89 protein-coding genes (1 of these 89 running past the window's edge) are annotated in these 115,343 nt (G+C 71.8%); 32 read left to right on the top strand and 57 right to left on the bottom strand.

What is annotated here, in order from left to right:
• Positions 1-584: the 3' portion of a response regulator transcription factor gene (locus ACW9TB_RS18440; RefSeq protein WP_472749231.1), read on the top strand. The gene continues 70 nt to the left of window position 1, outside the view; only the last 584 of its 654 coding nucleotides appear in the window; its start codon lies off the left edge, out of view; it ends in the stop codon at positions 582-584.
• Here the strand turns inward: ACW9TB_RS18440 and ACW9TB_RS18435 are convergent.
• From ACW9TB_RS18435 to ACW9TB_RS18405, 7 genes are all read right to left on the bottom strand, one after another.
• Positions 556-1,224 carry a hypothetical protein gene (locus tag ACW9TB_RS18435; protein WP_472749230.1) on the bottom strand — a complete coding sequence of 223 codons (669 nt, stop codon included), beginning with the start codon at positions 1,222-1,224 and terminating at the stop codon, positions 556-558. The genes ACW9TB_RS18440 and ACW9TB_RS18435 overlap by 29 nt on opposite strands.
• Before the next feature lie 208 nt (positions 1,225-1,432).
• A complete protein-coding gene (locus tag ACW9TB_RS18430; RefSeq protein ID WP_472749229.1) occupies positions 1,433-3,499 on the bottom strand; it encodes an acetoacetate--CoA ligase in 2,067 nt (688 codons plus the stop codon).
• Positions 3,500-3,616: 117 nt separating this feature from the next.
• Complete coding sequence (locus tag ACW9TB_RS18425) at positions 3,617-4,351, bottom strand: HAD family hydrolase (protein ID WP_472749308.1); 735 nt, start codon at positions 4,349-4,351, stop codon at positions 3,617-3,619.
• Positions 4,352-4,726: 375 nt separating this feature from the next.
• Complete coding sequence (locus ACW9TB_RS18420; RefSeq protein ID WP_472749228.1) at positions 4,727-5,359, bottom strand: HAD family hydrolase; 633 nt, start codon at positions 5,357-5,359, stop codon at positions 4,727-4,729.
• A 140-nt stretch (positions 5,360-5,499) separates the two neighbouring features.
• On the bottom strand, positions 5,500-6,006 hold the full coding sequence (locus ACW9TB_RS18415) for a DUF6912 family protein (RefSeq protein WP_472749227.1): 507 nt from the start codon (positions 6,004-6,006) through the stop codon (positions 5,500-5,502).
• Positions 6,007-6,111: 105 nt separating this feature from the next.
• A complete protein-coding gene (locus ACW9TB_RS18410; RefSeq protein ID WP_472749226.1) occupies positions 6,112-6,756 on the bottom strand; it encodes an HAD family hydrolase in 645 nt (214 codons plus the stop codon).
• 607 nt (positions 6,757-7,363) lie between these two features.
• Entirely contained in the window at positions 7,364-8,962 is a 1,599-nt protein-coding gene (locus ACW9TB_RS18405; RefSeq protein WP_472749225.1) for a hypothetical protein, read from the bottom strand.
• Between the two features lie 82 nt (positions 8,963-9,044).
• Here ACW9TB_RS18405 and ACW9TB_RS18400 point away from each other — a divergent pair, with 82 nt between their 5' ends.
• Positions 9,045-13,652: an HAD-IC family P-type ATPase gene (locus tag ACW9TB_RS18400; RefSeq protein ID WP_472749224.1), complete on the top strand. Its 4,608-nt coding sequence runs from the start codon at positions 9,045-9,047 to the stop codon at positions 13,650-13,652.
• Between the two features lie 66 nt (positions 13,653-13,718).
• Positions 13,719-13,844: a hypothetical protein gene (locus ACW9TB_RS18395; protein ID WP_472749223.1), complete on the top strand. Its 126-nt coding sequence runs from the start codon at positions 13,719-13,721 to the stop codon at positions 13,842-13,844.
• A gap of 82 nt (positions 13,845-13,926) precedes the next feature.
• On the opposite strand, the gene ACW9TB_RS18390 is transcribed toward ACW9TB_RS18395, so the two are convergent.
• From ACW9TB_RS18390 to ACW9TB_RS18360, 7 genes are all read right to left on the bottom strand, one after another.
• The gene (locus tag ACW9TB_RS18390) at positions 13,927-15,261 is read right to left on the bottom strand and encodes a glycoside hydrolase family 3 protein (RefSeq protein WP_472749222.1); all 1,335 of its coding nucleotides are present in this window, start codon (positions 15,259-15,261) and stop codon (positions 13,927-13,929) included.
• Positions 15,262-15,394: 133 nt separating this feature from the next.
• The gene (gene ptsP / locus ACW9TB_RS18385) at positions 15,395-17,077 is read right to left on the bottom strand and encodes a phosphoenolpyruvate--protein phosphotransferase (RefSeq protein WP_472749221.1); all 1,683 of its coding nucleotides are present in this window, start codon (positions 17,075-17,077) and stop codon (positions 15,395-15,397) included.
• Positions 17,074-17,331, bottom strand: a complete 258-nt coding sequence (locus ACW9TB_RS18380) for an HPr family phosphocarrier protein (RefSeq protein ID WP_472749220.1) — start codon at positions 17,329-17,331, stop codon at positions 17,074-17,076. Before ACW9TB_RS18380 ends, ptsP begins: the two co-directional genes overlap by 4 nt.
• A 28-nt stretch (positions 17,332-17,359) precedes the next feature.
• On the bottom strand, positions 17,360-18,034 hold the full coding sequence (locus ACW9TB_RS18375; RefSeq protein WP_472749219.1) for an HAD family hydrolase: 675 nt from the start codon (positions 18,032-18,034) through the stop codon (positions 17,360-17,362).
• A 237-nt stretch (positions 18,035-18,271) separates the two neighbouring features.
• Entirely contained in the window at positions 18,272-18,727 is a 456-nt protein-coding gene (locus ACW9TB_RS18370) for a PTS sugar transporter subunit IIA (RefSeq protein WP_472749218.1), read from the bottom strand.
• A 129-nt stretch (positions 18,728-18,856) separates the two neighbouring features.
• On the bottom strand, positions 18,857-19,093 hold the full coding sequence (locus ACW9TB_RS18365) for a PTS sugar transporter subunit IIB (protein WP_472749217.1): 237 nt from the start codon (positions 19,091-19,093) through the stop codon (positions 18,857-18,859).
• Between the two features lie 64 nt (positions 19,094-19,157).
• A complete protein-coding gene (locus ACW9TB_RS18360) occupies positions 19,158-20,192 on the bottom strand; it encodes an SIS domain-containing protein (protein WP_472749216.1) in 1,035 nt (344 codons plus the stop codon).
• 159 nt (positions 20,193-20,351) lie between these two features.
• On the opposite strand from ACW9TB_RS18360, the gene ACW9TB_RS18355 reads away from it, so the two are divergent.
• The 3 genes from ACW9TB_RS18355 to ACW9TB_RS18345 all read left to right on the top strand — a co-directional run bounded on the left by ACW9TB_RS18355 (position 20,352) and on the right by ACW9TB_RS18345 (position 23,390).
• Positions 20,352-21,092 carry a GntR family transcriptional regulator gene (locus ACW9TB_RS18355; RefSeq protein WP_362837563.1) on the top strand — a complete coding sequence of 247 codons (741 nt, stop codon included), beginning with the start codon at positions 20,352-20,354 and terminating at the stop codon, positions 21,090-21,092.
• 147 nt (positions 21,093-21,239) lie between these two features.
• Positions 21,240-22,598 carry a PTS transporter subunit EIIC gene (locus ACW9TB_RS18350; RefSeq protein ID WP_472749215.1) on the top strand — a complete coding sequence of 453 codons (1,359 nt, stop codon included), beginning with the start codon at positions 21,240-21,242 and terminating at the stop codon, positions 22,596-22,598.
• Positions 22,599-22,880: 282 nt separating this feature from the next.
• Positions 22,881-23,390, top strand: a complete 510-nt coding sequence (locus ACW9TB_RS18345) for an Rv3235 family protein (protein ID WP_472749214.1) — start codon at positions 22,881-22,883, stop codon at positions 23,388-23,390.
• A gap of 150 nt (positions 23,391-23,540) precedes the next feature.
• Here ACW9TB_RS18345 and secA read toward each other — a convergent pair whose 3' ends face one another.
• On the bottom strand, positions 23,541-26,354 hold the full coding sequence (gene secA, locus ACW9TB_RS18340) for a preprotein translocase subunit SecA (RefSeq protein ID WP_472749213.1): 2,814 nt from the start codon (positions 26,352-26,354) through the stop codon (positions 23,541-23,543).
• A gap of 253 nt (positions 26,355-26,607) precedes the next feature.
• On the opposite strand from secA, the gene ACW9TB_RS18335 reads away from it, so the two are divergent.
• Complete coding sequence (locus ACW9TB_RS18335; protein ID WP_472749212.1) at positions 26,608-26,925, top strand: HGxxPAAW family protein; 318 nt, start codon at positions 26,608-26,610, stop codon at positions 26,923-26,925.
• A 306-nt stretch (positions 26,926-27,231) separates the two neighbouring features.
• Positions 27,232-28,422, top strand: a complete 1,191-nt coding sequence (locus ACW9TB_RS18330; protein ID WP_472749211.1) for a winged helix-turn-helix domain-containing protein — start codon at positions 27,232-27,234, stop codon at positions 28,420-28,422.
• Between the two features lie 76 nt (positions 28,423-28,498).
• Here ACW9TB_RS18330 and ACW9TB_RS18325 read toward each other — a convergent pair whose 3' ends face one another.
• The 6 genes from ACW9TB_RS18325 to mtrA form a co-directional block, all read right to left on the bottom strand.
• The gene (locus tag ACW9TB_RS18325) at positions 28,499-29,203 is read right to left on the bottom strand and encodes a response regulator transcription factor (RefSeq protein ID WP_329090540.1); all 705 of its coding nucleotides are present in this window, start codon (positions 29,201-29,203) and stop codon (positions 28,499-28,501) included.
• A 94-nt stretch (positions 29,204-29,297) separates the two neighbouring features.
• Complete coding sequence (hpf, locus tag ACW9TB_RS18320; protein WP_472749210.1) at positions 29,298-29,966, bottom strand: ribosome hibernation-promoting factor, HPF/YfiA family; 669 nt, start codon at positions 29,964-29,966, stop codon at positions 29,298-29,300.
• Between the two features lie 521 nt (positions 29,967-30,487).
• The gene (locus ACW9TB_RS18315; RefSeq protein ID WP_472749209.1) at positions 30,488-31,192 is read right to left on the bottom strand and encodes a ComF family protein; all 705 of its coding nucleotides are present in this window, start codon (positions 31,190-31,192) and stop codon (positions 30,488-30,490) included.
• Positions 31,193-31,571: 379 nt separating this feature from the next.
• On the bottom strand, positions 31,572-33,539 hold the full coding sequence (locus ACW9TB_RS18310) for an LpqB family beta-propeller domain-containing protein (protein WP_472749208.1): 1,968 nt from the start codon (positions 33,537-33,539) through the stop codon (positions 31,572-31,574).
• Positions 33,529-35,250, bottom strand: coding sequence for an MtrAB system histidine kinase MtrB (gene mtrB, locus ACW9TB_RS18305; RefSeq protein WP_472749207.1), 1,722 nt, complete (start codon positions 35,248-35,250; stop codon positions 33,529-33,531). Before mtrB ends, ACW9TB_RS18310 begins: the two co-directional genes overlap by 11 nt.
• Positions 35,251-35,275: 25 nt before the next feature.
• Positions 35,276-35,953, bottom strand: a complete 678-nt coding sequence (gene mtrA / locus ACW9TB_RS18300) for an MtrAB system response regulator MtrA (RefSeq protein WP_030907316.1) — start codon at positions 35,951-35,953, stop codon at positions 35,276-35,278.
• A gap of 548 nt (positions 35,954-36,501) precedes the next feature.
• Between mtrA and ACW9TB_RS18295 the strand changes: the two genes are divergently transcribed.
• The 5 genes from ACW9TB_RS18295 (at position 36,502) to ACW9TB_RS18275 (ending at position 41,858) form a co-directional block, all read left to right on the top strand.
• Entirely contained in the window at positions 36,502-37,590 is a 1,089-nt protein-coding gene (locus ACW9TB_RS18295) for a DUF7847 domain-containing protein (RefSeq protein ID WP_472749206.1), read from the top strand.
• Positions 37,575-38,216: a DUF4129 domain-containing protein gene (locus ACW9TB_RS18290; protein WP_472749205.1), complete on the top strand. Its 642-nt coding sequence runs from the start codon at positions 37,575-37,577 to the stop codon at positions 38,214-38,216. Before ACW9TB_RS18295 ends, ACW9TB_RS18290 begins: the two co-directional genes overlap by 16 nt.
• Positions 38,213-39,439 carry a DUF4350 domain-containing protein gene (locus ACW9TB_RS18285; protein ID WP_472749204.1) on the top strand — a complete coding sequence of 409 codons (1,227 nt, stop codon included), beginning with the start codon at positions 38,213-38,215 and terminating at the stop codon, positions 39,437-39,439. The genes ACW9TB_RS18290 and ACW9TB_RS18285 overlap by 4 nt, the downstream gene beginning before the upstream one ends.
• Before the next feature lie 128 nt (positions 39,440-39,567).
• Complete coding sequence (locus ACW9TB_RS18280) at positions 39,568-40,491, top strand: AAA family ATPase (protein ID WP_472749307.1); 924 nt, start codon at positions 39,568-39,570, stop codon at positions 40,489-40,491.
• Between the two features lie 2 nt (positions 40,492-40,493).
• Complete coding sequence (locus ACW9TB_RS18275) at positions 40,494-41,858, top strand: DUF58 domain-containing protein (protein WP_472749203.1); 1,365 nt, start codon at positions 40,494-40,496, stop codon at positions 41,856-41,858.
• An 81-nt stretch (positions 41,859-41,939) separates the two neighbouring features.
• Here ACW9TB_RS18275 and ACW9TB_RS18270 read toward each other — a convergent pair whose 3' ends face one another.
• A complete protein-coding gene (locus ACW9TB_RS18270) occupies positions 41,940-42,935 on the bottom strand; it encodes a stage II sporulation protein M (RefSeq protein ID WP_472749202.1) in 996 nt (331 codons plus the stop codon).
• A 37-nt stretch (positions 42,936-42,972) separates the two neighbouring features.
• On the opposite strand from ACW9TB_RS18270, the gene ACW9TB_RS18265 reads away from it, so the two are divergent.
• Positions 42,973-44,106: an RDD family protein gene (locus ACW9TB_RS18265; RefSeq protein WP_472749201.1), complete on the top strand. Its 1,134-nt coding sequence runs from the start codon at positions 42,973-42,975 to the stop codon at positions 44,104-44,106.
• A gap of 125 nt (positions 44,107-44,231) precedes the next feature.
• On the opposite strand, the gene ACW9TB_RS18260 is transcribed toward ACW9TB_RS18265, so the two are convergent.
• Both ACW9TB_RS18260 and ACW9TB_RS18255 read right to left on the bottom strand, forming a co-directional pair.
• Positions 44,232-45,620: an LVIVD repeat-containing protein gene (locus ACW9TB_RS18260; RefSeq protein ID WP_472749200.1), complete on the bottom strand. Its 1,389-nt coding sequence runs from the start codon at positions 45,618-45,620 to the stop codon at positions 44,232-44,234.
• Between the two features lie 282 nt (positions 45,621-45,902).
• Complete coding sequence (locus ACW9TB_RS18255) at positions 45,903-47,360, bottom strand: LVIVD repeat-containing protein (protein WP_472749199.1); 1,458 nt, start codon at positions 47,358-47,360, stop codon at positions 45,903-45,905.
• A 181-nt stretch (positions 47,361-47,541) separates the two neighbouring features.
• On the opposite strand from ACW9TB_RS18255, the gene ACW9TB_RS18250 reads away from it, so the two are divergent.
• Positions 47,542-48,171 carry a DUF305 domain-containing protein gene (locus ACW9TB_RS18250; RefSeq protein WP_472749198.1) on the top strand — a complete coding sequence of 210 codons (630 nt, stop codon included), beginning with the start codon at positions 47,542-47,544 and terminating at the stop codon, positions 48,169-48,171.
• A gap of 87 nt (positions 48,172-48,258) precedes the next feature.
• Here the strand turns inward: ACW9TB_RS18250 and ACW9TB_RS18245 are convergent, their stop codons facing one another.
• Together ACW9TB_RS18245 and ahcY are read right to left on the bottom strand one after the other, a co-directional pair.
• A complete protein-coding gene (locus ACW9TB_RS18245; RefSeq protein ID WP_472749197.1) occupies positions 48,259-49,509 on the bottom strand; it encodes an adenosylhomocysteinase in 1,251 nt (416 codons plus the stop codon).
• 87 nt (positions 49,510-49,596) lie between these two features.
• A complete protein-coding gene (gene ahcY / locus ACW9TB_RS18240; protein ID WP_472749196.1) occupies positions 49,597-51,024 on the bottom strand; it encodes an adenosylhomocysteinase in 1,428 nt (475 codons plus the stop codon).
• 223 nt (positions 51,025-51,247) lie between these two features.
• On the opposite strand from ahcY, the gene ACW9TB_RS18235 reads away from it, so the two are divergent.
• The 3 genes from ACW9TB_RS18235 to ACW9TB_RS18225 are packed head-to-tail and all read left to right on the top strand — an operon-like array spanning position 51,248 to position 53,563.
• Positions 51,248-51,589 carry a MerR family transcriptional regulator gene (locus ACW9TB_RS18235; RefSeq protein WP_472749195.1) on the top strand — a complete coding sequence of 114 codons (342 nt, stop codon included), beginning with the start codon at positions 51,248-51,250 and terminating at the stop codon, positions 51,587-51,589.
• Positions 51,590-51,623: 34 nt separating this feature from the next.
• Positions 51,624-52,859: a sensor histidine kinase gene (locus ACW9TB_RS18230; protein ID WP_472749194.1), complete on the top strand. Its 1,236-nt coding sequence runs from the start codon at positions 51,624-51,626 to the stop codon at positions 52,857-52,859.
• Positions 52,856-53,563, top strand: a complete 708-nt coding sequence (locus tag ACW9TB_RS18225) for a response regulator (protein ID WP_472749193.1) — start codon at positions 52,856-52,858, stop codon at positions 53,561-53,563. The genes ACW9TB_RS18230 and ACW9TB_RS18225 overlap by 4 nt, the downstream gene beginning before the upstream one ends.
• 79 nt (positions 53,564-53,642) lie before the next feature.
• Here ACW9TB_RS18225 and ACW9TB_RS18220 read toward each other — a convergent pair whose 3' ends face one another.
• From ACW9TB_RS18220 to ACW9TB_RS18200, 5 genes are all read right to left on the bottom strand, one after another.
• A complete protein-coding gene (locus ACW9TB_RS18220; RefSeq protein ID WP_472749192.1) occupies positions 53,643-54,572 on the bottom strand; it encodes a cation diffusion facilitator family transporter in 930 nt (309 codons plus the stop codon).
• Positions 54,573-54,637: 65 nt separating this feature from the next.
• Positions 54,638-55,744: an SIS domain-containing protein gene (locus ACW9TB_RS18215; protein WP_472749191.1), complete on the bottom strand. Its 1,107-nt coding sequence runs from the start codon at positions 55,742-55,744 to the stop codon at positions 54,638-54,640.
• Positions 55,741-55,914, bottom strand: coding sequence for a Trm112 family protein (locus ACW9TB_RS18210; RefSeq protein WP_012888128.1), 174 nt, complete (start codon positions 55,912-55,914; stop codon positions 55,741-55,743). Before ACW9TB_RS18210 ends, ACW9TB_RS18215 begins: the two co-directional genes overlap by 4 nt.
• Before the next feature lie 4 nt (positions 55,915-55,918).
• The gene (locus ACW9TB_RS18205; RefSeq protein WP_472749190.1) at positions 55,919-57,274 is read right to left on the bottom strand and encodes a phosphomannomutase/phosphoglucomutase; all 1,356 of its coding nucleotides are present in this window, start codon (positions 57,272-57,274) and stop codon (positions 55,919-55,921) included.
• A 49-nt stretch (positions 57,275-57,323) separates the two neighbouring features.
• Positions 57,324-57,692, bottom strand: coding sequence for a DUF3499 domain-containing protein (locus tag ACW9TB_RS18200; protein ID WP_329090499.1), 369 nt, complete (start codon positions 57,690-57,692; stop codon positions 57,324-57,326).
• A 410-nt stretch (positions 57,693-58,102) separates the two neighbouring features.
• On the opposite strand from ACW9TB_RS18200, the gene ACW9TB_RS18195 reads away from it, so the two are divergent.
• Positions 58,103-58,558 (top strand): metallopeptidase family protein, encoded by a 456-nt coding sequence (locus tag ACW9TB_RS18195; RefSeq protein ID WP_472749189.1) that lies wholly within the window; start codon positions 58,103-58,105, stop codon positions 58,556-58,558.
• Between the two features lie 26 nt (positions 58,559-58,584).
• Here the strand turns inward: ACW9TB_RS18195 and ACW9TB_RS18190 are convergent, their stop codons facing one another.
• The 4 genes from ACW9TB_RS18190 to ACW9TB_RS18175 all read right to left on the bottom strand — a co-directional run bounded on the left by ACW9TB_RS18190 (position 58,585) and on the right by ACW9TB_RS18175 (position 66,161).
• Positions 58,585-60,000 carry a DUF5719 family protein gene (locus ACW9TB_RS18190; RefSeq protein WP_472749188.1) on the bottom strand — a complete coding sequence of 472 codons (1,416 nt, stop codon included), beginning with the start codon at positions 59,998-60,000 and terminating at the stop codon, positions 58,585-58,587.
• Positions 59,997-62,879 carry a glycosyltransferase family 2 protein gene (locus ACW9TB_RS18185; RefSeq protein ID WP_472749187.1) on the bottom strand — a complete coding sequence of 961 codons (2,883 nt, stop codon included), beginning with the start codon at positions 62,877-62,879 and terminating at the stop codon, positions 59,997-59,999. The genes ACW9TB_RS18190 and ACW9TB_RS18185 overlap by 4 nt, the downstream gene beginning before the upstream one ends.
• Positions 62,880-63,218: 339 nt before the next feature.
• Positions 63,219-63,479, bottom strand: a complete 261-nt coding sequence (locus ACW9TB_RS18180; protein WP_037969494.1) for a WhiB family transcriptional regulator — start codon at positions 63,477-63,479, stop codon at positions 63,219-63,221.
• Between the two features lie 228 nt (positions 63,480-63,707).
• The gene (locus ACW9TB_RS18175; RefSeq protein WP_472749186.1) at positions 63,708-66,161 is read right to left on the bottom strand and encodes a hypothetical protein; all 2,454 of its coding nucleotides are present in this window, start codon (positions 66,159-66,161) and stop codon (positions 63,708-63,710) included.
• A 264-nt stretch (positions 66,162-66,425) separates the two neighbouring features.
• On the opposite strand from ACW9TB_RS18175, the gene cofD reads away from it, so the two are divergent.
• Positions 66,426-67,397 (top strand): 2-phospho-L-lactate transferase, encoded by a 972-nt coding sequence (gene cofD, locus ACW9TB_RS18170; RefSeq protein ID WP_472749185.1) that lies wholly within the window; start codon positions 66,426-66,428, stop codon positions 67,395-67,397.
• Positions 67,397-68,716, top strand: a complete 1,320-nt coding sequence (locus ACW9TB_RS18165; RefSeq protein ID WP_472749184.1) for a coenzyme F420-0:L-glutamate ligase — start codon at positions 67,397-67,399, stop codon at positions 68,714-68,716. Before cofD ends, ACW9TB_RS18165 begins: the two co-directional genes overlap by 1 nt.
• A gap of 139 nt (positions 68,717-68,855) precedes the next feature.
• Here ACW9TB_RS18165 and ACW9TB_RS18160 read toward each other — a convergent pair whose 3' ends face one another.
• From ACW9TB_RS18160 to ACW9TB_RS18125, 8 genes are all read right to left on the bottom strand, one after another.
• Positions 68,856-69,734, bottom strand: a complete 879-nt coding sequence (locus ACW9TB_RS18160; protein ID WP_472749183.1) for a tetratricopeptide repeat protein — start codon at positions 69,732-69,734, stop codon at positions 68,856-68,858.
• 82 nt (positions 69,735-69,816) lie between these two features.
• Positions 69,817-71,547: a substrate-binding and VWA domain-containing protein gene (locus ACW9TB_RS18155; protein ID WP_472749182.1), complete on the bottom strand. Its 1,731-nt coding sequence runs from the start codon at positions 71,545-71,547 to the stop codon at positions 69,817-69,819.
• Between the two features lie 114 nt (positions 71,548-71,661).
• The gene (locus tag ACW9TB_RS18150) at positions 71,662-74,271 is read right to left on the bottom strand and encodes a bifunctional FO biosynthesis protein CofGH (protein ID WP_472749181.1); all 2,610 of its coding nucleotides are present in this window, start codon (positions 74,269-74,271) and stop codon (positions 71,662-71,664) included.
• Between the two features lie 430 nt (positions 74,272-74,701).
• Positions 74,702-75,607: a DNA-3-methyladenine glycosylase family protein gene (locus tag ACW9TB_RS18145; protein WP_472749180.1), complete on the bottom strand. Its 906-nt coding sequence runs from the start codon at positions 75,605-75,607 to the stop codon at positions 74,702-74,704.
• Positions 75,608-75,637: 30 nt separating this feature from the next.
• The gene (gene manB, locus ACW9TB_RS18140) at positions 75,638-76,717 is read right to left on the bottom strand and encodes a mannose-1-phosphate guanylyltransferase (RefSeq protein WP_472749179.1); all 1,080 of its coding nucleotides are present in this window, start codon (positions 76,715-76,717) and stop codon (positions 75,638-75,640) included.
• Positions 76,718-76,749: 32 nt separating this feature from the next.
• Positions 76,750-77,871, bottom strand: coding sequence for a glycosyltransferase family 4 protein (locus tag ACW9TB_RS18135; RefSeq protein ID WP_472749178.1), 1,122 nt, complete (start codon positions 77,869-77,871; stop codon positions 76,750-76,752).
• A gap of 92 nt (positions 77,872-77,963) precedes the next feature.
• Positions 77,964-78,923 carry a lysylphosphatidylglycerol synthase domain-containing protein gene (locus ACW9TB_RS18130; protein ID WP_472749177.1) on the bottom strand — a complete coding sequence of 320 codons (960 nt, stop codon included), beginning with the start codon at positions 78,921-78,923 and terminating at the stop codon, positions 77,964-77,966.
• A gap of 148 nt (positions 78,924-79,071) precedes the next feature.
• Positions 79,072-79,911, bottom strand: a complete 840-nt coding sequence (locus tag ACW9TB_RS18125; protein WP_472749176.1) for a class I SAM-dependent methyltransferase — start codon at positions 79,909-79,911, stop codon at positions 79,072-79,074.
• A 299-nt stretch (positions 79,912-80,210) separates the two neighbouring features.
• Here ACW9TB_RS18125 and ACW9TB_RS18120 point away from each other — a divergent pair, with 299 nt between their 5' ends.
• Complete coding sequence (locus tag ACW9TB_RS18120) at positions 80,211-81,149, top strand: lysylphosphatidylglycerol synthase domain-containing protein (protein ID WP_472749175.1); 939 nt, start codon at positions 80,211-80,213, stop codon at positions 81,147-81,149.
• Positions 81,150-81,179: 30 nt separating this feature from the next.
• Here ACW9TB_RS18120 and ACW9TB_RS18115 read toward each other — a convergent pair whose 3' ends face one another.
• The 3 genes from ACW9TB_RS18115 to ACW9TB_RS18105 form a co-directional block, all read right to left on the bottom strand.
• Complete coding sequence (locus ACW9TB_RS18115; protein ID WP_472749174.1) at positions 81,180-82,253, bottom strand: glycosyltransferase family 4 protein; 1,074 nt, start codon at positions 82,251-82,253, stop codon at positions 81,180-81,182.
• Positions 82,254-83,147: a glycosyltransferase family 2 protein gene (locus ACW9TB_RS18110; protein ID WP_472749173.1), complete on the bottom strand. Its 894-nt coding sequence runs from the start codon at positions 83,145-83,147 to the stop codon at positions 82,254-82,256.
• A gap of 164 nt (positions 83,148-83,311) precedes the next feature.
• On the bottom strand, positions 83,312-85,513 hold the full coding sequence (locus ACW9TB_RS18105) for a hypothetical protein (RefSeq protein ID WP_472749172.1): 2,202 nt from the start codon (positions 85,511-85,513) through the stop codon (positions 83,312-83,314).
• A gap of 401 nt (positions 85,514-85,914) precedes the next feature.
• On the opposite strand from ACW9TB_RS18105, the gene ACW9TB_RS18100 reads away from it, so the two are divergent.
• From ACW9TB_RS18100 to ACW9TB_RS18080, 5 genes are all read left to right on the top strand, one after another.
• Positions 85,915-87,372, top strand: coding sequence for a hypothetical protein (locus ACW9TB_RS18100; protein ID WP_472749171.1), 1,458 nt, complete (start codon positions 85,915-85,917; stop codon positions 87,370-87,372).
• 157 nt (positions 87,373-87,529) lie between these two features.
• The gene (locus ACW9TB_RS18095; protein ID WP_472749170.1) at positions 87,530-89,149 is read left to right on the top strand and encodes an LCP family protein; all 1,620 of its coding nucleotides are present in this window, start codon (positions 87,530-87,532) and stop codon (positions 89,147-89,149) included.
• A gap of 624 nt (positions 89,150-89,773) precedes the next feature.
• The gene (locus tag ACW9TB_RS18090; protein WP_472749169.1) at positions 89,774-91,990 is read left to right on the top strand and encodes an acyltransferase family protein; all 2,217 of its coding nucleotides are present in this window, start codon (positions 89,774-89,776) and stop codon (positions 91,988-91,990) included.
• 100 nt (positions 91,991-92,090) lie between these two features.
• Positions 92,091-93,176, top strand: coding sequence for a glycosyltransferase (locus ACW9TB_RS18085; RefSeq protein ID WP_472749168.1), 1,086 nt, complete (start codon positions 92,091-92,093; stop codon positions 93,174-93,176).
• Positions 93,161-93,898 (top strand): acetoacetate decarboxylase family protein, encoded by a 738-nt coding sequence (locus ACW9TB_RS18080; protein ID WP_472749167.1) that lies wholly within the window; start codon positions 93,161-93,163, stop codon positions 93,896-93,898. Before ACW9TB_RS18085 ends, ACW9TB_RS18080 begins: the two co-directional genes overlap by 16 nt.
• A gap of 24 nt (positions 93,899-93,922) precedes the next feature.
• Here ACW9TB_RS18080 and ACW9TB_RS18075 read toward each other — a convergent pair whose 3' ends face one another.
• From ACW9TB_RS18075 to ACW9TB_RS18045, 7 genes are all read right to left on the bottom strand, one after another.
• Positions 93,923-94,798, bottom strand: coding sequence for a sugar kinase (locus tag ACW9TB_RS18075; protein ID WP_472749166.1), 876 nt, complete (start codon positions 94,796-94,798; stop codon positions 93,923-93,925).
• Positions 94,799-94,811: 13 nt separating this feature from the next.
• Positions 94,812-95,693, bottom strand: a complete 882-nt coding sequence (locus tag ACW9TB_RS18070) for a glycosyltransferase family 2 protein (RefSeq protein ID WP_472749306.1) — start codon at positions 95,691-95,693, stop codon at positions 94,812-94,814.
• A gap of 195 nt (positions 95,694-95,888) precedes the next feature.
• The gene (locus ACW9TB_RS18065) at positions 95,889-96,656 is read right to left on the bottom strand and encodes a CDP-alcohol phosphatidyltransferase family protein (protein ID WP_472749165.1); all 768 of its coding nucleotides are present in this window, start codon (positions 96,654-96,656) and stop codon (positions 95,889-95,891) included.
• Positions 96,634-97,674, bottom strand: a complete 1,041-nt coding sequence (locus tag ACW9TB_RS18060) for an iron-containing alcohol dehydrogenase family protein (RefSeq protein ID WP_472749164.1) — start codon at positions 97,672-97,674, stop codon at positions 96,634-96,636. Before ACW9TB_RS18060 ends, ACW9TB_RS18065 begins: the two co-directional genes overlap by 23 nt.
• Before the next feature lie 5 nt (positions 97,675-97,679).
• Complete coding sequence (locus ACW9TB_RS18055; protein WP_472749163.1) at positions 97,680-98,414, bottom strand: phosphocholine cytidylyltransferase family protein; 735 nt, start codon at positions 98,412-98,414, stop codon at positions 97,680-97,682.
• 106 nt (positions 98,415-98,520) lie between these two features.
• On the bottom strand, positions 98,521-99,144 hold the full coding sequence (locus ACW9TB_RS18050) for a DUF5941 domain-containing protein (RefSeq protein ID WP_472749162.1): 624 nt from the start codon (positions 99,142-99,144) through the stop codon (positions 98,521-98,523).
• 63 nt (positions 99,145-99,207) lie between these two features.
• Positions 99,208-100,986: a CDP-alcohol phosphatidyltransferase family protein gene (locus ACW9TB_RS18045; RefSeq protein WP_472749161.1), complete on the bottom strand. Its 1,779-nt coding sequence runs from the start codon at positions 100,984-100,986 to the stop codon at positions 99,208-99,210.
• Positions 100,987-101,141: 155 nt separating this feature from the next.
• On the opposite strand from ACW9TB_RS18045, the gene ACW9TB_RS18040 reads away from it, so the two are divergent.
• Entirely contained in the window at positions 101,142-102,617 is a 1,476-nt protein-coding gene (locus tag ACW9TB_RS18040) for an SDR family oxidoreductase (RefSeq protein WP_472749160.1), read from the top strand.
• A 24-nt stretch (positions 102,618-102,641) separates the two neighbouring features.
• Here the strand turns inward: ACW9TB_RS18040 and ACW9TB_RS18035 are convergent, their stop codons facing one another.
• Positions 102,642-103,673, bottom strand: a complete 1,032-nt coding sequence (locus tag ACW9TB_RS18035; protein WP_472749305.1) for a glycosyltransferase family 2 protein — start codon at positions 103,671-103,673, stop codon at positions 102,642-102,644.
• A 66-nt stretch (positions 103,674-103,739) separates the two neighbouring features.
• On the opposite strand from ACW9TB_RS18035, the gene ACW9TB_RS18030 reads away from it, so the two are divergent.
• The 3 genes from ACW9TB_RS18030 (at position 103,740) to ACW9TB_RS18020 (ending at position 106,418) form a co-directional block, all read left to right on the top strand.
• Complete coding sequence (locus ACW9TB_RS18030) at positions 103,740-105,254, top strand: LCP family protein (RefSeq protein WP_472749159.1); 1,515 nt, start codon at positions 103,740-103,742, stop codon at positions 105,252-105,254.
• A 57-nt stretch (positions 105,255-105,311) separates the two neighbouring features.
• The gene (locus ACW9TB_RS18025) at positions 105,312-105,680 is read left to right on the top strand and encodes an STAS domain-containing protein (RefSeq protein WP_472749158.1); all 369 of its coding nucleotides are present in this window, start codon (positions 105,312-105,314) and stop codon (positions 105,678-105,680) included.
• A gap of 342 nt (positions 105,681-106,022) precedes the next feature.
• The gene (locus ACW9TB_RS18020; RefSeq protein ID WP_472749157.1) at positions 106,023-106,418 is read left to right on the top strand and encodes an STAS domain-containing protein; all 396 of its coding nucleotides are present in this window, start codon (positions 106,023-106,025) and stop codon (positions 106,416-106,418) included.
• Positions 106,419-106,459: 41 nt separating this feature from the next.
• On the opposite strand, the gene ACW9TB_RS18015 is transcribed toward ACW9TB_RS18020, so the two are convergent.
• The 3 genes from ACW9TB_RS18015 to ACW9TB_RS18005 form a co-directional block, all read right to left on the bottom strand.
• A complete protein-coding gene (locus ACW9TB_RS18015) occupies positions 106,460-107,509 on the bottom strand; it encodes a LacI family DNA-binding transcriptional regulator (RefSeq protein ID WP_472749156.1) in 1,050 nt (349 codons plus the stop codon).
• A gap of 7 nt (positions 107,510-107,516) precedes the next feature.
• On the bottom strand, positions 107,517-110,120 hold the full coding sequence (locus ACW9TB_RS18010) for a glycoside hydrolase family 3 C-terminal domain-containing protein (RefSeq protein WP_472749155.1): 2,604 nt from the start codon (positions 110,118-110,120) through the stop codon (positions 107,517-107,519).
• 200 nt (positions 110,121-110,320) lie between these two features.
• Positions 110,321-111,670: a DUF1996 domain-containing protein gene (locus ACW9TB_RS18005; protein WP_472749154.1), complete on the bottom strand. Its 1,350-nt coding sequence runs from the start codon at positions 111,668-111,670 to the stop codon at positions 110,321-110,323.
• Between the two features lie 366 nt (positions 111,671-112,036).
• Between ACW9TB_RS18005 and ACW9TB_RS18000 the strand changes: the two genes are divergently transcribed.
• Positions 112,037-115,045: a galactose-binding domain-containing protein gene (locus ACW9TB_RS18000; protein ID WP_472749153.1), complete on the top strand. Its 3,009-nt coding sequence runs from the start codon at positions 112,037-112,039 to the stop codon at positions 115,043-115,045.
• The last annotated feature ends 298 nt before the right edge of the window (positions 115,046-115,343 follow it).

Below are 115,343 nucleotides of genomic sequence, written 5' to 3'. Positions count from 1 at the left end.
CCGAGGGCATCGAGGTGGCCGACGAGGCCGCGAGCGGCGAGCAGGCGCTGGCCCTGGTCGGGCGGGCACAGCCCGACGTGGTCCTGATGGACCTGGCGATGCCCGGCATGGGCGGGGTCGCGGCGACCGAGCGGCTCGCCCGTGACCACCCGCACATCCGGGTGGTCGTGCTCAGCATGTCGGACGACGACGACTCGGTGTTCGCCGCCATACGGGCCGGCGCCCGGGGCTACGTCCTCAAGGGCGCCAGGAAGGCGGAGATCGTCCGGTCGGTACAGGCGGTCGCCGAGGGGGAGGCCATCTTCGGGCCCGCCGTCGCCGCCCGGCTGATGGGCTACTTCACCGAGCGCGGGCACGGGTCCGGTTCCGGTTCCGGGCGGGGCGAACCGGCCCTGCCCGAGCTGACCAGGCGGGAACGGGAGATCCTCGGCCTGGTCGCCGAGCACCTGACGAACCCGCAGATCGCGGCCAGGCTCGGGCTGAGCCAGAAGACCGTGCGCAACCACGTGTCGGCCGTCTTCACCAAGCTCCAGGTGGCCGACCGGGCGCAGGCGATCATGCGCGCGCGGGAAGCGGGGCTCTGACACCCCCGATCCACTCGGCGTCCGGCATGCGCAGCACGCGCAGCGCGATCCAGCCGTAGGCGGCCAGGTGGAGCAGGGCGCCCACCGACTGCACGACCGGAGGCTGCCCGGCGACCACGAACGGGACGACCGTCCCCGCGATCGCGACGACCGGCACCCACCAGGGGGCGATCCGCACCGCGGCCAGCGTGATCAGCAGGGTGAACAGGCCGACGTGGCACAGGAACGCGGGCAGCAGCATGCCGTACAGGAAGCCCCACAGCTCGCCCGCCCTGGCCGTGACCGCCTCCGCCTGCGCGGCGGGCAGCGTCTGGGCCAGGGCGAGGTCGTAGAAGTCGGTGGTGAAGAGCGTCAGCGCGTGCCCGGAGCCGATCAGCCCGAGCGCGGCCCCGATACCGCCCGCCCTCGGGGCGCGTTCGCGCAGCAGGTGGGCCAGGGCGAGGACCAGCGGGATGAGGCTGAGCGTCGCCCAGATGTAGAGCAGCGCGCTGACCTGCACGGTCGTCGCGTTCTCGCGGAAGATCCCGGGCTCGTGGCTGGTTCCGGGGGGTGAGGTGAGGAAGGCCAGGAACTCCAGCACCGGCCAGGCGAGCAGGGCGATACCGGCGACGACCCGGCGGAACGTGTCAGGATTTTTCATCACCTGTGCAGCAAACCGGGATCCCGTCCCGGGCCGCCTGAGCCGGTGCCCCCGGTTCCCGGGAGGAATGTCCTCAGGAAACCGGGACCGCCCGGCCGCGACAACCGGCCATGACACCGATGCTTCCCGATGCCGGGACTTCACGCCGTACCCGAGGACGGCGCCTTCTGGACATCGGGGCCGTCCGGCGCGGCCGGTGACGCGACGCTCAGCGCCGGGGGGCGTCGGCCTCCGGGGCGAGCCCGGATTCCAGGACGGGACGAGGTTCCGAGGCGAGTTCGGCCTCCGGGCCGGGGTGGGGTTCCGGGACGAAGTGGGAGAGGACCTCGGGGTTGGCCATGGCGTCGAGGTTGGCGGCCTTTTCCGGGGCGACTCCGAGGAGGATCTTGCGGATGGGGACCTCCAGCTTCTTGCCGCTGAGGGTACGGGGGATGCCGGGGACCTCGATGATCTCGTTCGGCACGTGGCGCGGGGAGAGACCTTCCCGCAGCTCCCGGCGCAGGCGCGCGACCAGGTCGTCGTCCAGGGTCGCCGCCTCGGCCATGGTGACGTACAGCAGGAGGCGGCCCTCCTGGCCGAGCTGGCCGGTGTCGATCACCAGGCTGTCGGTGATCTCCTCGAAGCGCTCCACCACGCGGTAGAACTCGCTGGTGCCCATCCGGACGCCGCCCCGGTTCAGGGTCGAGTCGGAGCGGCCGTAGATCACGCAGCCGCCGTCGGGGAGGATCTTGATCCAGTCGCCGTGCCGCCAGACGCCGGGATACTCGGAGAAGTAGCTGTCGCGGTAGCGGGACCCGTCGGGGTCGTTCCAGAACATCACCGGCATCGACGGCATCGGCAGGGTCAGCACCAGCTCGCCCACCTCGCCGACCACCGGCGTGCCCGACGGGTCGAAGGACTCGACCCTCGCCCCCAGGCAGCGGCACGGGATCACCCCCGCCCGGACCGGGAGCAGCGGCACGGCGCCCACGAAACCGGTGCACACGTCGGTGCCGCCGGAGAACGAGCCGAGCTGGACCTCCGGCAGCGCGTCGTGCACCCAGGCGAACCCCTCGGGCGGCAGCGGCGAGCCGGTGGAGCCGAGGCCCCGCAGCCGGTCGAGCCCGGACGGCCCGAGACCGGCCTTCATGGACGCGATCACGTACGGGGCCCCCGTACCGAAGTAGGTGACCCCCTCCTCGGCGGCGAGCCGCCAGAGCGCGCCGGTCTCCGGGTAGGTCGCCGCCCCGTCGTAGAGCACCACCGCCGAGCCGACCAGCAGGCCGCCGACGAGGTAGTTCCACATCATCCAGCCGGTGGTGGTGTACCAGAAGAAGACGTCGCCCTCGCCCAGGTCCTGGTGGAAGGAGAGCGCCTTGAGGTGCTCCAGCACCACGCCGCCGTGGCCGTGCACGATCGGCTTGGGCAGCCCGGTGGTGCCCGAGGAGTAGACGATCCAGAGCGGGTGCCCGAACGGCACCGGCTCGAAGTCGAGCGGCCCCGCGACGGCACGCGCCTCCGCCCAGCTCACCGTGCGGACCCCGCTCGTCGTACGGGCCTCGCTCGTCGTACGGGCTCCGTCGCCGGTCACGATCGTGTCCCGAGGCTCCGTCTCCTGGGCCGGGATGCGTATCCGTGCCACCAGGGTCGGCAGCTTGGCGGCGATGTCCTGGACGACGTCGCTCCGGTCGAAGTGCCTGCCGTTGTAGTCGTAGCCGTCGACCGCGATGAGCACCTTCGGCTCGATCTGGGTGAAACGGTCGATCACGCTGGGCGCGCCGAAGTCGGGCGAGCAGGAGGACCAGATCGCGCCCAGGGAGGCGGTCGCCAGGAAGGCGACCAGCGCCTCGGGGACGTTCGGCACGTAGGCCGCGACCCGGTCGCCCCGCCCGACGCCCAGCGCGGCCAGTCCCGTCCTGACCCGCGCCACCTCCCCGGCCAGTTCGCCCAGGGTGAGCGTCCGGCGCCCGCCCGCCTCGTCGCGGGAGACCACCGCGAGCCGCCCGGGGTCGGACGCGGCCCCGCGCAGCGCGTTCGCCGCGTAGTTCAGCGTCGACCCGGCGAACCACTCGGTGCCGGGCATCTCCCCCGACATGACGGGCCCGTCACCGCGCTCCCCCACGACCCCGAAGTAGTCCCAGATCGACGTCCAGAACTCCTCGGGGGCGTCGACCGACCACCGCCACAGGGACTCGTAGTCAGCGGCCCTGCCCAGCCACTCCGCGTAGCGGGTGACCTTGGCGTTCCTCACGATCTCCGGGGACGGCTCCCAGAGCGGCGCACCTTCCTCAACCATGGCCCCATCCTCTCGGCGCCCCACCCGAATGTCATCCCCCGTGACCACACACCCTCCGGCCACCCCGTGTGGGACGACCACATACGGCCGCCGCTCGCCGGCCGGTGAGGCCGAAGGTCAGCGGCCCGCCGGGGAGTGGCCGGAGCGCCGGGCCGGGGAGGTGAGACCGGCGACGGCGGCGACGACCTCGGAGGGGTTGGAGAGGTCGGGCAGGACCACGTCGGCTCCCGCCTCGTGCAGTTCGGCCGGGAGGGAGCGCCCCGAGGCGACCCCGATCATCGCGGCCCCGGCGATCCTGGCGGCCTGGACGTCCCTGGCCGAGTCGCCGATCAGCACGGTGTTGCGCCCGTCGAAGGTCGCCCCGTACTTCTGCTTGGCGCGGCCCTGGGCGACCTGTAGAAGAGTGGCCTTGGGATAGACCTCCTCGCCGTAGCCGCCGATCTCGAAGTCGATGTGCTTGTCGAGGCTGAACGCGGTCAGCTTGTGCGCCGCGTTGCTCTTGATCGTGCCGGTGAGCACCGACTGGACCACGCCGTCGAGCTTCGCCACGGCCTTCAGCGCGTCGCGGGCGCCGGGCATCATCCGGCCGTCCTTGGCCAGGCGCCTGCGCCGGGCGCCGAAGGCCCCGGCCAGCGCGTCGAGGAACCTGGGGAGGTGGTCGTCCCCGGCGACGATCCCGTTGATGGCGAGCATCTCGAAGACGATCTCCGAGTCGGGGCGGCCGTTGGCCTGGGTCAGCTTGACCAGGGGCCTTCCGGTCACGCTTCGGAAGGCCTCCGCGTATGCCTCGCGGGTGACGATCGACACGTCGACCAGCGTGAGGTCGATGTTCCAGAGGACGAGGCGGTTGATCGGGGGCCTCCCGGAATGGGTGCGGATGCCCAGGGTACGGCCCCGGGCGTCTGGCGACCGCCTTCGATACCGAAAGGATCCGTTTGCCGGTTCTTGGGAGGTCACGTCACGGGTTGTCGGGCGTGGCCGGGCGCGTCCGCTATGACGGCGACGACCGGGGACACATACCTCCGGGCCCTCAGGCGTGGCCGGGCGCGTTCTCCTGGGTGCGACACCCCGGACGCGCGTCACGCGCGGCTGAGCGCGATCCATGACGGCGACGACCGGGACACATGCCTCCGGGCCGTCAGGTGTGGCCGAGCGCCTCCTCCGGGGGTACGACACCCCGGACGCGCGTCACGCGCCGTCAGGCGTGGCCGGGCGCGTCACGGGCCGTCAGGCGTGGTCGAGCGCGTTCTCCAGGGTGTCGACGACCGGGACGCCGCAGGCCATCAGGTCGGCCCGGCTGGTCATGCCGCCGGTGTAGAGGACCGCGCGGGCCCCGACGTGCTGGGCGGCGTGCGCGTCGTCCAGGCTGTCGCCGATGACGAGGACGTCGGCCGGGTCGACGCCGAGCGCGGCGAGGTGGGCCACCATCGACTCGGCCTTGTGCCCGCCGGAGGCGCTGCGCAGGCCGTCGATCCGGGTGAAGTGGTGGTCGATCCCGAATTCCGCGATCTTGGGGACCAGGCGTTCGTGCGCCCACATGGACAGCAGCGACTGCTTGCCGCCCGAGCGCTCCCAGCTCTGCAGGGTGGAGAGGGCGTCGGCGGCCAGCCCGCACTCCAGCATCAGCTGGTGGTAGCTCTCGTGGAAACCGAGGTCGAGCCGCTCCCACTCGCCGTCCTCAAGGGCACGGCCGAGCATGCGCTCGTAGGCGGCCCAGATCGGGCGCGTGTAGACCGCGCGGAAGCGGTCGGCATCGTAGGAACCCAGCCCGTACGGCTCGAACACCGCGTTCGTCGCACCGACGACGGCGTCGATGTCGTGAAACAGCGTGCCGTTCCAATCCCAAACAATGTGTCTCATATTGCCCTCCAGAATAGCGAAAACCCCCGCCGGGTCGGCGCCGTGGCAGGGAGAGGTGGCCCACTCTGGACGCTCGCGGCACGGGGACTCCCCCGGGGCTTCGAGCCCCGGGGGACGGGCTCCGGACAGGCGGGAGGAGGTCAGCCGACCAGGTCGGGGATCTCCTGGGTGGCGTACCACAGGAGCTCGTTGGCCTCGGCGCCGTCCACGGTGAAGCGGGCGTCGTCGTCGCCCCGGTCGGCCGCGGGCAGCGCGGCGAGGGCGGCCTCGACGTCCTTCACCGCCGACATGTCGTCCACGTGGACCGCGGCGACCAGGCTCAGCGGGACCGCCCCGGCGAGCCGCACCCGGGCGCGCTCCTCCAGGTCGGCGCTCGCGCCCACGTCGCCCTCGGGCACGTCGACGGCGACGACCACCCGCCGGGCGGCGACCTCCACCCCGTCGGCGCGGTCGGCGGCCAGCATCCGCAGGGAATCCCTGGCCGCCTCGGTCAGGGCGACGTACTCCAGTTCCTCGGTGTCACCCGAGGCGTACCACTCGATCAACGCGGGGGTCACCGCGTAGCCGGTCAGCGGGGCCGGGCCGAGCTCCCCCGCGGTGGCCACACGGGCCAGCGCCGGGAGCGTACACGGCAGGTAGACGCGCATCCATGCCTCGATCTATCTCTCCGACATCGGCGCCGGTTCGGCGCCGATTCACGCATCGAGTGTGCCAGTACGGGCGACCTCCGGTGGTACCACCCGCGCGACGGGTCAGCGAAGCGAGATCCGGAACAGGGTCTCCAGTTCGGCGATGGTCAGCTCGGGGTCGCGGTGGTGCACGCCGACGATGCCGAGCCGCCGGGCGGCCTCGATGTTGGCCTCGATGTCGTCGACGAACACGCACTCCTCCCCGGCCAGGCCGATCCTGCCGAGCGCGTGCTCGAAGATCCTCGGCTCGGGCTTGCGCATGCCGACCTCCCCCGAGATGACGACCTCGTCGAAGAAGTCCTCCCAGCCCTCGCGGGGGTACTCGTTCGCCCAGGAGTTGGAGAGCAGGCAGGTGCGCAGCCCCGCGGCGCGGGCCTCACGGAGCATCTCGTACATCGGCTCGACCCGGTGGAAGCGGGAGAACATCCTGGTCAGCAGCCCCTCGGCGGCCGGTGGCACGCCGTCCGTCGTGATCAGCCTGGCCGCCAGGTCGCGTTCGAAGTCCAGGCCGGAGATCTCTCCGCGCTCCAGGGCGTGGATGGTGTTCTCGCCGTTCTCCGTGTTCTCGTACGCGCGGACGATGAGCTCGCGCATCACCTCCCGGTAGTGGGCCTCGTCGAGTCTCTCGGCGACGATCCACTCGGCGATCGCCTCGGTGAGACCGACGGTGAGCACGCCACCCCAGTCGATCAGCACGCCCTTCAGCATCTCTCCTCCTTGGTGGAACGGGTTCCAGGGTAGGCGCGCACCGGTGGACGGCGGCCGAAGGGGTGGTGCCGAATCGTGCGGCTCCCGGCACGCGTGTCCTCGACGGTCCGGACGAGGTTCACCCTCGCACCGCCGCTCGCCGCACCTCCACAAAGCATCCCTAAACGGACAGCGTGCGGTCCGAGCGGTCGGAGATTCCTCCCCTAACATCCGATTCAACGACCGTTACGCGTTTCGCGGCCACAATACGAGGAAGATTACGAGAATGGCACTCGGGCCATATAACCGCACGTAGAAGGCATGATCGACCTCCTGCGGGCTCCATTTGCACCTTCCCTCGGTTCCCATGAGGAGGGATCATGGCAGTAGCTCAGACGAGCCGGTCACGCGCCCGTACGGCGCAGAGACCGACCACACCCGCAACGTCCACCGCGCATGCCCAGGCAAGCAGGAAAAAGGACGGCCACTCGCTAACGCTCAAATTTCCGATGATGACCGTGCAGTTGCGGCCTCCGCATGTTCACCTGCCGCGCGTCAGCAGGCAGGAGGCGGGGCAGGCCGTCGACGCGGCCAAGTCGTTCCTCCCGCCAACCGAGCGCATCGTCTACTACGGAGGACTCGGCGCGCTCGCGGTGGCGGGACTGCTCGAATGGCCGGTAGCGGCGGCCATCGGGGTCGGGACGCTGATCGCGCAGCGTGCGCGCGGGAAGAACCGGTCATCGAGCCCGGTCTCCAGGCCCGCGAGCTCCGCGTCCGGCACTTCGGCGTCCGCGTCCGGAGGCACCGCGTCCCGGACGAGCGGTTCGACGTCCAGGTCCCGGACGACCGGTTCGACGTCGAGGTCCCGCACGGGAAGCTCCACGTCCCGGACCACCAGGCCCGCGTCCCGTACGACGGCGGCGTCCGCGTCACGTACCGCCTCCAGGGCCGCGAGCACCGTGTCCCGGGCGGCGGGCACCGCCGCGTCCCGCACCGCGAGCGCCGCCTCCCGGGCGGCCGGTACGGCGAAGCGCGCGGCGGGCACCGCCGCGTCCCGGGCCACCGGTGCCGCGTCCCGCACGGCGGGCGCCGCCTCCCGGGCGGCCGCCTCGGCCTCCCGGGCGACCAGCCCCACCGCACGGACCCGCAGCACCGCGACCCGCACGGGAAGCACCGCCTCACGGACCCGCAGCGCCACATCCCGTACGGGAAGCGCCGCCTCGCGGACCGCGAAGCCCGCGACCCGCACGGGAAGCGCCACTTCACGGACCCGCAGCGCCGCGACCCGCGCCACGGGCACCACGAAACGCGCCACGGGCACCACTTCACGGACCCGTAGCACCGCGACCCGCGCCGCGGGCGCCGCGAAGCGTGCCACAGGTACCGCGAAGCGCGCGGCGGGCACCGCCGCGTCCCGGGCCACCGGTGCCGCGTCCCGCACGGCGGGCGCCGCCTCCCGGGCAGCCGCTTCGGCCTCCCGGGCGACCAGTCCCACTTCGCGGACCCGAAGCACCGCGACCCGTACGGGAAGCACCGCCTCGCGGACCACGAAGCCCGCGACCCGCACCACGGGCACCACGAAGCGCGCCACGGGCACCACTTCGCGGACCCGAAGCGCCACATCCCGTACGGGAAGCGCCACCTCGCGGACCACGAAGCCCGCGACCCGCACCACGGGCACCACGAAACGCGCCACAGGCACCACGAAGCGCGCTACGGGCACCACCGCCTCCCGGGCCACCCGGGCGGCCAGCCCCGCCTCGCGGACCCGAAGCACCGCGACCCGTACGGGGAGCACCGCCGCACGGACCACGAGGCCCGCGTCGCGGGCGTCGGCGGCCACCTCGCGAGCCGCGAGCACCACGTCACGGGCGACCGGTGCCACGTCACGTACGACGGGCACCGCGACCCGTACGGGAAGCACCGCCGCACGGACCACGGGCACCGGTTCACGGACCACGACCGCCTCACGCGCACGGGCCGCGACCGCGTCCCGGGCCACGAGGCCCGTACCCCGGACCTCGAAGCCCTCGGCACGGGCGACGAAGCCCGCGTCGCGGACCACGAAACCGGCGTCCCGCACCACGACGTCCACGTCACGACGGGCCGCGACGCCCACCTCACGGGTTCGGGCCTCGGCGTCCGCCTCTCGCACGGCGGGCTCCGCCTCCCGGGCGACGACGTCCGCCTCCCGTTCGAGGGGTGTGGCCCGCGGGAGGTCGTCCAAGTAATCGCAGCGATGGGGCCGATCAGGCCACGCGTAACCAACGGCCTGATCGGCCCCGTCATCTTGCCTGCTGGAGATCTGAATGTTCGTTCCCCGCCTGCTGTCCGGTCCCGCGGAAACCCTCTGGAGTGTCGTGCCCGGTGCGATCAAGGTCGTGCCCGGCGCGGTCAGGAACGCCCTGCCGCGTTCACGCGGGAGGCGGATCTGTCCCGGAGGGCTCCATGTCGATCTGCGCACGGTCGGCGCCCAGGGCAGCGAGTCGAAGGCCCGGCGGCTGGAGAACGCGCTGCTGAGGCTGAAGGGGGTCGAGCGGGCCGAGGTCAACGGTGTCCTCGGCTCCGTCTTCGTGGGATGCGACCCGGAGTCGATCAACCTGGAGAAGCTGCTGTCGATCATCGAAGCGCTCGACGGCGGGGGTACGGACGACGACGACGATGACGACGACAACGACCTGACCGGCGGCGACGACGACGACCTGAACGAGGACACCGACGACGAGGACGAGGACGAGGACGCCGAACAGGAGTCCCCGAAGCCCGGATTCCTCGTCTCCAGCCTGGTGGATCACCACACCACCAGGCTGGTGGAACGGCACACCCGCGCCGGCGTCCGGCTCGGCGCGAGCCTGCTCGGGGCGGGCATGGCGTTCGCCGGGCGAGCGGTGCACGTACCGCCGATCCCGCCGATCGTCCCCGCGCTGCTGGGCCTGGCCGAGACCACCCCGAAGGTCCGTCACGAGCTGGAGCGCCACATCGGCGGCCCGGCCACCGTCGCCCTGTTCGCGACGGCGAACATCGTCACCCACACCCTGGCGCTGCGCCGGGTGGGCATGCTCGTCCAGTCGGCCACCGCCGTCGGCCGCTACATCGAGGCGCGCGACACCCGGCGGGCCTGGGAGAGGCGCCAGCACGAACTGGGGTCGCGGGAGGGCTCCTACCGCCACACCCGTACGACCGGCAGGCCGCGCCCCGCGCCCATGGCCCACAGCCCCGTGGAGCGGTTCGAGCGCGTCGGGGTCCCGGCGGCGTTGGGCGCCACCGGGCTGACGTACCTCTTCGGTGACGGCCGGGAGCGCGCCGTCGCCATGCTCACCGCGACGACGCCCAAGGCCGCGAAGCTGGGCCGCGAGTCCTTCGCCTCCGCGATAGGGCGGGCCATGGCGAGGCGCGGGGCGATCGTCCTCAACGACCGGGCTCTGCGCCGCATGGACGGGATCGACACCGTCATCCTCGACGCCGACGTGCTCGGCGCGGGTTCGTGGGAGATCGACCGCGTCATCCCCCTCGGCGACGCGGGCTCCGTGAACGGCGAGGGCCTCGACGGGCTGCGCGCGCGGCTCCACGACCTGATCGACGTCGACGACCCCGCCGCGCGGCGGGAACGCGACACCTGGAAGGCCGAGCCTCTCGCGGGCCCGGCCGGGCTCGTCGCCGAGGAGGCCGAGGACTGGGAGGCCGGGGGGATCCGGGCCGTCCGCGTGACGCGGAAGGGCCTTCCGGCCGCCCTGGTCGGCCTGGCGCCTCGGGTCGACCCGCTGGCCGACGCGATCGTCGCCGCGGCCAAGGACGCGTGCGCCGTGGCGCTCGCGGGAGGCGACGCGGAGCTCGGCCTGCGGCTCGGCATCGACGAGATCGTGCCGGGCGGTTCCCGGCTGGCCCGGTCGGTTCGCGCGCTCCAGGCGGACGGCCACGGGGTCGCCGTGGTGTCCGCGCGCCGGATGGCCGCGCTGGCCCAGGCCGACCTGGGGATCGGCGTGCTGCGCCGTTCTGGCCGGGTGCCCTGGGACGCGGACGTGATCGCCGAGCTTGAGGAGGTCCACCTGCTCCTGAGCTGCCTGGCACCGGCGAGGAAGACGAGCGAGCGGTGCGTGTGGCTCACCGCCGCGGGGACCGCCGCCGGAGGCGTGCTGGCCACCCTCGGGCCACCGAGGGACTCGTCGCACAAGGCTCAGCTCGCGAGCAGCTGCACGTCGATGGCCACCCTCGTCACGGGCGAGTGGGCGGGCTGGCACGCCGGGCGGGAGACGCCGCCGATCAGGGTCGACAGGACCCCCTGGCACGCGATGCCGACCAAGGAGGTCCTGGCCCTGCTGGGGTCGTCGGCCAGCGGGATCAGCGAGGCCGAGGCCGTACGGCGCAGGTCCTCCACGGGGTCGGAGAAGCCCCAGGGCCCCGATTCGCTGCTGCGCGTGTCCGCCGAGGAGCTGGCCAACCCGCTGACCCCCGTGCTGGCGGCCGGGGCGGGCCTGTCGGCCCTGGTCGGCTCGGTCTCCGACTCGGTGATGATCGGCACGGTCGTGGTCGCCAACGCGCTCATCGGGGGGAGCCAGCGCTACACCGCCGACAAGGCGCTGCACCGCCTGACCGAGGCGGTGGCGGTCACCGTACGGCTGCGCCGCCCCCAGGAGAAGGCGAGCACGGCTCGCTCCTCCCGGGGTACGAGGAGTACGGGCGAGAAGACGAGCGCCGCCCGCTCCCACGAGCAGGTGAACGCGGCCGTCGAGGACCTCGTACCCGGCGACGTGGTCGAGCTGCGCGCGGGCGACACCGTTCCGGCCGACTGCCGCGTGCTCAAGGCGGTGGGCCTGGAGATCGACGAGGCCGCCCTGACCGGGGAGTCGATGCTCGTCACCAAGTCGCCGGAGCCCGTCGACGCGCCCGCCGTCGCCGACCGGACCTCGATGGTCTACGAGGGGACGACGGTGGCGGCCGGTAGCGGGCTGGCCGTGGTGGTCGCGGCGGGCGAGACGACCGAGGCGGCCAGGACCGCCAGGCTCGCCTCGGAGCGCCCTCCGGACTCGGGGGTGCGGCTGCGGCTGCGGGAGCTGAGCCGCCGGGTCCTGCCGGTCGCGGTCGGATCCGGCGTCGTCCTGCTCGCCGCCGACCTGCTGCGCGGCAGCTCGGTACCGCAGGCGCTCGCGCCCGCGGTGAGCCTCGCCGTCGCCGCCGTGCCCGAGGGGCTGCCGTTCGTCGCCTCGGTCGCGGAGCTCGCCTCCGCGCGGCGGCTGTCGACCCGCAACACCCTGGTGCCCAACCCCTCCACGATCGAGGCCCTCGGCCGGGTGAACGTCCTCTGCTTCGACAAGACGGGAACCCTCACCGAGGGGCGCATCAGCCTGCGGTGCGTCTCGGACGTGCAGGACGAGCGCACCGTGGAGGACCTGACGCCCGAGCTGAGGCACATCGTGACCGCAGGGATGCGTGCCTGTCCCCGGCACGACGAGGGGCGTCCCGTCCCGCATCCCACCGACCGGGCCGTGCTGAAGGGGGCCGAGCGGCTGGGCGTGACCGAGAAGGGCACCGGAAGCTGGGAGCGGGTCGACGAGCTTCCCTTCGAACCGGGACGCGGCTACCACGCCGTACTCGGCAAGGGGGACTCGGGCCCGCTGCTGAGCGTCAAGGGCGCCCCCGAGGTCGTGGTCACCCGCTGCACGTCCATCCTCCGCGACGGCCGGGTGGTCCCTCTCGTGGATCCCCTCGTGGCGGAGATCGAGAAGGAACTCGACCAGCTCGCCCGGCAGGGCTACCGGGTGCTCGCGGTCGCGGAACGCCCCGCCTCCGACCGCCGCGATCTCGACGAGTCCCGCATCCAGGACCTGTGCTTCCTCGGGTTCCTCGGCCTGGCCGACCCCGTACGCCCCACGGCCGCGGAGAGCGTCGGCCGCCTCACGCGGGCGGGCGTGCGCGTCGTCATGATCACGGGTGACCATCCGAGCACCGCGGAGGCGATCGGCGCCGAGCTGAACGTGCTCAACGGCGGGCGGATCATGACGGGGCCCGAGCTGGACGAAATGGACGACGACACGCTGGTGGAGGCGTTGCCGGACGTGACGGTCTTCGCCAGGACCACCCCGGCGCACAAGGCGCGAATCGTGAGCTGCCTGCGCCGGACCGGCAAGGTCGTCGCGGTCACCGGTGACGGCGCCAACGACGCCCCCGCGATCAGGGGCGCGGACGTGGGGATCGCCCTCGGGTCCCGCGCCACCCCTGCGGCGCGGGCGGCGGCCGACATCGTCGTGACCGACGACCGCATCGAGACGATCGTCGACGCGATCATCGAGGGCAGGGCCATGTGGGGTTCGGTCCGCGACGCCCTGAGCATCCTGCTCGGCGGCAACATCGGCGAGATCGTCTTCGCGGTCGGGTCCAGCCTGATCAGCGGCGGGAACGTGCTGAACGCCCGGCAGCTGCTCCTGGTCAACCTGCTCACCGACATGCTGCCCGCCATGGCGGTGGCCTCCCGGCCCCCGGCGGCCACCAGTCCGGAGAAGCTGCTGGACGAGGGCCCGGAGGCCTCGCTGGGAGCCTCGCTGACCCGCGACATCTACCTGCGCGCCGCCACCACGGCGAGCGCGGCGGGCGCGGCCTGGGCGATCGGCCGGATGACCGGTACGCGCGGGCGGGCGGACACGATGGGCCTGGTCGCGCTCGTGGCGTCGCAGCTGTTGCAAACCTTGGCCCTGGGCAGCCGGGATCGCCTGGTCGTCCTGGCCTCGCTGCTGTCGCTCGCCGTCCTGGGCGTCACGGTCTCGGTTCCGGGGGTGTGCCGGTTCTTCGGCTGCCACCCCCTCGGGCCCGTGGGGTGGACCGTCGCCCTGGGGAGCGCCGCCACCACGACGGCCGCCGGGGTGGCCTTCCAGCGGTCAACTCGCAGGATGTCACCGAATGTTCACCAAACAGCAACCTCTTGACAGGTGACTTGGACGCCTTTGGTATGAATTATCACCTTAAGCGCTCCTTCTCCCTGTGAGGTTGTTATGTCCGGATTCATCTCCACCGTGCTCGCCAAGGCGGCCGTCATGCTGATCGAGGCCCTGCTCACCCGCATCATCCAGTCGCTCATCGTCTCGCTGGCCAGGACCGGCAACCTTCAGCTCGCCTGATACAGGCTGATACCAGCTGATACAGCTGGTACAGCCTGACAGGGCCTGATACGGCCCATTGGCAGGAACCCCGGGATCCCGCTCAGCGGGCCCGTGAGGTGATGAGCCGGGCGACCTTGAGATGCTCGGCCGAACGGATCACCCGTTCGGCCTTGGCGGGGTCGGCGACCGGCGCCCTCTCCAGCAGGCCGCGAGCGGCCTTCAGCTTCAGCAGCCGCCGGACGGACTGGTCGAGCCGCTCCTGGGAGATCTTCCCGGACGCCACGGCCGCCAGCAGCGCCCGGTGGGCCTCGCGGTAGTCGGGTGGCATGAGCAGCAGGTCCACCCCGGCCTGGATCGCCCGTACCGCGACCTCCCCGTCCCCGTACTTCTTGCGCACCCCCGCCATGTCCAGCGCGTCGGTCGAGACGACGCCGTCGAAGCCGAGCTTCTCGCGGAGCAGCCCGGTCAGGATCGGCTTGGACAGGGTGGCGGGGTCACCCGAGGGATCGAGCTTCGGCATGACGACGTGCGCGCTCATGATCGCGTCGACGTCCTTGTCGATGGCGGCGGCGAACGGCGGGGCGTCCAGCCTGTCCCACTGGGACCGGGAATGCTTGATCACCGGCAGGCCGGTGTGGCTGTCGACCCCGGTGTCGCCGTGGCCGGGAAAGTGCTTGGCCGTGGCCCCGATCCCCGCGTCGTGGAAGCCCTCGACGGCGGCGGCGACCATCGGCGCGACCTTCTTCGGGTCCGAGCCGTAAGCGCGCGGGCCGATCACCGGGTTGCGCGGGTTGACGTTGACGTCGGCGACGGGCGCGAAGTCGAGGTTGACGCCCAGGGCGCGCAGCTCGGTGCCCGTCACCTCCGCGGCCCGGCGGGCCAGCGCGATGTCGCGGGTCGCGCCGATGACCGACGCCCCGGGAAGGGGGGTGACCAGCGGGGCGAGGCGGGAGACCCTGCCGTTCTCCTGGTCCGTGCCGATCAGCAACGGGATCTCGGGGGACGCCTTCTGCAGCCCGTTGGTCAGCGCCACGATCTGCCGGACGTTCTTGACGTTGCCCGCCCAGGGGAAGAGGATCACCCCGCCGGGACGGTAGCGGGCGATCATCTTCGCCGGGGTGTCCACCCCGAACCGCGCCTGGTTCTCCCCCGACGACGTGTCGGCCGCCGGGCCGTACAGCACGGGCATGAAGAGCTGGCCGACCTTCTCCTCCACGCTCATCGAGGCGAGCACGCCCTCCACCCCCGGCGCCTCCGCCGTCGCGGAGGCCGCGGGGGGAACGGACGACGCCTCGGTCTCGGGGGTCCTGGCGGGTGCCGCGTCGGCGTTCGCGGAGGTCTCACCCACCCGTGTCGCGCCGGACGCGGGCGGAGTGGTCCTCCCCGCCTCGGCGCATCCGGCCGCCATCGTCGCGATCACTGCAATACCCGTCACACGTATCCACCGAGCCATGCCGCTTACGCTATCCGGGCCCGCGCCCCGGCGCCCGCGCATCCACCCGGTCACCACCGTCCCCACGCCTCCCACCGACCGGCGCCTTCCGTTCCGTACGGGAAGTCCGCCCACGTCACAGGGCCAGACCGGCCAGGCCGGGCAGGTGCGAGCGCGCCTCGGCGCGCGCGTCCTCCGGGGAGGAGGCGGCCCGCGCGGCGGCGGCGGCCAGGTGGCACTGCTGCCGCGTGTGACGCGACAGCGCGGCCCGTACGGCGGGCAGCGCCGGGGCGGACATCGACAGCGAGGTGACCCCGAGCCCGACGAGCACGCAGGCGAGGGCCGGGTCGGCCGCGGCCTCACCGCAGGCCCCGCACGGCCTCCCGCGCCCGGCTGCCCCCGCCGTGGCCAGGGCGACCAGGTCGAGCAGGGCGGGCTGCCAGGCGTCCTGGAGCCCGGTCAGCGCGCCCAGCTGCCGGTCGGCGGCGAGGGCGTACTGGGCCAGGTCGTTGGTGCCGATGGAGAAGAAGCCCGCCCGGACGGCCAGGTCGGAGGCGCGCAGGGCCGCCGACGGTATCTCGATCATCACTCCGGCCGACGGCAGCCCCGCCGCCTCGCAGGCGTCGGCGAACCAGGCGGCCTCCTCGGCGGTGGCCACCATCGGCGCCATCACCTGGAGCCTCGCCGACGAGCGCGAGGCCGCCGAGGCCAGGGCGGCGAGCTGGGTGCCCATGATCTCCGGGTGTGTCCTGAACAGCCGGGCCCCGCGTTCCCCCAGCGCCGGGTTGGGCTCGTGCGCGCCCGGCGGCAGGAAGGCGAGCGGCTTGTCGGCCCCCGCGTCGAGGGTCCGCACGATCACCCTGCCGCCGGGGAAGGCGTCCAGCACCTCCAGGTAGGCGGCCTCCTGCTCCTCGGCGGAGGGCGCCTCGGCCCGGTCGAGGAAGAGGAACTCGGTCCGGTAGAGCCCGATCCCCTCGGCCCCGTACTCCAGCGCGGCGGCCACGTCGCGCGGCCCGCCGATGTTGGCGAGCAGCGGCACGGCGTGCCCGTCGGCGGTCGTCCCGGGACCCGTGGCGGAGGCGAGCACGGCCTCCCGCGCGGCGGCGGCGTTGCGCGCCCCGAGAACCTCGTCGTCGGAGGGCGCGGGCCGCACGAGCCCCGAGGCCCCGTCGACCAGCACCGGCGTCCCCGGCGTGATCGAGGTCGCCCCCGGGCAGGCCACCACGGCCGGTACCCCCATGGCGCGGGCGAGGATCGCGGTGTGGCTGGTCGGGCCACCCTGCTCGGTGACGAAGGCCGCCACCACGTCCGGAGACAGCAGCGCCGTGTCGGCGGGCGCCAGGTCACGGGCGACGAGGACGTACGGCTGCCCGGTGCCCGCGGGCGGGCCGGGGGTGGACCGGCCCTCGATCACCGCGACGACACGGTCCCTGACGTCGTCCAGGTCGGCGACGCGCTCGCCGAGGTACCCCCCGGCGGCGGCGAGCAGGTCACGGTAGTGGCCGAACGCCTCGTAGACCGCGCGAGCCGCGGTGGTGCCCGCCTCGACCAGCTTGGCCACCCCGTCGGCCAGGCCAGGGTCGCGGGCCATCATGGCCTGCGCCCCCAGGATCTCCCCGGCCTCGCCACCGGCGCGGGCTCCCCGCTCCTCCAGGTCGGCGGCGACCCGCTCCAGCGCCCGCCCGGCCCCGGCCAGCTCCTCGGCGGCGTCCCCGCCGTGCCGGGAGCCCGGGGCCGGGACGGGCGCCTCGTACGCGAGCACGTAGGCGGGGCCGACCCCGATCCCGGGGCTCACCCCCACCCCGGTGAGGGTGCTCACGGCGCCGACGCGATGCCGGCCAGCTGGTCGAGAAGCTCCTCCGCGCCCTCGCCCTCCGCTCTGATCACCACCGTGTCGCCCTCCCTGACGTCGAGCGAGAGGACCGACAGGATGCTCTTGGCGTTCACCGGCTCGCCGGATCCCTTGGCGACGGTGACGTCCAGGGACGCCTTGGCCGCCGTCTGCACGAACGTCGCGGCGGGCCGGGCGTGCAGGCCGACCTCCGACTTGACGGTGACTTGGCGCTCGGCCACGTGTTCCTCCAGGGGGTACGCCCGCGGTCTAGACCGCGGGATCATCGGTGGGCGACAGGGGCCAGGCGACCCCGGTCAGGTCCGCGACCACGAGGTCGGCCGCGGTCAGCTCAGTGCCCGCGTGCGTGGTCGCCACACCCACGCACGCCATGCCCGCCGCCTTGGCCGCCGTGATCCCGGCGATCGAGTCCTCGAACGCCACACAGTGTGCCGGATCGACCGACAGGCGTGCGGCGGCGAGGAGGAAACCCTCGGGGTCGGGCTTGCCCGCGACCACGTCGTGGGCGGACACGATCGTCTCCAGCAGGTCGCGGACACCGACCTGCGCCAGCCGCTCCTCCGCCCAGTCGCGGCCCGCGGAGGTGACCACCGCGACCGGCGAACCGTACGCCGCGACCCGGCGGACCAGCTCGGCGGCGCCGGGCACCGGCACGATGTCGGGCAGACCCGGGTGGTCGTGGAAGGAGAAGACCTCCTCGATCAGGTCGTCGATCCGCCTGCCGGGAAAGAGGTGGGCGCGCTCGGCCAGGACGTCGCGCCCGCGCCGTCCCATGAACCCGCGCAGCACGACCTCGTCGTGGACCACTCCGTGGCTGTCGAGCAGCATCGACCACATGGCCATGCTCCGCCGCTCGCTGTTGATCAGCGTCCCGTCGAGATCGAAGAGCGCCGCCTTCACGGGCGGTCTCGCCGTCGTCCCCACTTTCCGTCTCCCGCTCCCGGCTCCGTGGCCGATGCTTCGTGGCCGATGCTTCATGGTCGGTGCTTCGTGATCGGTACTTCGTGATCGGTGCTTCGTGATCGGTGCTTCGTGAATGGTGCTTCGTGAATGGTCGGTGCTTCGTGAATGGTCGGTGCTTCGTGATCGGTGCTTCGTGAATGGTCGGTGCTTCGTGAATGGTCGGTGCTTCGTGATCGGTGTCTCGCGACCCGTGAATCCTCAGGCCGGACCGCTCCATTCGAAAAGCTCGTCACCGGCGTCGACGGCCCCCGTGGCGAGGCCGGTGACGGCGTTCGCGGCGGCGTCCAGCGCCACGACCGGGCAGATCGGGTGGCGTCCGCCCGCCTCGATCCCGGCCGGATCCCACGCCACCACCGGCTGCCCGGCGCTCACCCGGTCCCCCTCGGCGGCCAGCGGCTCGAAGCCCTCGCCCCTGAGCTCGACCGTGTCGATGCCCAGGTGGACGAGGACCCCCCTGCCGTCGTCGCCGACGACCACGAACGCGTGCGGGTGCAGCTTGACGATGGTGCCCGCGATGGGAGAGAGCACCCGGCCGGGCACCCTGTCCGGCTCGATCGCCAGGCCGGGCCCGACCAGTCCCTCGGAGAAGACCGGGTCGGGTACCGAACCGAGCGGCACGGCCACCCCCGCGACCGGTGCCAGAACCGTGGTCACCGTCCTCCCCTCGGCATGCCGCCCGTGAGGACGGCCCGTCCACGCCCCGGCCGCCCACCCGTGTCGTCCGGGCACGCCCTGCCCGTGAGAGCGGCCCTCGTCAGCCCATTTCAGCCGTTTTAGCCTGCTTCAGCCAATGATTTCCTCGATGTCGCTGGCGATCGTGTCGGCCTCGGGACCCACCACCACCTGGACGACGTTGCCCGCCGCCATCACACCGTGCGCGCCCGCCGTCCGCAGGGCCGCCTGGTCGACCTTGGAGGCGTCACGCACCTCGGTGCGGAGCCGGGTGATGCACGGTTCGATCTCGATGATGTTGTCCGCACCACCGAGTCCAGCGATGATCGCGTCGGCGTCGGCCGCCATGTCGCCCTCCAGATGTGATCACCCTGTCCCCAAGGCTATGACCAGGCTAAAGGAGATGCCGCGATCAGTCGGTCTGGGTCACCTTGTTGAGACCACGGGGGGCGTCGGGGTCGATCCCCAGCCTGCGCGCGAGCGCCTCGGTGAGCAGCTGACCTGGGACGATGAGGCCCATCGGGGCGACCCACTCGGGAAGGTCGGGACCGTTCAGCGCGGCGCTGGAGACCGAGGACAGCGCGGTGCCGCCGCCGACCGTGTAGGCCGAGGCGCCCGCGCCGGTCACCCGCTCGGCGAGCGCCACGGTGCCGGCCAGGGTCGGGCCCTCGCCCGCCGCGACCAGGATGGCCGGGGTGTCCTCGTCGACCACGGCGATCGGGCCGTGCAGCAGGTCGGCGTACGACAGGCCCATGGCGTGCAGGTAGCACGCCTCCTTGAGCTTGAGCGCCAGCTCGAGCGCGGTGGAGAAGGCGAGCCCACGGCCGGAGACCACGACGCCCGGCTTGTCGGCCAGGCCCTCGACGATCGCCTCCAGGTCACCGGGGTCGCCGACCAGCTTCTCGACCGCGTCCGGCACCCGCTGCAGGTCGGCGGCGTCGACGTCCGCGCCGAGGCCGAGGGCCAGCACGGCGAGCGCGGCGAGCTGGGTGGTGTAGGTCTTGGTGGCCGGGACGGCCTTCTCCTCGCCCGCGACCGTGCACAGGGCGAGGTCCGCGGCCTGGGCCAGGGGGCTCTGCTCACCGCCGTTGGTGATCGCCACGGTCCTGGCGCCGCAGTCCTTCGCCCAGGCGAGGGTCTCGACGATCTCCTCGGTCCTGCCCGACTGGGAGAGGGCGACGGCCAGCAGGCCGTCGAGGTCCAGCCTGCGCCGGTAGGTCGTGGCGATCGAGGGAGCGGCGAGGGTGGAGAGCCTGCCCGTGTGCGCCTCGGCGAGATAGCGGCCGTAGACTGCGGCGTTGTCGGAGGTGCCGCGGGCGATGAACAGCAGCTGGCGGGTCTGCCCCGCGAGCCGCTCCACCTCCCCGACCCTGGGGAGGAGGGCGTCGAGCGTGGCTCGCAGCGCGGCTGGCTGCTCGGCGATCTCGCTGCGCATCTTGGTCGTCATCTCGCGCTCATCCTTCGGTTCGGACGGACGAGACCGGGCCGTTATCGATCCGTCTCCGGTCCGTACGTTGACACCCTTTTCCGGCCTGTGGTCTAGTCCGGACTAGACCAGTACGAACCATAACTCATGAGACATCTCAGATCGAGGGGGGAGGATCCTGTGGCCCAGATCGATCCGGACAGCCCGGTGCCCAAGTACTTCCAGCTCCGGGAAATCCTGCTCGATCTCATCGAGAACAACGAGCTGGCGATCGGCACGGCGATCCCGTCGGAACGCGAGCTCTGCCAGCGCTTCGGGCTGTCCCGCATGACCGTGCGGCAGGCCGTGGACCACCTGGTCTCCGAGGGCAGGTTGCAGCGGGTGGCGGGCAAGGGCACCTTCGTGGCCCGCCCCAAGATCGAGATGTCCCTGCGGCTGACCTCCTTCAGCGACGAGATGCGCGCCAGGGGCATGGAGCCCGGCTCCCGCGACCTGGACCGGCGGGTGGTCAGGGCGAGCGCGCACCTGGCCAGGGAGCTCGGCATCCAGCCGGGTGACGAGGTTCACTTCATCGAGCGGCTGCGGACCGCGGCCGACGAGCCCATGTGCATCGAGCGGGCCCACATCCCCGTCTCCCTCGCGCCCGACCTCGACACCCACGACCTGACGGGCCGCTCCCTCTACGCCCTCCTGGAGACCCGCTACGGCCTGGTGCTCGACGCCGGGGAGCTCACCATCGACGGCGGCATCGCCGACCCCGGTGACGCCGACCTGCTGAAGCTGCCGCGCGGCGGGGCCGTGCTGCTGCTCCAGCGGCGCTCCTTCGCGGGAGGTGTCTGCGCCGAACTCGGGGTGTCCACCTATCGCGCCGACCGCTATCAGCTCCGTACGATCCTGGAGATACCGGCCCGCCGCGCCTGACCCCGCCCGTCTCCGACACACTCCTGCCCGTCCCGACCGGCACCTCGGCCATCCCGGCCCCGTACCGCCGCCGTCACATCCCGTCCAGTCCCGCGCGACCGCCCCCTTCGCCGCCCTCCTCCCTTCCAGCCTCTGGAGGAAAGCCCGATGAGCCCTTCCACGGCGGACGCGGGCCTGCCCGCCGCCCACCCGTACGGGTCCACCGCGATGAGCGTGCTCCAGCGCCTGGGACGTTCCCTGATGCTGCCGATCGCGGTCCTGCCGGCCGCGGGCCTGCTGTTCAGGCTCGGGCAGGACGACCTCCTCGGCCGGACCGACAGCGCGCTGCTCGACGACGTCGCCCTCGTCGTCGGCACCGCGGGCGGCGCCCTGTTCGACAACCTGCCCATCCTGTTCGCGATCGGCGTCGCCATCGGGTTCGCCCGTAAGGCCGACGGCTCCACCGCCCTGGCCGCGCTCGTCGGCTACCTGGTCTTCCACGCCGTCAGCATGAACATGTTCTTCATCCTCTTCGACGCCGACCTGAGGGAGCCCATCACCACGGAGGTGTTCGACAGGGCCAACCCCGGCGTCCCCGACGCGGTCCTGAACCTCGGCGCGCAGAACCCGACCCGGGTGCTCGGCGGCATCGTCATGGGCCTGGTCTCCGCGCTGCTCTGGCAGCGCTACTACCGCACCAAGCTGCCGACCTGGCTGGCCTTCTTCGGCGGACGCCGCCTGGTGCCGATCCTCACCGCCTTCGCCGGGCTCGTGATCGGCGTGCTCTTCGGCTTCGTCTGGCCGGTGCTGGGCGGCTGGGTCCGCGCCTCGGGGACCTGGCTCGCCTCCAACAGCGAGCTCGGCGCCGGGATCTACGGCATGATCAACCGCGCCCTGCTCCCGCTCGGCATGCACCACATCGTCAACAACGTGATCTGGACCCAGGTCCCCGAGTGCGTGGTCGACGGCAAGAAGCTCGCCGGGGACCTGATCTGCTTCAACAACGGCGCCGTCGGCTACGGCGGCTTCGAGGCCGGTTTCTACCCGGTCCTCATGTTCGGCCTGCCCGCCGCCGCGATCGCCATCTGGCGGGCCGCGCCGCCACACCGCCGCACCGCGGTCGGCTCGATCATGATCTCCGCGGCGCTCACCGCGTTCCTCACCGGGATCACCGAACCGATCGAGTTCGCCTTCATCTTCGTGGCGCCGGTACTGTTCGTGATCCACATCGTGCTGACCGGCGTCTCCATGGCCCTCGCCTCCGCCCTGGGCGCCAAGCTCGCCTTCAGCTTCTCCTCCGGGCTGATCGACCTCGGCCTGTACGGGACCGCGCCCAACGCCCGGGGGATACCGGTCATCATCGTGATGGGGCTGTTCTACGCGGTGATCTACTACACCGTGTTCAGTTTCCTGATCAGGAAGCTGAACATCATGACCCCCGGCCGCGAGCCCGAGCCCGACGTCGACTCCGGCGAGTCCTCCACCCCGCGGCGGGGCGGGGCGGACACCGGCCCGGCCCACCCCTGAGTGGCGCGCCGACAAGGAGCACGTCGAGGTCACCCGACGTACCGGCGGGCACCGGCCCGCCCCTGAGGGGTGTTTACGGCCGGCCGCCGGAGATCACGGCTCCGGCCGCAACCCGTCTCCTCGCGGGGACCGGCCGCTCCAACCCGGGGTGATCTTCTCCGCCGAACGGGGCGAAGCGACCGGGATTTCCGGGAAGTTGGCGGGCGACGTATCTGGGCGGCGGGCCGGAAACTCCCTGATGCGTCAGTCTCTCCGCCCCCGCCGAGCACATTCGGAGTCCCCATGTCGCCCCCACGACGCCCGGCGTCGCTCCCCAGGATCGCGTCCTCCCCCGCCGCCGAGCCGCCCTACGACGACGACCGCCCCGCCGGTGGCGCCCCGGCCATGCCGCCGTACGTACAGGGCACCCTCGCCCTCGCCCTCGATCCCGGAGGGCCTGGCCCCTCGGCCGGGAAGCCGCTGGTCTGGGGCCCGCCCGGCGCGGTCCCCGACGAACGGCGGCTGCGGGCCCTCGCGCAGGCCGTCGCCGAGATCCTGTCCGGCAGGCGCCCTCCGGCGAGCGTCTCCTGTCACATGTCCGGCAGGGCCCAGGCCGAGCTGGTCAGGAGTGGGAAGATCATCAACAGCGCACGCCCGCCCAGGGCGGGCCGGGCCCACGTCTCCCAGCCGGAGGACGGGGTGGTGGAGATGTGCGCCGTGGTGGACTGCGGCGACCGCTCGCGCGTCCTGGCGCTGAGGCTGGAACGCAGGGGCGTGCGCTGGCTGTGCACCGAGTTCGAGACCACCCCCTGACCCGCGTCCCGTACCGGAACCGCCGACCGGCCACGCCCGCGCCCGGAAGCCGTGACGCCGACCCGCTCGGCTCGGAGGTCCACAAGGCCCGCGAGGTCCGGACATGCCGGAGGGCCCGCACCGTACGTGGTGCGGGCCCTCCGGCGACGGTCAGACCTCGATGTGCTTGGGGTCGCCGTGGCAGCGCTTGTACTTCTTGCCGGAGCCGCAGGGGCACGGGGCGTTGCGCTCGACGTTGCCGTACGCGTCACGCTCGGCCTTGGTGCTGATCCGGGTGTGCTCCACCTCGCCGCTCTCGCCCGGAGCGGTGTACTCCAGCTCGGCGGGACGCTGCGGGCCGCGCAGGCCCCGGGCGATGATCGAGCGGGTCTCCGCGATCGCGGCGTCCTCGGAGTGGTCGTGCTCCTCGACGATCGGGTTGCTCTGGACCTCGACCTCAAGGTTGAACAGGTAGCCGACCGACTCCTCCTTGATGCCCTCAAGCATCTGGGAGAACATCTCGAAGCCCTCGCGCTGGTACTCGATCAGCGGGTCCCGCTGGGCCATCGCCCGCAGGCCGATGCCCTCCTGGAGATAGTCCATCTCGTAGAGGTGCTCGCGCCACTTGCGGTCGAGGACCGACAGGATGACGCGGCGCTCCAGCACCCGCATGCCCTCCGGGTCCATGGCCTGGGCGTTGATCTCCTCTTCGCGACGGTCGTAGGCGGCCATCGCGTCGGCCTTGATCCGCTCGTCGAGGAACTGGGCGGTCAGCTCCTCGCGGCCCCCGGCCTCCTCGACGAGCTGGTCGGCGGTGATGGTGATGGGGTACAGCTGCCCGAGGGCCTTCCACAGCTTGTCGAGGTCCCACTCCTCGGCGAAGCCCTCGGCGGTGGCGCCCGCGATGTACTCGTCGATCACGTCGTTGACGAAGCCGCGGATCTGCTCGTGCAGGTCCGCGCCCTCCAGCACCCGGTGGCGCTCGGCGTAGATCACCTTGCGCTGCCGGTTCATGACCTCGTCGTACTTCAGAACGTTCTTGCGGATCTCGAAGTTCTGCTGCTCGACCTGGTGCTGGGCTGAGGCGATCGCCTTGGAGACGATGCCCGACTCGATCGGGACGTCGTCGGGGATGTTGAGGCGCGTCATGATCATCTCGACCCTGGCCGAGTTGAACAGGCGCATGAGGTCGTCTTCGAGCGAGAGGTAGAAGCGCGACTCGCCCGGGTCGCCCTGACGGCCGGAACGGCCGCGGAGCTGGTTGTCGATGCGCCGCGACTCGTGCCGCTCGGTGCCCAGGACGTAGAGGCCGCCGAGGTCGGTGACCTCGTCGTGCTCGGCCTGCACGGCCGCCCTGGCCTTCTCCAGCGCCTCGCCCCAGGCCTTGTCGTACTCCTCCGGGGTCTCGACCGGGTCGAGGCCGCGGTTGCGCAGCTCCAGGTCGGCGCGGAAGTCGGGGTTGCCGCCGAGCATGATGTCGGTGCCTCGACCGGCCATGTTGGTGGCCACGGTGACGGCGTGCTTGCGGCCCGCCTCGGCGATGATCGCCGCCTCGCGGGCGTGGTTCTTGGCGTTGAGGACCTCGTGCTTGACGCCCTTGCGCTTGAGCTCCTTGGCGAGGCGCTCGGACTTGGCGACGCTCGTGGTGCCGACCAGCACCGGCTGGCCCCGCTCGTAGCGCTCCTTGATGTCCTCGACGGTCGCCATGAACTTGGCGTCCTCGGTCTTGTAGACCACGTCGGCCTGGTCCTTGCGGACCATCGGCCGGTTCGTCGGGATCGGGACGACGCCGAGCTTGTAGGTCTGGTGGAACTCGTTGGCCTCGGTCGCCGCGGTGCCGGTCATGCCGGAGAGCGTCTCGTAGAGGCGGAAGTAGTTCTGCAGCGTGATCGTGGCGAGAGTCTGGTTCTCGTCCTTGATCTTGACGCTCTCCTTGGCCTCGATGGCCTGGTGCATGCCCTCGTTGTAGCGGCGGCCGTGCAGGACTCGACCGGTGAACTCGTCGACGATCAGGACCTCGCCGTCGACGACGATGTAGTCCTTGTCCTTCTTGTACAGCTCCTTGGCCTTCAACGCGTTGTTGAGGAAGCCGACCAGGTGGGTGTGCTCGGGCTTGTAGAGGTTCTCGATGCCGAGCCAGTCCTCGACCTTCTCCACGCCGGACTCGAAGATGCCGACCGTGCGCTTCTTCTCGTCGACGGCGTAGTCGCCGGTGTTCTCCTCGCCGTCCTTGCCCTCGGTGCCCCTGCGGAGCCGGGGGACGATCTTGGCGAACTCGGCGTACCACTTGCCGGACTGCTCGCCGGGACCGGAGATGATCAGCGGCGTCCTGGCCTCGTCGATGAGGATCGAGTCGACCTCGTCGACGACGGCGAAGTGGTGGCCGCGCTGGACGCACTCGTCGAGCGACCACGCCATGTTGTCGCGCAGGTAGTCGAAGCCGAACTCGTTGTTCGTGCCGTACGTGATGTCGGCGTTGTACTGCTTGCGACGCTCGTCGGCCGGCATGTTGGCCAGGATCACGCCGACCTCAAGGCCGAGGAAGCGGTGGATCCGGCCCATCTCGTCGCCGTCACGCTTGGCCAGGTAGTCGTTGACCGTGATGACGTGGACGCCCTTGCCCGAGATGGCGTTGAGGTAGGTGGGCAGCGTACAGGTGAGGGTCTTGCCCTCACCGGTGCGCATCTCCGAGATGTTGCCCATGTGCAGGTTGGCCCCGCCCATGATCTGCACGTCGAAGTGGCGCTTGCCCAGCACCCGCCGGGACGCCTCGCGGACGGTGGCGAAGGCCTCGGGAAGCAGGTCGTCGAGGGACTCGCCCTCGGTGTATCGCTGCTTGTAGTCGTCGGTGAGCGCGCGAAGCTCGGCGTCGGTCAAGCTCGTGAAGTCGTCTTCAATGGAGTTGACCTGGTCGGCGATCCGCTTGAGCTTGCGCAGAAGCTTGCCTTCGCCGGCGCGAAGAATTCTATCGAGAAAGGCTGGCACTTTAGGTAAAGCTCCTCGCAGGTCTTCCGCGGCCGGACCGGCCCGGCTGAGGACGAGACATGGTTCTCCGCTGCCATCGTAGGCGGTTCCGCCACCAGACACAGCCACCCTGAAAGACGCTCTTGTGGCCCATGGAGTTCCTTGCCCGCTTCTTTGAGAGAGTACGACCAGCTTCTAAGGGTATGTCGCCCTTTGTCACGTCCGCGTATGGATCCGCGCGGGCGCGTCGCTGTGCCTGGGAGGAGATGCCGTGATGGCGGAGGACACGCGTCTGGCGAACGGCGGGACGCACGAGGGCCAGGGAGGCGACGGCGGTCCCGCGCTCCACCCGGGCTCGGGTGGCCACGGGGGAAGGGCGTCGTCCTGGCTGGCGGTGACCGTGATCCTGCTGGGCTTCACCATCGCGGGGGTCGCCCTCTGCCTGGGCCCCAACTGGTTCGTCTTCTGGATGGGTACGGCGGTGTGCGCCATGGGCGGCGTCCTCATCCTGGTCTTCCGCGTCTTCCAGGACATCGTCGTCGAGGCACCCCGCAGAATGGGCGGCGAGACCGCCCGGGGCGTCCTGCACTGAACACCGCCCGGGGCGTCCTGTACTGACCCCCGGGCACCGCGAAGGTCACGGTCCCACGACCCGCGTCCTGTACTGAACGCCCGGCGCCGCGAAGGTCACGGCCTCGCGTCCAGGACCGAACCCCCGACGCCGCAGGGGTCACAGTCCCGTGGCCCCGCGTCCTGTACCGAACCCCCGGCTCCGCGGGAGACATCCCGTCCGGCATGGTTCACCCCGGCCGCGGACCCCCGACACCGGCTCGGCCTTCTCGTCGGTGTCAGGCGCTAGCCTCGGCCCACGACGTGTTGTCTCCCCCTGGGGCGGTCCATGCAACTCTCCCTTTCCTCCGACGAGGCCCGCCGCGTCATCCTGCGCGCCCAGGGGTTCCTGGGCGCCGAGGCCCGGCGAGGCGGCGTCCCCGCGACCCTGCGCCGCCTCGGGGCCGTCCAGCTCGACACGATCTCCGTGCTGGCCCGCTCCCACGAGCTGGTCGCGTACGCCCGCCTCGGCGCCGTCGGCAGGCAGGAGGTCGAGCGGGCCTACTGGGACGAGCCCGCGCGCGCCTTCGAATACTGGTGTCACGCCGCCTGCGTCCTGCCGATCGGCGACTGGGCGCTGTACGCCTTCAGGCGGCGATACTTCCGTGCCAGGAAGTTCCGCTGGCACGAGGTGCCCGACAGCGTCGGCAAGGTGCTGAACATGGTCCGCGAGAGCGGCCCGGTCACCACCACCGACATCGGCGGGGCCAAGAAGGGCGGCCCGTGGTGGGACTGGTCCGACTCCAAGATCGCCATTGAGTGGCTGCTTGACACCGGCGAGGTCGTCTGCACGCGCAGGGTGGGCTGGCGCCGCGTCTACGACCTGGCCGAACGCGCGGTCCCCGCGGACCTGCTGGCCGAGGAGCTGTCCGACACCGAATGCGTCACCCGCCTCGCCGGGGTCGCCGGGGTCGCGCTCGGCGTGGCCACCCGCGCCGACCTCGTCGACTTCCTGCGGCTGAAGGCGCCCGAGGCACGGTTGCTCGACAGATGCCTGCTCGACGGTTCCACCGGGCTGGTGCCCGTCCGCGTCGACGGGTGGCCCGAGCGGTCCGCCGACGCCTGGGCCGACCCGGCCGCGCTGGAGACCCCGCCCAAGGGCCGCCACCGTACGACCCCGCTCTCCCCGTTCGACTCCCTCGTCTGGGACCGGGCCCGCACCGCCCGCGTGTTCGGCTTCAACCACCGTCTTGAGGCGTACGTGCCCAAGGAGAAGCGTGTCCACGGTTACTTCACGATGCCGGTCCTGGCCGGGGGCAGGCTGATCGGGCGGATCGACCCGGCCCGCGAGGGGTCCACGCTCGTCGCCCGCCAGGTGAGTCTCGAACCCGGCGTCACGCCGGGCGGGGGTGCCGCCTCACTGGCCGGCGCGCTCTGGGAGGCCGCGAGCTGGGTCGGCTGCGAGGCCGTCCGGGTCGAGCGCGTCGACCCGCTCCTGGCCGGGCCCCTTCAGGACGCCCTGAAGCGGGACGCTCCCTGAGCGAATCCCCGCCGGACCAGGTCGTTTCCCGCGCCCGGAATGCGGTGACCGCCGAGCGGTCACCGCACCGGGCGTCTCAGGTGATCTCAAGCATCCGCTCGCGCACCGCGTAGACCACCGCCTCCATCCTGGAGTGGAGCTGAAGCTTGTCCAGGATGTTTCTGACGTGGTTCTTCACGGTGTTCTCGGAGATGAACAGCTGCTTGGCGATCTCGCGGTTGTTCATCCCCTTCGCGACGAGGCGGAGCACCTCCATCTCCCGTTCGGTCAGGCGTGGAACGGGGAGTTGCGGGGGCCGCTCGGCCTCCTTACGGCTCATGTTGGCGAATTCACTGATGAGTTTGGCGGCCATCGCCGGGTTGATCAGCGACTGTCCTTCGTGGACGCCGCGGACGGCCTCGGGGACCTCGTCGAGCTGGACGTTCTTCAGCAGGTAGCCGGTGGCTCCCGCCTTGATCGCCTCGAAGAGATCCTCCTCCTCGTCGCTCACCGTCAACATGATGATCCGCGTACTCGGCACCGATGCCTTGATCTCGCGAGTGGCCTCGATACCGCTCCTCCGTGGCATCCGGACGTCCATGAGCATGACATCCGGAGTGAGACGGTCGGCGAGTTCGACCGCTTCCTGTCCGTCGCTCGCCTCGCCGACAACCTCGATGTCCGTCTCCGCGGCCAGCGCCATCTCCAGACTGCGGCGGATCAGCGCGTGATCGTCAACGATCAGCACGCGAATCGGTTCGCCGCGTCCGGTCGGGCCGGTTGCGTCGTCGGGTTCCGTCACGCCTCCTCCTCGGGGGGCCAGAGCCGGTGGACCGCCATGATTACACGGGTTTCAGGGTCCTCGGTTGGTCGGAGAGGATCTTCGAACGCGTTCGTCAGGGCTCGACGAGCCGCAGCACGCCGTAGTTGTACCCCTGTCGGAGGTATACGACGCTCGGCTGCCCGCTCTCCTTGTCACGGAAGAGATAGAAATCGTGTCCCACCAGTTCCATTTCGAGAAGGGCCTGATCGATGGTGATCGGATCGGCCTCGTGGAACTTCTCCCTGACCATCAGCGGCCCGTCCCCGTCCATCTGGATCGGGATGATGCTCTTGTCCTCCGCGAGGTCGTCGGCCTCGGCCTGGACCTGGGGTTCGACCAGCGACTGCTCGGTGAGCAGGTGGGCCGGGGCGCTCTCGAACGACTCGGCGAGCGCGGTGGCCGTCAGCTCCGCGACCGACGGCGGGCAGTGGTTGCCGTGGTGGATCTTCCTGCGGTCGGCGAGCCGTCGCAGCCGTCCTTCGAGTTTGCCGAGTGCGATGTCAAGGGCGGCGAAGCGGTCGTCGGCCGAGGCCTCCGCCCGGACCGCGGGACCACGTGAGTGGATAGTGAGCTCGACCCGCTCTCGCTGGTCGACGATGCGCGGATTACTTTCCTTGGACACCTCCACGTCAACGCGAATGAGCTTGTGGTCCAAACGCTCGATCCTGGCCAGCTTGGCATTCACATGGTCACGGAATCGGTCACTCACTCCGGTGTGCCGACCCTTGACGATGATCTCCATGCACAGCCCCCCTTCGAATCTCGACGGTGGTATTGCGACACCCGCTCGGCCGACCTGGTCTTCGTCCCCACATCCGCCTGCTGAGGGTTTCGCAGCTCTTTGCCACTACATGCCCTTCTCTTCTGGCAAGGAACATCTGGCTCCCTGGGAAGGCAGGACTTACCTCTAAGCCGCACCGTGATCGATCGACGAAAAGTCGTCTTACGTGGACCGTTTGGCCTGCGGCTGGCATCGGCTAGCCGGGCCGGCCTCCTGTCGGAGGTCGGTCCGGTGCAACCACGGACCCGAGCGGGTGCCATGGCTCAGACGCTATCCGTATCCCGGCCGAATGTCAGCCTGGCGACCGACCAAAGGATCACTTTGCGTAATTCAGAGCCGGGAGGCGGGCCGCCTTACCCTCCCGCCCTCGCGGGTCGGCGGCATGGTAAACGAAGGCTTCTCGCATCCGTTGAGCAGCCAGGAAGGAACCGCCGGGACAGTGAGGTATGGCGCCGGGGTGAGGCCGGTCACCGGCCGCCGTCTCACCCTCCGTCACGGTCTCCGGACGTGGATCTCCGGCGTGTCGCGGCGACCGTCGCGGCGAGGGACGGCGTCACCCCCGCCTCGCGCATCGCCCTGGCCGCCTCCGCGAGCGTCGCGCCGGTGGTGACGACATCGTCGACCAGCACAACCACCTCCGTGCCGCCCCAGGAGCGCGGCACAGGCGCGTTGCGGCCGATCGCGACGGTGAACGCGGAGGAGAGATTCGCGGCCCGCTGGAGGGAACTCAGCCCCGCCTGATCGGCGACGCGTCGGCGCTGGGCGAGCATCCTCGCCACGCTCGCGGGCCAACCGGCCTCGCGGAGGTAACCCGCCGCCAGATCCGCGAGCCGGACCACCGGGTCGTGCCCGCGGCGCCTCAGCGCGGGTCGGGCACTGGGCACCGGCACGAGCAGCACCGGCCGCTCACCGGCCGCGGTGGCGACCGCCAGGGCCAGGGCCCCGGCCAGGGGAGGGGCGAGGGCCGTGCGGCCGCGCTCCTTGTAGGCGATGATCGCCCGCCGCACGGCGGGGGTGTACTCGGCCGCCGACCAGCACTCGGGCAGGCCGGGCGGGACGGGGTCTGGCATCCGGAGGGCGGGCGCTCCGTGCAGCTCCGCCGCGCACCGGGGACAGACGAGGGCGCCCGGCGCGTCGCATCCGGCGCAGCGGGGCGGCAGGATCAGGTCGAGCATGGCGGTCGTCACGAATCCAAGGTTTCATAAGGCACCGACAAAAAGCCCAGCCCAGAGTACCCGAGGGGGGTTCGGGCCCCCGCCGGGAGGCGGGGCCCCGTCCCGGAAGGCGACCCGACCCAGGGCGAAGACCCCATACCACGCCGCAGGAGGGCGACTCCCGGGAGGCACCGCCCGGCCCGGAGTCCCGGTAAAAACCACTCGACTCAGAGCCCCGGCAGAGACCGTTCGACTCAGATTTCCGGTGGAAACCACTCAGCCCAGACTCCCGGCAGAGACCGCTCAGATCGGACTTCCGGCACAAACCGCTCGCCCCAGAGCCCCGATAGAGACCACTCAGCCCAGCCTCTCGACAGAAACCGCTCAGCCCAAAGTCCCGGCAGAGACCCGCTCAGCCCAACGGGAAGGCCGGGAAGGAGGGCCCGTTCCCGGTGAAGTCCGTGGTCCCGATCTCGTTCTTGATCAGCGCCTCCCACTTGGCGGAGTTCCAGAACAGGACCTGACGGTCGCCCTGCTCGTCCCTGGCCCCCGCGAGCAGGGTGCCGTCCAGGGCGGTGATGCTCTCGATCCGCGAGTCGAAGGCCAGCGACTTGGGCTCGGAGGTGACCGAGGCCTCAAGCAGCTCCGACTTGCCGGTGAGCGCGTACAGGGTCTTGCCGTCCTTCCAGGCGATGTCCTTGATCGTCTGGTTGCCGTCGATGTCGACCACGGTCTGGAGGTTGGTGATGCGGGTGCTCTCCCGCTCCCCGATGACGGTGCCGACCTGGACCTGCTCGCCCAGCCCGTCCTTGACGACCACCGCGACGTGCACGCCGTCCCGCGCGACCTTGAGCGACTCGATGTGGAGCGTCTCCAGGTCGGGGGCCGACACCCGGTACTGGTGCTTGTTGTCGCCGTCGTGCCGGGTGATGACCGAGGTGTGGTCGTTGGGCCGGTCGACCGTCCAGAGCGTGTGGTAGCGGTCCCAGGTCGGCGGGGCGAGGGAGACCCCGGTGGCCCAGAGCCGCCACTCGCCGCCCGCGACGAGCGGCGCGACGGAGACGCTTTTGCCGTCCCCGGAGAGCCCCGCCACCTGCTGTATCGGCTGGCCGCTGATCGCGGGGTGGGTGAGCGCGCCCCCCTTCTGACCGGTCCTGCCCGGTACGGGATGCCCGGCGTTCTCCTTGTCCAGCAGCCGCAGCGCGCCGTCGGCGATGTAGAACGGGTAGACGGCGTCGGGGGTCGTCCAGGGGTCGAAGTTCGACTGCTCCTGGGCGTCGATCTGGAGGGGCGAGTCGGGATAGTAGGGCTCGCCGTTCACCTTGACCTCGAAGCCCCAGCCGCCCTTGGTGAGCGCGGCGAGCGTCGCGGCGAGCTGGGCCGACATCGGGTCGATCAGGTCGGAGTCCACCCGCCTGGTGAGGTCGACGACGACCCTGTTGTTCTCGATGGTGACGTCGATGAGCTCGGTGCCGGTGAAGGCGGTGCGCACCGCGTCCTTGAGGGAGCTGCTCGGCCCCCGCAGCAGCCGCTCGACCGTCGTCTTGGCGAAGTTGGCGCCCGGGTCGATCGGTACCCGTACCTGGTCGACCACCAGCCCCTTCCACTGCGAGTCGAGGAAGTACAGGTCCACGGGCAGGTAGCCGCGGGCGACGTCGGCCTCGGACAGCAGGAGGCCGTCGGGGGCCGAGCTGATGCGCCACTCGCCGTTCGCCCCCTTGGCGAGGGTGAAGGGCTGGTTCAGGGGTCCGCCACTCGGACGGTATCGGCCGTCCTGGTCAATGATCGCGGTTTTGGAGCCCTTAAGCGTGACCTGGGCCTGCTTGTCCTCTTCTCGCAGCGGCGCGAACTTCTCGTACTCGCCCTGCCGGTAGACCGTGACGCCGCTGTGCGGGTTCCACTTGGCGGCGAAGTCGCCGGTGAGGTACTCGCGGGCGACCTGGAAGGTGGTGTCGTCGAGGCTCGCCATGGCCGCGCGGAAGCCGGTGACGACCTCCTCCGGTGACCAGTCGGCCTTCGGCGACATGGCGATGACCCGCGCGTACGGGTCGCCCAGCGGGCTGCCCTTGCGCTCGTTGTCGACGGCGACGACGGACTTGCCGCCGGTGGGGATGACCGAGCAGGCGCTCAGGCCGTAGACCAGGGCGATCGCCAGGATCGCCGTCCCCGCGCTCCGCGCGCCCCTGCCCAGCGCAGGTGCGTACCGCCGCCCGCACGAGCGCGCCGACACGCGCCGCGCCTCGTGGACCTCGCGCCCTCCGGTACGCGTCGGCGCGTGCCGTACCTCGTGGACCTCGTGGACCTCGTGGATCCCGGTCCGCGCGGCGTTCCCCGCCCCCGGCTCCGGGCGGCGTCGTGCCCGTTCGGTTCTAGTCCGCATCGCGTCCCCCGTCGGCCGCCGCCGGTGACAGCACCGGCGTGACGTGCCCTCGCCACGTGCGTCGCATCTCCACCTCCGGGGGTACGAGCGGCAGGGGCGAGCCCCTGAGCACCGCCCCGGCCACCCTGGGCAGCGAGAGCCGGAACTGCGAACCCTCCCCGTGCGAGCCCCACGCCTGCAGCCAGCCGCCGTGCAGGATGGCGTCCTCGCGGGAGATGGCCAGCCCCAGGCCCGTACCGCCGATCGTGCGCGCCCTGGACGGGTCGGCCCGCCAGAACCGGTCGAAGACCAGGTTCTCCTCGCCCGCCTTCAACCCCACCCCGTGGTCGCGTACCGCCACCGCCACCGCGTCCCGGTCGGCGGCGACCGAGACGACGACGTCGCGGCCCTCGCCGTGCTCGATCGCGTTGAACAGCAGGTTGCGCAGGATGCGCTCGACCCTGCGGCTGTCCATCTCCGCCATGCAGGGCTCGCCGGGAAGGCGCAGGTCGAAGCGGGTGGAGTGGCGCTCGGCCAGCGCCTCGGAGTCGGCGACGGCGCGCAGCACCACGTCCCTGACGTCCACCGGGTCGACGTCGAGGTCGGCCGCGCCCGCGTCGTAGCGGCTGATCTCCAGGAGGTCGGCGAGCATCGCCTCGAACCGGTTGAGCTGGTTCTGCATCAGCTCGGCCGACCTGGCGGCCATCGGGTCGAAGTCCTCGCGGGCGTCGAAGAGCAGGTCGGCGGCCATCCGCACGGTGGTCAGCGGGGTGCGCAGCTCGTGCGAGACGTCCGAGACGAACTGGCGCTGGACCTGGGAGAGCTCCTCCAGCTGGTGGATCTTCAGTGCCAGGTTGGCGGCCATCTCGTTGAAGGAGGTGGCCAGGCGGGCCAGGTCGTCCTCGCCTCGCACCTTCAGCCGTTCGTCCAGGCGCCCGGCGGCGAGCCGCTCGGCGGCCTGCCTGGCCAGCCGCACCGGCGTGACGACCTGGCGGGTGACCAGCGAGGAGATCGCGGCCAGCAGCAGCACGAGACCGGCGCCGACGAGGATGATCATCTGCTGCACCGAGGCGAGGGTCTGCTCCTCCTTGTCCAGCGGGACGAGGTGGTAGATCTCGTACGACGAGTCGAGGCGGGTGCCGATGATCATGCCGGGCACCGGCTGCTCTGGCTGCCCCTTGTAGTACAGCGGGGTGTACCAGGTGCTGTCCTCGCCCATCTCCTTCTTGAACAGCTCGTCGCGCTGCCTGGGCGGGATGCTGACGGGGTCGATGTCCGTGGTCCCGTAGAACGCCCCCGGCAGCTTCTCGTTGCGGATGATCACCGAGTAGCGGCTGGCCGAGCCCGCGCGCCGCGCGAGCGCCTCCGTGGCCTGGCTGAGCGGGCTGCCCCCCACGGGCTGCGGTGGCTGGCCCGGTTCGACGGGCTGCTTGGCGGCCTCGGCCGCCGGTTGGTTGAGGTAGCCGAGCACCGCGTTCCTGTCGGCCTGCGCCTCGCTCTTGGCCGCGCTCTCCCTCGTTTCCAGGGTGGTTCTGATGATCTGCTGCATCAGGAAGACGCCGAGCACGGCGACGACCACGATGGAGATGACCATCGTGCTGGTGACGACGCGCAGCTGGAGCGAGCGCCAGAAGACGCGGCGCGCCCGGCCGGCCACGCGCCGGACGCGGCGCCGCACACCCCGCAGCAGCTGGCGCGGGGTGCGACGGCGTTTCTTCGGTGCGGGAGGCATCTCGGGGTCCGGGGGGAACGGGCGGCTAGGCCGGTCCGGCCTTGTACCCGACCCCGCGGACCGTCACGACGATCTCGGGGTGCTCGGGGTCCTTCTCGATCTTCGCCCGGAGCCGCTGCACGTGCACGTTGACCAGGCGGGTGTCGGCCGCGTGGCGGTAGCCCCAGACCTGTTCGAGCAGGACCTCGCGGGTGAAGACCTGGCGCGGCTTCCTGGCGAGGGCGACCAGCAGGTCGAACTCCAGCGGGGTGAGGTTGATGGTCTCCTCCTCCCGCTTGACCGAGTGCCCGGCGACGTCGATCGTGATGTCGCCGATCTGCAGGATCTCCGGCGTCGGCTCGTCGGTGCGGCGCAGCCGGGCGCGGACCCTGGCGACGAGCTCCTTGGGCTTGAAGGGCTTGACGATGTAGTCGTCGGCCCCCGACTCCAGCCCGAGCACCACGTCGATGGTGTCGCTCTTGGCCGTCAGCATGACGATCGGCACCCCGGACTCGGCCCTGATGCGGCGGCAGACGTCGATCCCGTCGGCGCCGGGCAGCATCAGGTCGAGCAGGACCAGGTCCGGCCGGGTGTCGCGGAACGCGTCGAGCGCCTTGTCACCGTCGGAGACGAAGGAGGGCTCGAAGCCCTCCCCGCGCAGCACGATACCGAGCATCTCGGCGAGAGCCGCGTCGTCGTCGACGACCAGCACGCGTCCTTTCATGGCCCCTCATTCGGTTTACGCAGTTCGGGAGTTATTGGGATAAACCGCTCGATCGTCGAAGATTACCCTTGTCCGCCTACTGGATGACACCGGCCGACGACTGGGCGTCCAAATGACGAATTTTAGGCGCACGCAACGGAGAACGCGCAGTGCTGCCCCCCACGGCCACCGCCGACCCGGCGACTGCGGACGCCGGGCGATGATGACCACGGTCACAGTCTGCGGTAAACCACGGCGTCTCGGCCATCCCTCCGGCATCTCCGCCGCCCTCCGGGAGGATGAAACGTTCGCGTGATCGCCCGATCACCACGGATGGTGTGTCCACATGTCAGGATTGGGATATGTCAGACGGTCACGGCTCCAGTCCCGGCGCTTCCGGCACGCCCCCGGGCTGGGCGTCCAACCAACCTCCGCCGTACGGCGACGCCCCGGGATCGCCGTGGACCGCACCCGGCCCGGCGTCCGGCCCTCCCGGCGCCCCGCCGCAGGGACCTCCCCAGGGTCCCGGGCAGCCCCAGGGCCAGGCACCGTACCAGCGGCCTCCGTACATGCAGGGTCCATACGGCCCGCCGCCGTACGGCGCGCGCGTGCCCGCCGCGATGCGGCCCGGCATCATCCCGCTGCGCCCGCTCGGCCTGGGCGACATCCTCGACGGCACGATCAAGCTGGTGCGCTCCAACCCCAGGAGCGTCCTGGGCCTGTCGGCGATCGCCGCCGCGCTGGGCGCGATCCCCCTGGCGATCGGGCAGGTGATCGTCCTCAACTCCCTCACCCCGATCATCGAGAACCCGGAGGCGGTCCCCGCCGAGGGAGACTTCCTCGGCCAGTACGGCGGCACCCTGCTCTCCTACGCGGTCCAGTTCGTCGCGGTGACGCTGCTGACCGGCGTGCTGACCCGCATCCTGGGCCGCGCGGTCTTCGGCGGCAAGGTGACGGCCGGCGAGGCCTGGACGCTCACCCGGAACCGGGTGCCCACGCTGTTCGGGCTGGTCGTCGTGAACCTCGTGGTCCTGCTCGTCCCGATGGCCCTGATCGTCGGCCTGTTCCTCGCGCTCGGCGCGGCGGGGGCCGACGTCGCCGTGGTGGCGGTCGTGGGCGTGGTGGCGGTGCTGGCCTACGTGGTCTACGCCCTCTTCGTCACCACCCGGCTGGTGCTCGCCCCGGCGGCCGCGGTGCTGGAGCGGCGCGGCGTCGCCGACTCCCTGCGCAGGTCCTGGAACCTTGTCTCCGGCGGCTTCTGGCGGACGCTCGGCATCGTGATCCTCACCCAGATCATCGCGTTCCTGATCGGCCAGGTGCTCGCCTTCCCGTTCGTCCTGGGCGGGACCTTCCTCGCCTTCCTCGGCGGGGGCTCCACCGGCGCCCAGATCGCCTCGGCGATCCTCATCGCCGTGGGCGTCACCCTCGGCTCGATGATCACCTATCCCCTCCAGGCGGGGGTCAACGGCCTGCTCTACGCCGACCGGCGGATGCGCTCCGAGGCGTTCGACCTGGTGCTCCAGACCGCGGCGATCGAGCAGCAGCGGCAGGGATGGGTCCACGCGTCGGCCGACGACCTGTGGGATCCCTCCATCACGCCCGCGGGCCCCGCGCGGCACGGATCCCCCGACCAGGGAGCCCCGTGGTCCCACTCCTGACGTCCCCGATCGACATCGAGCGCGAAGAGGCGCGGCGCCAGGCGATCCAGGAGCTGCTCAGACCCGAGTACGCCAAGGAGTCCCTGGTCGACCGCGTCTGGCGGAACGTCAACCAGTTCATCGGCGACCTGCTGGACCAGGAGTCCGTGGGCGCCGTCGGCAGCATCGCGGCGCGGGCGGCCCTGCTCGCGATCGTGGTCGGGATCGTCGTCGCGCTGCTCCTGGTCGCCCGCAGGACCGCCAGGGGCGGGACGGCCCGCGCCGGGGGGATCTTCGGTGACCGCCGTCTCACCGCCGCGGAGCACCGCGAGGCCGCCGAGCGGCTGGCGGCGGAGGCCCGGTGGTCCGAGGCGGTCCGCGAGCGGCTCCGGGCCGTCGCCCGCGACCTGGAGGACCGCGTGATCATCGACTACACGCCCGGCCGCACCGCCGGTGAGCTGGCCGCGGAGGCCGGTCGCGCGCTGCCCGCGCTCGCCGCCGAGCTGACCTCGGCGGCCCGGGTGTTCGACGACGTGACCTACGGCGAGGTGCCCGGCACACCCGAGGCGTACGGGGTCATGCGCGATCTCGACGAGCACCTGCGCGCGGCCCGCCCGGCGCCCGTCGCGGGGGCGGGCGCGCCATGAGCCTGGCCGCGCCCGGACAGGCGGGACCGGCCTCCCCGGAGGTCAGCGCGCAGGACACCGAGCGGGACTCCGCGACGACCTCCACCTCGCCGACCGTTGGCGGCCTCTGGCGCGGCGGCAGGGGCGTCGTGCTGGTGGCGCTCCTCGTGGTCGCCGTCGCCGTCGCCGGTGTGCTGCTCGGCGGTTCCGGCGGGCCGGGAAGGGCCCTCGACCCCGCCGACACCTCGCTGTCGGGAGGCAAGGGCCTGGCCCGGCTGCTGCAGGCGCGGGGCGTGCGGGTCGAGCGGGTCACCTCGGTCGCCGAGGCGGTGTCGCTGGCCGGGCGGGCGGGTTCCACGGGCAGCACGCTGCTGGTGAGCGAGACCTTCCCGCTCGGCGAGGACGACGCGGAGCGGCTCGCCGCCACCCCCTCGGACCTGCTGGCGGTCGGCGTACGAGAGCACCTGGACCTGCTCGCGCCGGGAGTGACCCCGGTGCGCGAGGCGCGGGCGCGCTCCCGCGAGCCCCGGTGCGCGCTACCGGCCGCGACGAGGGCGGGCAGCGCCTACGGCGGCGGCGTGGCCCTCACCGTGCCCTCCGGGGCGGTCGGCTGCTACCCCGCGAACGGGGCGCCCACCCTGGTCTCCCACACCGTGGGGGGCCGGACGGTCACCGTCGCGGGCGACGCGCAGTTCATGACCAACCTGCGGCTCGCCGAGGACGGCAACGCCGCGCTGGCGGCGAACCTCGCCGGTGCGCGGCCCACCCTGATCTGGCTGACGGCCCCCGAGGCCGTCGCCGAGGCGGGCGACCGCAAAACGGGTTTCTACGACCTGGTCCCCGAGGGGATCAAATGGGCCGTGGCGCAGGTGCTCGTCGCGGTGCTGCTGCTGGCGCTCTGGCGGGGCCGCAGGCTCGGCCCCGTGGTGGCCGAGCGGCTGCCCGTCGTCGTACGGGCGGCCGAGACCGTCGAGGGACGTGCCAGGCTCTACCGTGCGCGGCGAGCCCGCGACCGGGCCGCCGCGGCCCTGCGCGCGGGCTTCACCGACCGGGTCACCCCCCGCCTCGGGCTGCCCTCGGGGGCGGGCCCCGACGCGCTGGTGAACGCGATCGCCGAGCGGACCGGCCAGGCAGCGTCACACGTGGGCGCCGCCCTGTACGGACCGCCGCCGGTCGACGAGGCGGGGCTGGTAGCCCTGGCCGAATACATGGACATCGTGGAAAGGCAGGTCGGAAAGTCGTGACCACACCACCGGGGAACGGCGGTCTCACCGAGGCGACCTCCGTCGTCAGGACCGCGCCCGGCGCATCCGCCGTACCCGCCGCAGCTTCCGCAGCTTCCGCGCAGAGCGCGGACCGCGCCAGGGAGGCGCTGGGAGCCCTGCGCGCCGAGGTCTCCAAGGCGGTCGTCGGCCAGGACGCCGTGGTCACCGGGCTGGTGATCGCGCTGCTCTGCCGGGGCCACGTGCTGCTCGAAGGCGTGCCGGGCGTCGCCAAGACCCTGCTCGTCAGGACACTGTCGGCGGCGCTCTCGCTCGACTTCAAGCGGGTGCAGTTCACCCCCGACCTCATGCCGGGCGACATCACCGGCTCGCTGATCTACGACGCGAAGACGTCGGAGTTCGAGTTCCGCGAGGGGCCGGTCTTCACCAACCTCCTGCTCGCCGACGAGGTCAACCGCACGCCCCCGAAGACGCAGGCCGCGCTGCTGGAGGCGATGGAGGAGCGCCAGGTCAGCGTGGAGGGGTCGGCGCGCGCGCTGCCCGACCCGTTCATCGTGGCCGCCACCCAGAACCCCGTCGAGTACGAGGGCACGTACCAGCTGCCCGAGGCGCAGCTCGACCGGTTCCTGCTCAAGCTGACCGTCCCGCTGCCGCCCCGCGACCAGGAGATCGCGGTGCTGGAGCGGCACGCGCTCGGCTTCGACCCGCGCGACCTGTCGCACGTCAAGGCCGTGGCCACCGCCGCCGACCTCGCCGCGGGGCGCGCGGCGGTCAGCCAGGTGCACGTGGGTCCCGAGGTGCTCGGCTACATCGTGGACATCGCCAGGGCCACCCGCCAGTCGCCCTCGCTCCAGCTCGGCGTCTCCCCGCGCGGCGCCACCGCGCTGCTCGCCGGGGCGCGGGCCTGGGCGTGGCTGTCCGGCCGCGCCTACGTGACGCCCGACGACGTCAAGGCGCTGGCCAGGCCCGCGATGCGGCACCGGATCCAGATACGTCCCGAGGCCGAGCTGGAGGGCGCGACCGCCGACGGCCTCATCGACGCCATCCTCGCCTCCGTCCCCGTCCCCCGCTGACCATGGCGCTGACAGGACGGGCCGCGCTGCTGGCGCTGCTGGGCACCCTGGCCGTGCTGTTCGCCCCCCAGCCGGGACCGGCCGTCGCCGGGGTGACACTGCTGATCGTGGCGCTGGTCGCGGTCGACCTGCTGCTGGCCGGGAGCGTGCGCCCGCTGCGCTTCACCCGCGCGGGCGAGCGGCTGGTACGGCTCGGCGAGTCGGTCGCGGTCGAGCTGATCGTGGAGAACCCCGGCCCCCGCCGGGCGCGCGGCGTGCTCAGGGACGCCTGGCCGCCCTCCGCGGGTGCCACGCCCCGGCACCTGCCGCTGGACGTACCCCCCGGGGAGCGCCGCCGGCTGGTCACGACGCTCACCCCCACCCGCAGGGGCGACCGCGAGGCGGTCACGGTGACGGTACGGACGCTGGGCCCGCTGGGCGTGGCGGCCCGCCAGGGCTCGCACCGGGTGCCCTGGTCGGTCAGGGTGCTGCCGCCCTTCCTCAGCCGCAAGCATCTGCCCGCCAAGCTGTCCAGGCTCAGGGAGCTGGAGGGCAGGCACCCGTCGATGATCCGGGGGCAGGGCACCGAGTTCGACTCGCTGCGGGAGTACGTGGTCGGCGACGACGTCCGCTCGATCGACTGGCGGGCCACCGCGCGCCGCGACGACGTCGTGGTCCGCACCTGGCGGCCCGAACGCGACCGGCGGGTGCTGATCGTGCTCGACACCGGCCGTACCTCGGCCGGAAGGGTGGGCACCGCCCCGATCCCGCTGGCCGGTGAGGTGCCGAGGTCCGCCGGGGGCGGGAGGTCGCGGGTCGTGCCCGGCTGGCCCCGCCTCGACTGGTCGATGGACGCGGCGCTGCTGCTGGCCGCCCTGGCCTCCCGCGCGGGTGACCGGGTCGACTTCATGGCCCACGACCGGGGGGTGCGCGCCTGGGTGTCCGGCACCGGCCGTACGGAGCTGCTGTCGTCGCTGGTCAACAGCATGGCCCCGATCGAGGCCGAGCTGGTCGAGGCCGACTCCGCGGGGATGGTCGCGGCCGTCATGTCGCGGGCCAGGCGGCGCTGCCTGGTCGTCGTGCTGACCGACCTCAACCCGGCCGCGCTGGAGGAGGGCCTCCTACCGGTCCTTCCCCGTCTTTCCTCGCGGCACCTGGTGCTCCTGGCCGCCGTCTCCGACCCCCAGGTGGCCGAGATGGCCGCCGGGCGCGGTACCTCGGAGCTGGTCTACGGCGCCGCGGCGGCCGAGCACCTGAGCGCGGGACGGCGCAGGATCACCGCCCTGCTGCGCCGCCAGGGCGTGGAGGTCGTGGACACCGCCCCCGAGCAGATCGCCCCGGCCCTGGCCGACGCCTACCTGGCCCTGAAGGCGGCCGGGCGGCTCTGAGACGGGACGCTCTGAGGTAGGGCGCTCTGAGGTGGGGCGCTCAGCCCGCGCTGCGAGCGAGGTCGCTCTGGGGTAGGACGCTCAGCCCGTGCTGGGGGCGAGGTCGGGGGCACGCTCCACGTCGCCGCTCTCCCCCGCGGCGACGGCCCGGCGGCCGAAGAAGATCACGTACGCGAGGAAGGCGGCCTCCGCGACCACCCCGATGCCGATCCGCGCCCAGGTGGGCAGCCCCGAGGGGGTGACCAGGCCCTCGATCAGCCCGGAGACGAGCAGCACCACGACCAGGCCGAGGGCCACGCTCATCACGGCCCTGCCCTGCTCGGCCAGGGCCTCGGCGCGCCTGCGCGGGCCGGGGTCGACGACCGTCCAGCCGAGGCGCATGCCGACGGCCGCGGCGAGGAACACCGCGGTCAGCTCCAGCAGGCCGTGCGGGGTGATCAGCCCGAAGAAGATGTCGAGCTTGCCGCGCGAGGCCATCAGCCCGGCGGAGACGGCCACGTTGAGCGCGTTCTCCCACAGGACGTACGGGATCGGCAGGCCGAGCAGGATGGACATGATGATGACCTGCATGGAGACCCAGGCGTTGTTGACCCAGACCTGCCCGGCGAAGGAGGTCGCCGGGTTCTCCGAGTAGTAGTCGGCGAAGTCGTGCTCGACGAGCTGGGTGATCTCCTCGGGGGTGGCGATCGCCGCCTGGACGGCGGGGTTCTCCCCCACCCAGACCGCGACGACCGTGGCGACCAGCAGGAACGCGACGCTCGTGGCCAGCCACCACCAGCGGGCCCGGTAGGCGACCACCGGGAAGGAGACCGTGAAGAAGCGGACGAACTCCCGCCAGGCCGGGGTGTGCGCCCCGGTCACGGCGGAGCGGGCGCGGGCGACGAGCGCCGACAGGCGGCCCACCAGGATCGGGTCGGCGGAGGCCGAGCGGACGAGGGACAGGTGCGTGGCCACCCGCTGGTAGAGGTCGACCAGCTCATCGACCTCGGCGCCGTCCAGCGAGCCGCGCCGCCGGACCAGGTGCTCAAGACGATCCCAGGCGGGCCGGTGCGCGGTGACGAAGGCGTCGATGTCCACGCGGGCAGCCTATCCAGTCGAAGGTAGGGTGCTGATTGTGTCCGATGTCGTAACCGGCGAGGCCGTGGTCGTCGAGGTCCGCGTGGCCCAGCTCCCGAGCAGGGCCGCGGCGCTGCTGATCGACATGACGCTCCAGGTCCTGACGCTGCTGGGCGCCTCCCTGCTCGTCGGCAGCCTGGGGTTCCTGAGCGATCCGGCGCTGACGACGATGGTCTACATCGTGCTCACCGTGCTCGTGATCGTCGGTTACCCGGTGGCCTTCGAGACGCTCACGCGCGGGCGCAGCCTGGGCAAGCTCGCGCTCGGGCTCCGGGTCGTCAGCGACGACGGCGGCCCCGAGCGGTTCCGGCAGGCCCTGTTCCGCGGGCTGGCGGGGGTCCTGGAGTTCTGGATGCTCAGCGGCGCCCCCGCGCTGATCAGCTCGCTCGTCTCGGAGAAGGGCAAGCGGCTCGGCGACCTCTTCTCCGGCACCATCGTGATCTCCGAACGGGCCCCCCGGCAGTACGGGCCGCCGCTGGACATGCCGCCGATGCTCGCCCCGTGGGCGGCGACGCTGGAGCTGTCGCGGCTGCCCGAGCAGGTCGCGGCCACCGCGAGGCAGTACCTCATGCGCTGGCACGACCTGGCCCCCGCCGTCCAGCACGAGATGGGCGTGCGCATCGCCACCGAGATGTCGGCCTTCGTCTCCCCGCCCGCGCCGCCCGGTGTGCCGCCGTTCGCCTACCTGACCGCCGTCCTGGCCGAGCGCCGCCGCCGCGAGCAGGCGCGCCTGGCCCAGCGGACGGGCGCGCACCATCCGGCCCAGCAGTGGACCGATCGGCAGCACCCCGGCCAGGCCCCGCCCCCTTCTCCGTCGTCGGCGCCCCAGTTTCACCCGGCTCACGCGCCGTCGTTCCAGCCTCACCCGTACGCGCCTCCCGGGGCCACAGGCGGGCCGTACGCGCCTCCCGCCCCCGGAGGTCAGCCGTACCCTCCCGCTCCGTACGCGCCTCCCGGATCGGCGTCTCAGCCTCACGCGCGGCCCGACCACCGGCCGTCCCAGCCGCGGATCCCGCTCCCGCCCCCGGCGGGGCCACCGCATCCGGCGCCTCCCCCGCCTCCGCCGCCTGCGGGCGGGTCCCCCGCGCGGGAGCCCGACCCCACGCCCGGTGGCTTCGTCCCTCCCGCCTGACCTCCCCGTCTCCCCGTTCGGCAATGGGAAAGGGGCGGCGGGAAGGCCCGCCGCCCCTTTCCTCACGCGTCTAGCAGGTTCCTCATGGGCGGCCGTCCCCTCTCAGGGACGGCCGCGCCGGACGATCAGTGGTGACCGTGCCCTCCGTAGGAGGCCTGGGTCTGCACGTTCAGCCGGTCCAGGCGGACGCCCTTGGCCGGGTCGGTGCGACGGTCGTCGATCTTGAGGACGTCCAGACCCCTGCGGAAGTCGCTGGCGTAGACGTAGCCGTTGTAGTAGTACGCGGACCAGATGCCGCCGCCTCCGCCGTCGGGCTCGGGGCCGCGCTCGAAGTAGCCGATCTCCTTCGGACGGGACGAGTCGGTGAAGTCCACGAAGGCGACGCCGCCCTGGTACCAGGCCTGGACCATGATGTCCTTGCCCTTGACCGGGATCAGCGAGCCGTTGTGCGCGACACAGTTCTCGGTGTCGGCCTGGTAGCGGGTGATCTTGAAGTAGCTCTTGAAGACCAGCTTGCCGCGCCTGATGTCGTAGTAGGCGTTGGCGCCGCGGTTCGGGCCGGTGGCCTCGTTGCAGGTGGCCGCGCCGCCGCCGCCGAGCTCGTCGGTGAAGATCACCTTGGTGCCCTCGTTGTTGAACGTCGCCGAGTGCCAGAACGCGAAGTTCGGGTCGGTGACCCGCGCGGTGATCACCGGGTTCTCCCGGTCGGAGATGTCGAACAGGACGCCGTCACCCATGCAGGCCCCGGCCGCGATGTCCTTCTCCGCGTAGACGGTGATGTCGTGGCAGCCGCTGGTCGGCAGCAGCAGGCCCGGCTGCGTCTCGTTGCCGCCGTCGGGGAAGACGACCGGCGTCTTGACCACGGCCGCGGCGGTCGGGGTGCGCAGCGGCACCTTGATGACCGAGATCTTGTCGTGCGGCGGCAGGCAGTCGGGGAACGTGGCGTTCGGGTTGTACGAGGAGGCGTAGAGGTAGACGTTCTTACGGTCCCTGGCCTTGCCGGGAACGAGCGTCAGGGTGTGGGAGCCGCAGTTGGTCTCGACGGACTTGATGTACTTGGGGTTCTTCTTGTCCTTGATGTCGAAGATCCGGACCCCCTCCCACGACTCCTTCACGCTGGCCGGCTGGGCGACGCTGTTGCAGGAGTCGTCGCTGCGGGAGTTGTCGACCGCGGCGAACAGCAGGTCGCCGTAGACCGACACGTCCATCTGGGAGCCGGGGCACAGGACGCCGCTGACGAGCTGGGCGCGCCTCGGGTTCCTGATGTCGTAGATCGAGAAGCCGCCGTAGTTGCCAACATAGGCGTAGTCGCCCTGGAAGGCGATGTCGCTGTTGGTGGTGGCCTCAAGGCCGGGGAGCTTGGGCAGGGTGCCCACGTGCGTCACGTTGGGGCTGGTGACGACCTCGCCGGGCGGGGGAATGTCGGCGGCCTGGGCCGAGACCGTGGACATCAGCATCGCGGCGGCCGTGGCCGCCACTACCAACGCCCGGACGGTCCTTCGGGGAGCGAACACTCGGGTGCCTCCTTGGAGCGGACATAAGGCATGCATAAATTAGCAAATCGCCCCTCCTGACAGCCGGTCCAACGGAGCATGACTTTGTCACAATAAAATATGAGGCGATCTCTTTACTAAGGCCCCGGAAAAGTTTACGGTCGATGTCCCTTCCGTCATCCGCCGGGCTTTCCCGGCCGGGACGCACGAAGGCCACCGGGCGCTCGTCGAGCTCCCGGTGGCCTTCCGCCGATGGGGCCGTGGCCGTTGTCAGAGGTCAGTGGCCATGACCGCCGTCAGAGATCAGTGACCGTGGCCGCCGTGACCGTGGTCGTCGTCGTGGCCGTGACCGTGGCCACCCTCGCGGTAGGACGCCTGGGTCTGCGCGTTCAGGATGTCGAACTCGACCCGCTCGGCCTTGTCCGTACGCCTGTCGTGGATCTTCAGGACGTCGAGGCCGAGGTTGAAGTCGCTGCCGTAGATGTAGCCGTTGTAGTAGTACGCCGACCAGAAGCCGCCGCTGAGCGCGGGGGCGGTGTTGTCGGGGCCGCGCTCGAAGAACGCGATCTCCTGCGGCTTGGACGAGTCGGTGAAGTCGACGACCGAGATGCCGCCCTGGTACCAGGCCTGGACCATGATGTCCTTGCCCTTGACCGGGATCAGCGAGCCGTTGTGCGCGACACAGTTCTCGGTGTCGGCCTGGTGGCGGGCGATCTTGAAGTAGCTCTTGAAGGTGAGCTGACCGCGCTTGATGTCGTAGTACGCGTTGGCGCCGCGGTTCGGACCGATCGCCTCGTTGCAGGTGGCCGAGGTGCCGCCGCCGAGCTCGTCGGTGAAGATCACCTTGGTGCCCTCGTTGTTGAAGGTCGCCGAGTGCCAGAACGCGAAGTTCTGGTCGTCGCGGACAGTGGCGGTGACCTTCGGCTGGAGCGGGTTGGAGATGTCCATCAGGACGCCCTCACCCATGCAGGCTCCGGCGGCGATGTCCTTCTCCGGGTACGCGGTGATGTCGTGGCAGCCGGAGGTGGCCGAGGTGCGCTCCGGGTAGGGCAGGGTCTCACCCGGGTTGCCGCCGTCGGGGAACAGGACCGGCGTGGCGGCGACCGCGGCGGAGGCCGGGTCACGCAGCGGCACCTTCACGATCGAGATCTTGTCGTGCGGCGGCTGGCAGTCGGGGAACGACGCGTTCGGGCTGTACGAGGAGACGTACACGTAGACGTTCTTGCGGTCCCTGCCCTTGCCCGGGACCAGGGTCAGGGTGTGCGAGCCGCAGTTGGTCTCGACGGACTTGATGTACTTGGGGTTCTTCTTGTCCTTGACGTCGAAGATCCGGATGCCCTCCCACGACTCCTTGGTCGCCGCGCTCTGGCCGACGCTGCTGCAGGAGTCGTTGTTGCGCGAGGAGTCGACCGCGGCGAACAGCAGGTCTCCGTAGACCGCCATGTCCATCTGCCCGCCGGGGCAGACCACCGAGCTGACCAGTGAGGTCCTGGTGGGCCTCTTGATGTCGTAGATCGAGAAGCCGGTGTAGTTGCCGACGTAGGCGTAGTCGCCCTGGAACGCCATGTCGGTGTTGATGTCCGTCAGCGCGGCGGGCTTGACGACGTTGAGGACATGCTCGATGTTCGCGCTCTTGGCGATCTCACCGGGTGCCGGGATGTCGGCTGCCTGCGCGGGGAACGCGGCGAGCGCCGTCGCGACGGCGACCCCGGCCACGAACAGGAACCGGCCGGTCAGGCCCTTCCTGAGGGGGGTGGACACTCGTGAACCTCCTTGACACATGCACCCAATAAAAGGTGCATAAACGGTTAAATGGTTCATGCTGTACGGTCGTCAGGCAAGCCGTCACAGTGTCAGCAACTGTTACCGGTGTGCGGTCTTTACGGACCGCACCAGCAGGGGTTACGGTCTTTCGCTACTGGACATTCACGAAGGAGGCCGGGTGCGCGTCGCGCTCATCGCCGTGATCGCCGCCCTGTCTCTCAGCGCGTGCAGCGCGGAGCCCGAACCGGCCCCGTCCCCCCAGGCCTCGGCGCCGGTGATCGTCCCCGGCAGGCCGGGCGAGGTCGCCAGGACCGTCGGCCCGAGCGAGGCCGCCACCCTCGTGCCCTCGCCCACCGCCAACGCGGCCGACGTGACGTACGTCCAGAACATGGTCGTCCACCACCGGCAGGCCCTCGACATGGCCTCCCTCGCCCCGACCAGGGCCGAGCACACCAGGCTGAAGGGCCTGGCCTCGCGCATCAAGGACTCGCAGGCGCCGGAGATCCAGTTCATGATCTCCTGGCTCCAGCAGCAGGGCATGCGGGCTCCCGAGCACCACACCGAGCACGACAGCATGCCCGGCATGGCCTCGCCCGAGCAGATGGAGGCGCTCAAGGCCGCCTCCGGCAAGGACTTCGACCGGCTCTTCCTGCAGCTCATGACCGCGCACCACCAGGGCGCGCTCACGATGTCCGAGCAGGTCCTGATCTCCGGCTCGCACCAGCGGATCGAGGAGCTGGCCAACGACGTCTCGGCCACCCAGAGCGCCGAGATCCGCAGGATGCGGGAGATGCAGGCCGAGCTCTGACGCTCCCCGGCCCGGAGGCCGAGCTCGAAGCCCCTCCGGCCCGGACATCCTTCTCGAAAACCCCGGACGACAGGCGTACGTCCCTGACTACGAGCCGAGCCGCCACGAGTGGAGGTACTCCTCCTGGTCGGGGGTGAGCTCGTCCATCTCGATCCCGGCCGCGGCCAGCTTGAGCCGCGCCACCTCCACGTCGACCTCCCCCGGCACGTCGTAGACCCCCGGCTCCAGCCGCGCCCGCTCTCGGACCAGCCACGCCACCGAGAGCACCTGCGCGGAGAAGGACATGTCCATGACGGCGGCGGGATGCCCCTCGGCCGCGGTCAGGTTCACCAGGCGGCCCTCGGCGAGCAGCAGGAGCCTGCGGCCGTCGGCGAGGACGTACTCGTCGGTGTTGGGACGCACCCCCCGGTGCACGGCGTGCGCCAGGTCGTCCAGGGCGCGGACGTCGATCTCGACGTCGAAGTGCCCGGCGTTGGCCAGGATCGCGCCGTCCTTCATCTCCGCCAGGTGCTCGCCCCTGATCACGTCGCGGTTGCCGGTGACCGTGACGAACACGTCCCCGGCGCGGGCCGCCGCCGCCATCGACCGTACGTCGTAGCCCTGCAGTGAGGCGTCCAGCGCCTTGACCGGGTCGATCTCGGTCACCACGACCCGCGCCCCCAGGCCCCTGGCCCGCTCGGCGACGCCCCGGCCGCAGTAGCCGAACCCGGCGACCACCACGGTCTTGCCCGCGAGCAGGGTGTTCGTGGCGCGCATGATCCCGTCCATGGTCGACTGGCCGGTGCCGTAGCGGTTGTCGAACATCCGCTTCGTCCGCGTGTCGTTGACCGCCACCACGGGGAACCTGAGGGCCTTCTCCGCGGCCATCTGCCGGAGCCTGATGATCCCGGTGGTGGTCTCCTCGCACCCCCCGGAGACCGTCTCCAGCAGTTCGGTCCGCTCGGTGTGCAGGATGTTGACCAGGTCGCAGCCGTCGTCCAGGACGATGTCCGGGACGATGTCGAGCGCCTGGTGGATGTGGCGGTAGTAGGCGTCCATGGTCACCCCGGCCTGCGCGTGCACGACGACGCCGTAGTCACGGAGCGCCTCGGCGACGTCGTCCTGGGTGGACAGGGGGTTCGACGCGGCCAGGGCGATCTCGGCACCGCCCGCCTTGAGGGTGCCCATGAGCACGGCGGTCTCGGCGGTGACGTGCAGGCACGCGGCGATCCGCAGCCCGTCGAAGGGCCGCTCGGCGGCGAACCGCTCACCGAGGGCGGTGAGCACCGGCATCGCCCGCGCCGCCCACCCGATCCTCAGCTCCCCCGCGGCCACCAGAGCGCTGTCGGCGCTGTCCACGTGTCTCCCCAGATCTCGCCCGAACCCCGGAATCGCCCGAAGGCCCCCGCGACGTCGCGGGGGCCCGGTGAAACTCGGCCGCGGATGTCAGTAACGGTAGTGGTCGGACTTGTAGGGTCCCTCGACGTCCACGCCGATGTACTCGGCCTGGGACTTGGTGAGCGTGGTGAGCTTCACGCCCAGGGCGTCGAGGTGCAGGCGCGCGACCTTCTCGTCCAGGTGCTTGGGCAGCACGTAGACGCCGATCGGGTACTCGTCGGTCTTGGCGAACAGCTCGATCTGCGCGATCACCTGGTTGGTGAAGGAGTTGGACATGACGAACGAGGGGTGGCCGGTGGCGCAGCCCAGGTTCATCAGGCGGCCCTCGGCGAGCACGATGATCTGCTTGCCGTCGGGGAAGCGCCAGGTGTGGACCTGCGGCTTGACCTCGGTCTTCTCGATGCCCGGGATCCTGGCCAGCCCGGCCATGTCGATCTCGTTGTCGAAGTGCCCGATGTTGGACACGATCGCGTTGTGCTTCATCCGGGCCATGTGGTCGGCCGTGATGATGTTGAAGTTGCCGGTCGTCGTGACGAAGATGTCGACGAGTCCGACGACCTCGTCCAGCGTGGTGACCTGGAAGCCGTCCATGGCCGCCTGGAGCGCGCAGATCGGGTCGATCTCGGTGACGATGACGCGGGCGCCCTGGCCCTTGAGGGCCTCGGCGCAGCCCTTGCCGACGTCGCCGTATCCGGCGACGAGCGCCACCTTGCCGCCGATGAGCACGTCGGTGGCGCGGTTGAGGCCGTCGAGCACCGAGTGGCGGCAGCCGTACTTGTTGTCGAACTTGGACTTGGTCACCGAGTCGTTGACGTTGATCGCCGGGAAGAGCAGCGTGCCGGTCTTGAACATCTCGTACAGGCGGTGCACGCCGGTGGTGGTCTCCTCGGTGACGCCCTTGATCTGCGAGGCGACCCGGGTCCAGCGGCCCTCGTCGGTGACCGTGCGGCGGAGCAGTTCGAGGACGACGCCCCACTCCTCCGGGTCGTTCTCGTCGCCGCTGGGCACGGCTCCGGCCTTCTCGTACTCGCTGCCCTTGTGGACGAGCATGGTGGCGTCGCCGCCGTCGTCGAGGATCATGTTGGGGCCGTCGCTACCGGGCCACGTCAGGGCCTGCTCGGTGCACCACCAGTACTCCTCCAGGGTCTCGCCCTTCCAGGCGAAGACCGGGACGCCCTTGGGGTCCTCCGGAGTGCCCTCGGGGCCGACGACCACGGCGGCGGCGGCGTGGTCCTGGGTGGAGAAGATGTTGCAGCTCACCCAGCGGACCTCGGCGCCGAGCGCGACCAGGGTCTCGATGAGCACGGCGGTCTGGATGGTCATGTGCAGCGAGCCCATGATCTTCGCACCGGCCAGCGGCTGGGCCGCGGCGTATTCCCTGCGAACGGCCATCAGGCCCGGCATCTCGTGCTCGGCGAGCTGGATCTCCCTGCGGCCGAAGGCCGCAAGGGAGAGGTCGGCGACCTTGAAGTCCATGTGTGGTTACCCCTCTGGTTGATGGGCGGCGTTCGCCTCACGCCCTCGCCCGTCGCGCTTGTCTCGCGATCGTGCTTCGCTCTGGGGCCGGGCCCGCCGCTCCACCGGAACAGTCGATGTATGTCGAGTTTAGGCGGCCGGAAGGGCTCCGCGCACCTCCAGAGCGGGTAACCTGACACAAGAATGTAAGGTTTCCCGGAAAAGCGCTGGAAAGAGGTCGCCGATGCGGATCACCGAGGCCGCCAGGAGGCTGGGCATGTCCCCCCGGATGCTCCGCTACCGCGAGGCGCTCGGGCTGCTCCCCCCGATCAGGAACGAGGGCGCGCACCGGCGGTTCGGCCCCGACGAGCTCTCGGCCGTCGCCCAGAGTGTCGAGCTGGAGAAGCGGTTCGACATCTCTCCCGCCGAGCTGGCCTTCGCGCTGCGGACACTGAGCGAGCCCGCCGTCGCGCAGGCCGTACGGGATCTGGGGCTGCGGATCGGCCGTCTGCAGGCACCCCGCAGGGCACTGGACTTCGAGAAGGAGAAGGCGCTGCGCCTGCTCCAACGTCGCTCCCGGGAGTGACGACAGCGGCTTCGCGGATCACCACAATTCCCTCATGGATCTGACCACCTCGCTTCCTCGGGAAGAACGGTTCGCCCGGAACCTGAAGCCGCCGGTCGCCACCGGGCTCCTGCTCATCGACATCGCGGTGGGTGGCGTTCTCAGCGTCGTACTTCTCATGCAGTTCTTCTCCCTCGAAGGGACACAGGGGGCCGAGCTTCTCTCGTGGTTCCTCTCCTCCGAGACACCGGGGGCCGTGACGCCGGCGTCGTGGATGCACGACCCGGCGGTCCGGATCGTCATGGCCATCCTGGCGACGGTGCCGCTCATGGCCCGCCGGATCACGCCGAGACTGTCGTCCGCCCTCGTGCTGACCGGCACCGCGGGCCTGCTCGCCGGTGGGATCACGCCCGGCGACCTGCCGGTCGCGGCGTACGCGGCCGTCCTGCTGTGCTTCTACACGATCGTCAGGCAGCTGGACCACCACACGGCGTGGATCGCCGGCGGATCGGTCACGCTCCTGCTCCTGGCGGCCGGCTGGTACGCGGGCGGGGGTACGGTGAGCCCCTTCGTCCTGCTGGGAGCGGCCATGGTCGGCGCCCTGACCCTCCTGTCCAACCTGCACCTGAGCCACACGGAGCTCGTGGAGATACGGGCGGACAACCTGGAAAGGCTCGGGGAACACGCGGCGACGGCCGAGCGGGCCAGGATCGCGCGGGAGATGCACGACATCGTGGCCCACTCGGTCTCGATGATCGCCGTCCAGGCGGAGACCGCGCCCTACACCCTCAAGAACCTGGACGACCAGGCCAGGCGGGAGTTCGCCGACATCGCCGCCTCGGCGCGCGGCACGCTCACCGAGATGCGCCGCCTGCTCGGCGTGCTGCGCGCCGACGTCACGACCGCCCCGGAGACCGCGCCGCAGCCGGGGCTGGCCCGGCTCCCGGAACTCCTCGAAGAGCACGACGGCGAGGTGGACCTCGACGTGGTCGGCGAGAAGGTGCCGGTACCCCAGGCCGTGGACGTCTCGGCCTACCGGATCGTCCAGGAGGCGCTGACCAACGCCAGGATCCACGCGCCCGGCGCCCGGGTGTCGATCGAGCTGACCTACCGTCCGGCCCTGCTGGTGCTGCGGATCACCGACGACGGCCCCGGCCCCTCGCGGGACACTCCGGACGGGCACGGCCTGGTCGGCATGCGCGAGCGCGCCCTCGCCCTCGGCGGCTGGTTCGGGGCCGGCCCGGGGTCGGCCGGTGGCTTCCTGGTCCGTGCCGGGCTCCCGCTGGAATGACCGTCCCCGCGAGAGCCCTCTCCCCCGGCCGCATCCACGACGACCGCGGGACGGCGGGCACGCCGATCCGGGTGCTGATCGCCGACGACCAGCCGATCGTGCTGCGCGGATTCGCGGCGGTGATCGGCGCGCAGCCCGACCTCACCGTCGCGGGCACCGCCCCCGACGGGGAACAGGCCGTACGGCTGGCGCGGGAGATCCGTCCGGACGTCGCCCTCCTCGACGTCCGGATGCCCGGGATGAGCGGGATCGAGGCGACCCGCCGGATCCTGGAGACCGAGACGACCAAGGTGATCATCATCACCACGTTCGACCTGGACGACTACGTGTACGACGCGCTCATCGCGGGGGCGAGCGGATTCCTGCTCAAGGACGTCCGGGCGAACGACCTGGCCGAGGCGGTCAGGATCGTGGCGCGCGGCGACGCGCTGCTCGCCCCGAGGATCACCAGGCGGCTGATCTCGGAGTTCTCCCGGCAGCGGCGGCCGATGCCGACCGGCAGCCCGCTCACCCCGCGCGAGGGCGAGGTGCTGCGCCTGGTCGCCAGGGGCCTGTCCAACGCCGAGATCGCGGCCCACCTCGTGGTCACCGAGCACACGGTGAAGACCCACGTGGCCCGGTTGCTGGCCAAGCTGGGCCTGCGCGACCGCACCCAGGCGGTGATCCACGCCTACGAGTCGGGCCTGGTCGTCCCGCACGACTGAACCATCAGGGAAAAGCACGGGGACCCCGGCGGCGTGTGCGCCGGGGTCCCCGTCTCTTCAGAACCCGTGGGCCCCGGGGTCAGACGGCGCCGTTGACGCTGCTCCTGTCGAGGTCGGGCTCCAGGTAGATGACGCGGGCCTCCGGGACGGCCGCGCGGATGCGCTGCTCGGCCTCGTCGATGCCGCGGGCCACGTCGGCGGCCGTGTCGTCGTGGTCCACCGCGATCTTGGCCGCGACCAGGATCTCCTCGGGGCCCAGGTGGAGGGTGCGCATGTGGATGATCCGGGTCACCTCGGGCGCGCTCTCCAGGGCGTCCGCGATGCGGGTCTCGACCTCGGGGCCCGCGCCCTCGCCGAGCAGCAGCGACTTGGTCTCGATCGCCAGGATGATCGCGATCACCGCGAGCAGGACGCCGATCATGATGGTGCCGATCCCGTCCCAGACGGGGTTCTTGGTCACCACGGCCATGGTCACGCCGAAGAGCGCGAAGATCAGGCCGAGCAGCGCGCCCAGGTCCTCAAGCACGATGACCGGCAGCTCGGGCGACTTGGAGCGGCGGATGAACTGCACCCACGACTGGTTTCCCCGGACGTGGTTGGACTCGATGATCGCCGTCCTGAACGAGAACGACTCTGCGATGATCGCGAAGATCAGCACGCCGAAGGCCCACTGGGGGGACTCCAGCTGCTCGTTGGCGGAGAGTTTGTGGATGCCCTCGTAGAGGGAGAACACCGCGCCGATGGTGAACAGCACCACCGCCACCACGAACGCGTAGAAGTAGCGCTCCCGGCCGTAGCCGAAGGGGTGCTGGGGCGTGCGCGCCCGCTGCGCGCGCTTGCCGCCCAGGAGCAGCAGCGCCTGGTTGCCCGAGTCGGCCACCGAGTGGACCGACTCGGCGATCATCGATGACGAACCCGTGAAGAGAAACGCCACGAATTTGGCCACGGCGATCGCCAGGTTGGCCGCCAACGCCGCGATGATTGCCTTAGTACCGCCGCCCGCGCTCACGGCAGCCTCCGCTCAGCTCGTTGGTCAAGAAAGCTTGTTCGGTCAGGGAAGACAGGACAAGGATCCTATTGCGAAACCCTTGCCTTGAGTTCTGTGATCGCCGACACAGTGGCCGGGTCGATCCCGTACCCGAGGGCGAGGTACGTACTCGCGAAATCCCCGAGCGCGATCAACGTGGCGAGCCGCTCCAGCGGGTGCGCCCCCTCCGCGGCGAGCTGCGTGACCGGAACGCCGCGATCCTCCGCCAGCCGCACCGACACCTCCCGCTGCCGGGCGACCCTGGGGTGCTCCTCCACGTCGCGCAGCACGAACAGCCGGAGCGACCTGCCGCTCTCGTCGGCGAAGATGTCGCGCTGGGCGAGCGGGCCGTCGAGAACGGCCACCTGGTCGTGACCGGCCCCGGGGAGCTCACCCCACATCGCCGGATACTTGCCGTTCGTATTGAACTGACCGGCCCACCTGCGGGCCGCGACGGCCGCCAGCGGGGAGGATCCCCAGATCATCGGCACGGTCTCGGCGAGCTCCATGGCGAGTGACTTGCCCGGGTTGATGAACGACTCGCTCGCCGGGCGACAGCGGTGGGCGAGGTCCTCAAGGCGCTTGGCCACCTCCTCGAACACCTCCTCCCCGGCCTCGACCAGGCCGAGCCCGGCGGCGGCGACGACCAGCGGGACCGACAGCGCCCACAGCGCGGCGCGCGCCTGCCCGCCGCCCGCGACGGGCACGAACGGCGCCCCCGCCTGCCTGGCGATCGCGTGGAGCGGCGAGTCGGCACCGCCGACGGCGAGCAGGCGGCAACCCCGGCGGACCGCCTCCGCGGCCACCGCGAGCGTCTCCTCGGTCCTGCCCGAGCGCGACACCGCGATCACCAGGTCGGTCGCGCCGATCCAGCCGGGCAGCCGGTGGGATCTGACGGTCACGATCGGCAGCGGGGCGCCGTGGCCGCACACCACGTCGAGGATGTCACCGGCGATGCCCGAACCGCCCACCCCGGCGACCACGACCGCCCGGGGCCGGCCGTCCCCGGCGAGCGAGGACAGGCCGGACTCCAGAGCGGCCCTGCGGGAGGTGCGGACCTGCGCGGCCGAGTCGGCCACCGCCCGCAGCATGCCCGCCGGGTCGCCCTCGGCCAGTTGTTTCTGGTCGTCGAGCCGATCGGGCTCCCAGTTCACGACTTCCGGGCCTCGTCGACCAGCAGGACCGGGATGTCGTCCCGGACCGGATAGACCAGGCCGCACGAGGCGGAGGTGCAGGACAGCTCGTCCACCTCGGGTTCGGCTCGCAGGGGGGACTTGCAGTTGGGACAGGCCAGGATCTCCAGCAGCCAGTCGTCGATCTTCACTCGTTCAGCTCCTCACGACAGCAAGGACCTCGTCCCTGATCGCTGCCATCTGAATCTCGTCGGCCGCCTCGGCGTTCAGCCTGAGCAGCGGCTCTGTGTTGGACGGACGGAGGTTGAACCACCATCCGGGGCCGGAGACGGTCAGGCCGTCCAGCTCGTCGAAGGTGACGCCGTCGCGGGTGGCGAAGATCTCCCGGACCCGCCTCGTCGCCGCGCCCTGGTCGGCGACCGTGCTGTTGATCTCCCCGGAGGCCGCGTAGCGGGTGTACGCGGCGAGGATGTCCGAGAGCGGCCTCTCCTGCTCGCCCAGCGCGGCCAGCACGTGCAGCGCGGCCAGCATGCCGGAGTCGGCGAACCAGAAGTCCTTGAAGTAGTAGTGGGCGGAGTGCTCGCCACCGAAGACCGCGCCGGTCGCGGCCATCTCGGCCTTGATGAACGAGTGTCCCACCCGGGTGCGGACCGGACGTCCGCCGTGCTCGGCGACGATCTCCGGGACGCCGCTGGAGGTGATCAGGTTGTGGATGATCGTGGCCCCGGGGTGCCTGCCCAGCTCGCGGACCGCGACCAGCGCGGTGATCGTGGACGGGGAGACGGACTCGCCGCGCTCGTCGACGACCCAGCAGCGGTCGGCGTCGCCGTCGAAGGCCAGCCCGATGTCGGCGCCCACGTTGAGCACGGCCTTCTGCAGGTCGCGCAGGTTGTCGGGCTCGATGGGGTTGGCCTCGTGGTTGGGGAAGGTGCCGTCGAGCTCGAAGTAGAGGGCGGTCAGCTCGACGGGCAGCCCCTCGAACACCGTCGGGACCGTGTGCCCGCCCATCCCGTTGCCCGCGTCGACCACGACCCGCAGCGGCCGGATGCCGGACAGGTCGACCAGGGTGCGCAGGTGGTCGGCGTAGCCGCGCAGCAGGTCGCGCCCGGAGACCGTCCCGCCCCCCGCGCCGCCGAGGGCGCCCGAGGCCAGGATCTCGGCGGCCCGGTCGCGGATCTCGGCGAGCCCGGTGGCGCCGCCGATCGGCACGGCACCCGCCCTGCACATCTTCATGCCGTTGTAGCGGGCCGGATTGTGGCTCGCGGTGAACATCACCCCGGGCAGCCCGAGGCTGCCGCTCGCGTAGTAGAGCAGGTCGGTGGAGCCCAGGCCCGCGTTGATCACGTCGGCCCCCCGCGAGGTCGCCCCCCGGGTGAAGGCGTCGGCCAGGGGCACCGACGACTCGCGCATGTCGTACGCCACGACGGCGGTCTCGGCCCCGGTCACCTCCACGAAGGCCGCGCCGACCGCCTCGGCGGTCTCCTCGTCGAACTCGTCCGGCACGACGCCACGAACGTCGTACGCCTTGAAGATCTTGGCGAGGTCGCCCACTCCAGCTCCACCCTTTGCGTCGTGTTCGTGACACCCCAGCCTAGTAGGGTCAGCGGTCGCGCTGGGGCTGGGCGGAGCGGAGCACTCTCAGATGGCCTCGGCGGCCGACCTCGACCCCCTGGCCGACCGGCTCGGTGCCGCCGCTCGGCGCGGGCCTGGCCGCCTCGCGGACCGCGTTGGCGAGGGCCTCCAGGTCGTCGGTGCTCGGCGGTGCGCCGTCGGTCGGCAGGCGGACCACCTCCCAGCCTCGGGGGGCGGTGAGCCGCTCGGCGTGCTCGGCACACAGGTCGTAGCAGTGCGGCTCGGCGTACGTCGCCAAGGGTCCGAGAACAGCGGTCGAATCGGCGTAGACGTACGTGAGCGTGAAAACGGCAGGCTGACTGCACGCGGTGCGGGAACAGCGGCGGACGGGGCTCACGGTGGGACCGTATCCGGTAAGCGTCCGGGGCGCCACTATCTGAGCGCTCTTAACGAGCGTGTCGCCACAATTCGGACACGTGTCCCGGCTTCCACCCGCCTGTACGGCTTACACCTCCTGTCCGCACGCCTCCCCCTCGCGCCTCTCCGCACTCGCCCTCCCGCGCCGCCACACCCGTTCGCACGCCTTCCCCTCGCGCCTCTCCTCGCTCGCCCTCCCGTGCCGCCCCACCCGTTCGCACGCCTCCCCCTGCCCTCTCCTCGCTCGCCCTTCCGTGTTCGCCCCACCCGTTCGCAGACCTCCCTCCGCCCTCTTCCCTCGCCCGCGTACCCGCCGTCGCGCCTCCCGTCCGCCCGCGCTCCGGTCACGGCACCTCCCGCCCTCGTACGGGTCACGTCTAAGCTGGGGCCGTGAGCCCGGCACCCGGCAGACCCCGTCCTCCCCGCAGGCGCGACCGACATGGTCGCGGCCTGCGTGGCCCGCTGGCGCCCTCGCACGTGCCGATCGCCAAAGCCCGCAGCGAGCGATTCGACGATCTTGTCCTGGACGCCGTCGACCGGCTCAAGCCCCGGTGGGCCAAGCAGCTGTCCGCCGTGGAGTTCGCGGTCGAGGAGGTCCCGCCGATCAGCGAGCTGGGCGACGGCCCCGGGCCGCTGACCGGCGAGCCCATCCCGTTCGGACGGGCGGAGCCCGCCGCGGGGACCCGCCCCGCCGTTGTGATCATCTACCGTCGCCCCCTGGAGAGCAGGGCGCGCGACCGCGACCACCTGGGCGCGATGGTGCACGAGGCGGTGGTCGAGCAGGTCGCGGGCCTGTTCGGGCTCTCCCCCGAGTCGGTCGACCCCGGCTTCGACGACCACGACTGACCCGCCGCCTCCCCTGCCAAAACGGCTCAGGGGAGGACGGTCGCGGCGGACTCGGCGATCGGCGGGATCAGCGCCCACATGCGGGCCGGGGCGAGCGGTTGCACGGTCAGCGCCAGCCCGCTCTTGAGCCGCTCGTCCATGACGCGCCCGCCGTAGACCGGCCCCGAGCCGGGCAGCGGTTGCACGACCACCGCGAAGGGCCCGTCCACCTTCTTGAGCGTGACCTGCTTGGTCCGCGCGGCGGCGATCTCCACCTGGAACGGCTCGCGCGGCTCGCCCTCGCGCGGAACCACCTGCACGCTGACCGTACCCGGCGTGTCCGGCGCGGTCAGCAGCAGCCGGGACGTCAGCTTGCCGCCCGCGCGGTTGTCGGCGACGACGCTGCCCAGGTCGATCGGGACGGCCCCGGCGGTGAAGGCCACGTCGGTCTTCGACCCCGTACCGGTGGCGACGAGCCCGGCCACGATCGGGGTGTCCGAGGTGAGCACCAGCGCGGACGGCTGGCCGCCGATCCCGGTGGACAGGTCGAGGGAGGCGACGGACCCCCCGGGCACCTCGACGAGCTCGCGGCCCTGGAGCGCGTACGTCCCGTCGGGGGTGAGGGCCTTGACCTCCACCAGCGTGTCGGTCTCCTCGGCGGAGGCGACGAGCAGCTCGCGCTTTCCCCCGCCGCCGGGGATGCCCGGCACGACGACGCGGGTGGCGGGGGCGGCGGAGACCGGCAGCCAGTCCACGCCGCGTCCGTCGTTCATGATCGCTCGTGCCGCGGCGGTGACCCGCCCCGAGCTGGTACGGACCTGGATCGCCACGGTGAGCGCCGAGGGCGCGAGGTCCAGGACCTTGATCGAGCGGCTCTGGCCGGGCTTGAGAGTGAACACGCCGCCGGTGTCGTCGAACACCGGGCCCTCGCCCGTGTAGACCATGATCTCCGCGATGGCCGGGGCGAGGTCGGCGTTGGTCAGGTACAGCGTGACGTCCGCCGCGGCCGGTCCCGGGCCGACCAGCCAGGTGCTCGCCACCGGCTCGGTGCAGCGCGCCCCGGCCAGTCCCCGCTGGTCGCCCGACGTCTCCCTGCGGGTCTGCGCCACCTCCAGACCGGCGGCCATGCTCCCGGTGGCCGCGACGACGAGGGGCGGCGACGAGGCGGGCACCTCGCCGTGCCACAGGCGGCCGGGAACGTCGACGGTGGCGAGAGTCTTGTCCCCGGTGACGAGCGTCGCGGAGCCCGGCTCCCGGCTGCCGGGCGGGGCGACCACGCCGACGGAGGTGTCGCCGGGCGACGGGCAGACGGCCGTCACCGAGGCGACGGGCACCTTCTCGAACCCCGGCGCGGGGGTGGCGACGGCCTGCGGCTGGGTGGCGTAGGCCACCCCGTACAGGGCGAGCAGGGCCACCAGGACCAGCACCAGCAGGCTGAACCGGTTCTCGATCAGGGATTTCACCGGGCGGCCAGCTCTCTGCGGGGTTCGGGCAGGTCCTGGGGGGCGGCGGTCTCGTCGGACTCGGTACGCGAGCCGGGCGCGGCCAGGATCGAGACGACCAGCACCAGCAGGCCCTGGGCCCAGAGCCAGCGGCCGTGCCAGGGGTCGCCGGGCGGGGTCACCGGAAGGGCGACCGGCTGGGTGAGCCGCCACACGCCGACCGAGCGGGACAGGCTCATCCTCGCCAGCGAGGGCTGCGAGTCGAGCGCGTGGCTGATCTCCGGATCGACGGGCGCGGTGACCACGACGAACCGCACGCCGTGGGCGGCGAGGACCCGGGCGTCATCACTGCCCCTGCCGGACACCAGCCCGGCCGCTGCGACGCGGACCAGCTCCCTGGGGCCGTCGGGGACGGGGATGTCCGCCTCGCCGACCACCGGGGTACGACCGCGCAGCACGGTGAAGAGCAGCCCGCCCGGCGAGGAGCGCAGCAGCAGGGTCCGTTCGCCGCCCGCGGAGTTGTCCGCGGCGAGGGCGGGCACGACGTCGCGCACGGTCCCGCGGAGCGGGCCGTCCACGCCCTTGACGATCCACATGCCCGCCGCGAGCAACGGCGTGGAGAACGCGACCAGCACGACGCCGAACGCGGCGACCCTGCGCAGCCCTCCCGCCGCCCGGAACTCCACGACCCTGTCGGCGGTGAGCGCGGCCACCACGAGCATGCCGGTGGCGGCGAAGGCCAGCGGCACCCCCGGCCAGGCGGGGGCCTCGACGTCGCCGTTGATCGAGGTGACGGTGGTCCTGCTGACCAGGATCGCCACCAGCACGCCGAAGAGCGCGACACCCCAGCCGACCGCGATGACCATCCGGTTGCGGCGCATCAGCAGCGCGAGCAGGCAGGCGGCGAGGAGGCCGCCGGTCACCCAGAGCGGCGGCATGCCGGGACCGCCGGGGCTGAGCAGCAGCAGCGAACCGGCGGGCAGCGCGGGGTCGACCAGCGCGGGCTGGTGCAGCCCGGCCTCCAGCAGGAGCTGCCCGGGGTCGGCGACCACCTGGGCCAGCCAGGGGAACAGCAGGGCCACCGGGACGGCGAACGCCACGAGCATCGAGACCGCGACGCCCCTGCGCGGGAAGGCCAGCGCCGCCAGCGCGCCGAGGATCGCGGTCAGCGGGTAGACCAGCGGGGCGAAGGCCGTGCCGACGGCCAGGAGGAGTCCCAGGCCCCAGGCGGCGCGGCGGGCGCGGCGGCGTTCCCCGGTGAGCACGGTGGTGGCGAGCGCCGCGTAGACGGGCAGCAGCACGAAGACCACCGCGGTACCGAGCCGCCCCGCGGCGACCGCGCCGGTCGCGACCGGCAGGAGGGCGTACGAGGAGGCCAGCCAGACCCTGGTCCAGCGGCCGGGAACCATCGACCGGGTGGCCGCGTACGCGGAGATCCCCGCCAGCGGCACGCAGCCGAGCAGCAGCAGCGACACCGCGAGCCACGTCTTGCCGAACAGCACCGTGGAGAGCACGGCCAGCACCGCCACGTAGGGCGGGGCCCACGCGTCGGTGCCCAGGCCCACCTGGTGGTAGCTCGCGCGGTAGAGGTCCCACAGGTCGGAGGCCCCGCCGATCACCGGGACGAGCGCGCCGCCGCCCAGCCTGGCGCCGCCGGTCACCGCGCGCTCGGCGACCAGCGTGACCAGGGCGAGCGCCAGGAAGAGCAGGACGCCGGGGTTGCCGAAGACGCGCTGCATCACCCCGGCGTCGGTGAGCAGCTCCTCGCCCTCCTCCTGCGCGTGCGGCGAGGCGGCCACGGCGTGGTGGCGGCCCGCGGACTCCACGAACCCGCCCCCGGCCAGGTAGTTCTGGGCCCGGTCGACGAGCCGCCGGTAACCGGCGCCCGGCGGGGTGAGGAGCTTGCCGACCGCCGCGTACCCCTGTTTGCGGCCCTTGGCCCGCGCCCGCCTGGCCTTGATCATCCGGATGGGGTGGCCGAACACCGAGCCGAACGCGAGGAACTCGTCCAGCGCGTTGGCGGGCTGCTTGGCCACGAGGAACAGCATCGTGCGGAAGAGCGACCCGAAGGCGTTGCGCACCAGCGCCCACAGCAGCGGGCGCAGCGGCAGGTTCGCCATGACGACGAAGAGGGCGTTGCGGCGGTCCAGGCGGCGGGGGTGGTCCCCGCTGGCCGTGATGCGGCGGCGCCGCCGGGTGGCGGCCTCGGCGTGCCAGGCGAGCGCCCGGGTGACGTTCTGCACGCGGTATCCGGCGGTCCTGACGCGCCAGCACAGGTCGAGGTCGTCGCGGAACAGCGGCAGGGCGGGATCGAGCCCGCCGACCTCGTCCCAGACGTCCCTGCGGATCAGCATGCCCGCGGTGGAGACCGAGAGCACGTCCCTGGTCCCGTCGTACTGCCCCTGGTCGAACTCGCGGGCCTCCAGCCCGGTGTCCCTGCGGCCGGTACGGTCGACGGTGACGCCGACCTCCAGCAGGAGCCGCCGGTCGAGCCAGTCGCGGAGCTTGGGCCCGAGCACCGCCGCCCTGGGATCCTCGTCGGCGGCCTCAAGCAGCAGGCGCAGGGCGTGGACGTCCGGGGCGCAGTCGTCGTGCAGCAGCCAGATCCACTCCCGGCCGCCGCCGGGGCCGAGCCGGTCGAGGACCTCGGCGACGGCCTCGCCGAAACCGGTCGAGCGCGGCAGGGTGAGCACCGCCCTGGAGCCGAGGGCGGCGGTCAGCAACGCGGCACTGCCGTCCCTGCTGCCGTTGTCGACCCCGACGACCCGGTCCACCGGGCGGGTCTGCCTGAGCAGGGCTTCCAGGGTCTCCCCCAGCCAGCGGGAGCCGTCGTGGGAGACGACGATCGCGGTGACGGTGTGGTGGGGGCGCTGGGGGTGCGGGGGGTCGGTGATGGACATATGTCCCGTGTTCAGGAGTGGTGGTGATCGGCGCGATAACGATACGGCACCCTCTGTCTGACTATGTCTTACCCCTGGTCTCGCGCATGAAAAAGGGTCACGCGACCGTCGGTCACGTGACCCCGTGGACATATTCGTCAAACGCCTCCGCGAGGCGTCACATGCTTCTGCCAGACCGCTCGGACCTCTTCAGCACCTCTTCGGTGTTCTTCGGTGCTCGTCGGTGCCGACCGGTGTTCAGGTGTTCATCGTGTTCATAGTGTTCGTCGGTGCGCGGACGTCCAGACCGTCCGGATCTCAGAGCGCTCAAGCCTTCCAGCCACCCGGTGCCCGGACGGCTCAGACCGCCTCACGCTTGATCCGGCGGCGTTCACGCTCCGACAACCCACCCCAGATTCCAAACCGCTCATCGTGTTCGAGCGCGTACTCAAGACACTCGGCACGCACCTCGCAGGAGCGGCAAACCTTCTTGGCCTCGCGGGTGGACCCTCCCTTCTCCGGGAAGAACGCCTCCGGGTCGGTCTGCGCGCACAAGGCGCGCTCCTGCCAGCCAAGCTGCTCTTCAGCGATGCTCTCCTGTGCGATGACCAGGTCGGCCACTGCACACCTCCCTGCCGCACGCCCGCAAAATTGGAGCCCCCCTATGAACGCCTCCCCCTTACCCACCCAGAGGAAGGCGTAACAACACGTGTGTAATTACACGCGCGTGCCCGGTGTGGCGTCAAGCGGCATGCTGGTATCCGGGGAAAGACCTGCTCTCCCCGGTTGTGGGTCGTGTGCCTGCCACGACGGCAATTGCACCAGGTGATCGCTGTGACCGCCAGGGGCTCAGTGCTCTCGGCGGTCGGAACCGTACCAGGACATGTTCTGATCCTGACCGGGGCCCACCCTCTCTCTATCCGGGGTTTCCTCATCCGTGACCTGACCTGGGCGTTGTTCGGGCTTGTAGATCGCCGTGGGGTCTATCGGCTGCGAGTCCCACGTCCTGGCGGCGGGCGCGGGGCCGCTCAGCGGGTCTCCCTGGTAGGCCTTCGGGTCGAACCGGAGCGTCGCCTCCGACTGGGGGTCCCACTGGTGGGACTGGTACGGCGGCGTCTGCGGAGCCTGGGAGTTCTGCGGAGCTTGCGGGGCCTGGGGGTTCTGCGGGGCCTGAGGAGTCTGCGGTGTCTGCGGGTGCCCGAACGGGCCCTCGTAGCCCGGGGAGCCGTACTCGGAGACGCGCGGCTGGGACTCGGTGCCGCCCTGCTGGGACTGCTGCTGGTAGCTCTCCGCCTGCTGGTAGGCCTGGGCCATCTGCTGTGACCTGAGGTCCACCGGGTCGGGCGCCGGGTAGGACTGGCCCTGCTCGGCCTGGCGGCCGAACTCGGCGCCGGAGTAGCCGGTGAACGGCTGGCCGTAGTTCTCCGGGGGCTGCGGGAAGGACTGCGGCGGCTGGCCGTCGAACGACGAGCGCTGCTGGGCGTCCAGCGGCTGGCCCTGGCCCTGGCGCCCGTCGGCCGGAGAAGCCGGAGAGGTCGGAGGAGCCTGAGGGGTCTGAGGAGCCGGAGGGTAGGACGCGGCGGCCTGCTGCTCGGGCTGCTGCCCGTAGCCCTGCGGCTCCTTGAAGCCCTGGGCCTCCTGCTGGCCGTAGCCCTGCGGCTCCTGCTGCCTGCCGTAGCCCTGGGCCTCGGAGCGCTGGTAGCCCTGCTGGTCGGGCTGCGGGTAGCTCGACGGCTGCGGCTCACCGTACGCCGGAGGAACCGGGGATCCGGGCTGCTGGCCGAAGAGCGGGTCGGACTGCCCGTAGTCGGACTGCGGCCGGTCCGAGCGGTGGCCGTACGACGAGGGGGTGGAGTCGGGCTGCTGCCCGAAGCCCTGCGACTCGGACTGCCCGTACGACGAGGACTCCGAGTACTGGGAGTAGCTCGGCAGCTGGGGGCTGGAGTGCCGCCCGGACCCCGACGGCTGCGGCTCCTGCCCGTACGACGGGGAGGCCGGAGGAGCCGGGGATTCCGCCTGCTGCCCGAAGCCCTGCGACTCCTGGCCGTACGACGAGGAGACCGGAGGAGCCGGGGACTCGGCCTGCTGGCCGTACGACGAGGATTCCGGGAACTGGGGGTAGCTCGGCAGCCGGGGTTCCGTCTGGGCGTGCGGCTCCACCGGGGCGGCGTAGATCGGCGAGTCGTAGGCCGCGGCCGGGGGGTCGTACGGCGTGGCCGGGGCCGGGGGCTGGACGTCCGCCGCGACGTACGGGCTCGGGGTGTAGTTCCCGGCCGGGGAGGCGGGCTGCGGGTAGTTCTGCGGCTCCTGCTGCTGGGGCGGCTGCGGGTAGGAGGCGGAGGCGTACGACGGGTTCTCGGCGGGCGGCGCGTAGGGGGCCTGGGAGTATCCGTCACCGGCCTGATGCGCGGGAGGCGCGGACGGCGCGGACGGCACCGGCTGCGCGGGGGAGGCCGCCTGCTGGCCGTACCCCTCCGAGGCCCCGGCGGAGGCGGGGGCGGAGCTGTGCGAGGGCGCCGGAGGAAGCGCGGGGCGGTTGTACGGGGGCTGCGGGGCCGGGACGGGCGGGGCCTCCTGCGGATACCCCTGACCCCCCTGCGGGCCCTGCTCCTGCGGGTAGCCCTGGCCGCCCTGCGGGCCCCGGTCCTGCGGGTAGCCCTGACCACCTTGCGGGCCCTGGTCCTGCGGGTAACCCTGGCCGCCCTGCGGCCCCTGGTGGACGTACGCGCCCTGAGGGCCCTGAGGTCCCTGGGGACCCTGAGGCCCCTGGGGGTGGCCCTGGAACTGCTGGGGGACGGGCGGGTGGCCGTAGGCGTCGTACCGCTGGTCCCTCGGCTGCTCGGAGGAGCGGCCGAAGCCGACGTCGGCGCGCGAGCCCGGCGGGATCGCCTTCGGCAGCACGTACAGCAGCGCGACCGCGGTCAGCCCGAGGGCGGGCAGGTTCATGAGAAGGAACTCGACCTTCCCCATGAACCCCTCCACGCCTCCGAACAGCCCGGCGAACAGGCCGATCAGGCCGAACAGCGCGGAGAGCCCGAGCGTGCCGGTCACCACGAGGGCCATCACCTTCAGCCGCTCGATCACCGGGCCGAGATTGGTCGCCAGCAGCACCGCGCCCACGAGCAACGCCAGGACGACCGGCGAGGTGAGCTGCCCGAGGGAGCGCGCCGAGCGCTCGGCGAAGGAGGACGACCCACCCCCGAACAACAGGCGTTCGATGTCGACGAGAACGCTCGCGGACGCGACGGCGACCATGAGCCACGCCGCCGGTCCCCGGAGCCGGCCTGCCTCGACATTGATCACAACTACCCCCATAGGGTCTTTAGGTAAACCCGGGTCAGTTTTGCACATGGCTGACTTTGTTGCCGGTAGTCCCAGCAAGCCCACCAACCCCATAAGTAGCTCATTACACCCTATAAGCCCGCATTTCGGGCGGCCAATCAGGCGATCCGGCCAGGGCGGGCACCCCTCGTAACGATCATGAAAAGACTACTGTGAACCGCCCCCCGACACCCCGCCAACGGGCTCGGTGACCCGGTGGAACGACCTAGTGGAACACTGGACGGCATGCGCATCGTGTCCCTCGCCGGTGGAATCGGCGGTGCCCGTTTCCTGCGGGGCCTCCTCGCCACGGCCCCCGATTCCGGGATCACCGTCATCGGCAACACCGGTGACGACATCAGCCTCTACGGCCTGCGGGTCTGCCCCGACCTCGACACCGTGATGTACACACTGGGCGGCGGCATCAACGAGGAGCAGGGCTGGGGGCGGCGCCAGGAGTCGCACGTCGTCAAGGAGGAGCTGGCCGCGTACGGCGTCGAGCCGCAGTGGTTCGGCCTCGGCGACCGTGACTTCGCCACCCACATCGTGCGCACCCAGATGCTCGACGCCGGATACCCCCTGTCCGCGGTCACCGAGGCGCTGTGCGCGCGCTGGCAGCCGGGTGTACGCCTGATCCCGATGAGCGACGACAGGACCGAGACCCACGTGGTCGTCTCCGACGAGCGGGGGCGCCGCGCCATCCACTTCCAGGAGTGGTGGGTGCGGCTGCGCGCCTCGGTCCCGGCCGAGCAGATCATCCTGGTCGGCGCGGACGAGGCCTCCCCCGCCCCCGGCGTGCTGGAGGCCATCGCCGCCGCCGACGCGGTCGTCCTCCCGCCGTCCAACCCGGTCGTCAGCATCGGCACGATCCTGCAGATCAAGGGCATCCGCGAGGCCCTGGAGGGCAAGACCGTCGTCGGCGTCTCCCCCATCGTCGGCGGCGCCCCCGTCCGGGGCATGGCCGACGCCTGCCTGGCCGCGATCGGCGTGGAGACCACCGCCCAGGCGGTCCTCGAACTGTACGGATCACCGCTGGTGGACGGCTGGCTGGTCGCGGAGGAGGACGCCGGGACGGCCCTCGACGGCGTCGAGGTCGAGGCCCGCCCGCTGATCATGCACGACGTCGAGGCCACCGCGGCCATCGCCCGCGCCGCCCTGGACCTGGCCGCCCGGCTCGCGGGCCGGAACACCGCGTCACCGTACGGGGAGAGCGCGTGATGGGCAGGCTCAGGCGCGGGAGAGACGAGCCCGCCGACGTCAGGCTGGAGATCTTCGCCGTCCCCGGCATCCCCGAGGTGCGCGAGGGCGACGACGTCGGGGAGCTGATCGCCACGGCCCTGCCCGACCTGCGCGACGGCGACATCCTCGTGGTCACCTCGAAGATCTCCAGCAAGGCCGAGGGCCGGGTGCTGCACGACGTGACGCGCGCCGAGGCCGTCGCGGCGGAGACGAGGCGGGTGGTCGCCCGCAGGGGGGAGACCGTGATCGCCGAGACGGCGCACGGGTTCGTCATGGCCGCCGCCGGGGTCGACGCCTCCAACACCCGTCCCGGCACGGTCGTCCTGCTGCCCGCCGACCCGGACGCCTCCGCCTCGGCCGTCAGGGCGCGCGTCAGGGAGCTGCTCGGCGTGTCGGTCGGCGTGGTCATCTCCGACACCTTCGGCCGTCCGTGGCGCAACGGCCAGACCGACCTGGCCGTCGGCCTCGCGGGGGTGACCCCGGCGCTCGACTACCGGGGCATGTCCGACGACCACGGCAACGCGCTGGAGGTCACCCTGACCGCGGTCGCCGACGAGTTCGCCGCGGCCGGGGACCTGGTCAAGGGGAAGGTCGCGCAGACCCCGGTGGCGGTGATCAGGGGCCTGGCGGAGTACACCACCGAGGAGGACGGGCCGGGAGTCGGCGAGCTGCTCCGCCCGTCCGCCGACGACATGTTCCGGTACGGTTCGCGCGACGTGGTCTTCGCCCGCAGGACCGTCCGCGCGTTCTCCGCGGACCCGGTGGACGGCGCCAAGGTCCGCAGGGCGGTCGACGCCGCGATCGCCGCGCCCGCCCCGCACCACACGACCCCGTGGCGGTTCGTCCTGCTGGAGTCCGCCGGGACCCGCGAGAAGCTGCTCGACGCCATGCGGGACGCCTGGATCGCCGACCTGCGCGGGGACGGCTTCTCCGAGGAGTCGATCGCCAGGCGGGTCAGGCGGGGCGACGTGCTGCGCGCGGCCCCGTACCTGGCGGTGCCCTGCCTGGTGACGGACGGCTCGCACACCTACCGCGACGACCGGCGCAACGCCGCCGAGCGGGAGATGTTCGTGGTCGCGGCGGGCGCGGGGGTGCAGAACTTCCTGGTCCAGCTCGCGGTGGAGGGCCTGGGCTCCGCCTGGGTGTCGTCCACCATGTTCTGCCGCGACGTGGTCCGCGAGGTCCTCGGCCTGCCCGAGGGCTGGGACCCGATGGGCGCCGTCGCCATCGGCCACCCCGCCGCCCCGCCGAGGGACCGCGCCCCCCGGCGGGCGGCCGACTTCATCGTCGTCCGCTAGACCCGTCCGGGGCCCGGTCCCGCTTTCGCCCGCCTGATCAAGAGACCCGGTCCCGGCGGGTCAGTCCTCCGCGTCTTCTCCCGGTCCCCGCCTTCGCCGGGTTTCATCGCCCGCCTGATCCAGAGACCCGCCCGGCGGGTCAGTTCTCCGCGTCCCCGTCCGTGTCCGCTTCTCCGTCGAGTTCCATCGCCCGGTTGATGTCGACGAGCGAGTCCTCGTAGCGGCCGAGGGCGCGCAGGACCTCGCCCCTGCGGATGTAGGCCCAGGTGTACTCGGGGTCGATCTCGATCGCCCTGCTGAGATCGGCCACCGACTCCTCGTTCCGGCCGAGCTCGTGCAGGGCCGCCCCGCGGCTCGCCAGGGCGCGCTCGTTGCCGGGCTCCAGCTGGAGGGCGTGGTTCAGGTCCCCGAGCGCCTCGTCGAACCTGTCCATCATCCGGTGCGTCTCCCCGCGCGAGACGAGCGCCCAGACGTTGTTCGGCTCCATGCTCAGGGCGTGGGAGAAGTCCGTGAGCGCGTCCGCGTAGCGGTCCATCTGGTAGTAGAGGTCCCCGCGGGCGTTGTACAGGTCGGCGTCCTCGGGGGCGAGCATGATGGCCCGCATCAGGTCGGTCTCCGCGTCGTCGTACCGCTCAAGCCCGCGGAGCACCCTCGCCCTGTCGCCGAGGAGCCAGACCTGGTCCGGGGTCAGCTCGATCGCGCGGTCGAAGTCGGCCAGGGCCTCGGCGGGCCGCCGGAGCGCCGCGTAGGCCTGCCCCCGGCTGCCGATCGCGTACGAGTACTCCGGGTCGATCTCGATCGCGCGGTTGAAGTCGGCGACGGCCTCCTCGAACCGCCCCATCCTCCGGTACAGCTCACCCCGGTTGGCCCACGCGACGTCGTCGCCGGGGTTGAGCCGGAGCACCTCGGTCAGGTCCGCGGACGCCTCCTCGAAGCGCTCCATCTCCGTGTAGGTCTTGGCACGCTCGATGAGCAGCCTCCGCCGCTGCCCGCCGCCCCCTGAACTCGCCTCGCTCACACGCCCCGCCCTCTCTCCAGATCTCCGGATCACCCAGCGATCGTAGGAGCTTATATCCCGAAAAGGGGGAGGCGGGTGCCCCTCAGGCGGGGGTGCGGCAGGTGGGGTGGCACAGCCGCCTGGCGAGGGCCGACAGGAAGACGTCGATGATCTCCTCCGGGCGCTGGGCGACGTGCAGGGAGCCGTTGGTGACGGAGGTGACCTGGGTGAGGGTCGCGCGGTCGAGGTCGGTGCCGAAGGCGAGGACGACGACCTGGACCGGCAGCTCGGGGTCCCACTCGTCGCGCAGCGCCTGTACCAGCTCGGTGCCCGAGACGCCCCTGCCGTCGTCCTTGCCCGCCGTGATGACGACCAGGGTGTTGTTCATGTCCTCGTCGTAGACCTTGGTCATCTCCCGGAACCCGGCGAGGATCGAGTCGTACAGGGCGCTGGGCTCCTTGGGGGCGGCGCGCAGGGTCCGGGTCAGCTCCTCCAGGCGTCCGCGCCGGACGACCTGCCCGCCGTCGGGCTCGGTGACCGGGCCGAGGCGCACCCGTTCGCGCTGGTCCCGGCCCCTGGCGGAGGAGAAGTCCCACAGGCCCATGTGGGTGGAGTCGGGGAAGAGCTGCAGGCCGAGCCTGGCGGCCTCCAGGGCGACGGTCAGCCGGGTCTTCCCCTTCTGCCCCCTGATCGGCTCGGCCATGTGCTTGCCGGTGTCGGTCATGACCAGGATGTTGGTCGGCGGCGCGAGCCTGCTCCACGCCTCCAGCGCCTCGTCGATCTTACCGGGCAGGATGGCCGGGCGGGCGCGCGGCGCCTCTGCGGGGATCTCGGGGCCGGGCGAGTACGGGCCCAGGGAGCCGTCGGCCGAGCGGAAGCCCGCCGCGCGGACCTCCTCCCGGGTCTCCGGGGAGCGCAGCCAGGCGGCGAAGGCCCGCGACCCGCTCGCCCTCGCCTCGTCGGACGCGGTGACCACGTACGGGTAGTCGAGGTTGATCGTCCCCTCGCGGGGATGGAGGGCGACCACCGGGTCGTCGGACGGCAGGCGGTTGTGCGCCCACACCGCCGACTCCGGGACGATCACCACCGGCCGCCGCCAGAAGGAGCGGTCGTCGACGGTGGCGAGCATGCTCCGGTAGTCGGGCGCCGACCCCGCCTGCGCCCAGCGGACGAACGCGGTGAGCGCCCGGTCGGCCTCGGGCCCGCTGCCGACCACGTCCCTGGCCGCGGCCACGGTGGCGATCCCGGCCCCCGCGAGCGACGGGTCGGGGACGCGGACCACGTCGGGCTCGTTCTCGGTCGGCTGTATCCGGCCTCGGGTGGTCGCGGGGAAGACCATCCGCCAGTTCATGTCGGTCCCGCCCACGGCGAACCGCCGGGCGAGGGACTTGCGGGTGGCGAAGACCAGCGGCGAGGTCGCCATGACGGTCTCGGTCCCGGCCAGGTCCGCGGCCCCCTGCTTGCGGGCGAGGCGGATCCAGGCCGAGGAGTCGGAGATCCAGCCGTCGGGGCGCCGGTCGAGCACCCCCGCGGTACCGCCGAGCAGGGTCCTGAGCACGGTGGCGGGCGGTTGCTCGGTCACCTGCACCAGCACGCACCGGCCGTCGGCACCGGTGCCGCTCCGGTTGAACCGCCCCGCCGCCAGCATGACGGCAGGGGCGATGTCGACGGCGGCGGCGACGTCGACCAGCACCGGGTCGCGGGCCGAGCAGGAACTCCCCACCCGGCCGGACACCAGGGCGGCACTCCCCGCCAGGGCGACCGCGATCGCGACCGCGGCCAGCGCCAGGCGCACGCGCGCCCGGCGCCGGCGCCGCTCGATACCGGCTGCCACACGGTGCCGACCCGAGGAGGACAAACCGGGACCTCTCCCTACATATGGCGGCTACGGGGGAATGACGATTGTGCCAACGAACCTCTCACGAAGGGCAGCCAGCCGTAGAACTCGTTATAACTTTGCCGACGGCTCCAGGGAGAGCAACGGGAGAGCGTTGGGGCGGACGCTGCGGCAGACGCCGTCGCTCGCCCTCGCCGCGGCCACCCGCCCGGCGTCCGGCACGCCGTAGGAGGTGGTCCGCTGCCGGACCGGCCTCCCGGTCGGGGCGACCATGGCCTCGATCTCACTGATCGTCTTGAACGAGCCGTTCTCCGACCCGGCCATCCTGCTGATCGTCTCCTCCATCAGCGTGCCGCCGAGGTCGTTGACCCCGCCCAGCAGCACCTCGCGGCAGAGCCCGTCCTGGAGCTTCACCCACGAGCACTGGATGTTGGCGATCGCGCCGTGCAGCAGGACGCGCGCCAGCGCGTGCACGGCCCGGTTCTCCCGCGCCGTCGGCCCGGGACGGGCGATCCCCGCCAGGTAGATGGGCGCGCTGTGGTGCACGAACGGCAGCAGCACGAACTCGGAGAACCCGCCGGTCTCCTCCTGGATGCGGCGGATCAGCCGGATGTGCGCCACCCAGTGCGCGTGGTTGTCGACGTGGCCGTACATCATCGTGGAGGTCGTCGGGATGCCGACCCGGTGCGCGGTGGAGATGACCTCGACCCACTCCCTGGTGGGAAGCTTGCCCTTGGTCAGCACCCAGCGGACGTCGTCGTCGAGGATCTCGGCCGCGGTGCCCGGGAGCGAGTCGACGCCCGCCTCCCTCGCGGCGACCAGCCAGTCCTCGATGGACAGGTTGGTGCGGCTCGCGCCGTTGATGACCTCCATCGGCGAGAACGCGTGGACGTGCATCTCCGGCACCCTGGCCTTGACCGCCCTGGCGATGTCGAAGTACGCGGTACCGGGCATGTCGGGGTGGATGCCGCCCTGCATGCACACCTCGGTCGCCCCGGCCTGCCACCCCTCCCAGGCGCGGTCGGCGACCTGCTCCAGCGAGAGGGTGTAGGCGTCGGCGTCGGTACGGCGCTGCGCGAAGGCGCAGAAGCGGCAGCCGGTGTAGCAGACGTTGGTGAAGTTGATGTTCCGGTTCACCACGTAGGTGACCTCGTCCCCGGCCGCCTCCCGGCGCAGGCCGTCGGCGATCCGGCAGAGCTCGTCCAGCGCGGCGTCGTCGGCGCCCGCCCCGTTCTGGTCTCCGGCGAGGTCCAGCAGGACGAGCGCCTGGGCGTCGCTCAGCCCCGCCGGGTCGCTCTCGGCCTGCCTCAGGGCCTCCCGCACGTCGCCCCGCACGATCGAGGAGGCCGCGGGCAGCCGCTCCTTGAGCGCCTCCCAGTCGCCGTACACGTTGTCGAAGTCGTCGCGGCGGTCGGCGCCGCGCCCCTCGGTGTCGATGGCCGTGTGCAGGTCGACCCGGCCCAGGGAGACGAAACCGCCGTCCGGCTCCTGCCAGGGGCGGCCGGCCGGGACCGCGCCCTCGCGGGCGAGCCCGGTCTCCGGGTCCGCGAGGGCGGCGACGTGCGCGTTGAGCCTCGGGTCGAGCCAGGGCTCCCCCGCCAGCACGAACTCGGGGTAGATCGTCAGCCGCTCGCGCAGCGCGAACCCGGCGGCGGCCGTACGGGCGGCGAGGTCGTCGATCTGCGGCCAGGGGCGTTCGGGGTTGACGTGGTCGGGCGTGAGCGGCGAGACGCCGCCCCAGTCGTCGATGCCCGCCCTGATCATCAGCTCGTACTCGGAGTCGACCAGGTTCGGCGGGGCCTGCACCCGCATCTTCGGCCCCAGCACCAGCCGGGTCACCGCGATGGCGGCGGCCAGCTCCTGGAGGTCGGCGTCCGGCATGCCGCGCATCGCGGTGTCGGGCTTGGCGCGGAAGTTCTGGACGATGATCTCCTGGATGCCGCCGTACTCGCGCGCCACCCTGCGCAGCGCGAACAGCGACTCGGCGCGGTCCTCGACCGTCTCCCCGATGCCGATGAGGATGCCGCTGGTGAACGGCACGTTCGTCCGCCCGGCGTCCTCCAGCACGCGCAGCCGCACGGCGGGGTCCTTGTCGGGCGAGCCGTGGTGCGCCTGCCCCTTCTCCTCGAAGAGCCGCCGCGAGGTCGTCTCCAGCATCATGCCCATGGACGGCGCGACCGGCTTGAGCCGCTGCAGGTCCTGCCAGGTCATCACGCCCGGGTTCAGGTGCGGCAGCAGCCCGGTCTCCTCAAGCACCCGCACGGCCATCGCGCGGACGTAGGACAGCGTGTCGTCGTAGCCGTGCGCGTCCAGCCACTCGCGGGCCTGGTGCCAGCGGTCCTCCGGCCGGTCGCCCAGGGTGAACAGCGCCTCCTTGCACCCCATCGCCGCGCCCTGCCGGGCGATCTCCAGCACCTCGTCGGGGCTCAGGAACAGGCTGTCCAGCTTGTGCGGGGCGGTGGCGAACGTGCAGTACCCGCAGCGGTCGCGGCACAGCCGCGTCAGGGGGATGAAGACCTTGCGGCTGTAGGTGATGATCCCCTGCCGCCCGACCGCCTCCAGGCCCGCGTCCCTCACCCTCCCGGCGTGGTCGAGGAGGGTCTCCAGATGTTCGTCTCGTGCGTGCAGCAGGATAGTGGCTTCGGCGGTGTCGAGAGCTTTGCCGTCGCGGGCCCTGGCCAGAGCCCGGCGCATCGCGTTGTCGGTGGGATGAGCGCTCATGACGGCACAGTACGGCGCTATGCGCGCGTCCGGGGCGGCGGGTGCCCGCTCGCGGGCCGCGCTCCCGCGCCGGACGTCCCCTGCCCGCCCTCCCCGGCACCGGATGCCAGGCCGCGGACCTCCGGGGAACACCCCCGCACCGGATGCCAGGCCGCAGACCTCCGGGGGACCTCCCCAGGGGCTCGATACTTCAGATCTCCTAAAGCATGCGGTCAAGCAAGTCTCGATAGACGTAAATGCTTGCAGATGCATAAATTAGAGGCATCACCCGGACCCCACATCCGCGGGAAACCCATCCACCAGGAGCCGAAAATGATCTGGTTTCTCCTCGTCCTCGCCGCCGTCGCCGTCCTCGCCCCGCTGGTCGGAGCCGACACGCGCGACAGCCTCGACTGGCACGACGACGACCCCTCCCCCGACGAGGGAGCGCTCAGAACGACCGGTAGTCGCGTACGGGCATCCTCGGCCCGCGCGCGGGTGGCCGCACACCGCCCAACCCCAGCAGCCGGCTGACCCGGTGCCGGTGCCCCCGGTAGGGAGCGAGCAGCCGCAGCATCCGCGCGTCGTCCACCCGCTCGCCGCTGAGCGACCAGCCGACCAGCGACGGCAGGTGGAAGTCGCCCACCGAGACGGCGTCCGCGTCACCGTACGAGCGCTGGCGCACCTCTGCGGACGTCCACACCCCGATCCCGGGCAGCGCCCTCAGCAGCCGATCCGCGTCGGCGCTGCCCCCGATCGCCTCCAGCTTCCCCGCGTGCCGGGCGGCGTTCGCGATCGTACGGGCCCGCACCGCCTCCGCCCCCGCGCGATGCCAGTCCCACGACGGGATCGACCGCCACACCTCGGGCTCGGGAAAGACCCTCATCCCCTCGGGCGCGGGACCCGGCGCGGGCTCGCCGTAGCGGCCCAGCAGCCACCGCCACGCCCGCCACGCCTCGGTGGACACCACCTTCTGCTCCAGCACGGCCGGGACCAGCGCCTCCAGCACCCTTGACGTCCTGCCGATCCTGAGCCCCGGATAGCGTCTCACCGCGTTCCGCAGCACCGTCGGCCAGTCGTGCCCGGGGACGAACCCCGACACGTCGTCGCCGTCGCCCAGCAGCGCGGGAAGCGTCTCCAGCATCCACTCCGCCCCCGGCCCCCACGCCGTGGCCGCCACCCCGCCGCCCACCGGGGCCACCCGCAGCGTCCCCGGCCCGTCCGGCGTGCGCGAGGTCCGCCAGAAGGCCCCGCCGGGCGCCGTCCTCAGGGTGGGGTCGCCGGTGCCGCGCCGGTGCGGGTCGAGCGCCAGCGCCAGGTCGACCGGCCACGGCGGGCACCACTCACGTTCCCTCACGAAGGTCCCCGCCACGCGCCCAGGGCGTCGTCAGATGTCGCTGGAGAAGCGGATCGCGGTCTCGGGGAGCACGACGCCCGGCCAGACCCGGCTGCCCGCGAGAAGTTCGTTCCCCGAGCCGACCACGGCGCCGTCGCCGAGCACCACGTCCCTCAGGACCGCTCCAGAGTCGACCCGCGCCCCGATGCCGACCACCGAGTCGACCACGACCGCGCCCGGGTGCACGACACAGTCGTCCCCGAGGACGCTGCCGCTGATCTGTGCCCCCGACTCCACGACCGCGCGGGCGCCGATCACGGAACCGCCGGAGACCTTGGCCTCCGGCGAGATCATCGCGCCGGGCAGGGCGAGGAAGTCGCCGGTGGGACCCGGCAGGGCGGGCGAGGCGAGACGGCCGAGGACCAGGTCGCGGGAGCCCTTCACGAAGGCCGCGGGCGTGCCCACGTCGAGCCAGTAGGAGGCGTCGGCGTAGCCGAGCACCAGGGCGCCGTCCTCGATCAGGCCGGGGAAGGTCTCGTGCTCGACCGAGACGACCTGGCCCTCGGGGATCGTGTCGATCACCGAGCGGGTGAAGACGTAACATCCGGCGTTGATCCGGTTGGTGACCGGGTTGGGGGTCTTCTCCAGGAAGGCGGTCACCCGCCCGTCCTCGTCGGTCGGCACGCAGCCGAAGCGCGAGGGGTCGTCCACCTCGGTCAGGTGCAGGGTGAGGGCGGCGCCCCTGGCGACGTGCGTCGCGACCTGCTCGCCGATGTCGTGACCGGACAGGATGTCGCCGTTGAGCACCAGCACCGGATCATCGGGGCCGCAGGTCAGCGCCCCCGCGGCGTTGCGGATGGCTCCGCCGGTGCCGAGCGGGACCTCCTCCGTCATGTATTCGAGCGCGAGGCCGAACGCCTCGCCGTCCCCGAACGCCTCGGAGAACATCTCCGCCCGGTAGGAGGTGGCGAACACGATGCGCCGCACGCCGAAGGCCCGCGCCCTGGCGAGCTGGTGGGCCAGGAAGGGAACCCCGGCCGTGGGCAGCAGGGGCTTCGGCGTGCCGAGCGTCATCGGACGCAGGCGCGTCCCTCGTCCGCCGACAAGGAGGATCGCCTCTAGATCGGGCAAGGGGGTCTCCATCATTCCGCGAGGTTAGCTCACTACTCGGCCGCGCGCTGGTAGGAGAGCAGGTGCGCCTCGGCCGAGGCGTCCCACGTGAACTCCTTGGCGCGGGCGATCCCGGCCACGGACAGCTTCTCCCTGCGTTCGGGTGACGAGAGCAGCGTCCGCAGCGCCTCGGCGATGCTCTCGGCGTCCGGCTCGGTGTAGGCGACCGCGTCGCCGCCCACCTCGGGCAGCGAGGTGCGGTGGGTGGTGAGCACCGGCGCGCCGCAGGCCATCGCCTCGAGCACCGGCAGCCCGAAGCCCTCGCCCCGCGAGGGGAAGGCCGCGACCACCGCCCCGCCGAGGAAACCGCACAGGTCGGCGAACGACAGGAAGCCCGGCCGCAGCACCCGCACGGTCGAGGGGACCTCCTCCACCGCGGCGTCCACCTCGACGTCGCGGATGCCCCCGGCGAGCACCAGGGCGGGCGGGGCCGGGAGGTCCTCGACGGCCCTGACGAAGCCGCGGATCAGGTTTGGCACGTTCTTACGCGGCTCCAGCGGGCCGAGGAAGGCGACGTACGGGGTGCCGTGCAGGCCGAGCCGGTCGGAGGCGTGCGTGATCTCCCGCTCGGACGGCGGGTGGAACAGCGCCGGGTCGACCCCGTGGTACGCGACGTCGATGCGGGTCGGGTCGGCCGAGAGGATCCTGATCAGCTCGTCCCTGGTGGCCTTGGAGGGCACGATCACCCGGGCGGCGTGCCGGACCGCGGTGCGGGTCGCGGCGCGGAAGAACGCCGCCTTGACCGCGTCGTGCTGCAGGGGCTCGGTGAAGCAGGTGAGGTCGTGCACGGTCGCCACGGTGGGCAGACCGGGGCTCAGCGGTATCGAGTAGTAGGGGGCGTGGATGACCTGGGCGCCGACCTGCCGGGCCAGGAACGGGAGACCCGTCTGTTCCCAGGTCAGGCGAGCGGCCCTGTTGGTGATCCCGTGAGGCCCCGGCACGATCCGTGCGGAGGGCGCTAGTCCGGCGTATCGGGCGGCATCGGCGCGCTGGCAGACGACCGCGAGGTCAGCGCCCGCCCTGTCCAGTGCGGCGACGAGTCCATCGACGTACCTGATCAGCGCACCGCGATCGGCCGGAACCGCGGCCGCGTCGACGAGCACTCTCGGCGTCAAGAAGGATCGCTCCCCTCATGATCCACAATCGGGACGACCGTCCCCTTCCTCTGTTTACTCTATTGCCAGAGGGTCCGGAATCGTGGGGGAAATCACACTGCTTTTCCCGAAGCGTGGTCGTTCCGGGACCCCTCGGCGCGGCGCGCGGCGAGACCCGCGAGACCGGCGCAGAGGAGATCACCGAGAATGATCACGATCCGGGAGCAGAGCGCCGCCGCGATGGCCGATCCCCGGTCCAGGACGGGTGCCAAAACGGCCACCATCGCCACCTCGCGCACCCCCGCTCCCGCCGGGACGACGAACGTCATGATCCCCAGGCACCACGACAGCGCGAACGCCCCGATCGAGAACAGGACCGCGGAAAAACCCGAGGACCCCAGGTCGTGGACGACCGCCGCCAGATGCAGCCCGTACGCGACCCAGCCGAGCAGCGCCCAGCCCAGCGCGGTGAGCATGCCCCGGCGGGTGAGCGGGCGCTCCAGCGGCTCGCGCCTCAGCTTCCGCAGCCCGAACCCGAGGACCGCGTTGACCACCCTCGGCTCGAAGGCCACCGCGAGCACCGGGATCAGCAGGAACACCCACGCGTACGGCGCCACCGATCCCGGCAGCGCCGTCAGCAGGGTCACCCCCGAGACCACCAGCCCGCTGCCGAGCTGCACCGGCAGCGTGAGGAAGAACGCCGCCGCGCTCCGCGACCTGGGCACCCCCAGCTCCCGGCCCATCTCCATCTGGGCGATCACCGGCCACAGCGAGCCCGGGATGTACTTGCCCAGCTGGCCAACGAAGAAGACCCTCGCCCCCGCGCGCAGGGGCAGCGGCGAGCCCAGGTCGGCCAGCAGCGCCCGCCACGTCATCATCCCGCCGCACAGCGCGGCGAGCACCGCGACCAGCGACAGCGCGAGCGACGTCCACGACAGCCGGGCGAACCCCGCGCGGATCTCGTCCCACTGGCTCACCACCACCCACGCGCCGAACCCGAGCGCGACGAGCAGGAAGGCGACGCGGGCCAGCCGCCTCGGGGAGAACGCGCCGGACCCGGCCCGCGCGGTCACGGGAGCCCCACCGGGGTCGCGCGGATCACGGCGTGCTCCGGAAAAGGCTCACGGGAGGCCCGTACCGGCTCCGGGAAAGGCTCACGGGAGGCCCGTCGGGAAGGCGCGCGGCTCGTCACGACACGCCCCGGAAAGGCCCGTACGGAGTTCACAGGGGGCGTACCGGCTCTGGCGGCCGGGGCAGGGAGGGCCCGGCCGGGCGGCGGTCGCCCCTGGTCGCCACCCACAGGTAGGTGGGCACCACCGGCAGCAGGGCCCGCAGCACCGGGCGGGGCAGCCTCGACAGCACCCCGCCCGCCACCCGCCCCACCACGCCGGGGAAGAGCTCGTTCCCGGCGAACGCGGCCGGGGTGGCGAGCACCGGGAAGGTGTAGTCCCACACCCGCAGGCCGCGCACCATTCTCCGCAGGCCGCGGCGGGTGCGGTAGCGCTCGTAGTAGCTGTCGGCCCGGCCGGAGAGCCGCACGTAGCGGTCGGCCAGCGCGGGCGGCAGGTAGGACAGGAACGGCAGCTTGTAGTGCGGCTCCATCACCCCGAGCCGGTTGCCCAGCCCCAGGTAGAGAACGCCGTCGTCGGACAGCACCCGGCGCATCTCGGCCATGATCGCGTCCGGGTCGACCACGTGCTCGTAGATGTGGTTGAAGACCAGCACGTCGACCGAGCCGTCGGGAAAGGGCAGCGCGGTACCGTCGGCGCACACGAACTCGACCCGCTCGCCGAACCGCCGGGACGCCTTGCGCAGGCCCGGCACGTCGATGTCGACGCCGAACGTGCGGCTCGCGCCCGCCGCGGCCAGCTCGTCGGCGATGAAGCCCGCCGAGCAGCCGATGTCGGCGACCGTCAGACCGGCGAGGACGTCCGTGTCCCTGCCGAGGAAGTGCCCGAGCACCGCGACGATCTTCGCGGCCTTCCTGCGGCGCTTCTCCTCGTCCAGCATCGCCGCCTGGAACTCGGAGTACTCAAGCTGCGCGACCCGCTCGGCGCTCATCACTCGCTCACCGCTCCTCTTCTTCCCCTCCGCGTGACACCCGGCCCGCGTAACACCCTGCCCGCGTGACACCGGCCTGTGACACCCTGCCCGCGTGACACCGGCCTGTGTGACACCGATCCGTGTGACACCGGTCCCTGTGACACCGCGAGGACGTCTCGTACGCCCCAGGACGGCTCGGGACGGCTCACGACGGCGTCCTTCGCACGGACTTCGTACGGCGCTCCGCCACGCCGCCCAAGAGTACCGGTGACCCGCGACCCTACCGTCGGGTAAGGACACCGTCGTACCCTTGGCGGATGCTCAGCCGACTGCGGTCAAGCCGCCTCCTCCGGGTGCTGCTCGCGCTGGTCGCGGTGGGTTTCCTCGGCTACGGCCTGGTGAGGAACCGCGAGGAGACGACGGCCGCGATCTCCCAGCTGTCGTGGTGGTCGCTCGGCGGGTCCTACCTCTCGGTGATGGCCGGGATCGGCGTCATGACGCTGGCCTGGCGGGCGGTGCTGGCCGGGATGGGCTCGCCGCTCCCCCTCGGGAGCACCGCGAGGGTGTTCTTCGTCGGCCAGCTCGGCAAGTACGTGCCGGGCAGCGTCTGGGCGTACGCCGCGATGATGGAGCTCGGCCGCGACCACGACGTCCCGCCCCGGCGCATGTTCGGCTCCGTCTCCCTCGCCCTGCTGATCTCCCTGGGCTGCGCCCTCCTCGTCGCGGCGGTGACCCTGCGCGAGACCATGACCCAGGCGTGGTACCTGCTGGCGCTGATCCCCGTCATCGCCGTCTGCCTGCACCCGGCGGTGCTCACCTTCGGCCTCAACCTGGCCCTGCGGATCGCCCGCCAGGAGCCCCTCGGCCAGGGCAGGCTGCTCGGCGGCCGGGCCGTGCTCCTCGCGGTCGCCCTCACGATCACCGGCTGGCTGGTGTACGGCCCCCACCTGCTGCTCCCCATGGCCGACCTGGGCGCCTCTGGCGACTCCCTCTACCTGGTGGCGGTCGGCGCCTACGCGCTGGCCTGGGCGACGGGCATCGTCACGGTGATCGTCCCGGCCGGGATCGGCGTCCGCGAGGGGGCGCTGGTGCTCGCCCTGGCGCCGGTGCTCGACTCCCCCAGGGCGCTGGTGGCCGCGGTGGTGTCCAGGGTGATGTTCACCCTGGCCGACCTGAGCTGGGCCGGGATCGGCTTCCTCTGGGGACGCCTCTCCGCCCCCGCCGATCAACGCGAGGAGACCGGCGTCTCGGCGTAGGAGGTCCAGTACGGCTCGGGGTCGTCCGGGTCAGCGCGAGGAGACCAGCGTCTCGACGTAGGAGGTCCAATACGGCTCGGGGTCGACGGCCTTCACCCCGGCGCGTAGCCGCTCGGGCTCGCCCGGCCGGTAGAACGCGGCCAGCGCGGCGCGCAGCCCCTCCACCGAGCCGGGCTCGACCAGCAGGCCGTCCACCCCGTCGGTGACGTGGTCGCCGAGCGTGCCCGCCCGGCTCGCGACGACCGGGACCCCGTGCTCGTGGCCGAGCCACACCTGCTGGCTCGCCGTCCCGCTCCGGTAGGGCAGGACGAGCGCGTCCACGTCCGCGAACAGCCCCGGCACGTCGGCCGAGGCCACGTACCCCGGCCGCAGCTCCACCCGCCCGTCCAGTCCCAGCTCGGCGACGAGCGCCCTGGTCGTCTCCTCCAGGCCGCCCCAGAACTCCCCGGCGACCCGCAGCGACACGCCCTCGGGCAGCGCGCGGACCAGCAGGTCCAGCCCCTTGTACGGCCGGACGAGGCCGAAGAACAGCAGCCTGCGGTGCACACCCTCCGCCGGGCCGTGCCCCCCGGTCCCCGAGGGCAGGTGCGGCGCCATCTCGGCCACCCGTACGGGCGCGGAGGTCAGGTCGCGGGCCTTGGCCGCCTGTCCCTCCGAGTGGACGAGCACCTCGTCCACCCGGCGCAGCAGCGCCCTCATCAGCGGCAGGTCGTACGGCTTGCGCTCGTGCGGCAGGACGTTGTGGCAGAGCGCCACGACCCGGGTCCCGCGGCGCAGGCCGTACAGGATGCCCAGGTAGGGCGGGACCTGCACCGGGCTGAGGACGGCGAGGATGACCAGGTCGGCGCTCCTGAGCCGCCGCCCGGCGCGGACCCAGCCGTCCGGGCGGCGCCAGTCGAGGTCGCGCCGGACGTGCGGGAACGGCTCGCCGTCGGGCGTGTCGGCGGTCTGCTTCCCCGGATACAGGAAGGAGGGGTACTGCGCCCGCCACGACTCGATCACCACGTCGTGCCCGGCGGCCCGCAGCCGGTGGGCGAGCTCGGTGGTGTGCGCGGCCCCGCCGCCCTTGTAGGGGTACGTCGGCCCGATGACGGCGATCCGCATCTACTCGCTCCTGGAGCGCACGATGAGGTCGGCCAGCAGCGCCAGCGAGCCGATGAGCAGGCCGGACAGGAAGATCACGATGGTGTTGCTGGCCAGGTAGAACGGCGTCTTGACGTTGTCGTAGACGCCCTTGCCCACACCGATGCAGATCAGCCAGATGGCGGGCGGCATGAGGACCTTGAGCGGGTTGAAGTACATGATCATCCGCAGCACCTGGAGGATGTAGCGGTAGGCGTCGGAGACGAAGCTGAACTTGGACTTGCCCGCCCGCTTGCTGTAGCCGATCGGCAGGTAGTAGACGTCGTGCTGGTTCGACAGGAACGACAGCGTGATCGTCGTGACGCAGGAGAAGCCGGGGGGCAGCAGCCGCAGATAGGGCTTGGCGACCGACTTGCGGAACGCCCGCAGCCCGCTGTTGAGGTCGGGGATCTTCTGCCCGGCCAGCCGCTCGGCCACCTTGCGGATGAACCACTTGGCCGGGACCCGCAGGAACTTGTGCGAGCCCTCCTCGCTGGTCCGCGCGCCCACGACCTGGTCGATCGCCGGGTCCTTCTCCAGGATCTGGATGAGCTCGGGGATGCGCTCGTTCGGGTACGTCATGTCGGCGTCGGTCCACACGACGATCTCGCCGCGCGCCTCCTGGGTGCCGATCCTGCGTACCGTGCCTGAGCCGCCGTTGCGGTGGAAGGCCCTGATCCGCATGTTCGGGAACCTGGGCGCGGCCTCCTGCAGCCTGGCCAGGGTCTCGTCGGTGGAGAAGTCGTCGACGGCCACGAGCTCGTAGGTGTATCCGCTGTGGTCCATCGCCTCGCAGATGCGCTCGACCTCGGCGATGACGTGGTCCTGCTCGTTGTAACACGGCAGGACGATGGTCACGTACGGCGTTGCGTCCACGGCTGATCCACTCTCGGGCTCTCGGGCATGCTCTCGACGGGCGAGGATACTCTGCCCGGACGAGCCCCGAGCGCACATCGCCTTCTCAGGACGGCTTCCCCGGGCATCCTTGGCAACCCCCTTGGGGAACTCCTCCGTGGAGACCGGAGCCCGGCCCCCGTCTCTCACGTGTCCGTGTTCGCGCGTGGAACGGCCATCCAGACGTCGGCGGCCAGGGACCAGGTGTTGTTGGGGGGGTCGACGAGGGAGCGGTCGTCCTGGCGGGTGCGGAGGTTCATGATGTGGACGGGGGTCCCGTACCCGGAGAGCTGGCGGGACTCGGCGGCGAGCAGGACCGGGGTGCGGCCCGCGGCGCGGACGCGGGCGGCGAGGCGGGCGACGTCGGAGGACCTGGGGACGTCGGCGCGGTAGATGCTGAGCCGGGCGGCGGGCAGGCCGCAGACGCCCCGGACCACCTGGGTGAAGCGGGCGGCGGTGACACGCTCGACGACGAGCACCGAGGCGCGCGGCGGGAGGGCCGCGCACATGGCCTCGACCGCGGCCAGCTCGTCGCGGTCGACCGGGCTGAACGCCGTTCCCCCCGAGGTGATCACCGGGGGGACCAGGAACAGGACCGCGCCGGCCGCGACGAGGCCCCTGCGCGCGGTCTGGCCGTACCCCGCCCTCCGCGCCCGGTCGCGCGCCCAGCGCAGGCCCCAGACGGCGAGCAGGATCAGGCCGGGGATGACGACGGGAACCAGCCGCCGGGCGGCCCACGGCTGGTCGGGGGTGATGCCTGGCCGGTAGAGCGTGGTGACCGTGGTCCAGCCGATGACGGCCAGCGGCAGCAGCCAGCCGGAGCCCGTCCCCCTGACGAGCCTGCGCGCGAGCACGGCCGCGGCGACCGTGGCCATGATCGCCGCCGGAAGCCCGATGTACCAGATCACCCAGTACGCCGAGTTCTCGTAGTAGAGCCGGGAGCCGTCGATCGGCAGGCGGTTGATCCGCTGGACCCCCTCGATGAACTGCGCGGTCATCCGGTCGTCAGCCGTGACGGGCGGCCGTACCACGGTCTCCAGCCACGGCCGGGCGGCGAAGGCCGCCGCGACCAGCACGACCAGACCGGCGGCGATCTCGGGCAGCCTCGGGATCGCGGCCATCCGCCGCAGCGGGGCCGCGAGCCGCGGGGCGAGCGCCGCCGCCACCACGGTGAGCGCCACGACCGCGCCGCAGATGGCCAGCAGCGGGACCACCGAGTCCGACAGGTATCTCAGGTACGGCCTGGACAGCAGGTACGCGGCGGCCAGGCCCAGCCCGGTCCCGGCCGCCAGCCCGCCGAGCAGCGGCACGCCCAGCCGTCCCCCGTCGCGGTCCCCCGCCCGGCGCAGGGCGATGAGCAGCCCGGCGTAGACGAGCACGGGGAGCACGTCGCGCAGCCCGTCGATCCTGACCAGGACGGCCAGCCCGAACACCAGCCCCGCCAGGGCGGCCCCCGCCCGCGCGAGCTTCTCACCTGAACCGGAGCCGGGGTCGGGGTCGGGGTCGGAGGCGAGACCGGGACCGGGACCGGGACCGGAGGGCACGGGCGGCGGGTGGCCGACGTCGGCGGCACGGGGGCCACGGGGGCCACGAGTGCGGAGCCTGGCCTCGGCGTCGTGCAGCAGGGCGAGACCGCCGAAGAGCAGGACCAGCGAGGGGATCTCGCTGAAGGTCGTCCGCGAGGTGTAGAGGATCGGGAGGCAGACGGCGAAGACCAGCGCGGCGAGGGGCGCCCAGCGGGCCCCGGCGAGCCGGGCGACGACCCCCGCGAGGACGAGCACGGCCGCCGCCCCCAGCACCGGCGGCACCAGCAACAGCCCCGCGACGTCCCCCAGCCAGGCGCCCACCACGTGGAGCATCGGCGCCCCCGGCATGAACTGCGGCACGACCGCGCCACCCGAGGCGTAGAAGCCCACGCTGTCGAAGTGGAGCGCCGGGTCGGTGCCGCCGAACGCCTGCTCCTGGAAGGGGATCGGCAGCGAGCCGTGCCCGGCCAGCCAGATGCCGTACTGCGCGTAGGTGGCGGGATCGCGGCGGACGATCAGCTGCTCGCCGTGGAGCAGGCCGTTGAAGATCCCGGAGCCCAGGGCGGCGGCGAGCACCCCGGTGACCTGCCAGGCGGTCGCCTCGACGGTCTCCGGCAGGCGGCGCAGGCCGTACCGGCACAGCAGCGCGACGGCCGCCAGGCCCAGCGGGACCGCGGCGAGCGGCCGGAACCAGCCGAGCAGCAGCAGCGGCAGCCCGGCCAGCAGCCAGCCCGCCAGGACGAGCGTGGGCACGACGGAGACCACGGCGAGCACCCTGCCCGCCGAGGGCCTGCGCGTACGGTCCAGCCAGCCGGTGGTCATGATGCGAACCGAGCGTAGTACCAACCCCGGCCCGCACCGGGCACGCCGGGCCTGGACGGGTACGGGGCAGACGTGGCCGAGACCGGGCGCCATACGGGGAGCCGGGCGGACGCGAGACCGGGCGCCGAACGCAAGCGAGGCCAGGAGCCGGACGGGGAGCCGGGCGGGCATGAGACCGGGCGCCGAACGCAAGCGAGGCCGGGAGCCGGGAGGACGTGAGATCCGAAAACGCGGACACGAGACCGGGCACCGGACACAGGCGAGGCCAGGAGCCGGACGGGGAGCCGGGAGGGCATGAGACCCGAAGGCACGGACACGGGGCCGGTGCGACGTGAGACCGGTGCGACGCGGGGCCGGGTGGGAGCCGGTAGCGTACGCGCAGCGTGCGACGAGGGGGACGAGTGATCGGGTGGGTGCGGCGGTATCGCGGTTTTCGGGGCGACCGCGAGTTTCCGGGCCGCCGTGGGCTCCCGGGTCGCCGCGGGCTCGCGGACCACGGCTGGTTCCTGGCCGTGCTGGGCGCGGGGATCGCGCTGCGGGTGATCACCATGCTCGGCTACCGGCCCGCGCTCTGGTTCCCCGACTCCTACACGTACGTCGTCACCGCGCTGAAACCCCGGCCCGACCTGGTCCGTCCCGCCGGGTACCCGATGTTCATGCGGCTGCTCGAACCGTTCCACGAGTTCGCCGTCGTCGCGCTGGCCCAGCACCTGCTCGGGCTGCTGGTCGGCGTGCTGGTCTACCTCACCGCGCGGCGGCTGCGGGCGCCCGGCTGGGCCGCGACGCTCGCGTCCGTCCCCTCCCTCCTGGACGCCTACCAGATCGAGCTGGAACACCTGCTGGTCTCCGACACCCTGTTCGCGGTCCTGGTCATGTCGGCGGCCTGCCTGGCCGTGCGCGGCTCCGTCGGATGGCGTACGGCGTGCGGGATCGGGCTGCTGCTCGCGGCGGCGACGCTGACCAGGACCGTCGGGCTGCCGCTGGTGGCGCTCTTCGCGGCCTGGCTGATCTTCAGGGAGCGGGGCCGGGTGTTCGCGGCGGGGGTGATGCTCGCCGCCGCGACGGTGCCTGTCCTGGGGTACGGGGCCTGGTTCTACGCGACGTACCAGCGGATCGGCATCGTGGGCGCGAACGGCGTCTTCCTGTACGGCAAGGCGATGACCTTCGCCGACTGCGGCGTGATGCGCCCGCCGCCGGACCTGGCGGTGCTCTGCGACCCCCGCCCGCCCGACCGGCGGCCTCCCGCGCAGGAGTACGTCTGGGCGCAGGACTCCCCGCTGGTCAAGCTGCCCGGCATCACCTTCACCCGGGCGAACGACGCGCTGGCCGGGCGGTTCGCGTCGCTGGCGATCCAGAGCCAGCCGCTGGACTATCTCGGCTCGGTCGCCACGGAACTGGCCCGCTCGTTCACCGTGGGCCGCCCGGTCTACCCGGATCAGGAGGTCTACGACTACTACCTGTTCCCCGCGACACCGCCCGCGCCACCTGGGCGATATCCGGCGACGGTGGGCGCCGAGGCCGCGAAGCGCTACGAACAGGGCCCGATCTCCACCCGGATCGTCGAACCGTACGCGGGCTGGATGCGTACCTACCAGGGAATCGCCGGACTGCCTGGCGCGGCGGTCCTGGTGATCCTGCTGCTACCGCCCGCGGCGGCGTGCGTCCGGCGTTTCCGCCCGGACTCGACGGCGTGGGCGCTGCCCTGGTCGGTGGCGGTGGTGCTGCTGGTGATGCCACCGGCGGTGGCGGAGTTCGACTACCGGTACGTCCTGCCGGCCGTGCCCGCCGCCTGCCTGGCGGCGGCACTTGTGGTTCGTAAACCTAATTTTAGTAACATTCCAACGAATGTCCGTATTTGAGTATGCTGGCCGCCGGATACATCATGGCGGTGGCAGGGGGCGGTCTTGGCCAAGTTCGCATCATCACGACTCCTGGCGCGCACCTCGTGATCTACTCTTTGGGCTCGATGATCGAGCACGAGCACCGGACGACGCCGCCGCCGAGCGGAAGGATCGCATGAGCGACCACCGGCAGGCGGCCGTCAGGGACCGCCGGAGCGAACAGACCTCCCCCGGTCACCGGGGCGCGCGGCGCGCGAGAGGGGACGCCCCCCAGGAGGCCCCGCCGAAGGATCTCCCGCCGCCACCGGGGGAAACGGCGCCGAAGGGCAGGGGCCGCGGCAAACAGCGGCGGCTCAGCGTCGGCGCCTGGGCGAGCATCGCGGCGACCGGCCTGCTGGTGCTCGGCACCCTGGGCGGCTACAAGGTCTACCGGGACACGCTCGGCGAGTTCCAGACCGTCGACCTCAGCGGCAAGCTCGGCCAGAACCGCCCCGCGGCCGTCAAGGGCGCCCTCAACGTGCTGATCGTGGGCTCCGACACCCGCGAGGGCGACAACCTGAAGTACGGCCAGAAGATGGCCGAGGCGGGCAAGCGCACCGACACGATCATCCTCATGCACATCGCCCCCGACCGCGACAAGGCGACCTTCGTCAGCTTCCCCCGCGACTCCATGGTCAACATGCCCCCCTGCAAGGCGGAGAACGGCACGCCGGTCGCGGCCCGCACCGAGATGATCAACGCCGCCTACAACGAGGGCGGCATCACCTGCACGATCACCACGCTGGAGTCGCTCACCGACATCCGCATCGACCATTTCGTCGAGGTCGACTTCACCGGTTTCAAGAACATCGTGAACGCCCTGGGCGGCGTCAGAATCTGCCTGACCAAGCCGGTCGACGACAAGAAGTCCAAGCTCACCCTCCCGGCGGGCTGGCACCTCCTCGCGGGCGAGAAGGCGCTGGGCTACGTCCGGCTGCGCAACTACGGCGACGGCAGCGACATCGGCCGCATCAAGCGCCAGCAGGTCTTCCTCAGCCAGGTGGTGAAGAAGGCCACCAGCAGCGAGCTGCTGACCGACCCCGGTAAGATGCTGAACTTCATCACGACCACCGCCAAGTCCGTCCGGATGGACGAGGAGCTGGCCAAGGACACCACCACCCTCCTCCAGATCGGGCAGAGCGCCCAGAAACTGACCGCGAGCGGCGTCAAGCTGATCACCGTCCCGTGGGGCCCCCACCCCGACGACCCGAACCGGGTCGCCTGGGTGCAGCCGTACGCGAACCAGCTGTTCGCCGCGATCAAGAGCGACACCGAGGTCACCCCGCCCCCGGACCCCAAGGCCAAGCCAGCCGTCAAGCGCGAGCAGGTCAGGCTCCAGGTGTTCAACGGCACGGACACCCCGAACAGGGCCAGGGAGGTCGCCGCCGAACTCGCCGACCAGGGCTTCGTGGTCACCCACGTCGGCAACGCCCGCCCGGCGACCGCCAACGCGCCCACCACCACGATCCGCTACGCCAAGAAGGACGCCGCCGACGGCGTCTCGTACGGCGACGCGGTGGCCGCCAGGCTCTCCGGCGACAAGCGGGCCCCGGTCGAGGGCAAGGTCAAGCCGGTCACCACCGAGAAGTACGTCCCGGCCGTGGCGCCCCCGCCCACCCCGGGCGGCAAGGCCCCCACCGGGCCGGTCATCCAGCTGGTCATCGGCGCCGACTGGCCGGGCGTCCGCGCCCTCCCGAAGATCCCCGACGCCCTCACGGACAAGGTCGTCGACAGCAAGACCAACCCCTGCACCTGAGGCCCCTCCTCCCGTGACCCGGCCGCCCCGATAAGGCGACCGGGTCGGCCACCGTGGCCGGGTACGGCCACGATGACCGGGCGAAACCCGGCGAACCGGACGCCGCCCCCGAACACAGCCGGACAACCGGGCAGAACGAACGCCCGGCCGAACGGAACCGGACACCGCGACCGAACACGGCCAGGCAACCGGGCAGAACGAACGCCGGGCCGAACGGGACCGGACACCGCGACCGAACACAGCCGAACAATCGGACGAAGCGAAACACCCACCCGAACAGGACCGGACGCCGCACCCGAGCACAGCCGGACAACAGGGCGAAGCGAACGCCCACCCGGACAGGACAGCGAAAAACCGGTGAACCGGACACCACGACCGGGTGACGGGAAGCCGTCGCCGGGGAGAACGGCGGGCACCGGCCGTTCGCCGGGTTGTGGACAGTCACGATTACCCGAGAACCGCCCGAATCGAAGTGCGCGCGTGCGACAGAGGGCTCACAGTCGGTTTAGGGTTGGTCAAGGCGGCGAGGCGAATGCCTGCCCGCGTCCCCGGCCCGCCCCCGGGCGCCCCGCACGTCTGCCCGACTACTCCCCGGTCTCCGACAGATAGCTGAGCCTCCCCCTCGTGAGCGACATCCGATCCTTCCAGGTGCCGGCCCCCCAGGACGACGGCGGTTCCGACCCCGGCTCCGGTGGGTCCACCGGCGGGCAGGGCCGGAGGTCCGCTCCGTGGCCCGCGCCCGGCCACGCGCAGGCGCCCGGAGGATCCCAGCCCTCGTGGCCGGAGCCTCCGGGTCAGGTCACCTCCGGCAGGACGTCCCGGCGCGACGCCGGGGACGGCTGGGAGGAGAGCCCCGGCGAGGTCACCGAGTGGGGGGCCTACCCGGCGTACCGCGAGCCCCACCCCGGCGGACCCCAATCCAGCGGGTCTCACTCCGGCGGCCCCCACCAGAGCGGGCCTCACTCCAGCGGCCCCCACCAGAGCGGACCTCACTCCAGCGGGCCTCACCAGAGCGGATCTCACCCCGGCGGGCCCTACAGCTCCTACAGCTCCCACGACCCGCTCGACCTGTCCAAGCCCCTGGAGCCCGAGCCGGTCCCCCAGGACCCGTCGTGGGCCCGTGAGGAGCCCGCCTGGGCGCAGGACGGGCCGTCGTGGGCGCAGGAGTCGTGGGCACCGGAGGGATCCGCCCCCTCGGGGCCGTCATGGGCGCGGGAGGAGCCCGCCCCTCGGGTGCCGTCGTGGGCGGACGAGGGCCCCACCCCTCCGCAGGGCGCCCCCCAGGTGCCGTCCCCCCGGCCCGACTGGGCTCCGCCGCCCACGCCACCGCACGTTCCCTCGCGGAGAGAAACCCCGCGGAGAGAGACCCCGCAGGGAGAAACCCCCCAGGGCGGGGCCACGCGGGGAGGAATCCCACGGGAAGGGGCCCCGCGAGGAGGGGCCTCGTACCCTCAGGCTCCCGGCCGGGCGCCCGCCCAGGGACCCCCCCGGCCCCCCGAGGAGCCCGAGCTTCCCGGACGTCCCCGGCTCCCCGGAGAGCCCCAGGCCCCCGTGCGGTTCCCGAGTACGGGAGCCCCGCGCCCCCGGCAGGAGCCCCAGCCAGCCGCGCGCCCTTTCTCGTACTGGGAGAGGGACAACACCGGCCGGGAGAGCGAGCCCTCGTTCTGGAACCAGGGCCCGCATGCCGAGCAGGAGCTTCGGGCCGAGCGCGAGCGCGAGATGGTCGCCGAGGAGGAGACCCCGGCCGCCCCGGCCAAGAAGAAGCGCGAACCGTACCTCGACAACGTGAAGTTCGTCCTGATCGCCCTGGTGGTGACGGGCCACTCGCTGGTCCCCACCCTGAAGGCGCACTCGGCGGAGTCCGCGTACCTGTTCATCTACATGTTCCACATGCCGGCGTTCGTGCTGATCAGCGGCTACCTGGGCCGCAACTTCTGGAACTCCAACGCGAAGATCAACAAGCTGGTCGACACCCTGCTGATCCCGTACGTGGTCGTGGAGATCGGTTACGCGCTGCTCCGCTACGGGCTTGGCCAGAAGTGGACGCTGACGATAATTGATCCGGCCTGGCTCAACTGGTACCTGCTGGCCCTGGTCCTCTGGCGGATCTCCACGCCCATCTGGACGCGGATGCGGCAGCCGCTGCTGGTCGCGGTGGTCATCTACATGGCCGCGGGCTTCTCGGAGATCTCCGGTGACTTCAGCATCGACCGCTTCTTCGGCCTGCTGCCGTTCTACGTGCTCGGCCTGCTGCTCAAGCCGGAGCACTTCGACCTGCTCAAGCCCCTCTGGGTCAAGATCACCTCAGCGGTCGTCCTCGTCGGCGCCGCCGTGGTGGCGGTCGTCATCGCGCCCCGCGTCCCGCTCGACCCGATCTACTTCCGCTACAGCTTCAAGGCGATGGACATGTCCTGGTGGCTGGGCTTCGGCGTGCGCGGCGCCGTGCTGATCGCGGCGCTGGTCATGACGGTCGCGGTGCTCGCGCTGGTGCCCCGGGGCGAGACCTGGTTCTCCGACCTCGGCACCCGCACTTTGTACGCCTACCTGCTCCACGGCGTCGTGGTGGTCATCGCCAAGGACCAGGGCTGGCTGAGCTTCCCCTGGCTGTACGGCCCGCTGGGCGTGGCGGCGATCGCGTCCAGCTCGCTCGCCCTGGCCATCGTGCTGTGCCTGCCGGAGACCCGCAAACTCTTCAAGTGGATGCTCGAACCCCGCCTGGTGTGGCTCTACCGGCGCCCGTCCCCTCCCGCCGACACCGCCGTCGACACCACTGCCGCTACCACCGCACCGACCGGCACCGCACCCGTCGCCAGGGAGAGTTCAACCTCAGTTACCCGGTAATTAACGCAACACATCCGGTGATGACGGAACGAACACTCAGCATCGGGATATGCGGGTATGCGTCGCGACAATCGCTCATCACCCAGAGGACACCCGGATCATGCATCGGCAGATCCGGTCGCTTCTCGACGCCGGGCATGAGATCACCTACGTCGCCCCCTTCACCGACTGCAACGTCACCCCGGATCCGGGGATCCGCGCGATCGACGTACCCCGGGCGACCGCCAGCCGTCGCGCACGCGCCCTGAAGGCCGCGCGAGGGGCTCTCAAGCGCGGGGTGGAGGGCGCCGACCTGCTGGTCGTGCACGACGTGGACCTGCTGTTCCGCCTGCCCAGGCGCCGTCCCGCCACCGTCTGGGACGTCCGTGAGGACGTCGGGGACACGTCCGCCGCGCTGGGCGCCGGTCTCCCCCTCCCCGGCAACCTGCGCCGCGCCCTGCCCGCGCTGGTACGCCGGATCGAGGCCCGCGCGGAGCACCGCCTGCACCTGATCCTGGCCGAGGAGTCCTACCGGGAGCGCTTCTCCGGGCCCCACCCGGTCGTGCCCAACGCCGCCTACGTGTCCCCGCGCCCGCCCGCGCCGCCCGGCCGGAACCGGGTGGTCCACGTCGGCCACCTCTCCGAGGCCGGGGGCGTGGCCGAGCTGATCGAGTCGGCCCGGCTGCTGCTCCCGCACGGGATCAGGCTCGACCTGATCGGCTCCGCCGACGTCCGGATCAGGCCGCTGCTGCGGGACGCGCAGCGGGAGGGCCTGCTCGACTGGTACGGCTACGTGGCCAACCGGCACGCGATGAGGATGGCCGAGGGGGCGATCGCCGGTCTGTCGCTCCCGCACGACGCGCCCGGCCCCCGGCCCGTACCGGCCAAGATCATCGACTACATGGCCCGGGGGGTCCCCGTGGTCACCACCCCCCTGCCCGCCGCCGCGTCCATGGTCGAGGGGACTGGGTGCGGCGTCGTCGTCCCCTTCGGGGACACCGAGGCGGCGGTACGCGCGGTGCTGGCGCTGCGGGACGACCCGGAGGGGGCGGCCGAGATGGGGGCACGCGGCCACGCCGAGGCCCTGGCCCGCCACAACTGGCCGGACCACGCGGGCGCGTTCGTCGAACGGCTGGAGGAATGGGCGGGCAAACCAGTGACGTCGGGCCGGGAGATTGGTGTACTGGAGGCATGGCACGCCATCTGATCCAGGGGCGCGAGGTCGCCATGCCGGTCCGCGTCCGCGACGTCATGGTCTGCAGCGCGTCCTACCTGGTCCGGGCGGACGCCGCGCGGGCCGTGATCGCCTACTCGCACCTGGACGTCGCCGAGGTGCTGCCCCGTAAGGCCCTGTGCACGCTGGTGTTCGCCGACTACCGCGACAGCGACCTGGACCGCTACCACGAGTTCGGGGTCGCCTTCCTGGCCAGGCCGCCCGGCGCGGGCCACGTCCCCGGCGGGGGGCTGCGCGCGAACCTGTCCGAGCTGCACCGCACCGGCGCGGGGGCCTTCGTCCACTGGCTCCCGGTCGACCAGGGTTTCACCATGGAGGCGGGCCGCGCCATCTGGGGCTTCCCCAAGGAGCTGGCCGACATCGACCTGCGGACGTCCTCCCCCTACAAGCGGTGCATCCTGCGCAAGGACGGCCGCCTGGTGCTGGACCTGCTGATCAAACCCGGCGTCCCGGTGCCGGGCACCGGCATGATGACCGCCCTCGACGCCTACAGCCACCTGGACGGCGTCACCCGCCGTATCCCGTGGTCGCTGTCCCCCCGGGGGATCCGCACCCGTCCCGGGGGCGCTCTCATCCGCCTGGGCAACCACCCGATCGCCAAGGAGCTGAGCGAGCTCGGCCTGCCCAAGCGGGCCCTGGTGACGAGCACGATCTCCCACCTGGCCATGACCCTCGGCGAGGCCAAGGAGCCCTGAGGGCCCCGGCGGAGCCTCATCCGGTCAGTTGTCGAGCTCCAGGAGGGGCAGCTCGGCCCTCGTCGGCAGTCCCTGCCAGTCGCTGGGTCCCGACGAGGCGAAGGCGGCGAGCAGGGCGCCCCTGCGTAGCCGGTCGGCCGGGTGGAGACCTTCCAGCAGCGCGCTGAGATAGCCCGCGACGAAGGCGTCCCCGGCGCCGTTGGGGTCGACCACGGGCGCGGAGAAGCTGGCGGCGTCGTGGCGGACCCCGTCGACCCGCACGCTCGCCCCCCGGGCACCGCGCGTCACGATGACCTCGCGGTCCCCGGTGAGCGCGGGCTTGACCAGGTCGAGCTCGGTCTGCCGGACGAACAGCACGTCGGCCGAGCAGGCCAGCACGCTGAGGATCTCCTCGGCCTCGCGCAGGTCGGGCCAGAGCTGGTCGTGGTAGTCGATCGCCACCGAGACCGCGACCCCGGCGGTCCGCGCGGCGCGTACGGCGGCGTGCATGGCGTCGCGCGCGCTCAGCGCGGCGGTGATCCCGCTGACGTGCAGAATGCGGGAGGTCGCGATCCGGTCCACGGGGACGTTCCCCTGGGCGAGCCTGACGCCGGTGCGGTAGTACGTGATCCTGGCCGCCTGGCCGAGCCTCGACTCCTTCAGCAGGATCCCGGTCGGGGACCCCTCGTCCACCCGGGCGTCGGAGACGTCCACGCCCTCGCCGCGCAGCGCGGTGAGGATCCTGGCCCCCAGCTCGTCGCCGCCGACCTTGCCCAGCCAGCCCACCCGGTGGCCGAGCCGGGACAGCCCGACCGCGACGGTGAACTCGGCCCCGGCGACGTCCAGCCTGGCCTCGTGCTCGTGGCGGATCCGGCCGCTGGTGACGACGCCGAACGCCTCGCCGAGGGTGTAAACGTCCATCGCCGGTCGGGGGTCAGACGATCGGCGGGCGGCCGAGGCGGAGCATCCGCCAGGCGGTGTTCCATCCCATGGGACGGCGCTCGCCCGCGGGCTCGCGGAGCCCCTCGGTGAAGCCCTTGAACCAGGCGCGCAGGGCCGGCCTGGAGCGCTCGCGGGCCAGGGTCAGCACCATCCAGTTGAGGAGGTAGAGCACGGCCAGCGCCCAGGGAAGGTTGCGGCGGGCCAGCCAGACCCGGTTGCGGGCGTTGAGGCGGTAGAAGTCGGTGTGCCGGGTCGGGGGGACCTGCGGGTGGTACATGACCGTCTGGGCGTCGTACTCGATGCGGTAGCCCTCGCCCAGGAGCCTCCAGGCCAGGTCGGTCTCCTCGTGGGCGTAGAAGAAACGCTCGGGGAGGCCGCCGACCTGGAGGAAGGCCGAACGGCGGATGGCGCACGCGCCACCCAGGAAGGTGGTGACCGGGGAGGACCGCTCGGGGTCGCCCGCGCGCAGGCGGGGGACGTGGCGGCGCTGGCCGATGCCGCCCTCGGGGTCCTTCACCCGGAAGGAGACGACCGCGAGGTCGTGCTCGGTGGAGAAGCGCTCCCGCAGGTGGGAGACGAGCTCGGTGTCGGCGTACCAGCCGTCGTCATCGAGGAAGAGGACGACGTCGCCCGAGCACTCCTCGACGCCGCGGTTGCGGCCCGCGGGAATGCCCGCGTTGTGGTTCAGCCGCACACTCCTGATCGAGGCCGAGGACCCCGGGGGCACGGTGGCCGACAGCTCGGGGACGTCCGCGCCGTTGCCGACGATGACCACCTCGACGTCACCGTCGACCTGGTTCAGCGCGGACTCGACCGCCCGGTCCAGCTCGGGGACGCGGTTACCCATGGTGAGGATGACGCACGAGATCTTCAACGGGTCATCGTCCTGACGCGTCGAGAGCACGTACGGAGCATACTTTCATGATCACCGAGTCTGCTGGGTCGGGAATTCTGGCACGGCTGGGGTTTCCTGGTATACCGGGGAACAAGCGTATCGGAACCGTTGGCGAACACCCACCAAACATCAGGGTGTTCGCACCTACGACGCGCCCGGACGCCATCCGGTTCCTCATGAAAGCCGCCTGGACGCCAGAATGCTGATCAGGTGCAGGACCATCTGCAGCACGGCGACGATCACGCAGGCCACCACGAGGATCCTCGTCGCCGCCAGCCCCCCGTTGATCGCGTCCCAGATCGCGGCGACCACGATGAGAAGGGACAGCTCGACCGCCTGCACGATCCGGTGGAACTTCAGCGCCGCGGCCGCCCTGCGCGCCAGGCCCAGCCCGCGCGACCGGAAGTGCTCGGCCGAGGCCTCGCTCGCCGCGACCAGCCCGGAGCGGGCGCGGGCCACGTCGACCAGGTCGGTCTCCGCCTTGATCAGGATGGCGCCGAGCGCGGCGGCGAACCCGATCACGGTGTACCAGTCGGGCAGGATCTCCGACGCCCGGAAGCCCAGCCCGATGAGGATGGCCGCCTCGGCGAAGTAGTGGCCGACCCGGTCGAGGTACACACCGGTGATGGAGGTGCGGCCGGTCCAGCGGGCCAGCTCGCCGTCGGAGCAGTCGAGCAGCAGGTAGAGCTGGACCAGCAGGGCCGCGAGGACGGCCGCCCAGAGCCCGGGCAGCGCGAGCACCGCTCCGGCCAGCAGGCCGGTGAGGATCATCAGCCAGGTGGTCTGGTTGGGGGTGATCGGCGTCTTGGCGAGGAACCAGGTGACGTAGATCGACAGTTTGCGCATGTAGAGAGCACCGGCCCAGTGCTCTCCGCTGTTGCGCTCCATGGTCGTGTGCGGCTGGGCCACCGCACGAAGCTCAGCGACCGACGGCCCGGACATAATCCTCCACCCGATCGCGAATCTCCGGCTCTGACAGGCGCAGGTGCTCAAGGATCGTGTAGCGGCCGGGGCGCGTGGCCGGGGCCAGCATGACCGCGTCGGTGAACCGCTCCGGTGACAGCCCCACGTCGGCGGGGGTGACCGGCAGCTCGTGCCCGCGCAGGCAGTCGACGACCTGGTTGAGCCTCCGCGAGTCCTCGCGGAGGAAGAAACAGAATGCGGCACCTATCCCGGCGAGTTCGCCGTGGTTGGAGGTGCCGGGAAAGAGCTGATCCACGGCATGCAGGATCTCATGGTCTCCGCCACTCGAAGGACGGGAGGAACCGGCGACCACCATCGACATGCCCGACAGGATGAGCGCCTCGGCCAGCACGGTCAGGAACGCGTCGGACTCGATCGAGTCGGATCTGCCGATCACCGCCTCCGCCGCGGTGCGGGCCATCGCGCAGGCCAGGCCGTCGATCGGCTCCCCGCGCTCGCTCGCGCCGAGCTGCCAGTCCTCGATCGCGGAGAGGTTGCTGACCACGTCGCCGACCCCGGACCGGACCAGCGAGGCGGGCGCGTCGTGCACGAAATCGAGATCGACCATGATGGCCAGCGGCATGGGCACGCCGAAGGAGCCCTTGCCGCCGTCGTGCGACAGCGAGGCCACCGGCGAGCAGATCCCGTCGTGCGACAGGTTGGTGGCCACCGCCACCATCGGGATCCCGGCCAGCGACGCGGCGTACTTGGTCACGTCGATGGTCTTGCCGCCGCCGATGCCCACGACCGCCTCGTACGCCCCCTTGCGCAGGTCGGCGCCGAGCGAGATCGCCGCGTCGACCGAGCCGTCGGGCACCCGGAAGACCTGGGCCTCGCCGAGCGAGGAGGTGATCACCGAGGCGATCCTGTCTCCCTGGCCCGCGCCCACGGCCACCGCCACCCGCCCGGAGGTCGCCACCCTGCTATCGGCCAGCAGCGAGCCCAGCTGGGCGACGGCGCCCCGGCGCACCTCCATGGACAGGGGGGCCGGGAGCATTCTGGCTAGTATCGGCACGCGATCTCCCGCGCCTTGGCGAGGTCGTCGTGGTTGTCTACCTCGACCCACGGGACGTCGCCGATCGGGGCGACGGCGATCTTCTCGCCACGGGCGACGAGCTCCTGGTAGCCGTCCTCGTAGTAGAGCTGCGGGTCGCGCTCGAAGGTGGCCTGGAGGGCGTCGGCGAGGCGGTCGCCGATGCCGGGACGGATGAGCGTGGCGCCGATGTACTCACCGGCGGCGGCGGCCGGGTCCATCAGCTTGGTGATCAGCCGCAGGTGGCGGTCGTCGTCGAGGGTGACCTTCATCTCCTCGTCGGCGAGCTTCTTGACGTCGTCGACCGCGAGCAGGATGTCCGTGGTCGCCGGTGCGGAGAGCAGCGTCTCCTCCACCGAGACGGGGTGCACCGTGTCGCCGTTGACCAGGAGCACGCCCTGGTCGAAGTAGTCGCGCGCGCACCACAGGGAGTAGGCGTTGTTCCACTCCTCGGCCTTGTCGTTGTGCACGAGGGTGAGCTTCACGCCGTGCCGCCGCTCCAGCTCGGCCTTGCGCTCGTGCACCGCCCCCGCCTGGTAGCCGACGATGACCACGACGTCACGGAGATCGGCCGCCGCGAGGTTGCGCAGCGAGATGTCCATGATCGTGGTGTCGCCGTCGACCGGCACGAGCGCCTTGGGCAGCGTGTCCGTGTACGGCCGCAGGCGTCGTCCGGCCCCGGCGGCCAGCACCATTCCCAGCAACGTGCACTCCTCATTAGGGGTGAGAGCCTCCGGCGGGCACTCCTAGGCCCCAAAGATTAGTTGCCTTCAGGCCCTGATCGTGTAATCGAGGGTTTGCCGGGTGTTCTCAATCGTGTGCGCCGAGGTCGGCCGCGTCCACCCCGATCCTCGGGGCGGCCAGCCAGCAGGTGACGCTCTCCCAGGAGAAAAGGCACCACAGGTAGAGCGCGAGCAGGACGAACACCAGCGTGACCTGCCCGGCGAGCCCGCCGAGGGCGATCAGCAGCATCCGGCCGTCCCAGCCGAGACCGGCCGTGGCCAGCCAGGACGGCGGGTAGACCCGCTGTCTCAGCCGGTAGACGACGTCGTAGTGGTGGAAGGCCATCGCGCCGAGCAACATGAAGATCAGCCATGGCGGCACGTCGTGCGCGAAGCCCACCGAGGCCACGAAGCCGTACTCGGTGAGGCGCAGGATCGGCGGCACCATCCAGTCGAGACGGCCGTCGTGCGGGTGGGAGCTGCCGGGACCGGCCAGCAGCAGCGCCACCGCGGGGGCGAACACCGCCAGCCCGTCGCTGCCGGCCACGCCGACCAGCAGCAGCACCCCGGTCACGAACATCCCGACGATCGCGGGCGGCAGCGGCGGGAGCTGCCCGGCCACCATGGCGCCCATGCCCCTCGACAGCACCCCGTCGTCCCGGTAGGCGACCACGGCGCTCCGCGGCACCGGCGCCATGTGCACAGAAATCATGATCGCACCTGTTTCTTCCACTTCTTCCACTCGCCCGGCGGGGATCCGTCCCGCCGGTCACGGTCATCGGCTGAGCGACCTGCCCGTACGGCCCGAGAGGATGTAGAGGGCGGCGATCCCGCCCCAGACCAGCAGCGCGACGAAGGTCACCCAGGCGTTGAAGAAGGCGGCGGTCACCGCGATCAGGGCCATCCGCTCCCCGATGGGCAACACGATGATCTTCTTGAACCAGCGGGTGGGCGACGCCTTCTCCATGGCCCGCGAGAGCCGCAGGATCGGGTTGCCCGCCCCGGGCCCGGCGCCGTCCGCGGCGACGGCCGCCCTCCCCAGGGAGTCGGCCCGCCCGCTCCCTGCGCCCCCATCTCCGGCACCAGCACCAGCGACGACACCGGCATCGGCGACGGCACCGGCACCGGCCCACTCGCCTTCCGCGCCGGTGACCGGTACGGCGGCCCGGTCGTCGGCACCGCCCTCCCCGGCACCGACTCCGCCCTCGCCCGCGGCCGGTGCCCGTCCCGTGTCGGCCCCCGCGAAGGCGGCCCGCCGCGCCGGGCGTCTCGCCGCACCGGCCGGGTCGGTCAGCGAACCCGCCGCCCTGGCCCAGGCCGCGCCCACCCGGCTCGCGTCGGTCCGCGCCCCCGCGTACGAGAAGTCGATCATGTGGCGGAGCATCTGCAGGATCATCGCGGCCACCGCCAGCGCCCAGATGCCGTCCGGGCCGCCGCCCGCGACGTCCAGCCCGGCCGCGTACCCGATGGCGAGGCCCAGGTAGACGGCGTACTCCTTGACGCGGTCGAAGGTGGCGTCCAGCCACGCGCCGAGCGGCGAGAAGGCGCGGGTGTAGCGGGCGAGCTGGCCGTCGACGCAGTCGAGCACGAACGACAGGTAGAGCAGGACCGCCCCGGCGACCAGGCCGGACCTGGTGCCCACGGAGAACCAGACCGCGGCGAGCGCGGCGAGGCCGACGGAGATGCCGGTGACCGCGTTCGGCGTCAGGCCGAGCCTGGCGACCGGCTTCACGAGGTGCCTGGACCAGGAGCTCACCGCGTACGTGGCGAAGAAGCCGTCGTTGCCCTTGACCGCGGCGTCCAGCCGGGCCTCGTTCTCGTCGACCTCGGCCAGCCGGGGCACGGCCACGTCGGCGTCCGCCTGCCCGGCCATCCGGTCGGCGTGCAGGCGGCCGAGCCTGGCCGCGCGTACCTGGACGCCGGAGCGGACCAGGCCGACCAGGAGCAGGCCGGGGGCCTCCGCGCCGTCCATCGGGCCGAAGCCGCCCGCCTCGGCGAGCTCGGCGAGCGTCTCGGCGGTCTCGGCGAAGCGCGCGAGGTCGGGCACGCCGACCTGGAGCGCGCCCCTGAAGGTGCCGTTGGTCTCGCCTGCCTCGTGGAAGGAGGTGCCCGCGGCCACCACGTACCTGTTGTCGGTCCTGACCGGCGGGCGGGCCGGTCCCGGCTCGCCCTCCTCGCTCACCAGCGCGCCGGTGTCGCGGGCCGGGTGCTCCACGAGCATGGCCAGCGCCTCGGTGTGCGCGACCAGGTCACCGGCGACCACCAGCACCGGGCCGACGGCCGAGCGGGCCACCTTCGCGATCCTGCGCAGGTCGTCGGCGAGCCCTCTCGACCCCTCGGTCCCGATCATGTGGGTGCCGCCGGGCACGTGGATGATGTCGCTGGAACGGGCCACCACGTGCACGTCCCGTACGGGAAGCGTGGCGAGCTGGCCGGTCAGCCTGTCGAGGAGGGTCCCGCCGGAACACCGGAGGCCGGACGCCTCGGTGGTGGCGAGCACGATCGCGACCGCCTGTGAGGCGCCGGAGGGGGCGATGGCGTGAGAGTCAGGCAATCCGGGCTCCTTCGTATCCGACGGGATAACCGTACGAATCGGGGAGTGCGCACTCAGCGTAGCTAGATCTTGACGGGATAGCACGGGAGCACGCCGGACGATCAGGTACGCACCCATTACGCTCGCCATATCCGAACTGTTAAAGGAATCTGATCGTGGCCGAACGCGAACCGCGTCCCCGAACCGTCGGTGTGGTCCTGGCAGGCGGCGTCGGCCGGCGCCTCGGTCACGACACCCCCAAACAGCTGCTGGAGATAGCGGGCAGGACAATTCTCGAACACACCCTCGCCCTGTTCCAGGGGGCGCCGGAGATCGACGAGATCATGGTCCTGATGGCGCCCGGCTTCACCGGGGAGGTGGAGCGGATGGTCGAGCGTAACGGCTTCACGAAGGTGGGCCGGATCCTGGAGGGCGGCGCGAGCCGCCCGGAGACCACCTGGCGGGCGCTGCGGGCCCTGGGCACGCGGGAGTGCCACGTGCTGCTGCACGACGCCGTACGGCCGCTGGCGGAGCCCAGGATCATCACCGACTGCGTCGAGGCGTTGCGGACCTTCTCCGCGGTCGAGGTGGCGATCCCCAGCTCCGACACGATCGTGGTGACCTCGCAGGGGCCGCACGGGGAGGTCGTCAGCGACGTCCCCGACCGCGCGGGCCTGCGCCGCGTCCAGACCCCGCAGTGCTTCCGGCTCTCGGTGATCCGCGAGGCGTACGAGCGCGCCTTCGCCGATCCCGGCTTCGGCGACCGGCCGCCCACCGACGACTGCGGCGTGGTGCTGCGCTACCTGCCCGACGTGCCGATCCACGTGGTGCCGGGCAGCGAGCGGAACATGAAGGTCACGCACCCGGTGGACCTCCTCGTCGCCGACAGGCTCCTCAGGCTCGCCGCGAGCGACGTCCCCGCCCGTTCCGGCACCGCCCTGCGCGAGGCGCTGGAGGGCAGGACCGTGGTGGTCTTCCGCGCGGACGACGACGCGGGCGCGGAGGTGGCCCGGCTCGCCTCGGACCACGGCGCCCGCGTGTTCCCCTTCCCCGGATCACCGGGCGTCCCGGGGACGGCGAACCCGTACGGGACACCGGGCGTCTCGGAGACACCGGGCCCCTCGGGAACGCCGGACATCCCGGAGACGTCCGGCCTCTCCCGCGTGCCGGACGGCGTGCGTGTCGACGATCCCCGGGCGGTGGCCGACGCGCTCGCCGGGGTCGTCAAGGAGACGGGCGGGATCGACTACGTGGTCGGCGCGGCGGGCACGCCACCGGGCAGGCTCGACGCGGCGGACGACACCGCGATCGCCGAGACCGTGAACGCGGACCACCTGGGGCCCGTCACCGTCGCCAGGGCGGCCCTCCCCCATCTCCGCGAGACGCGGGGGCAGCTGCTGTTCCACTCTCCCCCGCCCGCCGGGGACGGAGCGGGCGACGGCCTGCGCTCCTTCGCGGGAGCCGCCGTGGCCGGTCTGACCCGGGCCCTCGCGAAGGAGTGGGCGGAGTACGGGGTGCGGGTCAACTGCGTGGACCCCGGGCGGGCCGGAGCCGCGACGCCGGGCCACTCCTCCCCGTACGCCGTCGCCCGCACCTCGCTGGACGTGCTCGCCTCCGGCGTCACCGGCCAGGTGGTCGACTCCCGCCCCTGAGGGCGCGCGCCCCGGCGGGGAGGGTCAGCCGCCCGCCCTGCCGGGCTTGCCGAGCTTTCTCGGGCTGGTCAGGAAGCCCCAGCCCCACGACATGTGCATGGTGACGTAGACCAGCGGCAGCCGGACGAGCGCCGGGGTGGGCAGGCCGCTGCCGGTGACCGCGGAACCGGCCAGGATCGCCGCCAGGTAGCAGCCGGGGATCAGCAGCCCCGGCCAGAGGAACGGGGAGACCAGCAGGCCCGCCAGGATGGCGAGCACGGCCATGGGAGGCGCCAGGTAACGCAGGTTGATCGTGCCCTCGTGGGTGCGGGCGACCACCCTGCGCCAGCGGCCGTAGTGGAAGTACTGCTTGGCGAGGGCCCCGAGGTCGGGCCTCGGCCGGTAGGAGACGCGCATCCGGGGCTGGAACCAGACCAGGCCGCCCGTCTCGCGGATGCGGTGGTTCATCTCCCAGTCCTGGGCCCGCTGGAAGTGCTCGTCGTAGCCGCCGACCCGCTCCAGCGCGGCGCGGCGGAACACGCCGAGGTAGACCGTGTCGGCCGGGCCCGCGGTGCCGCCGGTGTGGAACCTGGCGCCGCCGACGCCGATCTTGGACGTCATCGCGCGGGCCACCGCCTGCTCGAACGGCGTGACGCCCTCGGCCGCCATGACGCCGCCCACGTTGTCGGCGCCGGTCTCCTCAAGGGTCTCCACCGCGACCTGGAGGTAGTCGTCGGGGAGCATCGCGTGACCGTCCACCCTGGCGATGATCGCGTTGCCGGACGCGGCGATGGCCGCGTTGAGCGCGTTGGGAGTGCGGCCGGTCGGGTTGGGGACGACGACCACCCGGGGGTCGTCGGCGGCGATCTCGTCGGCGACCTCTTGCGTACGGTCGCGGGAGGGGCCGATCGCGAGCACGACCTCGATGGGTCCCGCGTACCGCTGCGACAGCACCTGACGCACCGCCTCCCGCAGATGGCGCTCCTCGTTCAGCACCGGGATGACGATGGAGATGGGGGGCCAGACACGTGTCTCGGAAGACGACGCCGGCGCGGGCGAGTCGGGGAACTGCTTCATGGCGTCGCTCACGCTACTGTACGAACGGGTACCTCATCGACCCAGCTGGAGCCTAGGGGGCCATGCATGCGCGACCCGGAGGAGGATTCGGGTGTGCACGTAGGCGGCGACGCCTACGGAAGCGTCCGGGTGAACCCGAGGCGTGATCGCAGGTCGGCGAGGGGCGCCCGCACCAGGCGGCGCGGCCTCGTGATCGCCGGCGCGCTCTCCTGCCTGGTCCTGGGCAGTTCCGGGGTGACGTGGGCGCTGACCAACTACGCCACGACGAAGATCGAGGCGGTCGACGCCGGGGTCCCGGGGTCGCGGTCGAGCACCGGCGCGATGAACATCCTGGTGGTCGGCGTCGACAAGCGCGACGACCTCACCCGCAAGCAGCAGAACCAGCTCAAGCTGGGCCGCGAGACCGGCGAGCGCACCGACACCATGATGGTGATCCACGTGTCGGAGGACCACCGCGCGGTCACCGTGGTCAGCCTCCCCCGCGACACCTGGACGACGATCCCCGGCAAGGGCCTGCACAAGATCAACGCCGCCTACCAGCTCGGCGGCCCGAAGCTCGCGACGCGCACGGTGCAGACCGCCACGGGCCTCACCCTCCACCACTACGTCGAGGTCAACGTGCTGGGGTTCATCCAGGTGGTCGACGCCCTCGGCGGCATCTCGGTGTGCACCCCGGTCCCGATCAACGACCCGAAGACCGCGCTCAACCTTCAGCCGGGCACGTACTCCTTCGACGGCGTCAAGGCACTCGCCTACGCCCGCACCCGCGCCACCGCCCGCTCCGACCTCGACCGCATCGACCGCCAGCAGCAGGTGATCTCCGCGCTGCTGAACCAGGCGCTCAGCGGCGAGACGCTGACCAACCCGGTCAGGCTCGCCTCGTTCGTCGACACGGCCCTCGACACGATCCGGGTGGACGACGCGCTCCGCGGGGACCTGCTCGGCCTGGCCGACCAGCTCAAGGACGTCTCCACCGACGACGTGGCCTTCGCCACGGTCCCGCTCGCGGACGTCGACTACAAGACGCCGACCGGCGAGTCCGCGGTGCTCTGGGACAAGGAGGCGGCCAAGGAGCTGTTCCGTCGGATCGCCGCCGACGAGACGCTCGTCAAGCCCGCCAAACCCTCCAAGCCCGCCAAGTCCCCCGGGGCCACGCCCACCCCGGCGGCCTCCCCCTCGGCCCCCGCGCTGACCGTCGCGCCCTCGCGGATCGCCCTCACGGTGCTCAACGGCACCACGATCACCGGCCTGGGCGCGCAGACCAGGGCGGAACTGCAGAGGGTCGGCTTCCTGGTGCCCGAGGTCGCCGGCAACACCCCGCAGAAGGACTTCGACAAGACCGTCATCCGGTACGGCCCCGGCCGCGAGGACTCGGCGCGCACCGTCGCCGCCGCGCTGCCCGGGGCGGACCTGCGCCCGCTGGAGAGCCTCGGCGACAAGATCGAGGTGGTCGTCGGCCGGAAGCACGCGCCGGCGAAGAAGGTCACCGTGAAGGAGGTGGCCGCATCGCCTACCCCGGCCGCTACCCCCACCGCAACCCCGACAGCAAGAACAGCAACGGACAATATCTGCAAAAAGTGAGCTACGTGCATAACAACCTTCCGTCAGGGCAACTAAAAAGGCACGGAGGTGATGATCGTGATCTCAACATTCGATGTTCAGACATGGCGCAGCGGCACCTGTGTGGTCGTACAGGCGACGGGCGAACTCGACATGGCCGTGGCTCCCCGGTTGCGCGCGGAAATCGACCACGCCCTGGACGCCGCCGCACATCCGAACCTGGTGATGGACGTGACGGGCGTGCCGTTCTGCGACTCGGTGGGATTGGGAGTCCTCGTGGGCACGCTCACCCGGCTCAAGGAGGCCCACGGCCGCCTCATGCTGGTGGTGAGCCCCGGCATGATCACTCACCTGCTGACGATCACGAATCTCGACCGGCACTTCGAGACGCGGGACAACCTGCGCGAGGCGCTCGACGCCATGGCCCCGAGTCACTCCCCGGGCTGATCCCGCCCAGCTCAGACCCGCTTTCCCACCCGGCTCAGAGCCCTCTCCCGTCGCTCGGGAACCGCCCTCACCACGCTCTTCCGGGCCTTGGCGGACATGGCTACAAAGCTGTTTCCTGGAATAGCTGGCACATATCCAAGTTGGCATCTACACTTCGCTTCGAAGCTATACGATCACGGAAAGCGATGATTCGCACCGTTAGGGAGTATCGTGGCTTCAGGTCGTCCACCCCCTCCGCGCCCGTACGGCGCGACCAGGGAGGCGACGAGCTGAGGCCAGGCGTCCGAGCGACACCCCCTGGCCGGATACGTACATTCACGTGAGCCTGCAGGGAAGTGGGCGATGAACGCACTTCAACTCACGAGCGAGCACGCGAACGGCTTCGTGGTCATCACGGTGGCCGGTGAGCTCGACCTCGCTACCAGGCCGGACCTGTCGGCCTTCACCCAGGGCGTCATCGACGCCCGCCCCGGCACGGTCGTCATCGACCTCGCCGGTGTCACCTTCATCGACGCCTGCGGCCTGAGCGCGCTGATCGCCGTCAAACGGCACGCGCGCGAACGAGGCACGCCTCTGCTCCTCGCCGGAGCCCCGCCCGTGGTTCTCAAGCTTCTGAAGCTCACCAACCTCGACGCGTCCTTCACCGTGATCTCCCGCTCGGGGGCGATGGGCCCTCCGCCGGGCCGCACCGAGGCCGCCTCACCCGTCCAGGCGACCTCCCCCCTCGCCGACCGGTAGATCCCGGCCCTCGTCCGCGGTTCCCGGCCGATCCGCCCGGGTCAGGCCGACTCCCTGATCACCAGGGTCGGTTCGAAGATCCGCGAGGTCACCGGATGGTCCGGCCGCTCGATGTGGGTCAGCAGCAGCCGTCCCATCTCCGCGGCCATGTCCTCGACGGGGTGGCGGACGGTGGTGAGCGGCGGGCGGCAGGCCAGCGCCGCGCTGCTGTCGTCGAAGCCCACCATGGCCACGTCCCCGGGCACGTCGCGCCCGTGCTGGCGCAGCACCAGCAGGGCGCCCTGGGCCATCAGGTCGTTCGCCGCGAAGACGCCGTCGATGTCGGGGTGCTCGGCGAGCAGCCGCTCCATCGCGGCCTCGCCGCTGGGCAGGGTGAAGTTGCCCTCGGCGCAGGGGATGTAGGGGTGGCCGTGGACGGCCATCGCCTCCTGGAAGCCCGCCAGGCGGTCCTGGCTGGCCGGGACGTCGAGCGGTCCTGAGATGGTCGCCAGTTTGCGGCAGCCCCGGGCGACGAGATGGTCGGCGGCCAGCTTGCCCCCGGCCCGGTGCCCGACGTCGACGTAACTGATCGGGATCGGCCTGGCCGGTCTGGCGAAGAGCACGGCGGGCAGCGAGGCGTCGGCGAGCAGCTTGGGCAGCGTGTCCTCGGTGCTGATGGAGACCAGGATGGCCCCGTCGACGTTGCCCCGGCGCAGGTAGGTGATGACCTGGTCGCGGGTCTCCGGGGTGTCGGCGAACATCAGGATCGGGTAGATGCCCAGCGGGCGCAGGAAACCCACGACGCCCCCGGCCACGCGCCCGAAGAACGGATCGGCGAAGACGTGGCCGGGAAACGGGCTCTCCTCACTGCTGCCCGCCCCGGAGACGATCAGTGCGATCGTCCCCGTACGCCGGGTGACCAGTGAGCGCGCGGCCTGGTTGGGAACGTAGCCGGTGAGAGCGATCGCCTGCTTGACCTTCTCCTGGATCGCGAGATCGACATTGCGGATCCCGTTGATCACACGCGAGACCGTGGCACGGGAGACTCCCGCCGCCCGCGCCACATCCTCCAAGGTGGGGGGTGCCGACACTCGCGGTAGGCCTTCGCTCATAGGGCTTTTATAGCACAGCGAGAGAGCGCTCTCCCGAGGGCTCCCGCGGGGTCGGCGGCTCCGTGCCGAGGACCACCTCGGCGCTCAGCGGCAGGTCGGCGGCCGAGCGTCCGGCGAGCACCGTGAAGGCCCCCTCCTCGGCCCGCCAGGCGTGCTGCTCGGCCGACCAGTGCCGGAAGGCCCGTGCCGGGACCTCCACCGTGACCTCGACGACCTCGCCGGGCCCCGCGTCGGCGAGGGCGTAACCGGCCAGCCAGCTCGCGGGACGGGTCACGCCCGTCTCCGGCCGGGCCAGGTAGACCTGGACGACCTCGCGCCCGGCGCGCTCGCCGGTGTTGCGCAGCCGTACCCGGACGGGCAGCGGGTCATCGCTTGAAACGTCCCAGGGCACCGAGACGTCCTCGTAGGACCAGGAGGTGTATCCGAGCCCGTGCCCGAACCAGTACGCGGGCGGCGCGGGCCGCCGCAGCCAGGCGCGGTACCCGATGTCGAGGCCCTCGGCGTAGGTGAGCGTGCCGTCCTCGGGGACGGTGGAGACGAGCGCCCCGTCCGCCCAGGTCGTGGGCAACCGGCCACCGGGCTCGGCCCGGCCGAACAGGACGTCGGCGAGCCCGTGCCCCGCCTCCTGCCCGGGGAACCAGCTCAGGAGTACGGCCGCCACCTCCTCGCGCCACGGCAGGACCATGGGCCCCCCGGAGTTGACGACCACGACGGTCGCCGGGTTGGCCGCGGCCACCGCGCGGACCAGCTCGTCCTGACGTCCGGGCAGGTCCAGGTGCGTACGGTCGGCGCCCTCGTTCTCGATCTCCTCCGTGGAGCCGACCACGACGACGACGGCGTCGCAGGTACGGGCGAGCTCGACCGCGGCGGCCAGCTCCACCTCGTCGGCACGCCGGGGCGGGTCCGCGGCCAGGACCGAGGCGATCCCGCTGCCGGGGTCGAGCCGCCGCCGGGAGACGAGCTCCACGTCCCGGCCCGCCGTCACGGAGAGGCGGGCGCGCCGGTACGGCGGCGACAGGTGCACGGTGGCGGGGTCGTCGGTGTCACGCTCCACCTCCTCGTCGACGAGGACGCGGCCGTCGGCCTCCAGGAGGACGTGCCCCCATCCGGCGACGGCCAGCTCCCAGAGGCCGTCCACCTCCGGGCTCAGCAGGGCGCGGATCTCGACGGTGGCGGCGGCGTCGATCCGGGCGGGTTCCAGGATGCGGCCGGTCAGCCGGTGCTCGGCGTGGATCTCCGCTCCGGTGCCGTCCAGCAGCCGGACCAGGACCCCGGGTTCGCCGGTCAGGGGGTTGCGGGCGTTGTCCGTGCCCAGCGGGGTCGGCCGGTCGTCGAGGTGCGGGCCTGGGCCGTGGAACACCTCCGCCGTACCGGACAGTGCCTCGTGGATGCCGTCGAGGGGCGACACGACGGACATGGGGTACACGCCCGCGCTGCCGCCTCCCTGGATCCGGGGGGCGGCGGCGTTCGGGCCGAGCACGGCGACCCTGCGCAGGCGCGAGGGGTCGAGGGGCAGCAGCGAGTCCTCGTTGCGCAGGAGTACGGTGCTCGCGGCGACGGCCCGGCGCAACAGCGCGCGGGCGGCCTCGTACTCTCCCTGCCCGCCGTCCTCCCGCTCGGCGGAGCCGGGGAGGTCCCGCTCGGCGGAGGCGGAAAGGCCCGGGAGGTCCCGTACGGCGGAGGCGGGGAGATCCTGCCCGGCGGAAACGGGGAGGTCAGGGACGGCGGGAACGGCGTCGGTGGGGTCGGCGGGGAGGTCCAGCGCGCCGACCCGGGAGGCCAGCCGGAGCAGGCGCCGGACCTTGTCGTCGATCGCCGACTCCGGCACCTCGCCCGCGCGTACCGCGGCGACCAGCGCCTCTCCCCAGGCGTCGTTCGGCCCCGGCATCGCGAGGTCCTGCGCGGCGCGGGCGGCGGGAGCGGTGGAGCGGACGCCTCCCCAGTCGGACACGACCACCCCGTCGAACCCCCACGCCTCCTTGAGCGGGTCGGCCAGGAGAGGGCTCTCCGACATCGTGGTCCCGTTCACCCCGTTGTAGGCGGACATGACGACCCAGACGCCCGCCTCGACCACGGCCTCGAACGGCGCCATGTACAGCTCGCGCAGGGTCCGCTCGTCGACGCGGGCGTCGAGGGTGAGCCGCTCGGTCTCGGAGTCGTTGGCGACGTAGTGCTTGGCGGTGGCCGCCACCCCGCCCGCCTGGATTCCGCGGACGCAGGCGGCGCCGATCCTGCCGGTCAGGAGGGGGTCCTCGGAGTAGCACTCGAAGTGGCGCCCGCCGAGCGGCGAGCGGTGCAGGTTGAGTGTCGGGGCGAGCAGGACGTCCACGCCCTTGCGCCGCGCCTCGGCGGCGAGCAGCCCGCCCAGCAGCTCCACGAGGTCGTCGTCCCAGGTCGCGGCGAGTGCGGTCGCGGAGGGCAGGGTGAGGGAGGTGCTCCGCTCGTCCCAGCCCTGCCCGCGCACGCCGACCGGGCCGTCGGAGGTGACCATGGCCCGCAGCCCGATGCCCGGCTCGGCGTGGGTGGACCACACGGTCGCCCCGGCGATCAGCCGCACCTTGCGTTCCAGGTCCAGCTTCTCCACCAATCGGTCGAGCTCGTCGATGCTCACGTGGTTTCCCTTCGCTGTCGGAGAGCGCTCTCCAGTACGTCACGGCGGTCCCGTGGCTGTCAATGTCCGGGAAATGTCCGGGTACGGACACGCCGGGACCCATGCCGGAAAAGCACGTGCCCGGCCCCGGCCCACGGGTGCCGGAGTCCGGGGCACCCGAGGCCGGAGCCGGGCACATGCGGTCGGAGGGTCAGGGAAGGTCAGGGAAGCTCGAAGTTCTCGGTGAGGGCGGCGCCGCGGTGCGGCTTGTACAGGTCGTAGCCGCGCGGGTTGCACTGGAGGCCACCGTTGATGCAGTGGGTCACCAGGGCGTCCAGGATGGCGGTGTTGTCCCAGGCGTTGAAGAAGTCGTAGTGCCAGGTGTAACCGCGCCCGCTGGCCAGCCGCGCCTGTGACAGGTCACCGCTGGCGGGGAAGGCGATCTTGAACTCCAGCATCGGCACCGCCACCGGGTGGCTCGCCGGGCAGTAGCCGCCGACGGGGTAGGACATGTGGCTCTTGTGGTTGGCGCTGTCGAGGTTGACGCCGTCCCAGCAGCTCGGCGCCTGGTAGCGGACGTTCACCTGGCTGCCCGCCACGCAGGACGTCGGGATGTCCCAGCTCTTGGAGATGTCGCCGCACTCGAAGCCCTCGACGGCGCCGGGGGAGTCGCGGAACTCGGCGAGCGTCGCGGTCGGGCTGCCGACGACGAAGCGCAGGCTCTGCGGGAAGGGCTGCACCTCCCAGTAGTTGAGGATGCCGGACTTGTAGTAGATGACCTGGTTGCCGGTCGGCTCGATCAGCTGGTTGCCCTTGTAGAAGCTCGGGAACCAGTAGGCGGACCTGTCGTGCGGGTTGGTGCACGAGGTGCCGCCGCCGAGGAGCGAGGACGCCGTGCTGCTCGCGTTGGTCGTCCTGTTGCCGACGAAGGTGTGCATGTGCGAGGCACCCGGCAGGCCCGGGTAGATGATCGGGTCGTCGGGCCGGTTCGCCGTCGGGGAGCAGTTGGCCTGGAACTCGTGGTGCGTGACCTCGTCGGTGAACGTCGGCCTCGGCCTCGGGGTGGTCCCGGCGCCGCCGGTGCCGTACACCTTGAACTCCCACAGCGAGTAGCCGTAGCCGGTGCCCCGGGCGGTGCCGTACAGCCGCACGTACCGTCCGGAACCCGAGACGTTGAGGGTCTGGGTGCCGCCGGTGCCGGTGGTGGTGGAGTAGACGTCCGTCCAGGACGAGCCGTTGGCCGAGGTCTGGATCTTGAACGCCTTGCCGTACGCGCCCTCCCAGTTGAGGACGACCTGGGAGACCGTCGCGGTGGCACCCAGGTCGACCTGGATCCACTGCGGGTCCGCGGCGGCACTGGACCACCGGGTCCCGGTGCTGCCGTCGAAGGCGGCTCCGGCGCCGTACCCGCCTCCCTCCGAGGAGGAGGCGGTCGCGGGCCGGCTCTGGGAGAGCAGGCCGTCCGCCGCGCTGGCGGGGGAGATGATCGCCAGACCGGCCGCGACCAGCGCGGTGATAGCGGCGGCGACCAGTCCCAGGCGGAATCTGACGGGACTTCGGGATGGGCGCATTGCCTCTCCTTCAGTGGGGGGTGGCCGTTGGGAACGGCACAGGGAGAGCGCTCTCCTACGAGGTTGATCCTCCCTGTTGCGAGTTGTCAAGACGCCAGCCAACCCAATCTGAAACCCGCCGTTCACGTCACCGATACAGAGACGCGCCCGCTTCCCTGTCGCCGACGCGCGAGCGGACGTGCGAGAAGGTGGGCTTTGAAGGCATATGTCCATTGGGAAGAAGTTTCCGGCGCGTGAGCAGCGCGTTTCGCCCCCGGGAGAAGTAGGGCCTTGACACCGCTCGACCCCCGGGAGCACCCTCGGTTACGGAGAGCGCTCTCCCCCCTCGCCGTCCCCTGGCGGGCATCCCCCTTTCGAGGAGAGATCGTGTATCCAGCTCGTAGTTCGAGCCGCTCCCGGTTAGGCCTGGTCATCGCCGCCCTGGCGGCACTGGTCCTCTCCGGGCTGGCATTCACCGGCCCCGCGGCGGCGGCCGACGGCCTGCTGTCGCAGGGCAAGACGGCGACGGCCTCGTCATCCGAGGGCGCCGGCTACGTCGCGTCGCTGGCGGTCGACGGAAACCTGACCGGCACCCGGTGGGCCAGCGCGTTCAGCGACCCGCAGTGGCTCCAGGTCGACCTCGGCGAGACGGCCACGATCAGCCGGGTGGTGCTGACCTGGGAGGCCGCGTACGGCAGGGCGTTCAAGATCCAGACTTCGGCCAACGCCTCCACCTGGACCGACGTCTACTCCACCACCACCGGCACCGGCGGCACCCAGACCCTGGACGTGACCGGTTCCGGCCGGTACGTACGGATGTACGGCACCGCCCGGGGCACCGGCTACGGCTACTCGCTGTGGGAGTTCCAGGTCTACGGCAGCACGGGCGGCCCCCAGGAGCCCGAGGAGCCGGAGGAGCCCGGCGCCTGGACCGAGGTGTGGAAGGACGAGTTCAACGGCTCGGCCGGCACCTCCCCCTCGGCCGCCGACTGGATCCTGCGCACCGGCACCTCCTACCCCGGCGGCGCCGCGAACTGGGGCACCGGCGAGGTCGAGACCATGAGCGCCTCGACGGCCAACGTCTACCTCGACGGCACCGGCAACCTGAACATCAAGGCGATCAAGGACGGCGCGGGCAACTGGACCTCCGGCCGTATCGAGACCCAGCGCACCGACTTCGCGCCGCAGCCGGGCGAGATGCTCAAGTTCAGCGCCAGGCTCAAGCAGCCCGACGTCGCCAACGCCCTCGGCTACTGGCCCGGCTTCCGCGCGACCGGCGCCGCCTACCGTGGCAACTACAACAACTGGCCGTCCGTCGGCGAGACCGACATCATGACCGGCGTCAACGGCCGCAACCAGCTGGCCAACACCCTGCACTGCGGGACCGCGCCCGAGGGTGTGTGCAACGAGTACAACGGCCGCACCAGCGGCTTCGCCACCTGTGACGGCTGCCAGACCGGCTACCACGAGTACGCGCAGGTCATCGACCGCACCAAGACCGACGAGGAGATCCGCTTCTACCTCGACGGCAGGCAGACCTGGGTCGTCCGCCAGAGCCAGGTCGGCGTCACCGCGTGGCGGGCGGCCCTGCACCACGGCTTCTACCTCCGCCTCGACCTCGCCATCGGCGGCTCGCTGCCCAACGCGCTCGCGGGCGGTACGACACCGACCGCCGCCACCACCTCCGGCGGCGTGCTGAGCGTGGACCGGATCGCGGTCGCCAGGCAGACCGGCACCGTCCCCGCCGCGATGACCGACCCGGCGACCCCGGCCGGGCCGAGCACCGTCAGGGTGACCGGTACGCAGGGCAACTGGCAGCTCCAGGTGAACGGCGCCCCGTACCTCGTCAAGGGCCTGACCTACGGCCCGCCGCAGGCCGCGGCCGACGGCTACATGCGCGACCTCAAGAACATGGGCGTCAACACGATCCGTACCTGGGGCGTCGACGACACCCACACCCCGGCGCTGCTCGACAGGGCCGCCCAGCAGGGCATCAAGGTCATCGTCGGGCACTGGCTCAACCAGGGCGCCGACTACGTCAACGACACCGCGTACAAGACCAGCGTGAAGAACGAGATCGTCGCCCGCGTCAACGCCCTCAAGAACCGCCAGGGCGTGCTCATGTGGGACGTCGGCAACGAGGTCATCCTCACCATGCAGGACCACGGCCTTCCGGCCGACGTGGTCGAGCAGCGGCGGGTGGCGTACGCGAAGTTCGTCAACGAGGTGGCGCAGGCGATCCACGTCGCCGACCCCAACCACCCGGTCACCTCCACCGACGCCTACACCCAGGCGTGGACCTACTACAAGGCCCACTCCCCGGCCCTCGACCTGCTCGCGGTCAACTCCTACGGCGCCATCCACACCGTCAGGCAGGACTGGATCAACGGCGGGTACACCAAGCCGTACATCGTCACCGAGGCCGGGCCCGACGGTGAGTGGGAGGTGCCCAACGACGTCAACGGCGTCCCGACCGAGCCGACCGACCTGCAGAAGCGGGACCAGTACACCGCCAGCTGGAACGCGATCAAGGGTCACACGGGCGTCGCGCTCGGCGCGACCGAGTTCCACTACGGCCTGGAGAACGACTTCGGCGGGGTGTGGCTCAACACCACCACCGGCGGCTGGCGCAGGCACGGCTACCACTCGCTCAAGGCGGCCTACACCGGGCAGCCCTCGGCGAACACTCCCCCGGAGATCACCTCGATGACGGTCGGCTCGCAGACCGCCGTCCAGGCGGGGAAGACCTTCACCGTCGAGGTCGCCGCGACCGACCCGAACAGCGACCTGATCCGCTACAACCTGATGTTCAGCAACAAGCACATCAACGGCAACCGCGGCTTCGACAACGTCAGGTTCGTCCAGACCGGCCCCGGCAGGTTCACGGTGACCGCGCCGGAGCAGATGGGCGTGTGGAAGGTGTACGTGTACGCCTTCGACGGGCACGGCAACGCGGGCATCGAGCAGCGGTCGTTCCGCGTGGTCCCGCCGACGGTCGCCGGGACCAACGTGGCACTCGGCAAGCCGACCACCGCCTCCTCCTACCAGGCGACCGGTGACGGCGGTCCGTTCAACCCCGGCCGGGCCACCGACGGCAGCTTCACCTCCCGCTGGGCCAGCGAGTGGGCCGACCCGCAGTGGATCCAGGTGGACCTCGGCGCGACCACCGCGATCAGGCACGTCCAGCTCGGCTGGGAGGCCGCGTACGGCAGGGCGTACCAGATCCAGACCTCCGCCAACGGCTCGACCTGGACCACCGTCCACTCGACCACGACCGGCGACGGCGGGTTCGACTCCGTCGACCTCACCGCGTCGGCCAGGTACGTCCGGGTGAACCTCACCCAGCGCGGCACGCCGTACGGCTACTCGCTCTGGGAGTTCGGCGTCTACAGCTAGACGCGGACCGCACGCGAAGGGACCCGGTCCGGGAGGCACGTGCCTCCCGGACCGGGTCCCTTCGCGCTTCTTCGTGTCCTCGTGTCCTCGTGTCCTCGTGTCTTCGGGCCTGGAGAGACGCGGAGCGTGCCGCGGGCCGCTGGGTGGCCGAAGTCATCTCCAAGGCAGTTACAAGATCACCTTGAAACCATGCCCGCATCGGGTTCGCCGTCCGGAACGCCACAGGTCGTCGACCTCGCCGGACGGCGCCCTCCCACCTGCGACCACTCCCCCCGATCATGGACGGAACGATGAGCAA

The organism is Streptosporangium sp. H13245 (assembly GCF_055690525.1).
This window is presented reverse-complemented; position numbering and strand designations above follow the sequence as displayed.

Coding starts and splice junctions, on each gene's coding strand:
- ACW9TB_RS18435 (WP_472749230.1), bottom strand. CDS start 1,224: ATGAAAAATCCTGACACGTTCCGCCGGGTCGTCGCCGGTATCGCCCTG.
- ACW9TB_RS18430 (WP_472749229.1), bottom strand. CDS start 3,499: ATGGTTGAGGAAGGTGCGCCGCTCTGGGAGCCGTCCCCGGAGATCGTG.
- ACW9TB_RS18420 (WP_472749228.1), bottom strand. CDS start 5,359: ATGAGACACATTGTTTGGGATTGGAACGGCACGCTGTTTCACGACATC.
- ACW9TB_RS18415 (WP_472749227.1), bottom strand. CDS start 6,006: ATGCGCGTCTACCTGCCGTGTACGCTCCCGGCGCTGGCCCGTGTGGCC.
- ACW9TB_RS18410 (WP_472749226.1), bottom strand. CDS start 6,756: ATGCTGAAGGGCGTGCTGATCGACTGGGGTGGCGTGCTCACCGTCGGT.
- ACW9TB_RS18400 (WP_472749224.1), top strand. CDS start 9,045: ATGTTCGTTCCCCGCCTGCTGTCCGGTCCCGCGGAAACCCTCTGGAGT.
- ACW9TB_RS18395 (WP_472749223.1), top strand. CDS start 13,719: ATGTCCGGATTCATCTCCACCGTGCTCGCCAAGGCGGCCGTCATGCTG.
- ACW9TB_RS18365 (WP_472749217.1), bottom strand. CDS start 19,093: ATGGCGGCCGACGCCGACGCGATCATCGCTGGACTCGGTGGTGCGGAC.
- ACW9TB_RS18360 (WP_472749216.1), bottom strand. CDS start 20,192: ATGACGACCAAGATGCGCAGCGAGATCGCCGAGCAGCCAGCCGCGCTG.
- ACW9TB_RS18350 (WP_472749215.1), top strand. CDS start 21,240: ATGAGCCCTTCCACGGCGGACGCGGGCCTGCCCGCCGCCCACCCGTAC.
- ACW9TB_RS18345 (WP_472749214.1), top strand. CDS start 22,881: ATGTCGCCCCCACGACGCCCGGCGTCGCTCCCCAGGATCGCGTCCTCC.
- ACW9TB_RS18335 (WP_472749212.1), top strand. CDS start 26,608: ATGGCGGAGGACACGCGTCTGGCGAACGGCGGGACGCACGAGGGCCAG.
- ACW9TB_RS18330 (WP_472749211.1), top strand. CDS start 27,232: ATGCAACTCTCCCTTTCCTCCGACGAGGCCCGCCGCGTCATCCTGCGC.
- hpf (WP_472749210.1), bottom strand. CDS start 29,966: ATGGAGATCATCGTCAAGGGTCGGCACACCGGAGTGAGTGACCGATTC.
- ACW9TB_RS18310 (WP_472749208.1), bottom strand. CDS start 33,539: ATGCGGACTAGAACCGAACGGGCACGACGCCGCCCGGAGCCGGGGGCG.
- mtrB (WP_472749207.1), bottom strand. CDS start 35,250: ATGCCTCCCGCACCGAAGAAACGCCGTCGCACCCCGCGCCAGCTGCTG.
- mtrA (WP_030907316.1), bottom strand. CDS start 35,953: ATGAAAGGACGCGTGCTGGTCGTCGACGACGACGCGGCTCTCGCCGAG.
- ACW9TB_RS18295 (WP_472749206.1), top strand. CDS start 36,502: ATGCAGGGTCCATACGGCCCGCCGCCGTACGGCGCGCGCGTGCCCGCC.
- ACW9TB_RS18285 (WP_472749204.1), top strand. CDS start 38,213: ATGAGCCTGGCCGCGCCCGGACAGGCGGGACCGGCCTCCCCGGAGGTC.
- ACW9TB_RS18275 (WP_472749203.1), top strand. CDS start 40,494: ATGGCGCTGACAGGACGGGCCGCGCTGCTGGCGCTGCTGGGCACCCTG.
- ahcY (WP_472749196.1), bottom strand. CDS start 51,024: ATGGACTTCAAGGTCGCCGACCTCTCCCTTGCGGCCTTCGGCCGCAGG.
- ACW9TB_RS18235 (WP_472749195.1), top strand. CDS start 51,248: ATGCGGATCACCGAGGCCGCCAGGAGGCTGGGCATGTCCCCCCGGATG.
- ACW9TB_RS18230 (WP_472749194.1), top strand. CDS start 51,624: ATGGATCTGACCACCTCGCTTCCTCGGGAAGAACGGTTCGCCCGGAAC.
- ACW9TB_RS18225 (WP_472749193.1), top strand. CDS start 52,856: ATGACCGTCCCCGCGAGAGCCCTCTCCCCCGGCCGCATCCACGACGAC.
- ACW9TB_RS18185 (WP_472749187.1), bottom strand. CDS start 62,879: ATGTCCATCACCGACCCCCCGCACCCCCAGCGCCCCCACCACACCGTC.
- cofD (WP_472749185.1), top strand. CDS start 66,426: ATGCGCATCGTGTCCCTCGCCGGTGGAATCGGCGGTGCCCGTTTCCTG.
- ACW9TB_RS18165 (WP_472749184.1), top strand. CDS start 67,397: ATGGGCAGGCTCAGGCGCGGGAGAGACGAGCCCGCCGACGTCAGGCTG.
- ACW9TB_RS18150 (WP_472749181.1), bottom strand. CDS start 74,271: ATGAGCGCTCATCCCACCGACAACGCGATGCGCCGGGCTCTGGCCAGG.
- ACW9TB_RS18125 (WP_472749176.1), bottom strand. CDS start 79,911: ATGAGCGCCGAGCGGGTCGCGCAGCTTGAGTACTCCGAGTTCCAGGCG.
- ACW9TB_RS18120 (WP_472749175.1), top strand. CDS start 80,211: ATGCTCAGCCGACTGCGGTCAAGCCGCCTCCTCCGGGTGCTGCTCGCG.
- ACW9TB_RS18115 (WP_472749174.1), bottom strand. CDS start 82,253: ATGCGGATCGCCGTCATCGGGCCGACGTACCCCTACAAGGGCGGCGGG.
- ACW9TB_RS18105 (WP_472749172.1), bottom strand. CDS start 85,513: ATGACCACCGGCTGGCTGGACCGTACGCGCAGGCCCTCGGCGGGCAGG.
- ACW9TB_RS18095 (WP_472749170.1), top strand. CDS start 87,530: ATGAGCGACCACCGGCAGGCGGCCGTCAGGGACCGCCGGAGCGAACAG.
- ACW9TB_RS18085 (WP_472749168.1), top strand. CDS start 92,091: ATGCATCGGCAGATCCGGTCGCTTCTCGACGCCGGGCATGAGATCACC.
- ACW9TB_RS18080 (WP_472749167.1), top strand. CDS start 93,161: ATGGCACGCCATCTGATCCAGGGGCGCGAGGTCGCCATGCCGGTCCGC.
- ACW9TB_RS18075 (WP_472749166.1), bottom strand. CDS start 94,798: ATGGACGTTTACACCCTCGGCGAGGCGTTCGGCGTCGTCACCAGCGGC.
- ACW9TB_RS18065 (WP_472749165.1), bottom strand. CDS start 96,656: ATGTCCGGGCCGTCGGTCGCTGAGCTTCGTGCGGTGGCCCAGCCGCAC.
- ACW9TB_RS18060 (WP_472749164.1), bottom strand. CDS start 97,674: ATGCTCCCGGCCCCCCTGTCCATGGAGGTGCGCCGGGGCGCCGTCGCC.
- ACW9TB_RS18050 (WP_472749162.1), bottom strand. CDS start 99,144: ATGATTTCTGTGCACATGGCGCCGGTGCCGCGGAGCGCCGTGGTCGCC.
- ACW9TB_RS18035 (WP_472749305.1), bottom strand. CDS start 103,673: ATGAAGCAGTTCCCCGACTCGCCCGCGCCGGCGTCGTCTTCCGAGACA.
- ACW9TB_RS18030 (WP_472749159.1), top strand. CDS start 103,740: ATGCGCGACCCGGAGGAGGATTCGGGTGTGCACGTAGGCGGCGACGCC.
- ACW9TB_RS18020 (WP_472749157.1), top strand. CDS start 106,023: ATGAACGCACTTCAACTCACGAGCGAGCACGCGAACGGCTTCGTGGTC.
- ACW9TB_RS18015 (WP_472749156.1), bottom strand. CDS start 107,509: ATGAGCGAAGGCCTACCGCGAGTGTCGGCACCCCCCACCTTGGAGGAT.
- ACW9TB_RS18005 (WP_472749154.1), bottom strand. CDS start 111,670: ATGCGCCCATCCCGAAGTCCCGTCAGATTCCGCCTGGGACTGGTCGCC.